The organism is Xanthomonas sacchari (genome assembly GCF_024266585.1).
Taxonomy (GTDB): domain Bacteria; phylum Pseudomonadota; class Gammaproteobacteria; order Xanthomonadales; family Xanthomonadaceae; genus Xanthomonas_A; species Xanthomonas_A sacchari_C.
This window is the reverse complement of the sequence record NZ_CP100647.1, coordinates 3,809,483-3,924,124: the sequence shown is the minus strand read 5'-3', so window position 1 is coordinate 3,924,124 and position 114,642 is coordinate 3,809,483. Positions and strand designations below refer to the sequence as shown.

The window sequence follows — 114,642 nt, the reverse complement described above, 5'->3', positions numbered from 1 at the left end:
ACTGACGGGAACAGTCGCTTCCTCTTGCTCACGAAGCAGTGATCTCTTCACTTGCTCCTCAAGGATCTGGCGAATTTCGGATGCAGCAAATCGGTTAAGAAGATCTCGGATCATCGGTTGATAGCCGATACCGTGGTGCTGGGCGATGTCCTTCAACGCAGCAACGAGCTCAGGCTGTAGTCGCATTGACACCATTTGGAGGCCAATCGCTTTGCGTACAGCGCTTGCCTCCCCTTCTGGCGCGCCAACGCACGCCGATTCCAAATCTGCATCGAGCTCCTCCCATGGGCCGCGCTCAAAAACGCTTTCGGAAGTAGCCATGTCCGTCTCCTGGTTGTTAAACACTTTTGCGCTCATAGATGTCTCTGACCGTCTCAGTCGCTGGGTATGCAGACTTCAGGAAAATGTCATTGCCATCTCGAACGAACATTATTTTTAGACACCGCATCTTGTTGGTTTCGGCCACGAACCATGGTGACGGCCTGCCGGATCTATCCAGGTGCTGTTGGCGCCCATCCCAACAGAGGCGACCATCGTGGTTCTCAAAACACTCACGCACCTCTTGTTCCGTGATGCCTCCGTGGTCGGCCTGACCAATCTTTGCAGCAATTCCTGGCGGGATGATGATCGCCACACGCACTCTCCATGTCCGGGATCAACATTGTATTGACACTATTGACTTCCTTCAATTGATCCAGGCGTTTCACTGTCAATACAATTCATCTTGTCTACCGACTGTACTTTGACACCCGAGACATCGGCCGAGTTCCCCATTTCTTGAAACATCAAGGGGTTGCGGCCAGGACGAAAGGTTTGGAGGCCTGGACGAGGGACAGGCTGGCTGAACGGATTTATTTCAGCCGTCGCCATCGACGGCGGCCCGGTCCGGCTTGTGCGGCAGCAGCCGTTCCAGCACCGCCACGCGGCCGTGGCGGGCGGCTTCAGCCACGGCGTGCGGCCCAGCGCGTCGCGCGCTTCCAGGTTGGCGCCAGCGCCGAGCAGGGCTTGCACGATCTCCACGTGGCCGGCCTGCGCCGCCTCGTACACCGCCAGCCCGCGCCAGGCCTGCACGTCCTGCTGCGCCGAGACAGCGGCGTAGCTCGGCGTCGGCGTACGGCGCGTTGCGCCAGGCGGTGCGATTAGGCGCTTGCGTCCGCGATGCGCATTGCTGGCGATGCCGCCATGCATGTGGCTTGGCTTTAGGGTTCCAGCGCCACCGCTTCGTCTTCGCACCGGCGAATGCCCAGTTCGGCGAGCAGGCCGGCCCAGCCGAGATCGGTGACTACCAGTGCACGCGAGCCGTCGACGCGGCGTAGCCAGTGGCGGGCGGAGAACTGATCGAGCAGGGCGGCGCCGAGCGCGCCGGCGAGGTGGTGGCGGCGCTCGGTCCAGTCCAGGCAGCGCCGGGCCAGGGGGCGGCGGCCTTGGGCGAGGTGCGGCAGATCCACGCCCATGCGCGCGAACCATGCCGCGCCTGCGGGGGAAACGGCGTAGCGGCTGGCGTCGTGGGCGGTGAGCCATGCGCGCTGTTCCAGTGCCTCGGCGATCGCCAGGCTGAGGCGCCCGGCGAGATGGTCGTAGTAGCAGCGCGCCAGGCGCAGTGGCTGGATGCCGCGCTGCGGGCTGCGGACCCGGGATGCCTGCGGCGGCGCGAGGGTGGCCAGGGTTTCGAGCACGGTGGCGACGTGTGCGCTGGCCAGGCGGTAATAGCGGTGGCGGCCCTGGATCTCGACCGCGAGCAGGCCGCCGTCCAGCAGCTTGGCCAGGTGCGCGCTCGCGGTCTGCGGGGTGACGCCGCCGGCGAAGGCCAGTTCGCCGGCCGGCAGTGCGCGCCCGTCGACCAGCGCCATCAGCATGGCGGCGCGGGCCGGGTCGGCGATCAGGAAGGCGGTCGCCGCAAGCTTGGGGTGTTCCGGTGGCATCGCCGCGCTCCCGATGGACCTGCGCATCATAGGGCCGGCGATGCCACGACGTTTCGATACGCGGCGAAGCGATGCGGTTGTCGGTTTCCCAGACTGTGCGCATCCCCACCGGAGCCTGCCGATGCAGACGAACGAAACGTCATCGACCCCCGCCGAGCGCGATGCGCATGTCGTATTCGAACGCTGGCATCAATATGTAGTCGCGCGCGATCTGCCGGGGTTGATGGCGCTGTATGCGCCGGATGCCCAGTTGGAATCGCCGTTGGCCTATGTGGCCTCGGCGCCACGGCAGGATGGGCGGCTGCAGGGCCGCGACGCCATCGCGGCGTTCTTCGCCGCGTCCTTCGCCCAGCCCGAGAACGGCCTGGGCCGCTGGTATCGCAGCGGCCACTGTCATGTCGCCGGGCGGCAACTGGTCTGGGAGTATCCGCGCGACACGCCGCAGGGCGATCAGGTCGATCTGGTGGAAGTGATGGACCTGGACGCGGCCGGATTGATCGCCTGCCACCGCGTGTACTGGGGCTGGAAAGGCGTGCAGACGTTGTTGGCTGCGCTGGGCAAACAGCCCTGAACTTGCGGAGGTCGCGGTCGGCGGCAGCGAGCGTGACGGCGTGGGCGCAGGCGTCGCATCGAGCTGCGCGTCGCCGCGGCGCCACCTCAATGAAAATCCCGGCTGCGGATGTCCAGGCCGAGCAGCATGGGCGTCAGGTCCTCGAGGTGGCCGGCGATCAGGTGGCGCACGCCATCGGCGGTTTCCATGCGGCCGCGTACCAGCAGCAGCCGGGATTCGAGCAGCGCCTGGCGCTGGCGGTCGGCCAGGCGTCGCCACACCACCACGTTGACCAGGCCGTGCTCGTCCTCGAGGGTGACGAAGGTGACGCCGCTGGCGGTCTGCGGGCGCTGGCGCATGGTCACCAGGCCGGCGATGGCGACCGCGCTGGCATGCGGCAGCGCGCGCAGTTCGCCGGAATGACGGTAGCGGCGCGCACGCAGTTGCGCGCGCAGCAGGGTCAGCGGGTGCTTGCCCAGGGTGGTGCCGAGGGTGGCGTAGTCGGCGCGGATGTCCTCGCCCTGGCTGGGCAGCGGCAGCGCGACCTGCTGTTCGGGCGTGGCCGCGAGCGCTTCGAACAGGGGGCGCTGCGCCTCGACGCCGGCCACCGCCCAGCGTGCGCGATGGCGATGCCCGGCCAGTGCTTTCAACGCGCCAGCGTCGGCGAGCGCGGCACGGGCCTTGTCATCGAGCGCGGCGCGGTGGCACAGGTCGGCGAGGTCGTGGAACGGGGCCTGTGCGCGCGCCTGCTGCAGGCGCTGCGCGGCATCCTCGGCCAGGCCGCGGACCAGGCGCAGGCCCAGGCGCAGGCCCAGGCGGATCGCCGGCTGCACCTGCGGATCGGGGCTGTACGCTTCCAGGCTGCAGTCCCAGTCGCTGTAGCGCACGTCCACCGGCCGCACCTGCAAGCCGTGGCGGCGCGCGTCCTGCAGCAACTGGTCCGGGCTGTAGAACCCCATCGGCCAACTGTTGATCAGGGCGCAGGTGAACGCCGCCGGTTCGTGGCACTTGAGCCAGCAACTGGCGTAGGTGAGCAGGGCGAAGCTGGCGGCGTGGCTCTCGGGAAAGCCGTAGCTGCCGAAGCCCTTGATCTGTTCGAAGATGCGTGCGGCGAATTCGGCGCTGTAGCCTCGCTCGAGCATGCCCTCCAACAATTTCTCGCGATGCGGTTCCAGGCCGCCGTGGCGTTTCCAGGCCGCCATCGAGCGGCGCAACTGGTCGGCCTGGCCCGGCGTGTAGCCGGCGGCGACCACCGCGAGTTGCATCACCTGTTCCTGGAACAGTGGCACGCCGAGCGTGCGCTTGAATACCTCGCGCAGCTCGTCGGGCAGATCGTCGGTGGCTTCCTCGCCGCTGCGCCGGCGCAGGTACGGATGCACCATGCCGCCCTGGATCGGCCCGGGGCGCACGATCGCCACCTGGATGACCAGGTCGTAGAACGCTTTTGGCTGCAGCCGCGGCAGCATCGCCATCTGTGCGCGCGATTCGATCTGGAACACGCCGATGGTGTCGGCGCGCTGGATCATCGCGTAGGTCTGCGGGTCTTCGGCGGGGATGGTGGCGAGCGTGTAGTCGCGGCCGCGATGCGCGCGCAGCAGGTCGAGGGTGCGCCGCAGTGCGCTGAGCATGCCCAGCGCGAGCACGTCGACCTTCATCAGCCCGACCAGTTCCAGGTCGTCCTTGTCCCACTGGATCACCGTGCGCTCGGCCATGGTCGCGTTCTCCACCGGCACCAGGGTGTGCAGCGCATGCTCGGAGATGACGAAGCCGCCGGGATGCTGCGACAGGTGCCGTGGGAAGCCGATCAGTTGGCTGGCGAGCACCAGCAGCCGGCGCATCACCGGCGTGTCCGGATCGAAGCCGCGTTCGCGCAGCAGCTCCTGCGCCGACTCCACCGGATCGCGCTGGCCCAGCGCGGAGGACAGCGCATCGACGGTGTCGCTGGGCAGGCCCAGTGCGCGCGCCACGTCGCGCACCGCGCTGCGCGTGTGGTAGCTGATCGCCACCGCCGCCAGCGCGGCGCGCTCGCGGCCGTAGTGGCGGAAGATGTACTGGATCACTTCCTCGCGGCGGTCGTGCTCGAAATCGATGTCGATGTCCGGCCGCTCCTTGCGCTCTTCGGAGATGAAGCGTTCGAACAGCATGCCGATGCGGTCCGGATCGATCGCGGTGATGCCCAGCGCGTAGCACACCGCCGAGTTCGCCGCCGAGCCGCGGCCCTGGCACAGGATGTCCTTGGAGCGCGCGAAGCGCACCAGGTCGTACACGGTGAGGAAGTAGGACTCGTACTGCAGCCGCTCGATCACCCCGAGTTCGTGCTCGATCAGGCGCCGCGCCTTGTCCGGCACGCCCTGCGGCCAGCGCTCGGCCGCGCCGCGCTCGGTGAGCAGGCGCAGCCATTGCGTGGGCGTGTGCCCGGGCGGCACCAGTTCGTGCGGGTATTCGTACTGCAGTTGGCCGAGGTTGAAGTCGCAACGCTGGGCGATGCGCACCGTCTCGGCCAGCAGCGCGGGTGGATACAGCGCCGCCAGCGTGGCGCGCGGGCGCAGGTGGCGCTCGCCGTTGGGATACAGGTGGGCGCCGGCTTCGTGCAGCGGCAGGCGCTGGCGGATCGCGGTCAAGGTGTCCTGCAGCGCGCGGCGGCCGCGTGCGTGCATGTGCACGTCGCCGCTGGCCACGGCGGGCAGGTGCAGGCGCTGCGCCAGTTGCAGGCGCGCCTGCAGCAGCGCGGCGTCGTCGGGGCCGCGCAGCAGTTCCACCGCCAGCCACAGCCGCTGCGGGAAGCGCGCCTGCAGCCAGGCGCCGTCCGCCGCGTCGTCGCCGTCGCCGCGCGGCAGCCAGAGGCACAGCAGGCCGGCGCCGTCGTCGGCGCTGGCCAGGTCCTCGCGCAGCGCGCGATAGGTCCCTTTGTCGGCGCGGCGCCGGGCCAGGGTGATCAGCCGGCACAGCCGCTGGTAGCCGTGCAGGGTCTCGGCCAGCAGCACCAGCTTGGGGCCGTGCTCGAACTGGATCTCGCTACCGACGATGAGGTGCAGGCCCATGTCCCGGGCCGCCTGCCACGCACGCACGATGCCGGCCAGGCTGCATTCGTCGGTGATCGCCAGGGCGCGGTAGCCGTGGCGCAGCGCACGTTCGCACAGTTCCCACGGATGCGAGGCGCCGCGTTGGAAGCTGAAGTTGGACAGGCAGTGCAGTTCGGCGTAGTCGGGCAGCGTGGGGTCCGCCAGCGCGGGCGGCGCGCTGGTGGCGGGGGCGCTGGTTTGCGCAGGGGCCGGCGTCGGCAGCAGCCGCAGGCGCGGCGGCATGCGCGGATGCGGCGGGGTGTGGCTCATGCGAACCAGCCGTGCAGCATCAGCGCGTCCGGCGCGTCGGCCGGGGCGAAGGCCCAGGCGCGCTGGCCCTGGCGGGTGCGCACGACGTAGTAGTCGCGGCGCACGTCGCCGTCGTCCCACCAGCCGCTCTCGATGCGTTCCGGCCCGGCCAGGCGTTCGGGCGCGCGCTCGCGCAGCGGCACCGGTCGCGGCAGCAGCCAGCCGGGCCGTGGCGGTGCGGTGGCGGCGGGCGCGGCCGTGTTGCGTGTTGGCGCGGAGTCGGCGCGCCAGGCCAGTTCCGGGCGATGGTCGGCGTGCGCGCGCAGGCCGTGCACGGCGTCGTCGCCCAGGCGCGCGCGCAGGCGTTCGCGCAATTGCTCCCAGGGCAGCGCCTGTTGCGCGCGCTCGTCGAACAGTTCGCGCGCGGCCGGCACGAACGGCGGCAGTTCGTCGGCGCACAGGCGCAGCGCCTGCACCGGCGCCGGCACGCTGGCCTGCTGCAGGCGCCCGCGCGCCAGTTCGAACAGCATCGCCGCATCGCGCTCGGCGGCGAGCAATCCCACCGGCACCACGCTGGGCTCCAGGTCCTCGTGTTCGAGCAGCAGGCGGAAGCGCTGCACGCCGCCGTCGCGTCCGGCCAGGAACGCGGCCAGGTCCTGGGTCAGCCGACGCAGCGGGAACAGCAGCGCCTGGTTGGATTCGGTCACATAGCCCAGTTCCACACGTGCATCGAAGCGGTCCGGCGGCAGGTAGTACTGCAGCGGCAGCGGCACCTGCCCACGCAACGCGTCCAGGTGCTGCAGCAGGGCCGGCGGATAGCGCCGTGCCAGCGCGGTGCGCGGCAGTGCGAACAGCTGCTGCAGGCGGCGCAGGCCCATCCGCGCGAAGCCGTCGGCCAGGGCCGGCGACAGCCCGGCACGGGCGATCGGCAATTGCCCCAGCGCGCGCTGCAGCGCGGCGTTGTCGAGCAGGGCGATACCGTCGTGCGCATTGACCAGCGCGCGCGCGGCCAGCGGATGCGGTGCGACCACGATGCGATGACGGAAACCCAGCGCGGTCAGTTCCTCGCGCAGCCGCGCCTCGAAGCGCGGCCACGGCCCGAACAGGCCGAGGCTGGCCTCGATCTCCAGCAGCAGCGCACCGGGGTAGTCGGTGCTGACCAGCGAACTGAAGCGGTACGCCCACGCCGCGAGGAACTGCTGGCTGCGGCGGCTTTCTTCGGCATCGTGCAGGGCGGTGGCGAAGCGGTCGCACAGCGCCTGCGCGGTGACCAGCGATTGCCCGGGACGCAGGCCGCGGGCGCGCGCGGCGGCGTTGACCGCCTTCAGCGTGCGCCGCTGCGGCGGGCCGTCGAGCAGCGCCAGCGGCTCGTCCGGCGTCGGCCAGCGGCGCAGGACGGTGTCCAGCGCCAGTTGCGGCAACAGGATGCAGGCCCAGCGCATGGGGGCGGCCTCACCCGGCCGCCAGGGCGGACAGGGCGATCGGCTGCGCCGGCGGCAGGCCGCCGCGGCACTTGAGCACGCGCAGTTGCGCCGGTGCGGCGTCGATGGCCAGGCGCAGCGCGGCCGGCGACGGATTGGCGGCGGCCTTCAGCGGCCGGTAGGCGAAGCCCAGGGTGCGCCCGGTCTCGGCCGCTACCTGCAGCCGGCGCAGGGTCTTGTCGGCGGCCAGTCCCGGCCAGCACAGCACCGCCGCGCAACTGCCCGCGCGCAGGCATTGCTCGGCGGCCCAGGCCGCGTCCGCGCCGGCGCGGACGATCTGCACCTGCGCCAGCGCCACCCCGGCCTGGGCCCAGGCGGCGGGGTAGGGCAGGTACGGCGGATCCACCAGCACGATGCGCCCGCCGCCTTGCGACAGCCGCGCCAGGGTCGGCCACAGCACTTGCAGTTCGCCGATGCCGTCGGCGGCGTGCAGCAGTTCGGTCAGCGCCATCTCCGGCCAGCCGCGCGCCGGCAGCACCGCGTCCAGCGCGGCGTGCCCGGTGGGCTGCGCGCTGGGCGGCAGCGCGGTCGGCTGGCCGCGCCAGACCCGGCGCTCGGCCAGCAGGCGGTCGAGGGCGACGACGGCGGCCATCAGCCGGGCCGGATCAGGCCGCAGTAATGCCCTTCGATGGCGAAGTCCTGCCCGGGGCCGACCACGATCGGCGCATAGGCAGGATTGCGCGGCAGCAGCGCGATGCCGTCGCCATCGGCGCGGTAGCGCTTGATGGTGAGTTCGCCGTCCAGCCGCGCCACCACGATCTGGCCGTTGCGCGCGTCGGCGGCGCGGCGCACGCCGACCAGGTCGCCGTCGAGGATGCCGTCGTCGATCATCGAGTCGCCCTGCACCCGCAGCAGGTAGTCCGGGCGCAACGCGAACACGGCGCGGTCCAGGCGCAGTTGCTGGTCCAGGCCGATGTCGGCGCCGATCGGCGCGCCGGCGGCCACCCGCCCCAGCACCGGCAGTTGCAGCAGTTCGCTGCGGGTGCCGGCCTGCGCCGGGCGCAGGCTGCGAGCCTGCTGCGGAACCTGCGCCAGCAGCCCGGCCTCGACCAGCGCCTGCACGTGCTTGCGCGCGGCATTGCGCGAGGCGAAGCCGAAGCGTTCGGCGATCTCGGCCAGACTTGGCGGCCGCCCGTCCTGCTCGGCGCAGGCGTGGACGTAGGCGAGGATGGCGGCGCGCTGCGGGGACAGGGTGGTCATGGTGTACATTTGTACACCGCGGGCGCGACCTTGGCGAGGTGACCTTGCTGAACGTGTTGGAGGGCGCGGCCCTTCCGATGCGCCGGCGCAATCCGCCGGTCAGGCCGGCTTGTTCAACGTGGCAGTGGAAGGGCGGCGACTGCGCTCAGGTGCCGATGCCGGCCGAGGTCTTGGTCTTCGCCGTTGGCGGTTTTTAGATACACCTGCAGGCCGTACCTGTCTACTTGTCGCCGAAGCGCGTTTGGCGTGTCCCGGCCGTTGTCTCAGTCGCGCGCGCCACCATCCTCCGGCATCGCCCCGGTGTAGCGCGCCCGTGGCCGGATCAGCTTGCCCAGGGCCTGCTGTTCCAGGGCGTGGGCCAGCCAGCCGGCCTGGCGGGCGGCGGCGAACAGCACAAGGGCGTGCGCGGCGGGCAGGTCGTGGACGAAGCAGAGCGCGGCCAGCAGGCAGTCGATGTTCGGGCGCTGGCCGCTGCAGTCCTGGGCGGCGGCGATCACCGCTTCCACGTGCTGCATGCGCGCGCTGCCGGCGCAGCGTGCGCGCAGCAGGCGCAGCACTTCGGCCGCGCGCGGATCGCCGTCCGGGTACAGGGCGTGGTGGAAGCCGGGCAGGTCGTCGCCGCGCTGCCAGCGTTCGGCGATCAGGGCGGCGGCGCTGGGCGCGTCCTGGGCGTCGCGCAGTAGGGCGTGGGCACGCGCGGTGGCACCGCCGTGGCGCGGGCCGGACAGCGCGGCCAGGCCGGCGCTGACGGTGGCGTGCAGCGGCGCGCCGGTGGAGGCGACCACGCGGGCGGCGAAGGCGGAGACGTTGAGCTCGTGGTCGGCGCACAGCAGCAGCGCGGCGCGCACCAGTTCGGCGAAGCTGGCGTCGCCGGGACGCCAATGGTCGGCGATCAGGCGATGCACCGGGCGCGCGTCCGCTGCGGTGCCGACCAGCAGCGCGGCGGTCTGCCGCAGCAGGGTGGCGGCACTCTCGCGGCGCACGCCGGGGGCGGCGTTGAGCGACTGGCGCAGGTCCAGGGCCAGCAGCGGGATGCAGGCCATGGCGCGTTCCAGCGGCGGCAGCGCGGCATGCCCGGCCAGCGGCGCCACCACCGCCGGCCAAGGCGCGACCGGCGCGCTGGCGAACGGGTCTTCGCCCTCCGGGCAGTCCCACAGCAGCCGCGCGATGTCCTCCAGGCTGGCGCCGGCGCGGACCATGGCCACCGCCGAGCGTCCGCGGTAGTAGGGGCCGTCGGGGCGGATCAGCGAGATCCGCGTCTCCAGCACCGGCAGGCCGCGGTCCAGGCTCTGCGCGGCGCCACGCGCGGCGCCGCGGCCGGCGCGCTTGCGCTGCGCCAGCCGCTCCACTTCCGCGCGCAGGTAGGCGCGGCTGCGGTGGTCGGCGCCGGCGCGCGAACTCAGCAGGCCGCGGCTGACGTAGGCGTACAGGGTGGCGCTGCTGATGCCGAGCAGGGCGCAGGCTTCCGCGGCGGAGATCAGGTTGCGGTCGGGGCTGTCGGACATGAAGGGATGATAGGTTGATTCATTGAATCAAGATTGATCCGTGCCGGCGAGAGTGCCAGATTGGCGCCCATCGCGGAACGCCCGGCGGGCGCCGCCGCCTCTTCGTCAGGAGCCGTCCATGTCCCTCGTTTCCCCCGGCGCCGGTTTCCGCGCCGCCCTGGCCGCCGAAGCGCCGTTGCAGGTGATCGGCGCGATCAACGCCAACCATGCGCTGCTGGCGCAGCGTGCCGGCTACAAGGCGATCTACCTGTCCGGCGGCGGCGTCGCCGCCGGCTCGCTGGGCCTGCCGGATCTGGGCATCAACACTCTGGACGACGTGCTGATCGACGTGCGCCGCATCACCGACGTGTGCCCGCTGCCGCTGCTGGTGGACATCGACACCGGCTTCGGGCCGAGCGCGTTCAACATCGAGCGCACGATCAAGGCACTGATCAAGGCCGGCGCGGCCGCCTGCCACATCGAGGACCAGGTCGGCGCCAAGCGCTGCGGTCACCGTCCGGGCAAGGAGATCGTCAGCCAGGGCGAGATGGTCGATCGGGTCAAGGCCGCGGCCGACGCCAAGACCGATCCGGACTTCTTCCTGATCGCGCGCACCGATGCGATCCAGGCCGAGGGCGTGGACGCGGCGATCGAACGCGCCATCGCCTGCGTGGAGGCCGGCGCCGACGGCATCTTCGCCGAGGCCGCCTACGACCTGGACACCTACCGCCGCTTCGTCGACGCGGTGAAGGTGCCGGTGCTGGCCAACATCACCGAGTTCGGCAAGACCCCGCTGTTCACCCGCGACGAACTGGCTTCGGCCGGCGTGGCGATCCAGCTGTTCCCGCTGTCGGCGTTCCGCGCCGCCAACAAGGCCGCCGAGGACGTGTACACCGCGATCCGCCGCGACGGCCACCAGCAGGGAGTGCTGGAGCGCATGCAGACCCGCGAGGAACTGTACGAGCGCATCGGCTACCACGCCTTCGAGCAGCGCCTGGATGCGCTGTTCGCCGGCAAGGGCGCATGATCGGCGGCGATTTCCCTGCCCGAGTGCGTCCATGAATACCCAAGCCAGCGCGTCTGCATTCCTGCGCAGCCGCATCGACCGCCGCCAGACCGCGCGGCACCTGCTGCAGACCGAACTGGACACGCTGTCCGAGGCCGAGCGCGAGGTGGTGGAGCGCTTCATCGCCAAGCGCCACGTGGCCCGCGACATCGTCAAGCAGGCCGACCGCGATCGTTCGCTGGGCGAGCGCATCGCCGACCGCGTCGCCGCGATCGGCGGCAGCTGGGGCTTCATCATCGGCTTCGGCGTGGTGCTGCTGGGCTGGATCGCGCTCAACAGCCTGGTGCTGGCGCACGCCTTCGATCCGTATCCCTACATCCTGCTCAACCTGTGCCTGTCGTGCCTGGCGGCGATCCAGGCGCCGGTGATCATGATGAGCCAGAACCGCCAGGCGGCGGTGGACCGCCTGCACGCGCAGAACGACTACGAAGTGAACATCAAGGCCGAGCTGGAGATCCTGCAGGTGCACGAGAAGCTCAACCAGCTGCGCGAGCAGGACTGGGCGACGCTGGTGGACCTGCAGAACCGCCAGATCGCCATGCTGCAGCAACTGCTCGAGCGCGCCGGGGCCTGGCCGCCGGCGCCGCACGCCCCCTGATCCACTGCGTCCATCCGACCGCAACACCGGGAGATTCGCCATGAACGACACCGCTTCGCAGACCGCCCCTGCCTTCAAGCCGAAGAAATCGGTGGCCCTGTCCGGCACCGCCGCCGGCAACACCGCGCTGTGCACGGTGGGCCGCAGCGGCAACGATCTGCACTACCGCGGCTACGACATCCTGGACCTGGCGCGCAGCAGCCAGTTCGAGGAGATCGCCTACCTGCTGGTGCACGGCAAGCTGCCCAGCAACAGCGAACTGCGCGGCTACAAGGCCAAGCTGCGCTCGCTGCGCGGCATTCCGGCCGCGGTCAAGGCCGCGCTGGAGCAGTTGCCGCCGTCGGCGCATCCGATGGACGTGATGCGCACCGGCGTGTCGGTGCTGGGTTGCGTGCAGCCGGAGAAGGACGACCACAACCATCCCGGCGCGCGCGACATCGCCGACAAGCTGATGGCCAGCCTCGGTTCGATGCTGCTGTATTGGTACCACTACAGCCACAACGGCCGGCGCATCGAGGTGGAAACCGACGACGATTCGATCGGCGGGCATTTCCTGCGCCTGCTGCACGGCTTCAAGCCGCACGAGGAATGGGTGCAGGCGATGCACACCAGCCTGATCCTGTACGCCGAGCACGAGTTCAACGCCTCCACCTTCGCCTGCCGGGTCATCGCCGGCACCGGCAGCGACATGTACAGCGCCATCGCCGGCGGTATCGGCGCGCTGCGCGGGCCCAAGCACGGCGGCGCCAACGAGGTCGCCTTCGAGGTGCAGAAGCGCTACGACACCCCGGACGAGGCCGAGGCCGACATCCGCGCGCGGGTCGAGCGCAAGGAAGTCATCATCGGCTTCGGCCACCCGGTGTACACGGTGTCCGACCCGCGCAACCAGATCATCAAGGACGTGGCGCGCGAGCTGTCCGAGGCGCAGGGCAGCCGCAAGATGTACGACATCGCCGAGCGCCTGGAAACGGTGATGTGGGACATCAAGAAGATGTTCCCCAACCTGGACTGGTTCAGTGCGGTCAGCTACCACATGATGGGCGTGCCGACGGCGATGTTCACCCCGTTGTTCGTGATCGCCCGCACCGCCGGCTGGAGCGCGCACATCATCGAGCAGCGCGTCGACGGCAAGATCATCCGCCCCAGCGCGAACTACGTGGGGCCGGAGGATCAGGCGTTCGTGCCGATCGATCAGCGCAAGTGATGCACCGACACGCCCTCTACTCCGAGTGACCCTCCCCTCTCCCTCCGGGAGAGGGGGCGGGGGTGAGGGTACGGGCGCAGCCTCGTGGTGTTCGAGGCTGCGCTCGTGGCCTCATCCGCCCTCATGAAGGATCCGACGGCATTAGGCTTCGCCCGTACCCTCATCCGCCCCTTCGGGGCACCTTCTCCCGGTGGGAGAAGGGTCCTGTCTTCGCTTTTTTCTACTGTAGCCAGCCATGAACAGCCACTACCGTAAATCCCTTCCGGGTACCTCGCTGGACTACTTCGACGCGCGCGCCGCGGTCGATGCGATCAGTCCTGGCGCCTACGCCGGCTTGCCCTATGTCTCGCGCGTGTTCGCCGAGAACCTGGTGCGCCGCTGCGATCCGGATCTGCTGCACGCTGCGCTGCTGCAGTTGATCGAGCGCCGCCGCGACCTGGATTTCCCGTGGTTTCCGGCGCGGGTGGTGTGCCACGACATCCTCGGCCAGACCGCGCTGGTGGACCTGGCCGGGTTGCGCGATGCCATCGCCGAGCAGGGCGGCGACCCGGCCAAGGTCAATCCGGTGGTGCCGGTGCAGTTGATCGTCGACCACTCGCTGGCGGTGGAGTGCGGCGGCGACGATCCGCAGGCCTTCGCCAAGAACCGCGCGATCGAGGATCGCCGCAACGAGGACCGCTTCCACTTCATCGACTGGAGCAAGCGCGCGTTCCGCAACGTGGACGTGATCCCGCCGGGCAACGGCATCATGCACCAGATCAATCTGGAGAAGATGTCGCCGGTGATCTACGTGCACGACGGCGTCGCCTTCCCCGATACCTGCGTGGGCACCGACAGCCACACCCCGCACGTGGACGCGCTGGGCGTGATCGCGATCGGCGTCGGCGGCCTCGAGGCGGAGAGCGTGATGCTCGGCCGCGCCTCGTGGATGCGCCTGCCGGACATCGTCGGCGTGGAGCTGAGCGGCAGGCCGCAGCCGGGCATCACCGCCACCGACGTGGTGCTGGCGCTGACCGAGTTCCTGCGCCAGGAGCGCGTGGTCGGCGCGTATCTGGAATTCTTCGGCGAAGGCGCCGCCGCGCTGACCATCGGCGACCGCGCCACCATCTCCAACATGTGCCCGGAATACGGCGCCACCGCGGCGATGTTCTACATCGACCAGCAGACCCTGGACTACCTGCGCCTGACCGGGCGCGAGGAAGCGCAGGTGGCGCTGGTGGAGCAGTACGCGCGCACCACCGGGCTGTGGGCCGAGGCGCTGGCCACCGCGCAGTACGAGCGCGTGCTGCGCTTCGACCTGTCGCAGGTGGTGCGCAACATGGCTGGCCCCAGCAACCCGCACAAGCGCGTGGCGACCAGCGAGCTGGCCGCACGCGGCATCGCCGACGCCGCCAAGCTGGCCGCCGGCCAGGCCGATCAGGCACAGGGGCGCATGCCCGACGGTGCGGTGATCATTGCCGCCATCACCAGTTGCACGAATACTTCCAACCCGCGCAATGTCATCGCCGCCGGCCTGCTGGCGCGCAATGCGCGCGCGCGCGGCCTGGCCCGCAAGCCCTGGGTGAAGACCTCGCTGGCGCCCGGGTCCAAGGCGGTGCAGCTGTATCTGGAGGAAGCCGGCCTGCTGCCGGACCTGGAAGCGCTGGGCTTCGGCATCGTCGCCTTCGCCTGCACCACCTGCAACGGCATGAGCGGCGCGCTGGATCCGCGCATCCAGCAGGAGATCGTGCAGCGCGACCTGTACGCCACCGCGGTGCTGTCGGGCAACCGCAACTTCGACGGGCGCATCCATCCCTACGCCAAGCAGGCGTTCCTGGCGTCACCGCCGCTGGTGATCGCCTACGCCATCGCCGGCAGCGTGCGCTTCGACATCGAGAAGGACGTGCTGGGCACCGACGCCGACGGGCGCGAGGTGCGGCTGAAGGACATCTGGCCCAGCGACGCGGAGATCGACGCGGCGGTGCGCGCGGCGGTGAAGCCGGAACAGTTCCGCCGCGTCTATGCGCCGATGTTCAACGTGCGCGTGGAGCAGGGCGCGCCGGTGGCACCGCTGTACGCCTGGCGCCCGCGCAGCACCTACATCCGCCGCCCACCGTACTGGGAAGGCGCACTGGCCGGCGAACGCACGCTGCGCGGCATGCGCGCGCTGGCGGTGCTCGGCGACAACATCACCACCGATCACCTGTCCCCGTCCAACGCGATCCTGGCCGACAGCGCCGCCGGCGAATACCTGGCACACATGGGCGTGCCGGAAGAGGACTTCAATTCCTACGCCACCCATCGCGGCGACCACCTCACCGCGCAGCGCGCCACCTTCGCCAACCCGAAGCTCATCAACGAAATGGCGGTGGTCGATGGCCAGGTGCAGCAGGGCTCGCTGACCAGGCTGGAGCCGGACGGGCAGGTGTTGCGCATGTGGGAGGCGATCGAGACCTACATGGCGCGCAAGCAGCCGCTGATCGTGATCGCCGGCGCCGACTACGGCCAGGGCTCGTCGCGCGACTGGGCGGCCAAGGGCGTGCGCCTGGCCGGGGTCGAGGCGATCGTCGCCGAGGGTTTCGAGCGCATCCATCGCACCAACCTGATCGGCATGGGCGTGCTGCCGCTGCAGTTCCTGCCGGGCACCACGCGCAAGACCCTGGGCATCGACGGCAGCGAGACCTTCGACGTGGTCGGCACGCGCACCCCGGGCGCGACGCTGACCCTGCGCATCCTGCGCAAGGACGGCGCCGTGGTGGACGTGCCGGTGCTGTGCCGGCTGGACAGCAACGAGGAACTGTCCATCTACGAGGCCGGCGGCGTGCTGCAGCGCTTCGCCCAGGATTTCCTCGAGGAGGCCCGTAGCGCCTGAGCCGGCTGCCGCTGTCATCGGGCGCGTGCCATGCTGGCCGCGCCCGCCACCGCCGAGGAGACCGCCATGCCCACATCCGTCGCCACCACCGGGACCGTCCATCTGCAACGCGTGCTGCGCGCGCCGGCCGAGCGCATCTACCGTGCCTTCCTGGAGCCGGCGGCGCTGGTCAAATGGTTGCCGCCGCACGGCTTCATCGCCACCGTGCACGCGCTGGACGCATGGGTGGGCGGCAGCTACCGCATGCGCTTCACCAACCTCGGCACCGGCACCAGCAGCGCCTTCGGCGGCACCTACCTGGAACTGGTGCCCGGCCAGTTGATCCGCCATACCGACCGCTTCGACAACCCGGACCTGCCCGGCGAGATGATCGTGACCGTGCGGCTGCGCCCGATGGCCTGCGGCACCGCGCTGGAGATCGTGCAGGAGGGCATCCCGCCGCAGATCCCGGTGGCGGGATGCCATCTCGGCTGGCAGGAGTCGCTGACCCTGCTGACGCAGCTGGTCGAGCCCGAGATTCCCGATTTGCCCTGATCCACCGTCCTTTCTTCGCACACGCACCGGAACCGCCATGGCCCACGCTCCGCAACTCCGCATCCCCGCCACCTACATGCGCGGCGGCACTTCCAAGGGCGTGTTCTTCCGCCTGCAGGACCTGCCCGCGGCGGCGCAGACGCCGGGCCCGGCGCGCGATGCGCTGCTGCAGCGGGTGATCGGCAGCCCCGATCCCTACGCCAAGCAGATCGACGGCATGGGCGGGGCCACCTCCAGCACCAGCAAGACCGTGATCGTGGCGCCGAGCACGCGCCCCGGGCACGACGTGGACTATCTGTTCGGCCAGGTGGCGATCGAGCGCGCGTTCGTGGACTGGAGCGGCAACTGCGGCAACCTCTCCGCGGCGGTGGGGCCGTTCGCGATCGCCGCCGGGCTGGTGGATCCGGCACGGATTCCGCGCGATGGCGTCGCCACGGTGCGGATCTGGCAGGCCAACATCGGCAAGACCATCGTCGCGCAGGTGCCGATGACCGACGGCGCGGTGCAGGAGACCGGCGATTTCGAGTTGGACGGGGTGACCTTTCCGGCGGCGGAGATCGCGCTGGAATTCCTCGACCCCGCCGCCGACGAGGACGGCGCCGGCGGCGCCATGTTCCCCACCGGCAATCTGGTCGACACGCTGGAGGTGCCGGGCGTCGGCACGTTCCAGGCGACCCTGATCAACGCCGGCATTCCCACCATCTTCCTCGAGGCGCAGGCGCTGGGGTATCGCGGCACCGAACTGCAGGACGCGATCAACGGCGATGCGCAGGCGCTGCAGCGCTTCGAGACGATCCGCACCTACGGCGCGCTGCGCATGGGCCTGATCGACACGCTGGAGCAGGCGGCGACGCGCCAGCACACGCCCAAGGTCGCCTTCGTCGCGCCGCCGGCCGACTACACCGCCTCCAGCGGCAAGCCGGTGGCGGCCGCCGACATCGATCTGCTGGTGCGGGCGATGTCGATGGGCAAGCTGCACCACGCGATGATGGGCACCGCGGCGGTGGCGATCGGCACCGCCGCGGCGATCCCCGGCACCCTGGTCAACCGCGCCGCTGGCGGTGGTGAACGCACGGCGGTGCGCTTCGGCCACCCCTCCGGCACCTTGCGGGTCGGCGCCGAGGCGCGCCAGGTGGACGGCCAGTGGACCGTCACCAAGGCCTTGATGAGCCGCAGCGCGCGCGTGTTGATGGAAGGCTGGGTGCGAGTGCCGGAGACTGCGGCCGGCTGAGGCGAGTGCCTCGGTCTTGAGTGTCTCAGGGCTGGAGTGGCGGCCCGCATCGCGCGTCGCGGCTGAAGCCGCTCCCACAAGTGGGCATCGCGCCAGCGGATGCGTCACGCGCAGGCAAACGTTGTGGGAGGGACTTCAGTCCCGACGCGACGACAGGTGGCTGCCGCAATGCGGGGCAATCGTCTCAAGGAGCCGGCGAGGCCATCGCATTGCGCGTCGCGGCTGAAGCCGCTCCCACAAGTGGGCATCGCGCGAGCGGATGCGTCACGCGTAGGCAAGCATTGTGGGAGGGACTTCAGTCCCGACGCGATGACTGGCGGCTTCCGCAATGCGGGGCAATCGTCTCAAGGAGCCGGCGAGGCCATCGCATCGCGCGTCGCGGCTGAAGCCGCTCCCACAAGAGGGCATCGCGCCAGCGAACACGTCACGTGCAGGCAAGTGTTGTGGGAGGGACTTCAGTCCCGACGCGACAACAGGTGGTTACCGCGATGCCGGGGAGGAACGTTGCTCCCAGGGGCAGATACGGCGCTAGCGCCAGCCCCCGCTGTTGCCAATCCCGACTCCCCAATCCCAAATCCCGCCACCCCAACGTGACGCCAGTTGCCACAGGATGTATATTTTGTGTTAATTATGCTGCGGCGCGGCAAGGACTCGGCGCGCTCCCGACTACGTCCACCCACCCCGGAGTTCCCATGTCTGCCAGTTGGTCGTTGCGCGCCAGTGCGCTTGCCATAGCCGTCGTTTCCGCGCTTTCGTTCCCCGCCGCCGCCCAGCAAGCGGACAGCACCGACGGGGTCGCCCGTCTGGACACGGTCAAGGTCACCGCCGAGCGCCGTGCGGAAGACTCAAAGGACGTGCCGGTGTCGGCCAGCGTGCTGCGCCCGGAGTACCTGGACGCGATCGCCACCAGCGGCTCGGACGTGCGCGTGCTGGCCGGCAAGGCGCCCAGCCTCAACGTCGAGTCGTCCAACGGCCGCGTGTTCCCGCGCTTCTACATCCGCGGCTACGGCAACACCGACTTCAACACCTACGCCTCGCAGCCGGTGTCGCTGATCTATGACGACGTGGTCGCCGAGAACGCGTTCCTGAAGGGCTTCCCGATCTTCGACCTGCAGAGCCTGGAAGTGCTGCGCGGTCCGCAGGGCACGCTGTTCGGCCGCAACACCCCTGCCGGCGTGGTCAAGTTCAACTCGGTCAAGCCGACCATCGGCGCCAACGACGGCTACGCCAGCCTGTCCTACGGCACCTACGGCACCATGACCATGGAAACCGGCCTGAGCGTGGCCATGGGCGACAAGTGGGCCGCGCGCCTGTCGGCGCTGGGCCAGCGCCGTGGCGACTGGGTCGACAACACCATCGACAACCGCTCCTTCGAAGGCTACATGGACTCGGCGGTGCGCCTGCAGCTGCTGTTCCAGCCGGGCGAGGACTTCAGCGCGCTGTTCAACGCCCACGCGCGCCACCTCGACGGCACCGCGCGGCTGTTCCGCGCCAATATCTTCCAGCCGGGCACCAACCAGCTGGTCGCCGGCTTCGACCCGGACAAGGTGTCCATCGACGGCAAGAACACCCAGGAACTGCAGACCTACGGCGGCAGCGCCAACCTGACCTGGGACCTGGGCGACATCGTGCTGCACTCGATCACCGGCTACGAGGGCATCGGCAAGTACTACAGCCGCGGCGACATCGACGGCGGCTACGGCGCGGTGTTCGCGCCGCCGTCCGGCCCTGGGGTGATCCCGTTCCCGGTGGAGACCGCCGGCGGCATCAAGAACCTGGACCAGTACTCGCAGGAACTGCGTGCCGAGTCGCAGTACGCCGGTCCGCTGAACTGGCAGGCGGGCCTGTACTACTTCCACGATTCGGTGGAAGGCGAGAACTACACCTACAACACCCTGGCCGGCGGCACCCTGTCCAGCTACCAGCTGACTCGCCAGCGCAACACCTCGTGGGCGGCGTTCGGCTCGCTGAACTACGCGGCCACCGAGCGCCTGGACCTGCGCGCCGGCCTCCGCTACACCTACGACAAGAAGACCTTCGATGTGCTCGCGCTGGACCGGGTGACCCTGCAGCAGCCCTCCACCGGCAGCACCGACAACTCCAAGGTCACCGGCGACCTCAGCGCCACCTACACGATCAACGACGACGTCAACGTCTATGCGCGTGCCGCCCGCGGCTTCCGCGGCGCCAGCTTCGGCGTGCCGTCGGCCACCGCGCCGTTGACCGTGGCCGCGCCGGAGACCGTGGACTCCTACGAGATCGGCATCAAGTCCGACCTGTTCGACAAGCGCGCGCGCCTGAGCTTCGACGTCTACGACTTCCGGGTGAAGAACCAGCAGCTGACCGCGGTCGGCGGCGCCTCCAACGACGTGCGCCTGCTCAACGCCAAGGCCTCCAAGGCCCGCGGCGCCGAGTTCGATTTCGAAGCGCTGCTGAGCCAGAACCTGCGCGTGACCCTGGGCGGCGCCTACAACTGGACCCGCATCGAGGATCCGACGCTGTCGGTGGGCGTGTGCCGCACCTGCACCGTGACCGATCCGATCAACGCCTCCGGCCGTGCGCTGATCGACGGCAACGTGCTGCCGCAGGCGGCCAAGTGGATGGGCAACGCGACCCTGCGCTACGGCATCCCGGTCGGCGACGACGCCGAGTTCTTCTTCTTCACCGACTGGTCCTACCGCAGCGAGATCAACTTCTTCCTGTACGACTCGCGCGAGTTCGTCGGCCAGCCGCTGTTCGAAGGCGGCGCCAAGATCGGCTACAACTGGGGCGCCGGCGCGTACGAGGTCTCGGTGTTCTGCCGCAACTGCACCAACCAGATCCGCGCCACCGGTGCGATCGACTTCAACAACCTCACCGGCTTCATCAACGATCCGCGCATCGTCGGCGCGCAGTTCCGCGCCAACTTCTGATCCGCGGCCTCGCCGTTGCAAGACCGACCGCCGGCTATCATGCCGGCGGTTCTTTTTTTGGGAGACGCGGATGCGGACTCTGAAGCAATGGGCGGCGTTGGCGCTGCTGGCCGCGGCCGCGTGGACCACCGATGCGATGGCGGCGCCAGCGGCAGCGGCGCCGGTGCAGAAGGTGGTGGTGTCCACCGACGTCGGCGACGACATCGACGACGCGTTCGCGCTGGCCTTGCTGTTGCGCAGCCCGGAGCTGCAGGTGCTGGGCATCGCCTCGGCCTGGGGCGACACCGGCCTGCGCGCGCAACTGCTGCAGCGCCTGCTGCGGCAGGCCGGGCGCGACGACATCCCGCTGGCGGTCGGGCAGCGCACCACCAGCACGATTCCTTTCAGTCAGGCGCGTTGGGCGGCGAAGGGCCGCCTGCCCGCGGCGGCGCCGGAGGCGGCCGATTTCATCCTGACGCAGGCGCGGCGTCATCCCGGCGAGGTCACCCTGCTGGTGCTCGGCCCGCTGACCGATGCGGCGCGTGCGCAGCAGAGCGACCCGGCTGGGTTCGCGCAGCTCAAGCAGGTGGTGCTGATGGGCGGCTCGGTACGGGTGGGCTACGGCAAGTCGCGCTACCGTCCGCCGAACCCGCCGGCGGCCGAGTACAACATTGCCGCCGATATCCCTGCCGCGCAGCGCGTGTTCGGCGCTGGCGTGCCGATCGTGATGCTGCCGCTGGACGCCACCCAGGTGACCCTGGAGGAGCCGGAGCGGGTGGCGCTGTTCGCCCATGGCGAGCCGCTGACCGACGCGCTGGCGCAGCTCTATTACCAGTGGCGCGACACCGACCAGCCCTGGGCCAGCGCCACCCCGACCCTGTTCGACGTGGTGCCGGTGGCGCAGTTGCTCGACCCGGGCCTGTGCCCCACCGTGCCGCTGCGCATCGTGGTCGACGACAAAGGTTACACCCGCGAGGCGCCGGCGGCGGGCGCGGCGGGCGCTGCGCCCAACGCGCAGGTGTGCCTGGCGCTGGATCGGCCGCGGCTGATCGCGTTGTACATGCAGCGGTTGTTGCGCTGAGACCAGCGTGCCGACATGGGGTATGTAGGGCGGCTTCGCCATGAGGCCATCGCATCGCCGCGGTGAAGGAGATTTTTAGCCGCGGCGAGCGGAGCCACTGGCCCATCCGTTGCCCTGCAGTCGGGACTGAAGTCCCTCCCACAAGAGGCCTCGCGCCGTCGGTGCTGTCTGCCAGGCCATCGGATTGCCCCCTGTGGGAGCGACTTTGGCTGCGATGAATGGAGCCACTGGTCCATCTATTGCCCTGCAGTCGGGACTGAAGTCCCTCCCACATGACCTCGCGCTGGCGATGGCGCGCAGGGACGCAGGGGGTAGGAGCGGCTTCAGCCGCGACGGGCTTTCCCGGGAAAGCCTGTCGCGGCTGAAGCCGCTCCTACGGGACGCCACGGCGGTCGGCAGCACCGTTGTGAAAGGGGTTTCCACCCGACGGATGCCTGTCGCGGAAACGCCGGCTGACGGCGCGCGTTCGCCCTCCCGCCTTCGCGCCGGCGCTTTATACTCGCGCCACATTCACGGAGCGAACGCATGCACACGGATTCGAAGTGGCGCTGGACGGGCCTGCGCGCCGGGCTGATGGGGGCTTTCCTGTTGCTGGGCCTGGCGGTGGCGCTGGGCGGCTGCAAGCGCAACGAGTCCGGGCAGTTGCCCGAGGCCAGCGGCGAGCCGGTGAAGGGGCAGAAGGAAGCGATGAAGGGCTTCGGCCTGGTCCGCGCCTATCCCGACCAGAAGGGCGACGGGTTGTCGCTGGCGCTGGAGTTCTCGCGGCCGCTGGTCGGCACCCAGGATTTCGACAAGCTGCTGCGCTTCGAGGAGAAGGTCGGCACCGACGACAGCGCCTGGTCGCTGTCCGACGACGGCAAGACCCTGCGCTACCCTTACGTGGAGGCAGCCAAGGACTACACCGTGCTGATCTCGGCCGACCTGCTGGCCGCCGACGGCAGCCGCCTGGGCAAGCCGCTCAAGCAGAAGGTCTACACCGGCGAACTGACGCCGGCGGTCGGCTTCGCCTCGCAGGGCAGCGTGCTGCCGGCGCGCGAGAGCCGTGGCCTGCCGGTGGTGTCGCTCAACGTGCCGGAAGTGGACGTGGAGTTCATGCGGGTCAAGGAGGGCGCGCTGCCGACGTTCTTCGCCCAGTACCAGCGCGGCGGCCGCCGCGGCACCTGGGAGCTGGACAGCGAATACGGCGAGCACACCCCGATCTCGCAGATGGCCGACTCGGTCTACGTCAACCGCTTCGTCCTCGGCGGCGACAAGAACGAGCGCGCGTTGACCTACCTGCCGATCCAGGAGATCAAGGAACTGCAGGCGCCGGGCCTGTACTTCGCGGTGCTGCGCCGCCCCGGCAAGTTCGACAACGAATACGACACCGCGTTCTTCACCGTCAGCGACATCGGCCTGCACGCGCGCGCCTACAAGGACAAGCTGTTCGTGCACACCGCCTCGCTGCAGAGCGGCGAGCCGCTGAAGAAGGTGGAGCTGCGTGTGCTCAACGCCGACGGCGAGCTGTTCCTGAAGGGCCAGACCGACGACAACGGCAACGCGCTGCTGAACTACACGCTCGACGCCGGCCAGGTGCTGGTCGCGCGCAGCGGTACCGATCTGTCGATGCTGCCGTTCAACCAGCCGGCGCTGGACCTGAGCGAGTTCGCGGTGGCCGGGCGCGAGAACGCCTGGTTCGACGTGTTCGCCTGGTCCGGCCGCGACCTGTACCGCCCCGGCGAGACCGTGCGGGTGTCGGCGCTGCTGCGCGACAACGACGGCAAGCCGGTGCCGACCACCGGCAAGGGCGCGCAGCCGGTGTTCCTGCGGCTGAAGCAGCCGGACGGCAAGATCTTCCGCGAGACCCGGCTGCAGCCGGGCGAGCAGGGCTATTTCAGTTTCGAGCAACTGATCCCCGCCGATGCGCCGACCGGGCGCTGGCAGGTGGAGTTCCGCACCGACCCGACCAGCAAGGAAGCGGTGCAGGGCATGACCCTGCGCATCGAGGAGTTCCTGCCCGAGCGCATGAAGCTGGACCTGGACAGCGCGCAGAAGACGCTCAAGCCGGGCGAGCCGTTCAAGCTGCAGGCCACCGCCGCCTACCTGTACGGCGCACCGGCCGCCGGCAACCGCTTCACCGCCAAGCTGGCGGTGGCGGTCGAGCAGCATCCGGTGGAGGCGCTGCCGGGTTACTTCTTCGGCGACCCGACCCTGCAGTTGCCGCGCGAGGCCAAGGACGTGGTCGACACCGAGTTCGGCGCCGACGGCAAGCTCAGCGAGGACCTGGCGCTGCCCGACGAGGCCAAGCCGACCAGCACCATCGCCGCGCTGGTCTCGGCCAGCGTCTACGAGACCGGCGGCCGCACCGTCACCCGCACGCTCAAGCGCGTGCTGTGGCCGGCGCCGGCGCTGGTCGGCGTGCGCCCGCTGTTCGACGACAAGGACGGCGCCGACGCCAATGCCAACGCGCGCTTCGAACTGATGCGGGTGGATGCGCAGGGCAAGCCGCAGCCGGCCAAGGGCCTGAAGGTGACCCTGGTGCGCGAGCTGCGCGACTACCACTGGGCGTTCACCGACAACCGCTGGGACTACGACTTCACCCGACGCTTCGAGAACAAGCAGACCCTCACCGTCGATGCCGGCAGCAGCGCGGCCAAGTTCGATTTCCCGGTGGAGTGGGGCGAGTACCGGGTGGACGTGTTCGACCCGGCCACCGGCCTGACCACGCGCTATCCGTTCCATGCCGGCTGGAGCTGGAACGACGACAACCGGGGCCTGGACGCGCGCCCGGACAAGGTCAAGCTGGCGCTGGACAAGACCGGCTACAAGGCCGGCGACACGCTCAAGGTCACCCTGACCCCGCCGCACGCCGGCCCCGGCCTGCTGATGGTCGAGAGCGACCGCATGCTCTACGTGCAGGACATCGACGTGAAGCCGGGCAGCCGCTTCGAGATCCCGGTGACCAAGGACTGGGAGCGCCACGACGTCTACGTCACCGCGCTGGTGTTCCGCGGCGGTTCGGCGCCGAGCAAGATCACCCCGGCGCGCGCGGTCGGCGTGGCCTACGTGCCGATGGACCGCAAGGCGCGGCGCGTGGCGGTGGGCCTGGTCGCGCCCAAGCAGATGCGTCCGGAGCAGCCGCTGCCGGTGACGGTCAGCGTGCCGGAGCTGGCCGGCAAGCAGGCGCACGTGACCATCTCCGCGGTGGACGTGGGCATCCTCAACATCACCCGCTTCCCGGTGCCCGACGCCAACGCGCAGTTCTTCGCGCAGCGGCGCCTGGGCGTGGACGCCTACGACATCTACGGCCGGGTCATCGAGAGCTTCGAGGGCGGCACCGGCAAGCTGCGCTTCGGCGGCGACATGGCGCTGGCGGCGTTGCCGCAGGCCAAGCGCCCGACCGCGCGGGTGCAGACCGTGGACCTGTTCTCCGGCCCGGTGCAGCTCGATGCCAAGGGCAACGCCCGCGTGCAGCTGCCGGTGCCGGACTTCAACGGCACCCTGCGCGTGTCGGCGCTGGTCTATTCGGACGAGCGCTACGGCAACCGCGACGTGGAGACCCTGGTGCGCGCGCCGATCGTGGCCGAGGCCAGCATGCCGCGGGTGATGGCGCCGGGCGACCGCAGCACGGTGACCCTGGACGTGCAGAACTTCACCGGCCAGCCGGGCGAGTTCAAGGTGCGGGTCGACGGCGAAGGCCCGCTGGCGATCGCCGACAACGCGCGCAGCGCCAAGCTGGGCAAGGACGGCAAGGCCACCCTGAGCTTCCCGTTGGTGGCGCAGGAGGGCTACACCGTGGCCAAGGTGCGGGTGCGGGTGGAGGGCAATGGCTATGCCGCCGACCGTCGCTACGACCTGCCGGTGCGCGCGGCGTGGCCGTCGGTGCTGCGCACGCAGACCCGCGTGCTCGATCAACTGGCGCCGGTGACCCTGGGGGCCAGCGATGCCGAGGGCCTGATGGCCGGTTCGGTCAGCGCGCGCATGCTGGTCAGCGCGTTGCCGCCGATCCCGTTCGCCAGTGCCCTGCAGGGCGCGCTGCAGTACCCCTACGGCTGCGCCGAACAGACCACCAGCAAGGGCTACGCCGCGCTGTTGCTCGACGACGCCACCGCGCGCCTGCTCGGGGTCAAGGGCCTGGATGCGGCCACCCGTCGCGCGCGCATGGAAGGCGCGTTCGGGCGCCTGGCCTCGATGCAGGTCTCCAGCGGGCACTTCTCGATGTGGGGCGACGACGGCTACGTCAATCCGGGCCTGACCCCGTACATCGCCGAGTTCCTGCTCGATGCCAAGGACGCCGGCTTCGCGGTGCCCGACACCGTGCTGCAGAAGGCGTTGAACCGGCTCAGCGAGGACCTGCTGTCCGGCGGCAACAACTTCTACGGCCAGGACCGCCGCGAGAACCTGAAGTTCGCCAACCAGGCCTGGTCGGGCTACGTGCTTGCGCGGGTCAACCGTGCGCCGCTGGGCACGCTGCGCGCGCTGTACGACAACGACCGCGGCAAGGCGCTGACCGGCCTGTCGCTGGTGCACCTGGGCGTGGCGCTGTCGCTGCAGGGCGACAAGAAGCGCGGCGAGGCGGCGATCGCCGCCGGTTTCGCCAAGGACAGCGCCGACCGGCCGCGCTACTTCGGCGACTACGGCAGCGTGGTCCGCGACGATGCCCTGATGGTCGCGCTGCTGCACGAGCGCGGCCTGGCCAAGCCCGAGTACGACACGCGGGTGGTGGCGCTGGGCCGCGAACTGGACGCGCGCCGCCGTGGCGGCTGGCTGTGGCTGAGTACGCAGGAGCAGGTGGCGTTGGCGCGGATGGGCAAGGCCTTGCTCAACGGCCAGACCGCGCAGGTGTCCGGGCAATTGAGCGTCGGCGACAGCAGCGAGGCGATCGCCCCGGCCAAGGCCTTCGGCCGCCAGTTCGACGAGGCCGAACTGGCGCGCGGCGTGCACTTCATGCCGCAGGGCCAGCCGCCGCTGTACGCCAGCCTGGAAATCGCCGGCGTTCCGCGCACCCCGCCGGTGGCCGACGACAGCACGCTGAAGGTGGAGCGCAGCTTCTACGGCACCGACGGCAAGCCGTGGACGCCGCGGCCGCTGAAGGAGGGCGAGGCGCTGATCGTGCGCGTCACCATCACCGCCGACACCAGCATGCCCGACGCGCTGCTGACCGACCTGCTGCCGGCCGGCCTGGAGATCGAGAACTTCAACCTGGGCGATGCCAAGCAGTGGGCCGACGTGGTGGTGGACGGCATCGAGATCAGCGACCGCTCCAACGCCGCCGACGTCAAGCACGAGGAGTTCCGTGACGACCGCTACGTGGCCGCGCTGAGCCTGTCGGCGGGCAGCAAGGCGCAGGTGTTCTACCTGGTCCGCGCGGTGACCCCGGGCACCTACACGGTGCCGCCGTCGCTGGTCGAGGACATGTACCGTCCCGACCTGCGCGGGGTGGGGCGCAGCAGCCCCGGCACGATCAACGTCGTGCAGCCCTGACAGTTCACCCCTCTCCCCCCCGGGAGAGGGGCTGGGGGTGAGGGTCCGGTCGCCAGGAGCGCCGATCAGAGGCGCCACGCCCAAACTCCCCTCTCCCTCCGGGAGAGGGGCTGGGGGTGAGGGTCCGGTCGCTAGGGAAGCCGATCAGAAGCGCTACGCCCAAACTCCCCTCTCCCCCCGGGAGAGGGGGCGGGGGTGAGGGTCCGGCGGAGACCGCCGCGCCCACCGCCCCGCGGATACCTTCCCGCGTTCGCAATGCCCAGAAAGGACCCGGCCGGGTCCTGTCTTCGTTTCGGGATCAACACCTGACAGGCGCCGCGCCCACCCAAGCCCGGCCGCAGCATCCCCTGATCGCAGACACGATCGCCACCGCAATACGCGGATGTCGATTTATGCACGTTTTTGCATGATTGTGCGTGTTCCCTTAAGCTGGCCCGGCCTTCGATCGCCAGGTTCCCGCATGTCCTCCGCTCCGGCTCCGTCTCCCGCGCCCACCGTGTCCCGCGCCGTCGCCGCCACCCGCGGCATGTTCCTGCTGTCGGGCATGGCGATGGCCGCCTGGGCGCCGATGGTCCCCTACGTCAAGGCACGCTTCGCGCTGGACGACGCGCGGCTGGGCATGGTGCTGCTGGCCTTCGGCGCCGGCTCGGTGCTGGCGATGCCGCTGGGCGGGGTGCTCAGCCATCGCTTCGGCAGCCGCGCGGTCATCCTTGCCAGCGCGCTGGCGCTGTCCCTCGCGCTGCCGGCGCTGGCGCTGGCCTCCAGCGTGCCGCTGCTGGTCGCGGCACTGCTGTACTTCAGCGTGGCGCTGGGCGCGCTGGACGTGTCGATGAACGCGCATGCGGTGGAGGTGGAGCGGCGCCTGCAGCGGGCGGCGATGTCCGGCTTCCACGGCCTGTTCAGCGTCGGCGGGCTGATCGGTGCGGCCGGCATGAGCGCCTTGCTCGGTACCGGCCTGCCGTTGCTGGCCGGCGCCGTGCTGGTTGCCGCGTTGCTGCTGGGCGTGTTGCTGTGGCAGCGCGGCGGCCTGCTGCGGCAAGCGCCATCCGCCAGCGAGGCGGTGCCGCTGCGGCTGCCGCGCGGCCCGGTGCTGCTGCTCGGCGCGTTGTGCTTCGTCTGCCTGCTGGCCGAGGGCGCCATGCTCGACTGGAGCGCGGTGCTGCTGCGCGAGCACCACGGCCTGGCGCCGAGCGCGGCGGGCATGGGCTACGCCGCGTTCTCGGTGGCGATGGCGCTGGGCCGGCTCGGCGGCGACCGCCTGGTGGCCTGGCTGGGGCCGGTGCGCACCGTCGCCCTCGGCGCGGTGCTGGCCGCCGCCGGGCTGGCGCTGGCCAGCATCGGGACGTGGCCGGGCAGCGGCCTGCTGGGCTGCGTGCTGGTCGGACTGGGCGCCTCCAACCTGGTGCCGGTGATGTTCGGCGCGGCCGGGCGCATGCCGGGCACGTCGCCGGCGCTGGCGCTGGCGACCTTGACCACGCTCGGGTATACCGGCCTGCTCGCCGGACCGGCGCTGATCGGGTTCCTGGCCCACGCCATCGGCCTGCCGCTGGCGCTGGCCACGGTGGCGGCGCTGCTGCTGCTGCTGGTCGCCGCCGGTGCGCGCCTGGTCCGCCGCTGAATGTCCTCGTCTCGTTGCCTGGAGCCTGTCATGCCCGCGTCCTCCCCGCCCGCCGCGTCCCGCCTGGACACCGTGGTGTTCGATCTCGGCGGCGTCCTGATCGACTGGAACCCGCGCCATCTGTACCGCCGCCTGTTCGACGACGAGGCGGCGATGGAAACCTTCCTGCGCGAGGTGTGCAGCCCGCAGTGGAACGAGCGCCAGGACGCAGGGCGGCCCTGGCACGAGGCGGTGGCCGAACTCAGCGCGCTGCATCCGGCGCATGCGCCGATGATCGCCGCCTACCACGCGCGCTGGCCGGAGATGCTGGGCGGGGCGCTGGAGGCCACCGTGGCGGTGCTGGAGGAGCTGCGCGGGCAGGGCGTGCGGCTGTACGCGTTGACCAACTGGTCGCACGAGACCTTCCCGATCGCGCGCGAACGCTACCCGTTCCTGCAGTGGTTCGAGGGCGTGCTGGTGTCGGGCGAAGAGCGCCTGGTCAAGCCGGATCCGGCGATCTTCGCGCTGCTGTGCGAACGCTACGCGATCGCGCCGGCGCGGGCGGTGTTCATCGACGATGCGCCGCGCAACGTGCAGGCCGCGGCCGCCATCGGCATGCACGCACTGCAGTTCCGCGACGCCGCGACGCTGCGCGAGGCGCTGGTCGCGCTGGGCCTGCTGCCGCCGCGCGCCGTCGCCGTGGCGCCATGAGCGGCGAACGCGACGCGCTGCCGCAGGAGCGGCAGCAGGCGATCCTGCAGCGCCTGCGCGAGCACGGCCGGGTGGTGGCGGCGGACCTGGCCGAGCGCTTCGCCGTGTCCGAGGATTCGATCCGCCGCGACCTGCGCGAACTCGCCGCGCAGGGCCTGTGCCGGCGCGTCTACGGCGGGGCGCTGCTGCCGACGCCGGCGTCGGCGCCGCTGCCGCAGCGCCAGGCCGAACACGCCGAGCGCAAGCGTGCGCTGGCGCTGGCCGCGGTCGCGCTGGTCAAGCCCGGGCAGCGGCTGCTGATCGATGCCGGCTCCACCAACAGCGCCATCGCCGCCGCGCTGCCGGCGCGGCTCGGGCTCAGCGTGGTCACCAATGCGCCGGACATCGCGCAACTCCTGCTGCGCCGCGAGGGCATCGAGATCCTGCTGATCGGCGGCCGCCTGGACCCGCGCAGCGGCGCCGCGGTGGGCGCCCAGGCGCTGCAGCAGCTACGGCAACTACGCGCCGACCTGTGCTTTCCCGGCGCCTGCGCGATCGACCCCGAACGCGGCCTTTGGGGCGTGGACGACGAGGAAAGCCTGTTCAAGCGGGCGATGGTCGAGGCCAGTGCCGAGACCGTGGCGGTGGTGACCAGCGACAAGCTCGGTACCCTGGCCGCGCACCGCGTGGTCGGCGTGGAGGCGATCGACCGGCTGGTGGTGGAGCACGACGCCCCGGACGGCGTGCTCGCCGCCTTCGCCGCGCAGGCGGTGCAGGTGCATCGCGCCGCGCCGGCGGCCGCGGACTGAGCCATCGGCCGCCACCGCGCGGCCGCCGCACGCCACCAGGCGCCAGCGGGCGCGGCGCCGACCCCGCAGGCATCGTGATTCCAAGGCAGCGCGTGCAGCCATCCGCGTCGGTCGGGACACGGTGTCTTCGGTCTTTCCGCGGGCCGCCATCGCGTCGTCATCTCCCTGGGATTAAATAACGAACTTTAAGTTATTTAATTCAGTCAACCAGGGGACATCGCCATGCAACCACTCACCCATCGGCGCCGGGCGCTGATCGTCTGCGCGCTCGCGGCCAGCTGCCAGGCCGCGCTGGCGCAGGACGCCGCGTCCACCGCGGCGACGGCCACCGCCGACGCCAGCGCCATTGCCGCCAGCACCGTGCCGGCCGGCGGCGAGACCGCGCCCAACGGCGCCGCCAGCGCCGACGGCACCACCACGCTGTCCAGCGTGATGGTCACCGGCGTGCGCAAGGCCAACGCCGCGGCGATCGAGAGCAAGCGCGCGGCCACCAACATCACCGACGTGGTCAGTTCCACCGACGTGCGCGCGCTGCCGGACACCACCATCGTCGAGGCGCTGCGCCGGATTCCCGGGCTGTCGGTGCTGCCGGCTACCGACAACGAGCATCCGCGCGACGAGGCCGCCACCCCGGTGCTGCGCGGTTTGGGCCCGTCCTACAACAACGTCACCATCGACGGCCTGACCGTGGCCTCGCCGGGCACGCCCAACGGCACGCTGGGCTCGATCACCCGCGGCGTGCGTCTGGACATCCTGCCGGCCTCGATGGTCAGCGAACTGCAGGTGATCAAGACCTTCACCCCGGACCTGGACCCCAACGCCACCGGCGGCGCCATCAACCTCAAGACCCGCAGCGCGTTCGAGAACGGCGGCAAGCCGTTCTTCACCGCCGAAGCTTCGCTGGGCCACGCCAACGACGTGGGCAAGCCGCGCGACCAGGACGACCCGGGCTACCGCCTGCTCGCCACCGGCAGCCGCACCTTCGGCAGCGACGGCCAGTACGGCCTGACCCTGTCCGGCAACTACCAGACGCTGAGCAGCTACACCGAAACCCACATGACCACCGACACGGTGCACTACGGGTTCTACGACAGCACCGGCGCGCTGCAGAGCGGCACCAACCTGGGCAACGGCTGGGCCGTGCCGCAGCAGGACAAGTACTGGTACGTGATGGACAAACGCGACCGCTACGGCCTCACCGGCAAGTTCGAGGCGCGCCTGAGCGAGGCGCTGCAGGCCTACGCCATGGCCGGCTACTACTACTTCCGCGACAACATGGAGCGCAACGAGATCATCATCGATCCGCGCAACCGCAATCGCGTCTACAACCAGACCGCCACCAGCGGCAGCTACCCGGTCGGCGACGTGGAAGTGGGCTACTCCAACCAGATCACCACTACCCGCACCAAGCTCGGCCAGACCGGTTTCGAATGGCGCCCGGACGACCGGCAGCTGCTGTCGGCGCGCGCCTCCTGGTCCGACGCCACCTATGCCGAGCCGATCAAGATGATCAAGTACGTCACCGGCGCGCAGCGCCCGGCGGCAGTGCCCACCGGGCAGACCGGCCCCGGCGTCACCGTGGTGCCGAATGCGGCATACGCGTTCAACTACGACACCTCCGCGCTCAACCAGCGCTTCCCGATCTCGGCGCAGTCGTACTACGACTACGACAACTACAGCCTGCTGTACTGGCGCCCGGACTACCAGCGCAACGCGCGCGACCAGGTGCTCACCGGACGCCTGGACTACGCCTTCAACCGCGGCGAGATGGACCGCGGCGTCGGCTTCGGCGGCGGCCTGAGCTACACCCGCGACGAACCCGGCTTCGACATCTACCGCGTGGAATACCAGCCCAACCGCAGCGCGCCGCCGCTGAAGATCGCCGATGTGCTGGCGCCGTCCAATGCACCGATGCGCTACCTGGGCCTGAACCTGATCGCGATCGATCCAAACAAGGCCAACCAGGTGCTGGGCGCCACGCCGCTGAGCGCGTTCAACCGCACCGACCAGAGCGCCTTCAGCAACCAGGACAACTTCAGCCACCGCGAGGAGATCTTCGGCGCCTACGGCCTGGTCGGCTACCACGCCGACGCGTTCGACGTGGAGGCCGGCCTGCACTACGACCACACCGACCAGGCCACGGTCGGCCGCCAGCGGCAACTGGACGCGACCACCGGCACCTATGTCTACGTCGATGCGCCGACCGAGTCGCGCTACGCCAAGGTGTTGCCGTCGGCGGTGATGACCTACCACGTCAACGACCGCCTCGACCTGCGTGCCGGCGCCAGCCGCACGCTCGGCCGCCCGCCTTACGACGCCTATGCCGCGCGCACCTCGATCGGCTTCGTCAACAGCAGCGACATGGGCAATCCGAATGCGCAGGGTGTGACCGTCACCATCGGCAACCCGGACATCAAGCCGCGCGTGTCCACCAACCTGGACCTGTCGCTGGAATGGCGCCTGCCCGACGACGTCGACGGCATGCTCGCCGCGGCGCTGTTCGACAAGCGCATCCAGGACGAGATCTTCACCCTCTCGCGCACCGACCAGTTCAGCTTCAACGGCACCACCTATTCCAACGTGCTGATCAGCACCCCGGCCAACGCCGCCAAGGCGCATGTGCGCGGGCTGGAGCTGAGCGCCGTGTTCAACACCTTGTTCCCGGGCGTGCCGGCGCTGTCCGGCCTGGGCGCCAGCGCCAACCTGGCCCTGCTCGACGGCGGCATGGACGTGCCGTTCACCAGCGGCAGCGCACCCAACGTGGTGCAGAGCCAGCGCACCGTCGATCGCCTGGTCGGGCAGCCGGACTACACCGCCAACGCCTCGCTGTTCTACACCGTCGGCGGCGTCGAACTGCGCGCGGCCTACAACCGCCAGGGCAAGGCGCTGCGCGCCATCGTCAGCAACATCGCCTGGCAGGACCTGTACTGGGCGCCGCGCTCGCAGCTGGACCTGTCGGCGACCTGGGCGGTGAGCAAGCAGCTCAGCGTGGTCGGCCAGATCAGCAACGTCACCCACAGCCGCCTCACCAGCCTCACCGGCCCCGGCGAGAACCTGCTGAAGGACAGTTATTCGATGCCGACCACCTACTGGCTCGGCCTGCGCTTCACCCCGTCGCTGTAACTGCCGGAGACGTCCCATGTACTTCGTTCTTTCGCGCGGCGCCATCCTCGCCGCGCTGCTGACCGCGACGGCCCCGGCCGTCGCCGCCATCGCCCCGATCCAGGCGCGCCTGGCCGCACCCGACGGCGGCATCTTCGTCGTCGCCCACCGCGGCTGCCACAACCCCGCGCCCGCGCACGGCTTTTCCGGGCATGCCCCGGAGAACTCGCTGCTGGGCCTGGAGCGCTGCGTGGCGCTGGGCGTGGACATGCTGGAAACCGACATCCGCCGCGCCGGCGATGGCACCCTGGTGATGTTCCATGACGCCACCGTCGAGCGCACCACCGATGGCACCGGCAAGGTCGCCGACCTGACCTGGCCGCAACTGGCGCGGTTGCGCCTGCGCGACGACGAGGGCGGTGCCGACGCGCCGCTCACCGACCAGCATCCCGTGACCCTGGCGCAGATGCTGGCCGCGGCCAAGGGCCGGATCATGCTCAACCTCGACGTCAAGGCGCCGATCTACGCCGAGGTGGTCGACGCGGTGCGCCGCGCGGGCATGGAACGCCAGGTTGTGGTCAAGACCGAGGTCGGTGTCGCCAGCCAGGACCTGGCGTCGATGCCGCCGTTCGACCAGGTGAATTTCACCCCGGTGCTGCTCAACCCGCCGGGCACCGACGACCTGGTGCAGACCGTGCGCACCCAGACCGGCGGCAGGGTGCGGCCGGTGGCGATCGAACTGCCGCGGATGCACCTGGCCCAATTGCCGGCGGTGGCGGCCGAGGCCAAGCAGCGGCAGGTGCGGCTGCTGGTCAATACGCTGTGGGACGGCTTCGTCGCCGACGTCGGCGGCGATGCCGATGCGGTGCGCGATCCGGAAGCGGTGTGGGGGCGGCTGTACCGCGCAGGCATCGGCGCGTTCCAGACCGACGAACCGGAAGCGCTGCTGCGCTATCGCGCGTCGCTGGAAAAGCCCTGACCTGCGCCTGGTCGCGCCACTGTCCGTAATTGGTGCTGTCGCGGCAGCCTGAGTCTGGAGGCGCGCACGGATGCGCCCGGCAGCGTGGCGACGTTGCGCCTGCCGCTGGCGTAGGGTGGGGCAGGGATGTTCGGCGGGATCTGGCCCTTGCTCCACGTGCTGGCATTGCGCGTCTTCGGGACGCTCCATGCCGTTGTAAGAGCGGCCTTCGCCGCGACGGGCGTTCCCGATAACGCCCGTCGCGGCGAAGGCCGCTCCTACAAAACGGCAGCGCGTCCAAGCGTGTCGCGGCAACCGCGAACGGTTGGCGGTGTTCCGACGCCAATCCCGCGTATCGCCGTGACACCCTGCGCACCGGCTTGACCCCGCTCGCCGCGCCGCCAGTACAACAGGCAAAATGGCCGCTTCCATCGGGAGCCTGCATGCCACTGGACGACACCGCCGCCCCGCACACCGCGCGGCGCCCCCGGCGCTGGACGCGCCTGCTGCCGTGGCTGCGCTGGGGCGCGGTGGCGCTGCTGTCGACCTTGCTGCTGCTGGACCTGGCGTTCCCGCTGCCGCTGCCGAAGTCGCGCGACACCTCGACCCTGGTGGTGGCCGCCGACGGCACGCCGCTGCGCGCCTTCGCCGACGGCAACGGCGTCTGGCGCTATCCGGCCACGCCGGACAGCGTTTCGCCGCTGTACCTGCAGGCGCTGCTGAACTACGAGGACCGCTGGTTCTGGCAACACCCCGGGGTCAATCCCTGGGCGCTGCTGCGCGCGGCCAAGCAGTGGCTGTTCTCGCGTCACATCGTCTCCGGCGGCTCCACCCTGACCATGCAGGTGGCGCGCATCCTGATGCCGCCGGAGGTCAGCACGCGCACGCCGTGGGGCAAGGCGCAGCAGGCCCTGCGCGCGTTGCAGCTGGAAGCGCACCTGAGCAAGCGGCAGATCCTGCAGCTGTACCTGGAACGCGCGCCCTACGGCGGTACTATCGAAGGCGTGGAGGCGGCGAGCTGGGCCTATCTGGGCAAGCCGGCCGCGCGCCTGTCGCAGGCCGAGGCGGCGCTGCTGGCGGTGCTGCCGCAGGCGCCGAGCCGGCTGCGTCCCGACCGGCATCCGGAGGCCGCGCGCGCGGCGCGCGACAAGGTGCTCGAACGCATGGTCGCGTTGCATGTGTGGCCGCGCGCGCAGGTCGACGACGCGCGCATCGAACCGGTGGTGGCGCGCTCGCTGCAAACGCCGCTGCACGCCGCGCTGCTGGCCGAGCGCCTGCGCCAGCAACGTCCCCACGCCGCGCACATCGTCTCCACGCTCGATGCCGATCTGCAGCGCACCCTGGAGGACAGGGTCAGCGCCTACTTTTCGCAACTGCCCGAGCGCACTTCCGCGGCCTTGCTGGTGGTGGACAACCGCGACCTGCAGGCGCGTGCCTACATCGGCTCGGTGCAGTTCGGCGACCGCCGCCGGCTCGGCGACGTGGACATGGTGCAGGCCTGGCGCTCGCCCGGCTCCACGCTCAAGCCGTTCCTGTACGGCATGGCCCTGGACGACGGCCTGATCCATTCGGAGAGCCTGCTGGTCGACGCGCCGCAGAGTTTCGGCGACTACCGTCCGGGCAATTTCGACGAAGCCTTCAACGGCCCGATCGGCGCCGCCAGCGCGCTGCGCCTGTCGCTCAACGTGCCGGCGGTGGACCTGCTCGACCGGGTCGGCCCGGCGCGCTTCGCCGCGCGCCTGAGCAACGCCGGCATCGGCCTGCGGTTCCCGCGCGGCAGTACGCCCAACCTGGCGTTGATCCTCGGCGGCACCGGCGCGAAACTGGAGGAACTGGTGGGCGCCTTCGCCGCGCTCAACCGCGACGGCATCGCCGGCCACGTGCGGTACAGCGCGACCGACGAACGCATCGAGCGGCGGCTGATGTCGCCCGGCGCGGCCTGGATCGTGCGCGAGATGCTCGAGGCCAATCCGCGTCCGGGCTACGGCATCGGCACCTTCGACGTCGGCACGCGCCCGCGGGTGGCCTGGAAGACCGGCACCAGCTACGGCTACCGCGACGCCTGGGCGATCGGCAGCACCCGCCGCTACACCGTCGGTGTGTGGGTGGGCCGCCCGGACGGCACGCCGCTGCCCGGCCAGTACGGCGCGGTGACCGCGTTGCCGCTGATGTTCGAGACCATCGACAGCCTGCCGCGCCTGCGCGGCGACAACGCCCCGCGGCCGATGCCGGCGACGGTGCAGCAGGTGGAGGTGTGCTGGCCGCTGGGCATCGCCGCCGCGCAGACGCCGCCGTCGCTGTGCCAACGCCGCTTCTCGGCCTATGCGCTGGACGGCGCGGTGCCGCCGACCTTCGCCGAGCGCGACGCGCGGCTGTGGAGCGCCGGCCGCGAGACCGTGCAGGTGGACGCGCACAGCGGCCTGCGGCTGTCGCCGGACTGCGCGCAGCCGCACGTGGCCGTGACGCGCGAACTGGCGCGCTGGCCGGCGTTGCTGACGCCGTGGTTGCACGCCAGCGAGCGCCAGGGCGGGCAGTTGCCGGCGCTGGCGCCGGATTGCCGCGACGACGGCCGCGGCCGCAGCGACGTGCTGCGCATCGAAGGCCTCAACGACCGCGCCACCCTGGCGCGTGCGCCGGGCAGCGCCAGCGTGCGCCTGCAGGTGCGCGCGCTGGGCACGAGCACGCCGGTGGACTGGCTGCTGGATGGCCGCTGGATCGCCCGTACCGAAGGCGCGCGCATCTTCCAGCGCGACTTCGCCGACGCTGGCGACCACACCCTGACGGCGCTGGCCAGCAACGGCGCCTGGACCCAGGTGCGGTTCCGGGTGTTGCGTTGAGCGGGGACCGGAACGAAGCGACTTCGGTTGAAATCAGCGTTCCCGGTACCGCCCGTCGTGACTGAAGTCGCTCCCACAGGGGCTTGCGACGCCGGATTCACTGTGGGAGGGACTTCAGTCCCGACGCATTGCGCCATCGGCAGGCACGCCACTTCGCGCGTCGCGGCTGCATGCCAGTTCATCACTCCCACAAAAGGCCATGCCATGGCTGGCGGACGCCAATGTGCGCCACGCGCGCGAAACCCCGGCCAGAAACGGCGCAGGAGCGGCTTCAGCCGCGACAGGCGCCATCGAGACGGCCTGTCGCGGCTGAAGCCGCTCCTGCGAGAGGAGTGAAAGCCTGTCCGGCTTACTTGCCGATCCAGCCTTCCAGCATGTCCGAGAATTCGTCGGCGTGCTCTTCTTCCTGGGCCAGGATCTCTTCCAGGATGCGCTTGGTGGTGGTGTCCTTGTCGCCGACGAAGTTGATCATCTCGCGATAGCTGTCGATGGCGATGCGCTCGGCGATCAGGTTTTCCTTGACCATGTCGCGCAGGTCCTCGCCTTCCTTGTATTCGGCATGCGAGCGCGCGGTCAGCGTGTCCGGATTGAGGTCCGGCTCGCCGCCCAGCTGCACGATGCGCTCGGCCAGCTTGTGCGCGTGCGCCTGCTCCTGCTGCGCGTGTTCCAGGAACTCGGACTTGACCGCGTCGGCGAGCATGCCGGCGGCCATGAAGTAATGGCGGTAGTAACGCAGCACGCACACGTACTCGGTGGCGAGCGCGTCGTTGAGCATCTTGATCACCGCCTCGCGATCGGCGCTGTAGCTCTTGGTGATCGCGCCGTCCTCGATGCTCTGGCGGGCATTGGCGCGCAGCGTGGCGGTGTCGGTGAGGCCGGCGGTGTGCTGCAGCGGCTTGGCGTCGGTCTTCGGGGAGGCTGGCTTGTTGGACATGGCTGGCCGTTTCCTGTGGTGGGTAAGGGATAAGGGAATCAGTCGGGAAGATGTTGCAGGACGTAGTCGGCGGCGGAGACCTTGAATTCGCCGGGCGCCTCGACGAACAGCGCGCGGACCACGCCGTCGTCGGCGTACAGGGCGAAGCGCCGTGCCCGCACGCCCATGCCGTAGCTGCTGGCGTCCAGTTCCAGGCCCAGCGCCTTGGCGAAGTCGCCGTTGCCGTCGGACAACATCTGCAGGCCGTCCGGCACCAACTGGCTCTTGCCCCAGGCCTGCATCACGAACGGGTCGTTGACCGCCATGCAGTAGACCTCGATGCCGCGCTTGCGGAATTCCTCGAAGTGTTCCACGTAGCCGGGCAGGTGTTTCTCCGAGCAGGTCGGGGTGAAGGCGCCGGGGACCGCGAACAGCAGCACGCGGCGGCCGTCGAACAGGGTGCGCGTGTCCACGGCTTCCACGCCGTCGCGGATGCGCTGCAGCACCACTTCGGGAATGCGTTCGCCGGTCTGGATGGGCATGTCGGGCTCCTTGGATGAATCGAGTCTAGAAACGGAAATGGGAAGGCGGCGTCAACGCCTTGAAAAGCGCCGCGGCAGGCCTATGTGAGAGGCATGCGCGGCGGGCCGGCCCCGCCGCCGCGAACCGTCCCCTCGGGGATGTACCTCATTCACGTTTCAGGAGACCACGATGAGCATCGTCCGTTATCGCCAGTGGCCGGCCCAGGCCGCATTCCAGAACGAGATCAAGCAGGTGTTCGACCGTTTCTTCGACCCCAACGGCGGCACCGACGAATCGGCCGTCGTCACCGCGCAGTGGGTGCCGCGCGTGGACATCAAGGAGGAGCCGGAGCGCTTCGTGCTGTACGCCGACCTGCCGGGCATCGACCCGTCGGAGATCGAGGTGTCGATGGACAAGGGCATCCTGTCGATCAAGGGCGAGCGCAAGAGCGAATCGGCCGCCGACAGCGAGCGGTTCTCGCGCATCGAGCGCCGTTACGGCAGCTTCCACCGCCGCTTCGCGCTGCCCGACAGCGCCGATCCGGACGGCATTTCCGCGACCGGCTACCATGGGGTGCTGGAAGTGCGCATTCCCAAGCGTCCGGCGAGCACGCCGCGCCGTATTCAGGTCGACACCGGAACCACGATCGTGCAGTAAGCGCCCGCTCGCAGGGGCGTCGCCCTCGCGACGCCGCGCCCTTGCGGTCGGCCGTAGAATGGCCGGGCGATGGCGCAGCGCATGCAACCGGCCCGTTGCCGCAAGGCGGCGGGCCGACTCTTTTTTGAGGTGATGGATGGAATTCAAGGATTACTACGCGACCCTGGGCGTGGAACCCAGCGCCGGCGATGCAGAGATCAAGACCGCGTACCGGCGGCTGGCGCGCAAGTACCATCCCGACGTCAGCAAGGAGCCTGGGGCCGAGGAGAAATTCAAGGCCGTCAACGAGGCCTACGAGGCCCTGCGCGACCCGCCCAAGCGCGCCGCCTACGACCAGTTGCGCGCGCAGGGTTACCGCCCGGGCGAGGAGTTCCACGCGCCGCCCAACTACGGTGGCGCGCAGGGCTTCGATTTCGAGGAGGTGTTCGGCAACGGCGGCGCCGGCGGCGGCTTCAGCGATTTCTTCGAGAGCCTGTTCGCCCACCAGCAGCGCGCCCGCCAGGGCGGCGCCGGCCCGGGACCGGGCGCGCCGCGCGGCGACACCCGCGCCAAGCTGGCGGTGCCGCTGGAGGCGGTGTATGCCGGCGACAGCGTGCGCATCACCATCAACGGCAAGCAACTGGACGTGCGCGTGCCCAAGGGCGTGCGCCCCGGCCAGGTGATCCGGTTGAACGGGCAGGGCAACGGCGGTGGCAACCTGCTGCTGGAGATCGAGTACGCTGCGCACCCCCAGTTCGAGGTCGATGGCCGCAATATCCTCTACACCCTGCAGGTGACGCCGTGGCAGGCGGCGCTGGGTACCAGCATCAGCGTGCCGACGTTGGGCGGGCCGGTGGAACTGAAGATCCCGCCGGAATCGGACGCCGGCCGCAAGCTGCGCCTGCGCGGCCGCGGCCTGCCCGGCACCCCGCCGGGCGACCAGATCGTCGAACTGGAAGTGCTGGCGCCCGCGCCGGAAACCGAAGCGCAGCGCAAGGCGTATCGCGGGTTGGCCAAGGCGTTTGGCGAAGTCGTTTGATTGCGGGGATTGGGGAGTCGGGATTGGGGAGTCGCAGAAGCGGTGTCCCCTCGCACCGTGGCGTTGTAAGAGCGGCTTCAGCCGCGACGCCGTCCCGATCAACCGGCCGTAGCTGCACGCGTAGGGTGTCTCGGCCCAGTCATGCATCTGCACACGTCAATGCGTTCGAGCCGCTGCGGCGTGCTGTCGCAGCGGCAGCGCGCATCGGAACCGGCCCTGGCGCGCCACGCGCCCGCGAAACCGCGCAACCCGTGTAGGAGCGGCTTCAGCCGCGACGGGCCTTACCGGTAACGCCCGTCGCGGCTGAAGCCGCTCTTACGACACTCTCGCAGCGAACACGAAGCGGCTGTTGCCGTCCCCATTCCCCACTCCCGATTCCCCACTCCCAGCTTCTCACCCCTTCGGTGCATCCTCGCCGCTGAACACGCGCTCGATCACCTCGTGCAGCTCGTCCTCGGAGAACGGCTTGGTGATGTAGGCGCGGGCACCCTGGCGCATGCCCCACATGCGGTCGGTGTCCTGGTCCTTGGTGGTGACCAGGATCACCGGGATGTTCTGCGTGGTCGGCTCGCGGCGCAGGGTGCGGGTGGCCTGGAAGCCGTTGAGGTTGGGCATCACCACGTCCATCAGCACCAGGTCCGGCAAGGCCGCCTTGGCCGCTTCCACGCCGGCGGCGCCGTCGGTGGCAGTGATCGTTTCGTGCCCCAGTTTTTCCACGATGCGCTGGATGCCCAGCAACTGCGACGGCGAATCGTCGACGATCAGAATGCGTGCCATGTGCTTCCCCCTAGGAGGCTCCGAGTGTAGTGGCAGCGGCGCGAAGGCGGAAAGCGTTGCGTGTCACAAAGCGTCGGCGTGGCTACGCGCCCGGATCCAGCCGCACCACGGTGCGCCCGAACGACTGCCCGGCCAGCATCGTCGCGAACACCTCCGGCAGGCCGGCCAGGTCCACCTCGCGGGTGCAGATCGTGTCCAGGTGGCGCGGCTTCCAATCGCTGCCCAGGTGCTGCCAGATGCGGTCGCGCAGGTCGCGGGCGGTGCCGGCCGAACCGATGCCCAGCAGCGACACTCCGCGCAGGATGAACGGCATCACCGTCATGTCCAGCTCCGCGGTCGCCGCCAGCCCGGCGCTGGCGACGTTGCCGTACGGTGCCGTCTGCGCCAGCAGGCTGGTCAGCATCGTCCCGCCGACGTTGTCCAGGCCGCCGCCGAAGCGCACAGAGTCCAGCGGCCGCGTGGTCTGCAGGGCCTCGCGGCCCAGCACCTGGGTGGCGCCCCAGGCCTTGAGCTGCTCGGCGCGCTCGGCCTTGCCGCTGACCGCATGCACCTCGAAACCGGCGCGGCTGAAGATGTCGATCGCCAGCGAGCCGACCCCGCCGGTGGCGCCGGTCACGCACAGCGGGCCGTGCGCCGGGGTCTGGCGGTTGTCGAGCAGGCGCAGCAGCGCCAGCGCCGCGGTGAAGCCGGCGGTGCCCAGCACCATGCTCTCGCGCAGGCTCAGCCCGGCCGGCAGCGGCACCACCCACTTCGACTCCAGGCGTACGTACTCGCTGTAGCCGCCGTCGCGGGTCTCGCTGAGGCCGCAGCCGGTGACCAGCACCGCATCGCCTTCCTTGAACGCCGGGTCGCTGGAGGCGACCACGTGTCCGGCCACGTCGATGCCGCCGACCAGCGGGAAGCGGCGCAAGATCTTGCCCTGGCCGGTGCCGGCCAGCGCGTCCTTGAAGTTCACCGAGGACCAGGCCGCGCGGATCACCACCTCGCCGTCGTTGAGCTGGTCCAGCGACAGCGGGGCGATGCCGGCGTGGTAGCCGGCGGCGTCCTGGTGGATGCGGAAGGCGGAGAACTGGGCGGGAACGGACATGGAACACCTTGGTCGGTACGCAGGAATGCACCAAGATACCCTTTCGAAACGGCGGGTCTGCCCCATCTTGTAGAATCGGCGACTCACTATCCGGTGACCGGCGCGTGACCGACGCGTCGCCACCTTCCTTCTTGGAGCATGCATGGCCTGGAATACACCTGGCGGCAAGGGCGGAGACGGCCCGGACAATCACGGGCGCGGTCCCTGGGCGCCTCGTGGCGGCAATGGGGGAGGAAAGTGGGGCGGGTTGCCCGGTCCGTTGAAGGACCTGTTCGGCGACGGCGGCGGCATCGGCCGCTGGGTCCTGGGCGCGGTGGTACTGCTGCTGCTGTTCAGCAGCTTCCAGTTGATCGGCGAGCAGCAGCGCGGCGTGGTTCTGCGCTTCGGCCAGTTCTCGCGGATCCTGCAGCCCGGCCCGAACTTCAAGCTGCCGTGGCCGATCGAGACCGTGCGCAAGGTCGATGCGACCCGCATCAAGACCTTCGACAGCCAGCTGCCGGTGCTGACCGGCGACGAGAACATCGTCAACGTCTCGCTCAACGTGCAGTACCGCGTCGAGGATCCGCGCACCTACGTGTTCGGCACGCGCAATCCTGACCTGGTGCTGGAACAGGCCGCGCAGAGCGCGGTGCGCGAGCAGATCGGCCGGTCGGATCTCAATACGGTGCTCAACAACCGCGGGCCGATGGCGGTGGCCGCGCGCGAGCGCCTGCAGGCCGCGCTGAAGGCCTACCACACCGGCCTGATCGTGACCGGCCTGACCCTGCCCGACGCGCGGCCGCCGGAAGAGGTGAAGTCGGCCTTCGACGAGGTCAACGGCGCCCAGCAGGTCAAGGAGCGGCTGATCAACGAGGCCCAGGCCTACGCCGCCAAGGTGGTGCCGGAGGCGCGCGGCCAGGCGGCGCGCACCCGCACCGTGGCCGAGGGCTACAAGGAAGCGGCGATCGCCCGCGCGCAGGGCGACGCCGAGCGCTTCACCCTGCTGCAGCAGCAGTACCAGAACGCGCCGGAGGTCACCCGCAAGCGGCTGTGGCTGGAGACCGTGCAGCAGGTGCTGGCGCAGAACCGCAAGGTCATCGGCGGCGATGGCCGCCAGCTGATCTACGTGCCGATGCCGGCCGAGGGCAAGGCGCCGGCCGCGTCGACCCCGCCGACCTCGCCGACCACCGGCGGATCGTTGCCGACGGTGCCGCAGGAGGTGTTGATGCCGGCGTTGAACAGCAGTTCGGCCGAGAGTGTCCGCAACCCGGAGCGCACGCCGCGCCCGACCGGCCGTGAGGAGATCCAGCGATGAAAATGTCATTGTGGGCGGGCATCGCCGTGGTCGCGCTGTTCGCGCTGCTCAGCTCGGTGTTCGTGGTGCCCGAGGACAAGGCGGCGATGGTGCTGAACCTGGGCCGCGTGGTGCGGGCCGACCTCAAGCCGGGCCTGCACTTCAAGGTGCCGCTGGTCGAGTCGGTGCGCATGTTCGACCGCCGCTTCCAGGTGATCGACACCAACCCGGCGCGCTACTTCACCGCCGAGCAGAAGGACGTCAGCGTCAGCTTCTTCGCGATCGGCTACATCTCCGACGTGCGGGCCTTCTACCGCGCCACCACCGGCGGCGACGAGAAGGTGGCCAACAGCCTGCTGGCGCCGATCATCACCGACTCGCTGCGCAACCAGATCAACTCGCGCACCCTGCAGCAGCTGGTGTCCGGCGACCGCAGCGAACTGATCGCCAAGCAGCTGGTGGCGATCAACGCGGCCAGCAAGACCCTTGGCATGCAGATCGTCGACCTGCGCATCAAGCAGATCGACCTGCCGACCGACAGCCAGGTGATCACCGACGTGTACGAGCGCATGCGCGCGCAGCGCAAGCAGGAAGCGGCCAAGCTGCGCGCCGAGGGCGAGGAGCAGGCGCTGACCATTCGCGCCCAGGCCGACCGCGAGAGCACGGTGTTGGTCGCCGAGGCCGAGCGCGACGCGCAAAAGCTGCGCGGCGAGGGCGATGCCGAGGCCGCCAGCGTCTACGGCAAGGCCGGCGCCGCCGACCCTTCGTTCTACGCCTTCTACCGCAGCCTGGAGGCCTATCGCGGCGCCATGGCCGACGGCAACGCCGTGATTGTGCTCGACAAGAACGATCCGTTCCTGCAGTACCTCAAGAGCGATCGCTGAGGGCGGGGAGTCGGGATTGGGGATTGGGGATTCGCAAGAGCGGGTCCCCGGTCCCTGACGATGTATAGGGTTGCCGGCTGCATGCGGCTGGTCCCCGGCGTTGCAAGCCTTTTGTAGGAGCGACTTCAGTCGCGACGGGCTTTACCGAGAATGCCGGTCGCGGCTGACGCCGCTCCTACAGGACGCCTCCCGGCGTTATTGGAAGTGCCCTGAAGTCGCTCCCACAAGATCACGGTGCTTCGGTGCCGAAGCGCTCTGTCCACCCCTGCTTGCCGAGACCCCCATGCACGATCTGATCGCCGCGGTGTGCCTGGTCGTCGTCTTCGAAGGCCTGGTCCTGCTGGTGGCGCCGGAGGCCTGGAAGCGCTTGGTGCAGCAGATGCTGGCCATGCCGGCCACGCAGCTGCGGATCGCCGGCGGCGTGGCCCTGGCGGTGGGATTGGTCGCCTTGCTGTGGGTGCGCGCCTGACCGCGCCCGTCGGGTGGGTCGCTGAACGCGGCAGCGGAAGGGGTGGTGACCGCCACCCAAAACCCGGATAATGCACAAAAGCCGGCCGGGCCCGCTCCACGCGAGCGTCTCGACTGGCTTTTTCCGTGTATGGGTCCTGCCGCCGCCTGGACGCTCCCCGATGGAGCGGCCGCCTCGGTGCCGGCCGGCGCCCCTGCATGGCCACCACATCCGCGTGGCCCCGACGGTCGCGCAGCAAACCAGGAGTTACCCAGCCATGGGTCAGTCAGTTGTCGTGCTCGGCGCCCAGTGGGGCGATGAAGGCAAAGGCAAGATCGTCGATCTGCTCACCGAGGAAATCGGCGCCGTCGTCCGTTTCCAGGGCGGCCACAATGCCGGCCACACCCTCGTCATCAACGGCAAGAAGACCGTCCTGCACCTGATCCCGTCCGGCATCCTGCGCGCCGACGCGCTGTGCCTGATCGGCAACGGCGTGGTGATCTCCCCGGCGGCGCTGCGCAAGGAAATCGAGGAGCTGGAAACCTCCGGCGTGGAAGTGCGTTCGCGCCTGAAGATCTCGCCGGCCGCACCGCTGATCATGCCGTACCACATCGCCCTGGATCAGGCCCGCGAGAAGGCCGCCGGCGGCAAGGCCATCGGCACCACCGGCCGCGGCATCGGCCCGGCCTACGAAGACAAGGTGGCGCGCCGCGGCATCCGCGTCGCCGACCTGCATTACCCGCCGCAGCTGGAAGAGCTGCTGCGCACCGCGCTGGACTACCACAACTTCGTGCTGACCAAGTACCTGGGCGTGGAGGCGGTCGACTTCCAGAAGACCTTCGACGAAGCGCTGGCCTTCGGCGAGTACGTGCAGCCGATGAAGTACGACGTGGCGGGCATCCTCCACGACCTGCGCAAGCAGGGCAAGCGCGTGCTGTTCGAGGGTGCGCAGGGCGCGCTCCTGGACATCGACCACGGCACCTATCCCTACGTCACCAGCTCCAACACCACCGTCGGTGGCGCGCTGGCCGGCACCGGCGTCGGCGCCGATGCCATCGACTACGTGCTGGGCATCGCCAAGGCCTACGCCACCCGCGTCGGCGGCGGCCCGTTCCCGACCGAACTGGACGACGAGATCGGCCAGGGCATCCGCGACCGCGGCGCCGAGTACGGCGCCTCCACCGGCCGTCCGCGCCGCTGCGGCTGGATGGACATCGTCGCGCTCAAGCGCGCCGTGGCCATCAACGGCATCTCCGGCCTGTGCATCACCAAGCTCGACGTGCTCGACGGCATGGAAAAGCTGAAGGTATGCATCGCCTACGAATACCGCGGCAAGCGCACGGAATACGCGCCGCTGGACGCGCAGGGCTGGGAAGAGTGCACCCCCGTGTACCTCGAGTTCCCGGGCTGGAGCGAGAACACCCACGGCATCACCGTGTGGGACGAACTGCCGCCGGCCGCCCGCGCCTACCTGCGCGCGCTGGAGGAACTGGCCGGCTGCCCGATCTCGATCGTCTCCACCGGTCCGGACCGCGAGCACACCATGGTGCTGCAGGATCCGTTCGCCTGATCCTGGCGCGCGCTGCGGCGTTCAGCGAAAGCCCCGCCTCGGCGGGGCTTTTTTGCGAGAGGATGGCGGGCTAGCGACCGTCCGCGCGCTCCGCCTGCGGCCGGATGTCGCGCCCGGCTCACTCCAAGGAAGTGCCGATGTTCAATGGCCTGTTCGACCAGCTGTTCAACCGCAAGCCGCCCAGCCCGGACGCATTCGCCCGGCTGTTCCTGGAGACGCTGCAGGCGCGCGGCTATGCCGAGCCGCTGACGTACCGGCCGGACGAGTTCCGCCTGGTCGGCCAGAGCGGCACCATCCATTTGCACAACGCCTACCGATCCTATACGCAGGCCGATCGGCGCCGGCGCGACGAGGCGCTGCACAGCTACGTCGCCGCCTTCCTCGACGACCAGGAGGAAAGCCGCCAGCAACGTAGCTTCGAGGAACTGCGCGCCACGCTGATGCCGGTGATCCGCAACCGCGGCATGTTCGAAGACCTGCGCCTGGAGCAGCAGTGCGAGAAGGGCATGGACGTGCCGTTTCCCTATGCCTGCCGCGACATCGCCGAGGATTGCGTCGAACTGCTGGCGCTGGACCTGCCCGATTCGACGTCCACCCTGATCGGCGGGCCGCGGCCGGAATGGGGGATCTCCCTGGACGAGGGCCTGTCCATCGCCCGCGACAATCTCCGCGATGTCACCGAGGACCGCTTCGCCGAAGTCGCCCCCGGCGTGTTCCGTGGCGCCTGGCACGACGCCTACGACACCAGTCGCGCCTTGCTGCCGGATGTCCTGCATCGCGCGCCGGTGGCGGGGCGCCCGGTGTTCATGCTGCCCACGCGCGATTGCCTGCTGGTGGTCGGCGACCGCGACATTGCGGCCATGGCCGCCATGCTGGAGCTGAGCCTGGAAGCGATCGAGCACGGCCGTTGCATCTCCTGGCTGGTCTTCACCTACGACGACGCGCGGCGCATCGTGCCGTTCGCGCTGCCGGCGCCCGCGCTTCGGCAGCGCCAGGCCGATCTGCGGCGGATGCTGGATACGCAGGCCTACGCCGGTCAGAAGGTGCTGCTCGACAAGCTGCACGAGGCCAACGACGTGGATGTATTCGTCGCTTCGTTCCACGTCTACCAGGACCGCAACGACAGCACACGGCAGGTCTCGGTCGGCACCTGGACCGATGGTGTGGACACCTTGCTGCCCAGGACCGACCACATCGCCTTCGTCGTCCCGCGTGACGACGGCGAAGCGGACGTGACGATCGCCGAGTGGGAGCCGGCGGTCGCCCTGCTCGGCGACATGATGGAATTGCAGCCGTCGCTGTATCCACCGCGGTACCGCGTGCGGACCTTCCCCAGTGCGGAGCGGTTGCGGCAATTGCCGCCGGTGTGAATGCCGGCGCGCGATGCCAGGACGGAGAGGGCACGTGCGCATGTTGCGCCGTATCGCAACGCCGCGCTTCTCGCGCCTGAGTGCCCTCAGTTGGTGCGTCCTGTGCACCAAGTAGCTTCCAGGATGGGATGGAATTCAAGAACTCTGCCGCGCAGCCGATAGCAGGGCACGGGTCGGCGTCGCTGCACATGGGCAGCGGCACGCGGGGAACCAGATTGCGCCGGCAGCTGCCGCGCCCAGGACTCCGGCGTGCGCCGCGGCATCTTGGGGGAGAAGGCAGTGCGCAGTCGCTTGGTTTGGCAGTCGCTCGGTGCGCTGATGTGGTGGGGTGTGCTCGCGCCGTGCGCGGCGGCACAGACGACGTCGGCGCCCGCGTGCGCGCCAGCGCAGGCGTTGCCGGCCTGCGTGGCGGCCGTGCGCGTCGACGATCCGGCGGCCGCGCTGCGCATGGGCTTGCCGGCCTGGGACGCCGCGGCCGACAAGCAGGGCCTGGTTCCCCTCGGCCTGGAACTGGTGGATGCGGCGTCCGCCGCCGGCAAGCCGGAGACGGTGGTCGCCCTCGGCTCGGCCCTGCTCACCCAGCCGTTGTCGCCGCCGCAGCGGCTACGCCTGTTCAAGCAGCTCAACGGCGCCATCTGGCAGCCGCGCGACGCCACCCGCATCGCCGAACTCGAAGCCGACATGCGGCGGCTGGAGACGGAACTGCCTGGCGACCCGCACATTGCCGAACTGTGGCGGCAGTTGGCCGCGTCCTACTACCGGATGGGTGCGCAGGACGACGCCTCGCGCGTGGCCCGCATCGCCCTGTCCAAGGTGCGCAAGCATCCCGACCTGGTGGAGTACAACGCCAACCAGATCATCTTCATCGTGGCCTCGCAGCAGGGACGCATGCCCGATGCCATCGCTGCCCTGCTCGAGGTGGAGCGGGTGGGCAAGGCGCTGGGCAAACCGGACGATGCCGCCATGCTGCACAACGCCACCGCGGTGTTCATTTACGCCCACGAATGGGAGAAGGCGATCGCCTACGGCCAGCGCGCCCTTGCGGCGTACGACGCCAAGCCGCGCAAAGGACTGCCGCGCGCAGCCGTGCTCGGCAATCTGGGGTCGGCCTACGAAGGCGCCGACGAACTGCAGCGGGCCGAGGCCATCTATCGGCAGGCGCTGGCGGCGGCGCGCGCCGACGGCAATGCCTCGCTGATCGGGCCGCTCAACAACCTCGCAAACGTGCTGTCCCGTCAGCGTCGCCCGCAGGAAGCGTTGCCCTTGCTGCGCGAAGCGGCCGCACTGCTGGAGAATGCGGCGCACACGGGCGATCATGGCGACAACGGCGAAGGCGCCATCGTCTATTCCACCCTCGGCGCTGCCCTGGCCGACCTCGGCCAGCGCGAAGCCGCCGCCGCCGCGTTCGCGCGTTCGCGGCAATTGTTCGCGCTGTCGGACAACGTGACGCGGCGGCTGGAACTGTACCCGCGCATGATCGACAACCTCGATGCGCTCGGCCGCGACCGCGAGGCGCTGGCGCTGATGCGCGAATACAAGGCGGTCAACGACGAGGCGGTGAACGTCGAGTCCAAGACTCGCATCGCGCAGCTCGAATCGGCGGTGGACCTGGCGCGCAAGAACAGCGAACTGGCTGCGCTCGGCCGCACCCGCGCCGCCGAACAGGCCGCCTACGCGCAACTGCAGGCGCGCGAACAGCGCCAGCGCAGCGCGCTCTACGGCCTGTTGGCTGCGCTGCTGGCGCTGGCCGGCTTCTTCCTGCTCAAGGTGCGCGAAGGCCGCGTGCGCCGGCGCATCAACGCCGAACTGGCGCGCAAGAACGACGAGATCCAGACCCAGCACCACGAACTGGAACAGCTCACCGCCACCATCCGCCGCCAGAGCGAAGAGGACGCGCTCACCGGCCTGCGCAACCGCCGCTACGTCACCGCCTGGCTGCAGGCGCGCGAGGCCGCCGCGACGCCGGAGCGCACGCAGGAACCGCTGCTGATCGCGCTGCTGGATGTCGACCATTTCAAGCGCGTCAACGACCTGCACGGCCATGAAGGCGGCGACCACGCCCTGATGCACCTGGGCGATTTGCTGCGCGAGTGCGCACGCAGCACCGACATCATCGCCCGCTGGGGCGGCGAAGAATTCCTGTGGATCTGCCCCGGCGGCACCCTGGCCGACGCCCCGCGCCTGTTCCGCCGCCTGCGCGAACGCCTGCAGGCCGACCCGCTGGTGCGCCCGAGCGGGCGCATCACCCTCACCGTCTCGATGGGCGTGAGCCTGTTCCCCGCCCACCCCGGCGGCGACTGGCCGCTGAGCCTGCGCATCGCCGACGCCGCGCTGTACCGCGCCAAGCATGCCGGCCGCGACCGGTGGGTTGGGTTGACGTTGGAAGGTGTGGCGACTGATCTCGGTGCCGATGTGTCGCTGGAGGCACTGGAGGCAGAGGGGCGGCTGCGGCAGAGTGGGGGTGGGGGTGATGGGGTGGTGTTTGTGGCGGGGCAGGGGGTGGTGTGAGTTAGCGCTTAGAGGATTGCAAGATCAAAGCGGATCAAATGACGGAATTTACCTAGAAAGGGTAAAAAACTACCCATAATGGGAAGAGAATTTTCCATCTGGGTACTGCTCACTTCACAGACGCGGCCGATGCGATCTCTGCGTCGGGAGGGCGGTGAATACAACACCCGCATGGGGAATAAGCGCACCGGCTATACGCGGTTTCTAGCCTCCCGACTTCCCGTCCGCCATGGCGGTGGACGGCCACTTCATGGAAGGAGAGGCGACGATGTCGGAGTACAGAACGGACGCCCTTGAAATGGCGGGCTATTTTCTGCCCGAAGAGAGCCAATTCCGGCTGGTGCGGGGGGGCGATTTCATCAAGTTCCCCGCACGGCTGGCAGAGCCACGCAGCGTGGCCGAAGAATGCGAGGCCGCACCGAAGGTGCGTGCGGGAGAAATGGCGGTGTGCATGGAACTGCTCGCGGAGCAGCTGGACATGGTGCTCCGCGAAGTGTCGTGGCCGGCGCAGCGTCAGTCCCCGCATCAGGCACAGCGCTATGCAGCCGATAGCAGGGCGCCATGATAGATGCTCGTCGGCGGTAGGCGAGTTGCTATTCGCTCTTGCGTGCGATTTCTGTTCGATGGAGTTGAAGCTGTCGTGCAGCCCGTCGCTCGCGGCTGCCAGCATCGCCGTAGCTGGTCCGATGCCGCGCCCGCGCTGGCGCAGGATAGGCGGGCTTGCGGCACCTACATCAAACGTACCGGCGCCGATTGCGCTTGCACAGTCTCCTGCTGTTGGCTGCGCTGCATTTCCTCTGACCTTGCTTGTTGCTGTACCGCCTCCAACTGCGCGAAGCGCTGCTCCGCCGGCAACGCGAGCGCGTCCTGCATGGGCATGTGCGCGCGGTGCGCGGCGGGATCGGGCGATAGGTGGCCGGTGCGCCACAGGTGCACCACCTCGCCGCTCCCCAGGGTGGCGGTAGGCGTGTTGGAGGCGATCTTCAGGTCGTCCCTTGCGGTGAAGCCCTTTTCGCCTGCCAGCAGCAACAGGCTCGCGCTCAGTCGCTCGCTGTTCTCGTCCCACGGTTTGCCGGCTTGTCGATCCAGCCCGCGCACGCCTTCGCGGATCTTCTCGAATAAGGGGGTGTCGGGATGTGCAGGATCGCCCGGTTGGGCATGTCCTGTCGGCGGCAGATCAAGCTCGGGCGTCGGACTGATGTGCTGGTGCGAGTCCCGGGTGTGTTGCAGCAGTCCCCGCGTTGGCGGGGTGGTGCTGGTATCCCAGTATTCCTGCGGCGTGGCCGCAGTGGCCTGCGGCAAGGTGATGCCGTTGCGCTCCAGCAAGGTCTCGTTGAAGTGCAGGCGCTGCATGTTCAGATGCATTTGCGGCGCGACGCCGCCGACCGGGTGCGCATAGGCGCGATCGATCGCAATCGCGCGGCTCACGGCGCCGGCGCCGTAGTAATTGGGGTAGTCCGAGTCGCCGTGGTAGCCGATGCTGGTCGTCTGACTTGGCGACAGACCGGGAGTGCCCTTTGGGCTTTTGTCGAAGTAGTAGCTGGCTTCTGTGGCGATGTTCCCGGGTGTCATCGGGAGCGAACCGTCGGTATTGAAGGTCAAGCCCGGCTTTGCTTGGGCTTGCCTGATGTTGGACGGGTTGGGCTCGACAAAGTCATCCAGACGGCTATTGCGAAGCGTCATCATCGACGTCAGGTCTGCACCGGGATTGCGCTGCTTCACCCTGTCCAGCAAGGCGTTCCATCCTGCAATCTGGGCTTTGGCTTCGTCTTGCCGGTTGCTTCCGACCAACTGTTCAACCGCCAATGTGTAGTCGTTGATCGGGTTGTTGTCTCTGGCGATGACCTTGGCTGCTTCGTCGAACTGCCGATAGGCAGCGGCCATACTGACTTGATTGAAGGCATGCTGTGTCTCGTGTCCCAACACAAACGTCAGGTCCGTGGCGTCGTACCGATTGAACTGGCTGGGTGGCTGCCCCAGTGTGGTGGGTGGGATGCTCATCGTCTTGTCGGCAGGATTGAACGTACCGCCTGCGACGGTTCCGCTGAGTGGCGCGAAATTCTCAAGCAACATGCGCCGTTGACCGTCGGGACTGGTGTTGCTATCGACCGTGGTTACCGCCCGCTGCATTTCATTTGCCAGTGTGGGCGAACTGTTGATCGTTGCTTGCAGGTTGGTGACCATGTCCTGGGTCACGGGCTGGCTTTGCTGGTGGGCGTCTACATAAGTGCTGTGGGCGAAACGTACGCTCATTTCCTGTAGGCGCAGAGATCCGCGCAACGCTTCGGCAGCGGCCGGTCCGGGCTCGAGGGCCGGGAGGGTGACGACGCCGGACGCCTTGTCGTAAGACCCGGTCAAGGTTTCCGAACCGCTCGGGCCCAAGGCAAACCCAGTCAGATGACCATTGGCGGCTGCCTGGTTGAGGCGCTGTGTGAGATCCCGGTCTGCGGTGATTGTTGCGCGTAATTTCGCTTCTTGATCGGCGGTCACTCCCGGCTGGTTGGCAAACCGAGCCAAGGTGGCCTCTAACTGAGCGTTGACGTTTGCCACTACGGTCACTCCCCAAATTTCTGGATGCTGATCGCTTTGACGCAGGTCGAATTTGGGTGCTGGGGGACGATCTGAACATGCATGTTGTTGCGGCTGTAGTGCAGCGCCACGAGCCCGCCGATCTCGTTTTGCGTACTGGGCCTGGTACTGAACCCCGCCGCCTTCAGGGCGTGGTCGTATTCCTCAAGGCCAAGGTCGCAAGGGGGATTGCTTTCATCGGCTGAATTGGTCGCCTTGATCAGTTCAATCGTTACGTTCGAGTATTCGTGAAGTTCGCTGTCCAAGTTGTATGTTATTCCGTATTGCCACTTCCCATCTGGCAATTTGAGTGCATAAGCCCCCGATTTTTCGTCTCCCTCGAAGGTCGCTCCAATGGCGGACTGAATCGATTTCGCCGATAGATCGTTGAAATTCTGCGTGCTCTCGATCATCGATAGGAAGCGATGTCCAAGATCGGCTGCAGTCATTTCATTATTCGAGTTCATGTATCTTCCTTGGCTTGTGTTGGCTGCCAGGCCAGTGGTTGCACAGGAGGTTGAACAAACGGTTAGCGCCAAGGCGAGTAAGATTTTTTCAATTCTTTTCATGCTATGTACTCCTCCCTGGCGTCACTGCGAAAGTGGATGCATCGCATGCCGAATTAGACCATCATGCCCCAGCCTCTTGGGTGCGTGATACCGCAGTTCCTCGGTGCCTTCCGGCGACAGCATACGGTTGCCAATGCCCGGTTCAAGTCGTCCAGGGAAGCGCTGCACAGGCACGTCCATCAGTTCGCCGAAGGTGCGGTAGGCGGAGTTGCTGTTGACGGTCTTGCCGAAGACCTTGAAGCCGTAGTTCGGATAGTCGCGGTCCTGCGCGTTGAGTTCCGGCACGGCGCGCACCGTGGTGTTCCAGCGTTCCAGGATCTCGTGCTTGTCGCCGGTGGCGACCGTGCGCGCCGGTTGGTCGTCGCGGATGTAGGTGGTGCTGTCGACTTTCTCGCCGATGGAGTGGGCGTAGGCGGGATCGTGCGGGTAGTGCCAGGCGCGCAGCGAGTGCCGGGTGGCGTCGGTGCCGATCGGGATGGCCTGGCCGGTCTGGCGGTCAGTCGCCAGGCCATGCAGTTCCGCCACGGCCTTGCCGTATTCGTCGCGCAGTACCCAGAAGGCGTGGCCGGCGATGCCGATGACGCCGAGCGAGCGGGCTTCGATGGCGTAATTGGGCATGGTCGTGTCCTTCCTTGGTCGATATGAAGGAAGCGGGGATCAGAACCGCCTTGTTTCGGGGGGACTCAGTGTGGTTGCGTGGCGACGCAGCGACCCAGTGCGGTCTTAAGATCCTGCATCGCCTTGTCGACGCCAAGGTCGACGAAATAGGCGCCGGCGCCCTTGAGCGCGAGCTTGGCCTGGTTGGCGCCCGGCGGCCGCTCGAGGCGCAGGCGAAAGCCACTGCGGTTCGTTTCGGGGAAGTCGCCCGACTCCAGGATGCCCTTGGCCGGGTCTTCGCGGGTGACCTTGGGCCAGGAACTGCTGGTCTCGGACAGGGTGGCGATGCTGGATTCGGCGCAATCGAACAGGCGCTGGTTGGGCAGGTCGGCCGGTACGCTGAGGACCGCCGAGGCCATGGGCGTCCTGCGGGCGGCAGCGGGCAGGCTGCATGCGCTGGCGAGGAGCGCCAGGCCGGCGAATTGGGTGATGCGGCGCCATGGCGTCATGGGGACGTTCCTTGCGTGGGCGGCGGCGAGCTTCCTGCTCGGCACACTAGTAGGCCGAATGCGCCTTGTATCGCTGCGCCGTCAGCGCCGTGCGCGGCGCCACGCGATCAGCGCCACTGCGGCTAAGGCGGCGACGGTACCGACCGCGGCGACCTGCGCCGCGCGCTTGGTGCGTTGTTCGCGCAGGCGCAGCGCTTCGTCGCCTACTTCGGCTTCGGCCAGCGGTGAGCGGTACACGCTATGTGCGGCGGCGCGGCTGGAGATGGCGGCGCGGCGTGCCGGCGGGGTGGGGGCGCTGTCGGTGGCGGTATCGTCCACGGCGTGGGCGGTGCGGGTGGTCATGGCGGTTAGCATCCTCGGCGCTGCGTTCATGCGTGTCTGTCGATCGAGCGGTCGGTTGGGACAGGCCGCTCCATCTTTCCAAGCACCACGTTAACGCGGTGCGGGGGAAAAGTAATGTGCAGGCGCTGCGGCATGGCGGCGTGCAGGGCAAGCGCTCGGATGCGGCACGTCGGCTGCGTGCGTGGGTTGCCAGCGGTGCGGTGCGTACAGGCGGCCGTTCAGCGCCAGCTCCGGCACGTCGGCCATGGCGTGGCCGATCGAGCGGCCCGCGCCGCCGTGTCGGGGGCGGGAACACTTGAACGGGCGCCATGCCCGCGATCGCCTCCACGCCCGCAGCTCGGCCAGTTTGGCGATAATGCCGGCCTGTTCCGTCAGGATCGCCGCATGACCGCTCTCACCGAACGTTACGCGCGCGCCGTGGACTACGCGCGCATCGCCCATGCCGGCCAGTTCCGCAAGGGCGGCACGGTGCCGTATCTGAGCCACGTGCTGGGCGTGTCGACGCTGGTGCTGGAGGCCGGCGGCGACGAGGACCAGGCGATCGCGGCGCTGCTGCACGACGTGGTGGAGGATTGCGGCGCCGGGCACGAGGCGGTGATCCGCGCGCAGTTCGGCGAGGCGGTGGCGGACATGGTGATGGCCTGTACCGACGCCACGGCCGAACGCAAGGCCGCGCAGACCGACGTGCCGGCCAAACGCCGCGACTGGCGCATCCGCAAGCAGGCGTATCTGGCGCATCTGGCCGAGGCGCCGGACGCGGTGCTGCTGGTGTCGGCCTGCGACAAGCTCTACAACGCGCGCAGCATCGTCGCCGACCTGGAAGACCCCGAGGTCGGCACGGCGGTGTTCGATCGCTTCACCGCCGGCCGCGACGGCACGCTGTGGTACTACCAGGCGCTGCATGCGATCTACGCCGAGCGCGGCGTGGCGGTGTTGCGCGCTTTCACCAGCGCGGTGACGCGGATGCAGACACTGGCTGCGCGCGACGAGGACACCGACACGCTGGCGGCGCCTGCGTTGGGCTAAGCCTATCTCAGCGGCTGCGGCGCGCCATTCGTGCGCCGACGGCGGGCGGTACACGCCGCAGCGTAGCCGCCGCGACGCGCTCATGCCGGCCGACCGGCTAAGCTTGCGCGCTCCTTCGCGTTGCCGGTCCTGCCCATGTCCTCGCCTTCCGCTTCCGCCGCTTCCGCCGCTTCCGGCTTCGTGCGTGTCCGCGGCGCGCGCGAGCACAACCTCAAGGACGTGGACGTCGAGCTGCCGCGCGATGCGCTGGTGGTGTTCACCGGGGTGTCGGGCTCGGGCAAGTCGTCGCTGGCGTTCGGCACGCTGTTCGCCGAGGCGCAGCGCCGCTACCTGGATTCGATCTCGCCGTATGCGCGGCGCCTGATCGACCAGGCCGGCGTGGCCGACGTGGACGCCATCGACGGCCTGCCGCCGGCGGTGGCGCTGCAGCAGCATCGCGGTGCGCCGAGCACGCGTTCGTCGGTGGGCAGCGTCACCACCATCTCCAACTCGCTGCGCATGCTGTACTCGCGCGCCGGCACATATCCGCCGGGGCAGGGCATCATCCACGCCGACGGTTTCTCGCCGAACACACCGGCCGGCGCCTGCCCCACCTGCCACGGGCTGGGACGCATCTACGACGCCACCGAGGCGTCGATGGTGCCGGACCGTTCGCTGAGCATCCGCGAGCGCGCGGTGGCGGCGTGGCCGCCGGCCTGGCATGGGCAGAACCTGCGCGACATCCTCACCACGCTCGGCCACGATGTCGACGTGCCGTGGGCGAAGCTGCCGAAGAAGACCCGCGACTGGATCCTGTACACCGACGAGCAACCGACCGTGCCGGTGTATCCCGGCTTCAGCCTGGCCGAGACCCAGCGCGCGCTAAAGCGCAAGCAGGAGCCGGCGTACATGGGCACCTTCAGCAGTGCGCGCCGCTACGTGCTGCACACCTTCGCCAGCACGCAAAGCGCGCTGATCAAGAAGCGCGTGGCGCAGTACCTGATCAGCACCGCGTGCCCCAGCTGCGACGGCAAGCGGTTGCGCCGCGAGGCGCTGGCGGTGACCTTCGCCGGGCTGGACATCGGCGCACTGTCGCAGCGCCCGCTCGGCGAGGTGGCCGAGCTGTTGCGGCCCGCGGCGGAAGGCCGCATGCAGGGCCGTTCGCGACATCCGGAGCAGGCGCTGGCCGCGCAGCGCATCGCCCAGGACCTGCTGGCGCGGATCCAGGTGGTGGAGGCGCTGGGGCTGGGCTACCTGACGCTGGAGCGCAGCACGCCGACGCTGTCGCCCGGCGAGCTGCAGCGGCTGCGCCTGGCCACGCAGATCCGTTCGCAACTGTTCGGCGTGGTCTACGTGATGGACGAGCCGTCGGCGGGCCTGCATCCGGCCGACACGCAGGCGCTGCTGGGCGCGTTGGACCAGCTCAAGGGCGCGGGCAATTCGCTGTTCGTGGTGGAGCACGAGATCGACGTGATCCGGCATGCCGACTGGATCGTCGATGTCGGTCCCGGTGCCGGCGAGCACGGCGGGCGGGTGCTGTACAGCGGTCCGCCGGCCGGGTTGGCGCAGGTGCAGGCCTCGTCCACGCGCCGCTACCTGTTCGCCGAGCCGCAGGCCGCCGCGCATGCGCCGCGCATGCCCGAGGGCTGGCTGCAGTTGCGCCAGGTCAGCCGCAACAACGTGGTCGCGCTGGACGTGGACATCCCGCTGGGCGTGTTCACCACCGTCACCGGCGTGTCCGGCTCCGGCAAGTCCTCGCTGGTCAGCCAGGCGTTGGTGGAATTGCTGGGCACGCAACTGGGGCAGACGCCCGCCGAGGCGGAGGAGGAACTGGATCCGCTGGAGCGCGGCGCGCGCGTCGCCACCGATGGCTACATCGCCGATGGCCTGCAGCATGTGCGACGGTTGGTGCAGGTGGACCAGGTGCCGATCGGGCGCACGCCGCGCTCCAACCTGGCGACCTACACCGGCCTGTTCGACCACGTGCGCAAGCGCTTTGCGGCCACGCCGGCGGCGCGCAAGCGCAAGTACGACGCGGGGCGCTTTTCGTTCAACGTGGCCAAGGGCCGCTGCGACACCTGCGAAGGCGAGGGCGCGGTGAGCGTGGAATTGCTGTTCATGCCCAGCGTGTATGCGCCGTGCCCCACCTGCCATGGCGCGCGCTACAACGCCAAGACGCTGGAGATCGAATTGCGTGGCCACAACATTGCGCAGGTGCTGCGCATGACCGTGGCGCAGGCACTGGCGTTCTTCGCCGACGACGCGGCGATCGCGCGGCCGCTGCAGGTGCTGGTGGATGTGGGCCTGGGCTACCTGCGGCTGGGCCAGCCGGCCACCGAGCTGTCCGGCGGCGAGGCGCAGCGCATCAAGCTGGCCACCGAACTGCAGCGCGCGCAGCGCCGCGGCACCGTGTACGTACTGGACGAGCCCACCACCGGCCTGCATCCGGCCGACGTGGACACGCTGCTGCGGCAGTTGCACGGGCTGGTGGAGGCGGGCAACACGGTGGTGGCGGTGGAGCACGACATGCGCGTGGCCGCGGCCAGCGACTGGATCATCGACATGGGGCCGGGAGCGGGCGGGGCGGGTGGCAAGGTGGTTGCAGCCGGTGTGCCGGAAGCGGTGGCAGGGCAGGCGGACAGTCGCACGGCGCCGTTCCTGGCGGCGGAGTTGGTGGGGTGATGGCCGATGCGCGATTGCTCATGGCCTTTGCCTGGTCCGATGCCACGAGGCGTCTGCAGGATCAACTGTCATACCGCGACGAACAAGGCCTTCCGTGTACCTGACCTTGGAAGGCGTCGGGACTGAAGTCCCTCCCACAGTGCACTCAGGCAACGCAGCGCAGGTTTCTGCAGGAGCGGCTCCGGATGGCCGCAAGGCCACGTAGAACCGCTCCCACATGAGGCCTCATGTCGCATCGATCATCAGCACCTCAACCCACGTTGCCGCGCCCGCCGACGCTGCTGAACACGCTGCCGGTGGTGAAGCTGGATTCCTGCGAGGCGAGCAGCACGTAGATCGGGGCGATCTCCGCCGGCTGCCCGGGGCGGCCGGTGGGGCCGTCGGCGCCGAAGGTCTTGAGCTTGTCCATGAACTGCCCGCCGCTGGGCTGCAGCGGCGTCCAGTACGGCCCCGGCGCGACCGCGTTGACGCGGATGCCCTTGGGGGCCAGTTGCTTGGCCAGGCTCTTGGTGAAGCTGACGATGCCGCCCTTGGTGGTGGCGTAGTCGAGCAGCGATTCGGGCGGATCGTCGGCGACGATCGAGGCGGTGTTGATGATCGCCGCGCCCGCCGGCAGGTGCGGCAAGGCGGCGCGGGTCACCCAGAACAGCGCGTAGAGGTTGGTCTTGAGCGTGTCGTCCAGTTGCTGGTCGTCGATGTCCAGCAGGGACTTCTGCGCGGTCTGGCGCGCGGCGTTGTTGACCAGGATGTCCAGGCCGCCGAGCTGTTGCACCGCCTGCGCGACCAGTTGCTTGCAGAATGCGGCGTCGCGCAGGTCGCCGGGGATGGCCACCGCCTTGCGCCCGGCCGCGCGGATCAGCGCGACCACCTCGCGCGCGTCGGGTTCTTCCTGCGGCAGGTAGTTGATCGCCACGTCCGCGCCCTCGCGGGCGAAGGCGATCGCCGCGGCGCGGCCGATGCCCGAGTCGCCGCCGGTGACCAGCGCCTTGCGCCCGGTCAGGCGCCCGGAGCCGACATAGCTGCGCTCGCCATGGTCGGGCACCGGCACCATCTTCGAGGCCAGTCCGGGCCATTCCTGCTTCGGCGTATCGAACGGCGGGCGCGGATACTGCGTGCGCGGGTTCTGCATCGGCGGGCGGGCGGCGCCGGCGCCGGTGGCGCCCGCGGGCTGCGCGCTGGCGCCAGCGGACATGGCCAGTGCGCCGCCGGCGGCCAGGCCGCTGCCGAGGGCGCCGAGCGCGCGACGGCGGCCGGCGGAGTGGTCGGGATCGTGATCGTGCATGGCGCGGCTCCTGATAGGGGGGAGGACGCGGTGGCGCGCTTCGCGGGCGCCGCCGGTGCGGCGTCGTCTGCGCATGCGCTGCGGATGCGATGGATCGAGTGCGCGCAGCGCGAGGTCGCGGCAGACGACGTCCCCATCTGAGCGTTGCGCGCGGCAGCAGCGCGTGAGCGCGCAGTGCCGATGACGTGAAGCGCCGGCTGGGTCTCTGCCGCTCAGGCTGCGATGGCGGCCTGAGCGGTCGCCATCGTCACCCGCCGCGCTGCCGATCAGCCGAGCAGTTCGAAACTGGCCGACAGCCCCGGCGCTTGCGCCGAAGGCGCCACCCACAGGTCGAACTGCCCCGGCTCCACCGTCGGCTTGAGCGCCTGGCCGATAAACAGCAGGTCCTCGCGGCGCAGCACGAATTCCACGCTGGCGCTGCCACCGGCCGGCACCGCCACCTTGCGGAAATCCTTCAGCTCGCGCACCGGGCGGGTGATGCTGGCGCTGCGGTCGCGCACGTACAGCTGCACCACTTCCTCGGCGTCGCGCTGGCCGCGGTTGTGGATGCGCGCGGCGATCTTCAGCGTGCCGCCGGCGGCCAGCCGCGGCGCACTCAAGGTCAGCTCGCCGTACTCGATGCGGCCATAGGTGAGGCCATGGCCGAACGGGAACAGCGCGGTGTTGGAGACCGTGCGGTAGTGGGTGGTGAACGGGGTCAGCGCGTTCGGGCGCGGATCCGGGCGGCCGGTGGGCTTGTGCGCGTAGTAGTACGGCGACTGCCCCGATTCGTGCGGGAAGCTCACCGGCAGGCGCCCGGAGGGGCCGTGCACGCCGAACAGGATGTCGGCCAGGGCCGGGCCGGAGGCCGAGCCGAGGAACCAGCTGACCAGGATCGCGGGCGCGTCCAGCACCGCGCCGTCCAGCACCAGTGCGCGGCCATTGCTGAGCACCACCACCACCGGCGTGCCGGTGGCCGCCACCGCCGCCAGCAGCGACTGCTGCACGCCGGGGATGACGATCTCGGTGCGCGACTGCGCTTCGCCGGAGTAGCGCAGCGGCTCGCCGATCGCCAGGATCGCCACGTCGGCGGCGGTCGCCGCCGCCACCGCGGCCTGCACGCCGCCCGGCAGCGCGCGCTCGAACGTGCAGCCTTCCACCACCTGCAACGCGGCCGGATCGGCCAGTTGCGCGCGCAGTGCGGTGGCCAGGTCGTTGCCGCTGTCGTCGCCGCCGAACAAGGTCCATGGGCCGGCGCTGTCCACCCAGTTGTTGGCCATCGGCCCGATCAGCGCGATGCGCTGGCCCTGGCGCTTGAGCGGCAGCAGCTCGCCCTCGTTCTTCAGCAGCACCACCGATTTGCGCGCGGCCTCGTGTGCCAGCGCCAGCGTCTCCGGGCGCCGCTGCCGCGCCTGCGCGCGCTCGGGCACGATGCGCAGGAACGGATCGTCGAACAGGCCCAGCGCGGCCTTGAAGCGCAGCACGCGGCGCACCGCAGCGTCCAGCCGCGCCATCGGCACCGCGCCGGCGGCGACCAAGCCGGGCAGGTGCTGCAGGTACAGCCCGCTCTGCATGCTGATATCCACCCCGGCCAGGAACGCCAGCCGCGCCGCGTCGCGCGCATCGCGGGCGTAGCCGTGCGCGACCAGTTCGAGGTCGCCGGTGTAGTCGGACACCACCAGGCCGCTGTAGTTCCATTCGCCGCGCAGCACCTGGCTCAACAGCCAGGTATTGGCGGTGGCAGGAACGCCGGACAACTCGTTGAAGGAGGCCATGGTGGTCACCGCGCCGGCCGCGAACGCGGACTGGAACGGCGGGAAATACACCTCGCGCAGGGTGCGTTCGGAGATGTCGACGGTGTTGTAGTCCAGGCCGGCCTCGGCGGCGCCGTAGGCGGCGAAGTGCTTGGCGCAGGCGGCCAATGCGTCGGCGTGGTCGATGCCCTCGCCCTGGAAGCCGCGCACGCGTGCTTCGGCGAAACGCCGGCCCAGCAGCACGTCCTCGCCGCTGCCTTCCACGCCGCGGCCCCAGCGCGCATCGCGGGCGATGTCGACCATCGGTGCGAAGGTCCAGTCGATGCCGACCGCGCTGGCCTCCAGCGCGGCGGCGCGCGCGGTGCGCTGCGCCAGTTCCGGCTCGAAGCTGGCGGCTTCGCCCAGTGGCACCGGGAACACGGTGGTGAAGCCGTGGATCACGTCGGCGGCGAACAGCAGCGGGATCTGCAGCCGGCTCTCCAGCCCGGCCTGTTGCAGCTGCTGGTGCCAGCGCACGTTGGAGCCGTTGAAGATGCCGGTCAGGCGCCCGGCGCGCGCGGCAGCCAACTGACCCTCGGCGGTGGGCCGCACGCTGACCGGGTTGGCCGCGGCGGCCGCGTCGGTCTGTTGCGCCGAACCGAACAGGGTCAGTTGCCCGGCCTTTTCTTCCGGCGTCATCCGCGCGATCAGCGCATCGATGAAGGCCGGTGTCTTCGCCGACGCACGCGGCAGGGCCAGGCCCATCGGCACCTGCGACAGCAACGCGAACGAACCGGCGCCGAGCAACAGCCCGCGCCGCGTGGTACGAAACGCCATAGCAAAGCTCCCCTTCCGCTCTGCGGTAACGCTACCCCATGGCGCTCGGAAAGCTGTGACGCAGTGCACGATGGTGGGCAGGCCGATGCGTCCTGAAGTCGGGGCTGAAGCGCCTCCCACAATGCGTCTCCCTGCGTCTTTAGGAGCGGCGTCAGCCGCGACGGGCGTGACCGATCAAGTACGGTCACGCCGATTCGACATGTCTTGCGCATCGCCCAGCACTGAACCGCTCAGCCTGCGTCCGCCCGCCGGCTCGCGCGGTGAGACCGGCACTGGCTACCCTGGTGCACCGCCCTTCTCGGAGCCCCCATGAGCCGACGTTCCGGCAGCGCCGATCTGCCCCTGCACGGCGGCCGTGTGCCGCACTGGCTGGGCGAGCGGATGACCCGGCTCGGTGCGGTGATGTGCCAGGCCATCGTGCACAGTTACGGCCGCGACGAGCTGCTGCGGCGGCTGGCGCATCCGTTCTGGTTCCAGTCGCTGGGCGCGGTGATGGGCATGGACTGGCATTCCTCCGGCATCACCACCAGCGTGCTGGGTGCGCTCAAGCGCGGCCTGGCGCCGCTGTCCGGCGAACTGGGCATCCATGTCTGCGGCGGCCGCGGGCGGCATTCGCGGGCCACGCCGGACGAACTGCAGGCGGTGGGCGAGCGCACCGGTCTGGACGGTGCGGACCTGGCGCGGGTCAGCCGCCTGGTGGCCAAGGTCGACAGCGCCGCGGTGCAGGATGGTTTCGATTTGTATCTGCATGGCTTCATCGTCAGCGACGACGGGCGCTGGGTGGTGGTGCAGCAGGGCATGCACGGCGCGCGCAAGCAGGCGCGGCGCTACCACTGGCTGTCGGAGGGCCTGAGCAGCTTCGTCGACGCCCCGCATGCGGCGATCGACGGCCCGCGCCAGGGCCGCATCGTCAATCTCGCCGATCATCGCGCCGCGGCGGCGCGGGCGGCGCAGGTGGACCTGCTGCAGACGCTGGCGCCGGAGCGTATCGCCCGCGAATACGCCGCGCTGGAGGCCGCGCAGACACCGGTGGCGGCTGCGCCGGCCCGCGCCACGCCGCGTTGTGGCGACACCGCCTCGGCCGCCGATGCCTTGTTCGCGGAGACCGGCGACCTGTTCGCGCCGGCCGCCGCCGCGCTGCCCGAGCGCCGGCCCGCCGACCTGCCGCATCTGTCGCTGCCCGACCATCACGACGTGCGCGGCAGCGACGTCGTGGTGCGGCGGCTGCATGGCGCGCTGGCCGCTGCCGCCGACTGCGGACCGCGCGACTTCGCCGACCTGCTGCAGGTGCCGGGCGTCGGCGCGCGCACCGTGCGCGCGCTGGCGCTGGTCGCCGAGGTGCTGCACGGCGCGCCGTGCCGTTTCAGCGATCCGGCGCGGTTCTCGCTGGCCCATGGCGGCAAGGACCGCCATCCGTTCCCGGTGCCGACACGGGTCTACGACCACACCATCGGCGTGCTCAAGACCGCCGTGGCGCAAGCCAAGCTGGGCCGCGAGGAGAAGCTGCAGGCGATCCGCCGCCTGGACGCGCAAGCGCGCCTGCTCGAACCGACCGCGCGCGGTCCATCGGTGGAGGACTACATCGCCGAGGAGCGCGCGCAGTCGCACGCCTTTGGCGGGCGCAGCGTGTTCGGCTGGGAGCCGGCGCCGGCGGCTGCCGCGGAGCGGCGCGCCGCACGCGCGACCTGAGGGGCGCTCCAACCCGGCGCTTTCGCCGCACCTGAGCAGGTGTGGGTGGTCCTGCAGAAGCGGCATCAGGGCACCGCTGATGACGCCGGGGCGTGTGCTGTAGGAGCGGCTTCAGCCGCGACGGGCGTTCCCGGTAAAGCTCCGTCGCGGCTGAAGCCGCTTGTGTCAAATGAGGGTCTATCGTTGTAGGTGAGAGCGGAGTGCGGCAGGCCGTTTAGCCGCAGTGCCAGCAAGCACGAGTAGGAGTCAGCGCCGCCGCACCCCGTATCTCCTGCCTCATCAGCCCGAACAGTTGCCCGAGTCGCGAGCTCGAACTCCACAAGCATGGGCATCGGCAGGAGTGCTCTCGTTCCTGAGTCTACTGCGGAGAACGTCTATGCGGCGCTATGTCGGGATCGATGTATCCAAGGCCGAACTGGTCATTCATGTCCTGCCGGACGAGCAGGCCTGGACCCAACCCAATACGCCACAGGGGCAGCGTGCGCTGGCCCAACGCCTGGCGGCGCTGGGCTGCGAGCGGATCGTGCTGGAAGCCAGTGGCGGCTACGAACATGCCGTGCTGCAGGTACTCCGAGAGGCGGACCTGCCGGCAGTGCGGATGGCCGCCGATCGTCCGCGCAAGCTAGCCCAAGCCTTGGGCCTGCAGGCCAAGACCGACGCCCTGGACGCGCGCCTGCTGGCCATCGCCGCCCAGCACATCCCGGCCACGCCCACGACCGTGGTGCCCGAGCATCTTCAGTCCCTGCGCGAACTGCTGGACCTACGCGCCACCCTGGTGGGCCAGCGCGATGCCCATCGGCGGCGCCTGGAGCACATCACCAGCGCCAAGGTGCAACGCCGCTGCCGAGAGGTGGTCGCCCTGCTGAACCAGCAGATCCAGACATTGACGCAGGAGATCGAGCAGCAGGGCAAGACCTGCTCGAGCTTGCCCAAGGTGCCTGGGCTCGGCACGATCCTGCGCGCGGTCCTGGCCGCGCGGTTGCCAGAGCTGGGCACGCTGCCGCCACGCAAGCTCGCCGCCCTGGTCGGGCTGGCCCCGTTCAATCACGACAGCGGCTGCTGGAAAGGCCAACGTCGCATCAAAGGCGGCCGTGCCGACGTGCGAGGCGTGCTGTACATGGCCACCTGGGCCAGCATCCGCGCCAAATCCCCCTTGGCCAACACCTACGCGCGCTTGCGCGCGGCCGGCAAGCCGGCCAAGGTCGCCATCGTCGCCTGCATGCACAAGTTCCTGCGCTGGCTCAATGCCATCGCGCGCGATCAGGCCCCGTACGCTCCTCCGGTTATCGCTGGGGCATGACAGTTGACTCCTACAGGAACGCTGCATCCGGCGTGAGCGTGGCGGATGCAGGTGATTGGAAATGCCCTTCAGAGGCGATGGGCGTTCGCGGTGGCGCCTGTCGCGGCCGAAGCCGTTTCTACGAGGCGCTGTTGTGGTCGATGGAAATGCCGGTGAGCGCGTGGCGAGGGGGCGGCTGGAGCAGGGCCGGGATCTCTTGTCTCCCATGGGGCGCTGGCTCGCCCGGGCTGGACCGCGCTTGCCGTCGCCTTCGCTTGCGCTCCGCCTCGGCGCTGCGCCCCGCGGTCCGCCCGTTCGACGGTTCGCCCGTATCATGGCAGCCACGGCGCACTGCGTCGGTGGCCCCAAACGACGCGTACGCCGAAGGACGTTCCTCCCAGCATGTGGTCCGACATCAGCAACTTCGGCGACGCGGCGATGACGCTGCCGCTGGCGCTCGTCTGCGCCCTGTGGCTGGCACTGGGTGGCGGCGGTTGGCGTGCCGCCGGCACCTGGCTGGGCCTGCTGGCGACCGCCGCGGTCCTGGTCGGGGCGACCAAGATTCTCTACGCCGGCTGCGGCGTGGAGTTGCGCGCGCTGCAGTTCCGGGTGATCAGCGGGCACACGATGCTTGCTGCCTGCGTGTGGCCGATGGCGTGCATGCTGTGCCTGCGCGCCCGCCCGCGGCCGCGACTAGCAGTCGCCTGCGGGTTCGCCATCGCCAGCGTGATCGCCGTCGCCCGCGTCTACGCGCAGGCGCACAGCCTGTCCGAGGTCGTGGCCGGCGTGCTCGTCGGGGCCGTGACCACGATCTGCTATCTGCAATGGCGCGGCGCGCCGCAGCTGCCGGCGCGCCTGCGCCTCTACGCCCTCGTTTCGGTGGCGCTGGTGTGCGCGCTGCTGTACGGACGCCACGCGCCGATCCAGCACGCCATCCAGACCTACTCGCCGGCGCTGTGCGGTCGCGACGGCTGATCGCGCCCTCGCCGGCGTGCAGGCCTATGCACGTGCGCTTCGCCTGTCGTATGCCTGCTCTTGACCTGCGCATTGCTACACCCGGTGCCGATGGCCGTCGTGGCCGCTTTCAGGAGATGCAACGATGCCGGAGCAATCCACCACCACCCGCGCGCGTCGTGCAAAACGCGAGGGCAAGGCCGACTCCACCCAGGCCGGCGAGTTCGTACGCGAGGAAATCGATCGTGTGCGCAACGGCAAGACGCAGGTGAAGTCGACCAAGCAGGCGATCGCCATCGGCCTGTCCAAGGCGCGCCGGGCCGGGGTCAAGACCGGCGCCTCGAAGACGGCGTCGAAGGCCACCAAGAAGAAGGTCGCGCAGGAGGAAGCCAAGGGCGACAAGCCGGCCAAGCCGTCGCCGACGCGTTCGCGCGGCGCCAAGAAGGCGCTCAAGACCGCCAGCAAGGGCAAGACGGCGCGGCAGACCGTGGGCAGCGAGGCGCTGTCGACCCAGACCAAGCGCGCCGCGAAGAAGCGCAGCGCCAGTAGCCGCTCGGCGGCCGCGAAGAAGGCCGCACAGAGCAAGGGCACGACGGTGCGCAAGGCCGCGGCGAAGAAGGCGGCGCAGACCCGGGCGAAAAAGGCCGGCACGCGCACGTCCGCCGCGAAGCAGCGCGCCGCCAAGACCGCCTCGGCCAGGAAGACGACGGCCAACAAGGCCGCAAGCAAGACCGTTTCGGCAAAGAAGACGGCGACGAACAGGACGGCGTCGAAGAAGGTCGCATCGAAGAAGACTGCATCGAAGAAGACGGCGTCGAAGAAGGCCGCGTCGAAGAAGACGGCATCCAAGCGAGCGACGGCCAGGAAGACGCCAGCGAAGAAGAGCGCCACGCGCGCGAGCAGCAAGCGCGCCAGCAAGACGACGTCCGCGCGCAAGGGCAGTCCGCGCACCCGCGCCTAGCCGCCATATGCCGCGCCGTGGCGCATGCCGGGCACCTCTCATCGCGCAGGGACGTGCCGTGTGGGAGCGGCTTCAGAACACCTCTAATCCCTAGGAGACGCATCCTGTAGGAGCGGCTTCAGCCGCGCCCGCGACGTTCCCCGTAAGTCCGTCGCGGCTGCAGCCGCGCCCACAGCGCAACCCGCATCCGGCGCGTTGTCGCGGACCCAGGTGATGGGCGCTGGCCTGTCGTCGCCGCGCGTCAGCCGCCGCCGCGCGCGGCCGCGCGCCTACAGTTCGGTGTACTTGGTGATGCGGCCCTTGGCGCGCTCCACCGGGTACTTGGCGGCATTGACCTGCATCTTGCGCTGCGCGGCCTCGATCGGATCGATGCCCAGCTTGTCGCACAACTGCACCAGATACAGCAGCACGTCGGCGATCTCGCTGCCGACCTGCTGCGTCTTGTCCGCGGACAGTTGCCGGCTCTGCGCATCGTCCAGCCACTGGAAATGTTCCAGCAGTTCCGCCGCTTCCACCGACAGCGCCGCGGCGAGGTTGCGCGGGCTGTGGAACTGGCCCCAGTCGCGCGCCTCGGCGAAGGCGCGCTGGGCGGTCTGCAGCTCGTGGAGGCTGTCGGGCATGGCATCGGCTCGCAGTGGGGACGACGCATGGTAATGCAGCGGCCGCAGGTGCACGCAAGGCGCTGCCTGCAAGGTACGCAGCGCAGTCGCGACATCAGACTCACGGCATGGTCACCGCCGCTGTACGCCGCGCATCGCAACACTGCCCGTACGCATTCGTAGACGAGGACAACGCCCATGCAAGCTCTGACCTATCACGGCACCCGGGACGTGCGCGTGGAAACCGTTCCCGATCCGGTGCTGGTCGAGGCGGACGACATCATTCTGCGCGTCACCGCCACCGCGATCTGCGGCTCGGACCTGCATCTGTACCGCGGCAAGATCCCCGAGCTGCACAATGGCGACGTGCTCGGGCACGAGTTCATGGGCGTGGTCGAAGAGGTGGGCGTGGACGTGCAGCGGGTGAAGAAGGGCGACCGCGTGGTGATCCCGTTCGTGATCGCCTGCGGCGAATGCTTCCATTGTCGGCTGACCGAATACGCCGCGTGCGAGACCACCAACACCGGCAAGGGCGCGGCGCTGAACCAGAAGGGCATCCGCCCGCCGGCGGCGCTGTTCGGCTACAGCCATCTGTACGGCGGCGTGGCCGGCGGCCAGGCCGAGTACGTGCGCGTGCCCAAGGCCAATGTCGGCCCGCTGGTGGTGCCGGACGTGCTGCACGACGAGCAGGTGCTGTTCCTCTCCGACATCCTGCCCACCGGCTACCAGGCCGCGGTCAATGCAGGCGTACGCCAGGGCAATACGGTGGCGATCTTCGGTGCCGGCCCGGTCGGGCTGATGACCGCGGCCTGCTGCCGCATGCTCGGCGCCGAGCGCATCTTCATGGTCGATCGCTATCCGTACCGGCTGGACTTCGCCCAGCGCACCTACGGGGTGATCCCGTTGAACTTCGAGGAGATCGAGGATCCGGCCGACGTCATCGTCGGCCAGACCGACGGCCGCGGCGTGGACGCCAGCATCGACGCGGTGGGCTTCGAGGCCAAGGGCAGCACGGTGGAGACGGTGATGGCCACGCTGAAGCTGGAAGGCAGCAGCGGCACCGCGCTGCGCCAGTGCATCGCCGCCACCCGCCGCGGCGGCACCGTCAGCGTGCCCGGCGTGTATGCCGGCTTCATCCACGGCTTCCTGTTCGGCGACGCCTTCGACAAGGGGCTCAGCTTCAAGATGGGCCAGACCCACGTGCAGCGCTTCATGCCGGAACTGCTGGAGCACATCGGCGAGGGCCGGCTGCGCCCGAACGAGATCATCACCCATCGCCTGAGCTTGGCCGAGGCGGCGCAGGGCTACGCGATCTTCGACAAGAAGGAGCAGGACTGCCGCAAGGTGATCCTGACGCCGTAACCGGTGCGCCGCGCCACCGCTCCTATGCACCTGGGCGTGGCGTGGCGTGGCGCAACAGGCCGGATGCATGAACGCTCAGAGGAGGCGCGCCAAGGTGGCATGCACACACGGTGCACGCGCGTGCTGCTGTGATGGCTCCATTCCTCGCAATGCCTTCCACGTTCCACAGCACGGCCAGTGTCCGTGCTGCCTTACGCCTTGCAGAGAGGATTCGATTGGCCGCATTGCGTTCCCCCACTGCCCTCGGCGATGCCGACGACCTGCGCGGCGCCGCGCTGCAGGCGCTCGTGCGCTATCCGCAGCTGCCGTTCCCGGGGGGCGGCGACACCCTGGATCGCTGGCGGATCCTGGCCGAGATCGCCGCGACCGACGTGTGCCTGGCCAAGGTGCTGGAGGCGCATTACGACGCACAGGCGATCCTGGCCGAACTCGGCGCGGTGGCGCCGCCGCCGGGGCAATTGTTCGCGGTGTGGGCCGCGGAGGCGCCGGATGCGCGCCTGGCCTATCGTGGCGCTGCGCAGCGTGGCGAGGTCTCCGGCCGCAAGGCGTGGTGCTCCGGTGCCGGCTTCGTCGACCACGCCCTGCTCACCGCGCATGCGGCCGAACGCCCGCAGCTGGTTCAGGTGAATCTGCGAGATCCCGGCATCGCCATCGATACGCAGGCCTGGGCGGCGGTCGGCATGGCCCGCGTGGTCAGCGGGCCGGTGACGTTCGAGGCGGTGCCGGCGATTGCAGTCGGCGCGCCGGACCAATACCTGCAACGCCCCGGGTTCTGGCATGGCGGCGCCGGCATCGCGGCCTGCTGGTACGGCGCCGCGTGCGCAGTGGCCGAGCGCCTGCGCGCGCATCCCAAGCTGCAGCGCGATGCGCACGCGGCGATGCACCTGGGCGTGATCGACCAGCAGCTCGGCGCGGCGCGCGCGCTGCTGCGCGAACTGGCCGCGGCCATCGACGCCGCGCCCGAACAGGCGCATCGGCACGCGGTGATCCGGCTGCGTTCGTTCGTGGAGCGCGCGGCCACCGACGTGCTCGATCGCGTCGGCCGCGCGCTCGGGCCGGCGCCGCTGTGCAGCGACCGCGAACACGCGATGCGTTGCGCCGATCTGGCGCTGTTCGTGCGGCAGAGCCATGCCGAGCACGACTGGGCCGCACTCGGCCAGGCGCTGGGCGAGCAGGTGCGGCCATGGCGGCTGTGAGCGCGGCGCGGCCGCAGATCCATGGCGACGGCACGCCGGAGTCGGCATGGCGGCGCTCGCCGTGGTTGGCGTCCCTGCCGCAGCGCCCGGTCGAGGATCTGATCGCCGGCGCAGCACGGTTGGTGGTGGTGTCGCCGCATCCGGACGACGAGGCGCTGGGCTGCGGTGGCGTGGTCGCCTGCGCGCGCCGCTTGGGCCTGCCGGTGCGCCTGATCGCGGTCACCGACGGCGAAGCCTGCTATCCGCACGACCCGCACTGGACGCCACAGCGCCTGCGCACCGTGCGCCGCGCCGAACTGGCCGCCGCGGCGCGCTGCCTGGGCGTGGATCCCGCCACGATCGAGCATCTGGGCCTCCCCGACGGCCAGGTCGGCCGGCATGCGTCGGTGCTGGCCGAGCGTCTGCAGGAACGGTTGCAGCCAGGCGACCTGGTGCTGACCACCTGGCGCCACGACGGCCATCCCGATCACGAGGCTTGCGCCGGGGCGGTGCGCGATGCGGTGGCCGCCAGCGCATCGCGCATGGCCGAGTTCCCGGTCTGGGCCTGGCACTGGCTGCAGCCCGACGCGCCGCCGGCCCTGCACGGTGCGGTCCGCTACGGTCTCGGCGACGCCGACTGGCGCGCCAAGCAACAAGCGCTGCAGTGCTTCGCCTCGCAACTGGGCACCGCGCCGCCGCCGGTGCCGGCGCCGATCCTGCCGCCGCAGGTCCTGCAACGTTTCGCTCGCCGCTTCGAGGTGGTCGTCGCATGAACGCGCTGCAGGCCTATTTCGGTGCGATCTACCGCGACGACGACCCGTTCGGCTATCGCGAGCGCTGGTACGAGGCGCGCAAGCGTGCGTTGTTGCTGGCCAGCCTGCCGCGCGCACGCTTCGCTCGGGCCTGGGAACTCGGTTGCTCCAACGGCGAACTGACCGCGGCGCTGGCGCCGCGCTGCGATGCGCTGCTGGCCACCGACCTGTCCGAGCGCGCGGTGGCCCTGGCGACCCAGCGCACGGCCGGCCTGCCGCAGGTGCAGGTGCGGCAGGCCGAGCACCCGCGCAGTTGGCCGCCGGGCCGTTTTGACCTGATCGTGTTCAGCGAAGTCGGCTACTACCTGCCGTTGCCGCAGTTGCAGGACTGCGCCCGGCGCCTGCGCGCCTCGCTGAGCGAGCAGGGCGTGCTGGTCGCCTGCCACTGGCTGCACCCGTTCGCACAGGCCTGCATGGACGGACGCGCCGTGCAGGCCTGTCTGGCGCAGGCCCTGGAATTGCCGCGCCTGTTCCGCTACGAGGACGACGACGTGCTGCTCGAAGCCTGGAGCGCCACGCCGTATTCGGTGGCCGCGGCGGAGCGGCTGCGGTGATCGCCGTACTGATTCCGGCGCACGACGAGGAGGTGCTGATCGGCGCCTGCCTGCGTTCGGTGGCGGTGGCCGCGCAATGTGCCGGCCTGCATGGCGAGGCGGTGCAGGTCTTCGTCGCCCTGGACCGCTGCCGCGACGGCACCGCCGAGATCGCCGCCGCCCATGGCGCGCACGCCATCGCGCTGCAGAGCGGCAATGTGGGCAGCGCGCGCGCGGCCGCGGCACAGGCGGCGCTGGCCGCCGGCGCGCGCTGGCTGGCCTGTACCGATGCCGATTCCGTGGTGCCGGCGAACTGGCTGTCGGCGCAGCTGGACTGCGCCAGCGATGCGTTCTGCGGCATTGTCACGGTCACCGACTGGGACGACTACGGCACGCCCTTGCGCGAGGCCTATCTTGCCGGCGAATGCCGTCGCGACGACCACCCGCACGTGCACGGCGCCAATCTGGGCTTTAGCGCCGAGCTGTACCTGCGCTGCGGCGGCTTCCTGCCGCTGGCCGCGCACGAGGACGTGGCGCTGGTGGAGGCGATGGTGCGCGCGCAGGCGCGGATCGCGCGGCGTGCGCAGCCGGTGGTGATCACCAGCGCGCGGCGCGTGGCGCGGGCCCGGGGGGGCTTCAGCGACTACCTCAAGCAGATGGAGCGCCGCCTGGCCGACTCGTTGCTGCCGGCGGCCGACGGCGACGTCCTGGTGTGAGCCCCCACGCGCCTGACCGCACAGGCGACGGGATAGGCGATGGGCACCGGTGCGTAATGCGCCTACCGCCGCGGCGCCGCTTCAGGCGGGCGGTGCGGCGGCGCCGCCCGCGGGGGGAGGGGGGCGGACCCTGTGGAAGTGTTGCGGCGCACCATCGACGCGGTGGCCATGTTCTCCCGGGCCGGGGATGCCGGCCGGTGCGACAACGCTGCCGGGAAACCGGCGTACCGTCCGTCGCGTGCCCGTCAAAATTCACGCCCGCTTCACCTGGGATGACGCTGGACGGGCCACGCTCGGGTTCGGGATAAGTTTTTGCCGCCGTGCGCGCCGGGCGGCCGCGCAGAAGCCGCTTCCTTGCTTCTTGTCAAGTGCGTGACATTCCTTTTTGTTCTGAATCAATTACTTGGCTGTCTGGCCGAGGTGAGGGCCGCCGTGCGCCGTTGTCCACAGGGGGTGTGGATGACTTCTGCATAAAGGTGTGGATAACCCCGACGCCGGCCCGTGACACAACAGTGTCAAGAGGGGTGGCGAAAAATTGACCAGGCCGTTGTCGGCAGCCTGCCGAGGGGCCGATGGCCCGCCTCGATCGGTGGCCGCGCGCGTGGGGCGAGCCGGGCCAACGAGGGCGCGCCGGTGCCGGAGCGGGGGGCATCCCCGCACCGCCCGGGTGCCATGGCCGCGTTCGATTCTCGAAGGGCCGGCCAGCGTGGCAGCGCGGCCACGCCCGCGGAGTGCGGGCGTGGCGCGGGGCGCAGCGCCCCTCAGGCGAGCAGGCGCAGCTTCGGTTCGCGGTTCCACTGACGGGTTTTGGCGGCGGCAATGAAGCCCTTGCTGTCGCCGGCGTCGACCACTCCGGTATCCTTCTGCACGTTGCCGGCCTTCAGCAGTGGCTGCGCGCCGGCGTCGGCGGCGATCGCCTTGAGGTGGGCGAAGGCGTTGCTGACGAAGTCGATGGCCGCCGACTCCTTGCTCAGCCGCTTGCCGGCCTCGGCCGACAGCACCACCGCCACCGCGTCGAACACGAACGACGGCGTACCGGCCAGCTGGCCGTCGGCGGCCAGGCGCTTGCCGTCGCTGAGAGTGGCGCCGCCCAGCTTCGGCGCGACGATCTTGACCGCCGCACCGGCGTCGGTGGCGGCCTTGCGCAGGTCGCGCACCAGTTTCGCGTCCGAGCCATCGTCGATCAGGATGCCGATCGCACGCCCCTGCAGGGTGGGCTTCATCCGCCCGATCAACTGCAGCGCCGGCGACAGCGGCAGGTCCTGCGGCGCGACCGCGGCCGGCGGGGCCGGCGGCAGCGTGTTCAGGCCCAGGCCGTCGGCGACGCGCTGCGCCAGCTTGGGGTCGACGTGGCGCAGGTGCCCGACCACGGCCTCGCGCACGTGCGCGGTGTCGACCTTGGACAATTCGAACACCAGCGCCGAGGCCACGTGCGCCTGCTCCGGAGGCGTCTGGCTGCGGTAGAACAGCCGCGCCTGGCTGTAGTGGTCGGCGAAGCTCTCGGCCCGCACGCGGCCCTTGGCGCCGTCGTCGGGCTGGGTGCGGTGGCTGACGAAGCCGCGCGCGGTCTCGCGCGGGCTGTCGGCCTGCAGCGAGCTGGGTTCGTAGGCGACGCGGCCCTTGGGCACGCCCATCTGCATGTGCCCGTCGCGCTGCATGTTGGCGAACGGGCACTTGGGCGCGTTGATCGGCAACTGGTGGAAGTTGGGCCCGCCCAGGCGGCTGAGCTGGGTGTCCAGGTACGAGAACAGGCGGCCCTGCAGCAGCGGGTCGTTGGAGAAGTCGATGCCGGGCACGATGTTGGCCGGGCAGAACGCCACCTGCTCGGTCTCGGCGAAGAAGTTGTCCGGCCAGCGGTCCAGCACCATGCGCCCGACGATCTGCAGCGGCACCAGCTCTTCGGGGATCAGCTTGGTGGAATCCAGGTGGTCGAACGGGAAGGCGTCGGCCTGCTCCTCGGTGAACAGTTGCACGCCCAGCTCCCATTCCGGGAAGTCGCCGCGCTGGATCGCCTCGAACAGGTCGCGGCGGTGGAAGTCCGGATCGGCGCCGGCCAGCTTCACCGCCTCGTCCCAGATCGTGGATTGCAGGCCGAGCTTGGGGCGCCAGTGGAACTTGACGAAGGTGCTGCGCCCTTCCGCGTCGAGCAGGCGGAAGCTGTGGATGCCGAAGCCTTCCATCATGCGCAGCGATCGCGGGATGGTGCGGTCGCTCATCGCCCACATGATCATGTGCAGCGACTCGGGCATCAGCGACACGAAATCCCAGAACGTGTCGTGTGCGCTGGCCGCCTGCGGGAAGCCGCGGTCCGGCTCCATCTTCACCGCGTGGATCAGGTCGGGGAACTTCAACGCGTCCTGGATGAAGAACACCGGGATGTTGTTGCCGACCAGGTCCCAGTTGCCTTCCTTGGTGTAGAACTTGACCGCGAAGCCGCGCACGTCGCGCGGCGTGTCCACCGAGCCGGCGCCGCCGGCGACGGTGGAGAAGCGGGTGAACACCGGCGTCTTCACCCCGACCTCGGTGAGCAGCTTGGCGGTGGTGTACTTGGCCAGCGAGGTGGTCAACTCGAAGTAGCCGTGCGCGGCGCTGCCGCGCGCGTGCACGATGCGTTCGGGGATGCGCTCGTGGTCGAAGTGGGTGATCTTCTCGCGCAGGATGAAGTCTTCCAGCAGGGTCGGCCCGCGCGGCGTGGCGCGCAGCGAGTTCTGGTTGTCGGCGACCGGGATGCCCTGGTTGGTGGTCAATGGCGGATGCGTGCCGCCGGCCTGCTGGTGCAGTTCGTCGCCGTGGCCGCGCTGGTCGGCGGTGGCGGTGGTGGAAACGGAATCGCTGGGCTTGCGCTTGCTGCTGGCCATGGAAGATCGCTCCGATGCGGTGGCGGAAGAGACGTCGCGGTGCCATCGCGGTGCGCGTCGGCACCGTCAGCGACGGAAGTCCCGATCCTGGGCGGCGCGGCGTTAACGAGCCGTGCAACGCGACCACTTGTCTACCGACGGCAGACACGCAGGTGCCGGCGCATGGTGGCCGGGAACACGGCGTGAATCGCCATGGCGCGACGCATGCCGCTGCAATGATGTGGACACGCAGGCGTGCCGATTGACGCACACGGACAACGGCGGGAAGGGGCTGGCACGGTGCGAAACGCGGCACGGCGGGCGCCGCATGCCATCGCCACTGCGCGGCCGGCGCCGTGGCACGCTCCACCGGTCGCGCCCGGCGGAGGTTGCTCTCAGCGCGCCGCGATGACGGTCGCGTCCAGGTGGTGCGGATCTTCCGCGCGTGGCCAGATCGGACGCGTCAGCTTGCGATAGTCGGTGCGGCGCGGATCGGAGGGATACGGGGCGCCGGCGTCGATGTAGATCACCTTGGCGGCGATGGGGGCGAACGCCGCATGGAAGTGATTGGTCGACTTGACCAGCAGCAGCGACTTGCCGGCGACGTCCACGCCCTGGTTGGAGAAGACGTCCGGCGAATAGGTCTGGGCGCGATGCGAGGTCAGCACGACGTCGATCCGGCTGCCGCACAGGCGCACGGTGGCCGAGCTGCCGAGCGGCACGCGGCTGTCGCCGAAGCTCTGCCAGGCATCCTGGGACAGCGCGATGACTTGCACGTCCGCATCGATGGGTGCCCCGGCGGTGGCGCCGCACTTGCCGCCGAAGCGCAGCGTCAACTGCGCGCCGACGCCGGCGGCGTGGCAGAACGACACGGCGATCGGATCCCACAACGGCGCCAGCGCCAGGTCGTCGATGCCGCGTTCGAGCATGCGGTGCAGGATCAAGGTGCCGTCGCCGGCCACGCCGCCGCCCGGGTTGTCCCAGACATCGGCGACCACCACCGGACGGCCGGATCCCGCGGCGACGGCCTGCAACGCCAGGTCGAGGCCTTGGTCGATGCCGTACTGGCGCACCATGGTGCGCCCGCGCAGCGCGAACAGTTCCTCGCCCAGCGTCCGCGCCAGTGCCAGCCCCTGCGCCTGCGCATCGTCGGTCACGACCAGCACCTGGGTTCCCATGTCGGGGACGTCGCCGGCCATGAAGCCGTGGATCACCGAGATCGACAGGATCCGGTCGTGGCCCTGCAAGCGCTTGAGCCGGTCCACGAAGCCGCGCATCGGCTCGATGCTGGTGGGGAACACGTCGATCATCCGGCAGTCGAACACGGCCTGGCGCGGACGGATGCTGCCGGCCACGGCCTGCAGGGTCAGCTCGACCAGATGCTCGGCGCGTTCGACGAAGTCGGTATGGGGAAATTCGAGGAAGGCGGCCAGCAGATCGGCGCTGCGCACGCGCAGCGGCGTCAGGTGGCTGTGCGGGTCGAGTTCGGCGGCCACGATGGTGTCGGCGCCGACCAGCGCCCGGACCCGTTGCAGCAGATCGCCTTCGCAATCGTCATAGCCCTGCGCCACCATCGCGCCATGCAGTCCGAGCACCACGGCCTGTACCGGCAGCGCCTGGCGCAGCTGCTCGAGGATCTCGTCGCGCAGGTGTTCGTAGGTGGCGCGTTGCACCATGCCGCCGGGTTCGGCCCATGCGGCGGTGCCTTCGATCAGCTCGAAGCCCTCCGCGCGCGCGCGCTGCCGCAACACGGTGATGGGGGCCGAACACAGGGTCGGGGTCGGCGGGTGCTGGCCCGGCCCGGCGTACAGGCCGGCGCGGAAGCTGGCCATGTCGGTCGGCACCGGCGAGAACGTGTTGGTCTCGGTCGCCAGCATCGCGGTGAAGATGCGCATGGTGCTCACTCCTGCGGAGCGTAGGCGATCGCCTCGATCTCGACCTTCGCATCGATCATCAGTTGCGCCGCCAGCGTGGTGCGCGCCGGCGGCAGCTGCGGGAAGTACTCGCGGTAGGCGGCGTTGAACGCGGGGAAGTCGGCGGCGTCGGTCAGCACCACCAGGGTCTTGACCACCTGCTGCAGGCCGCAACCGGCGGTGGCCAGCACCGCCGCGAGATTCTCCAGCACCTGCCGGGTCTGCACCTGCACGTCGCCTTGCACCAGGTGCCCGGCGGCATCCACCGGCACCTGGCCGGAAGCGAACACGAAGTCGCCGGCGCGTACCGCCGGAGTGAGTGGAACGTGGGATTGACCGTAGTGGGCGATAGACATGGCGGACGCTGTGGGGAGAGGGCGACGGCGCATCCTACAACGTCTTTTGCAAAAAAGTAAAATATGGAAATTGTCTACGCTGAAAGCCCGAAATTATTGATTCATATCTTGTAAAAAATTAAAATTCAGAGGGGCGCCGTGTCCCGGCGGCGCGCTGCCGCGCGGTGCTCGCATATGCTGCTCGCCCTGGCTTCACAGAAGGATCGGATCGTGGCGGAACCCCTGTCGGACATCATCGTGCAATTGCGCCACGTGGCGACCTCCGGAAGCCGGGCCGAGCGGCGCCTGGCCGAGCTCTGTCTGGCGGACATGCGGTTCGTGTCGATGGCCTCGATCGTCGACCTGGCGGCGCGCGCCGACGTCAGCCTGCCCAGCGTGACCCGGTTTTGCCGCAACCTGGGATGCGCCGGCGTCCGCGAGTTCAAGTTTCGCCTGGCGCAGGCCGAGGCGATCGGCGGCGTCTACCTGGACAGCCAGGCGCAAGCGGCGCCGGCCACGCCCGGCGATGCCGGGGAGATCGCCGGCAGGGTCGCCGCTGCCGCGGTGGCGGCGATCGAGATGGTGGCCGAGCGGGTCGATGGCGCGTTGCTGGAGCAGGCCGCCGCCAGGCTCGCCGCGGCGCGTTCGATCCTGGTGTTCGGTTCCGGCGGTTCGTCGTCGATGGCCGCGGTCGAACTGCAGAACCGGCTGTTCCGGCTGGGGCTGGCGGTCACCGCGCAGAGCGATGGCGAACTGCAGAGCATGAACGCGGCGATGGCCGATGCGCAGACCGTGGCGGTGGCGTTCTCCATCTCCGGCCATGCGCGCTCGGTCAACGAGGCCCTGGCGATCGCGCGCCACTACGGCGCCTTCACCCTGGCCGTCACCGCGCCCGGTTCGCCGCTGGCCGAACACGCCGAAATGGCGCTGACCTTCGAAGGACCGCTCGATCCGGATCTGTACAAGCCATCGCCGACCCGCTACGCGCTGCTGGCGCTGGTCGACATGCTGGCCACCGCGACCGCCGAGGCCTGCGGGCCACGCGTGTTCGAAGGCCTGCGGCGCATCAAGCAGACCGTCAACACGCTCAAGATCAACGACCCCCGATTGCCCATCGGCGACTGAAACAGGATCGCATGAACCGCTCCGAAGAGACCCTCGATCGCCTCGAGACCCCCTGCGTGCTGATCGACGTCGACCGCGTCCGCGCCAACCTGGCGCGGGCGCAGGACTACGCGGACCGGCATGGATTGAAGCTGCGCCCGCACATCAAGACCCACAAGCTGCCGCTGTTCGCGCAATGGCAGTTGCAGCTCGGCGCGGTCGGCATCACCTGTCAGAAGCTCGGCGAGGCCGAGGTGATGGCCGATGCCGGCATCACCGACATCCTGTTGAGCTACAACGTGCTGGGCGCGGCCAAGCTGCAGCGGCTGCGGCGCCTGGCCGCGCGGGTGCGGTTGAAGACGGTGGCCGACAGCGTGCCGGTGGTCGATGGCTACGCCGCGATCTTCGCCGGGGCGCCGGCGCCATTGCCGGTGATGGTGGAGTGCGACACCGGCGGCAAGCGCTGCGGTGTGCAGGATCCGGCCGCGGCGCTGGCCTTGGCGCGGCACATTGCGGCGCAGCCGGGGCTGACGTTCGCGGGGCTGATGACCTATCCGGCGGCGGGGGCGGATGCCGGCGCGCACGCGGCGCAGTGGTTGCGCGAGGCCGTCGGCCTGCTCGAGCAGGCGGGACTGCCGCCGCCGGACGTTTCCAGCGGCGGCACCCCGGACGTGTGGTCGGCGCATTGCGGCGGCGTGCTCAGCGAGTATCGCCCGGGCACCTACATCTATCTCGACCGCTACCAGGTGGCCCGTGGTGTCGGCACGCTGGAGGATTGCGCGCTGAGCGTGCTGACCACTGTGGTCAGCATCCCGGTGCCGGAACGGGTGATCGTCGATGCCGGTTCCAAGGCCTTGACCAGCGATCTGCTGGGGATGGACGGCTACGGCTGCGTCGATGGCTATCCCGATGCCCGCATCGCCGCCCTGAGCGAGGAGCACGGCATCCTGGACTTCAGCGCCTGCGCGCGCCGGCCGGCGCTCGGCGAGACCTTGCGCATCTATCCCAACCACGCCTGCCCGGTGTCCAACCTGTTCGACGAGGTGCAGTTGATCAGCGGCGGGCGCTGGCTCAGCAGCGTGGCGGTGGCCGCGCGCGGGCGGGTCGACTAGAGGCCCGGCGCCGAACGGGGCGGCAGCGGCTGCTGCGGCCCTGCGAGCCGCGCATGCCGGCGGTGGCGCCGGCATGCGCGGAGGTCTCCGTGGGACCTCGTCAGAACTTGAAGCGCAGGTTGGCGTCGTAGACGCGGCCACTCTTGTAGATGAGCATCGGTTCGCTGGGGGAGCCGTTGTAGTTGTAGTACTGCTCGTCGAGCAAGTTGCTGGCGTTGAAGTCCAGCTGCAGCGCCGGGGTCAACTGGTAGGACACGGACACGCCCAGGTTGGTGTAGGCGTCGGTCATCAGTTTCGCGCCGACGCGGCCGATGCCGGTGAAGTACTTCGAGCGCCAGCTGCCGGTCACGCGCACGCTCCACGGGCCCTGCTCCCAGTACGGAGTCACGTTGATCGCATTGCGCGAGTTGTAGGGCAGGTTGTAGTCCACCGAGGCCTTGGCGTCGGAGAAGGTGTAGTTGGCCATCATGCCGAAGCCGTAGCCGAACGTGCCCTGCCAGGCCACGGACAGGCCCTTCACGGTGGCGTCGGCGGCGTTGTACGGACGGGTGGTGGTATAGGTGTTGTAGCCGCCGCTGGTGGTGTTGTAGAGCACTTCGCTGGAGGTGCGGGTCACCACGTAGGACGCGATGTCCTTGTAGAACATGTCCACCGACAGCAGCGCATCGTCGGCGTAGTACCACTCCAGCGAGGCGTTGAAGTTGTTGGACTGGTACGGCTTCAGGTTCGGGTTGCCGCCGCTGGCCGACAGCACGGTGTCGTTCTGCGAGACGCTGGGGGCCAGGTCCTGGTAGCGGGGCCGGGCGATGGTCTTGGCGGCGGCCAGGCGCAGCAGCAGGTCCTCGCGCAGGTCGTAGACGAAGTTGGCGCTCGGCAGCCATTTGCCGTAGCCCTGGCTGACCGCGACCGGTGTCGCCGAGCCGCTGGTGAGAACGGTATAGCCCGCCATGTCGTCGGTGGTGCGCGCGTAGCGCACGCCGATGTTGCCGCGATAGCGTTCGCCGGAGAAATTGCCCTGGAGGTAGGCGGACGTGTTGATCTCGTGGATCGCGTAGGAGGACGCGTAGTTCTGCTTGTAGGCGCCGCCGGCGGCGGCCTGGTCCAGGCGGGCGATCATCGCCTGGCGGTCGATCAGCGTCCAGTTGCGCATGTCCGGGCTGGCGCTGATTCCGGACAGGTAGTCGCTGTCGGTCATGCCGGAGGCGACGTCCGCCAGCGAGACGGTGCCGGTGGCGCGCAGGTTCTGCGACCACACCGTCTGCGTGTTGCGGTGGTCCTCGCGCTTGGCGCCCCACAGCAACTGGTAGAACGGCCCGAGCTGGAGATTGCGGGTAAAGTCCAGTTGCAGGTACTTCTCCTGGTCGCTCAGCGGGGTCCTGCCGATCCCGCCGAGGTAGCTGCCGTTGCCGACCTTGATCGCCGACGGCACGCTCGGTGTCGCGTAGTCCAGGCTGACCTTGTCGCCATCGATGGCGTAGCGGTAGCCGTTGTACTCGGGCAGTTCCATGAAGTACTGCTTCTGCACGCCGCCGGTGGACTTGGTGGTGCCGACCACGGCGCTCATGGTCCACGCGTCGCCGTGGAAGTCCATCTGCCCGGTGACCGCGCTGGTCTTGACGCGGGTCATCTTGTTGGTGGCGTCGTGCTCGGTGACGGCGCTGTTGCCGAAGCTGCCGCTGGTGGCCACGCCGTCTTCGATGCCCAGCGCGGTGGCCGCGCCGGGGCTGGCGGCGGCATAGGAGTAGCGGCTGTTGTTGAAGTAGGTGTAGTCGGCATCCACGTAGAGCGCGTTCACGTTGAATTCCAGCTGGTCGCTGGGCTTGAACTGCAGGTCCACGCTGCCGGTGTCGCGCTTGCGGTGCTGCTTGATCAGGCCGGTGCTCACCGAGTTGGGATAGACGGCGTTGCCGGCATTGGCGGCCAGGTTGGCGGGGAAGCCGGCGCCTGCCACCTTGGGGTAGCCGTAGACGTCGATGCCTTCGCGCTGGATCCACTCGTCGCGATGCATGTAGGAGGCGAGCACGCCGAAGGTCCCGGCCTCGTTCTTCCAGGAGTACAGCGCCGAACCGTTGGGCCGGAAGCGGTCGGAGCGGTCGTTGTAGCCGACCCCGGCCGAGCCGGTGACGGTGTTGGCGTCCATGTCCAGCGGCTTGCGCGTGTGCAGGATCACCGTGCCGCCGACGCTGCCTTCGACGATGCGCGCCTCCGGCGTCTTGTACACCTCGGCGGCGGCCAGCAGTTCCGGCGCCAGCGTCGAGTAGTTGAACGTGCGCGTCTGCGAATAGCTCGCGCCACCCCAGTCGGTGGAGGCGACGGTCTGTCCATTGAGCAGCGTGCGGTTCAGTGCCGGGTCGGTGCCCTGGATCGAGACCTTCTCGCCTTCGCCGTAGGCATAGTCGACGGTCACCCCGGGCACGTGCGACAGCGATTCGGCGACGTTTGCGTCGGGGAACTTGCCGATGTCTTCGGCATTGATCGAATCGACGATGGCATCGGCGCTGCGCTTGTTGTCGATCGCCTTCATGAGGCTGCCGCGATAGCCGCTGACCTGGATGGTGTCCAGCGTTTGCGGCGCCGCGGGAGTGGCATCGGGCGAGGCGCCGGCTGAAGGGGTCACCGTCTGGGCGTGGCCACTTTGGTGGAGAAGGGCCAGCGCAGTGGCCAGGGCAAGCGGAGCGATACGAGGTGGCATAGCGGCTTCCAGGAAGGACGACGGAGGGTGGAGGGGCTTCGGCCGCGGGGCCGAGGCGGGGTGCGCTGCAGGGCGGGCCCTGCAGCGGCATTCGGGGTGGGCAGGCGGTCGGCGTCAGTCGGGGGTGGGGTGGACCTGTGGCGGTGCCGGTCGGCGGCGCGCGGGGCCGATCAGGCTGGCGCCGATGCCGGCGGCGCTGGCGACGGCCAGGCCGGGGATGCAGGGGTTGCCCCAGAACGCGTTCCAGGCCGGATGCAGGCCGATCGCGATCGAGGCCAGCGAGCCGCCCAGCAGGCATGCGACCGCGCCCTGCCAGGTGAAGCGGCGCCAGAAGCGGCCGAGCACGGCGCACACGCACAAGCCGCTCATGACCGTGGCGATCATCGTGCCGATGTAGCCGATGATGTCGTTGGACAGCAGCGCCAGCAGCAGCGCGAGCGCGATCGTGGCGACCAGCCCGACGCGCGAGGCGGCCACCGTCCGCTCCTGCGCGAGCGGCCGCCCGCGCACCATCGCGTACAGGTCGCGGGTGAGCACCGCCACGCCGGCGATGGCATCGGAACTGGCGCTGGACATGGTCGCCGACAGCCCGGCCACCAGCAGCGCCAGTCCCAGCGCCAGCGGCAGGACGTCGGTGGCCAGCGACGGGAAGGCGAAGCCGGGATCGGTCAGGCCGGGCACCAGTTGCCGCGCCGCCACGCCGACCATGGCCGGGATCGCCGAGAACACCAGGTACAGCCCGCCGGTGAGCAGGAACGAATGCCGCACTGCGGAGACCGAGCGCGCCGCATAGATGCGCTGGCGGAACGCCGGCGATGCCAGCACTCCGACCGCGATCACGCAGACCAGCGACAGCGCCGGCAGTGCGCCGATCCGCCGCCAGCCCAGCAGGCTGGCCGCGGCCGGGTCCAGCCCGGCGCCGAGCGCGTCCATCCCGCCGATCCGGGCCAGGACGTAGATCGCCATCAGGACGAAACCGCAGAACACGATCAGCGCCTGCAAGGTATCGGTCCAGGCCACGGCGACGTAGCCGCCGATCACGCAGTAGGCGCCGAAGCCGAACGCCACCAGCAGCTTGGCCAGGGTCAGGTTGATGCCGGCCATCCAGGCCAGGTAGACGCCGCCGCCGAGGATCTGCGCGCCGAGCCAGCCCACGCAGGCGACATAGGTCAGCACCGCGACCAGGCGCGCCACCAGCGGATGGTCGTCGACGTAGTGCGCCAGTTCCTGGCTCATCGTGGCGAAGCGCTGCGCGCGCGCCGGCGCGAACCACTGCGCCAGCGCCAGGATGCCGAGTGCGCCGCCGATGCCGTACAGCGCGCCAGCCCAGCCGTTGGCGTAGGCGTAGCCCACCGCGCCCATGCTCGAGCCGGTGCCGACCATGGTGCCGACCGTCGAGCCGATGGTCAGCAGCGGAGACATCCGGCGCCCGCCCAGCAGGAAATCTTCGCCGCTGCCGCGATGATGGCGCGAGATCCAGACGCCGAACGCCAGGGTCACCAGCAGGTAGGCGAGGAACGTGGCGAGGAACAGGCTGTGGTTCATTCGGCGGCTCCGGCGTGGTCGGCCCCGTCGCGCGGGGAGGGGCGGGTGGCCGGTTCGATACGGACCCGGTCGATGCCATAGAGCGGGCCATCCAGCGGCGCGGCGACGATCAGGCACACGTCCGTCTCCGCCGCGGTGGCCGGCAGCGGCGCATCCAGGGAGAAGCGCACGCCGGGCGCGCTCTCCTCCGGCAGCGGCAGGCTGGCCAGCAGCGGGCCGTCGCAGGCGTGGCCGCGTGCGCGCACCAGCAGGCGATTGCCCGAGGTGCCGGGCGGGTGGGCGGTGCGCCGCGCCAGTTGCGGCCTGGTCAGTCCGAAATTGCGCGCCAGTCGCGCCAGTTCCACATGCAGGCGGGCAGGGTCGCGCAGCGCGGCCCCGGGATAGATCCAGCACGCATCGAACAGGTCCACGTCGTAGACCGGCGTGCCGGGCGCGCCCAGGTCGGGCAGCAGCGGCAGGCGCAGGCGCAGGCCATCGTCGCGACAGGGCAGCAGGCGGTTGCTGGCGCGGGTGTACAGCCAGTCGCGGTCCAGCCGGAACGTGCGCGGCGCCGACAGCGGCGTGCCATCGTCGGCAAAAGCGGCCGCGCGGACCTCACTGCCCCAGGCGAGCCGCAGCGGTCCGGTCGCGCGCGGCGAGGCCGGGCCGGGCGCACTGCCGTCGAGCGTGTAGCGCAATTGGCCGAAATCGGCCTGGTTGCCCAACTGCAGGGTTGCCGGCAGGCCGGCATGGACGCGCGCGGTCTCCGGGACGGGGGCGGCGACCGCGAAGGCGCTGTCCGCGGCCTCGATCCCCTGCAGGCGGTAACGCCGCAACTGCACGACCAGGCGTTGCAGGAAATCCGGCCAGTCGCGCGTGGAGGCGGGCGACCACAGCACTTCGGACAGCGCATCGATGCGCGGATACAGCGCGTGCTCGAGCTGCCAGGGCTCTACCAGGTACTCGCTCCACAGCTGCGCCTGGGCGCCGAGGATGTGGGCGGCGGTCTGCGCATCCAGCGTGGCGGGCACCGGATCGAACGCATACACCTTGGCCAGCGGCTGGATCTTCAGGCGGCCGGCCGGCTCGTCCGCGAGATTGCTCTGCAGGTTGTCGAAGTACAGGTCCGGCGACGGCGCCAGCACGGCGTCGTGGCCCATGCGCGCGGCCTGAAGCGCGCCGTCGACGCCATGCCAGGACATGACCGTGGCGTCCTTGGGCAGCGCGCCCTGCAGGATCTCGTCCCAGCCGATCAGGCGCTTGCCGTGCGCGTGCAGATACTGCCCGACCTGGTCGATGAACCAGGATTGCAACTGGTCCTCGTTGGTGATGCCGAGCTGGCGCATGCGCGCCTGCACCGACGCCGAGCGCTCCCAGCGATACTTCAGCGCCTCGTCGCCGCCGACGTGCACGTAGCGGCCGGGGAACAGCGCCATCACCTCGTCGAGGATGTTGCGGACGAAGTCCAGGTCGGCGTCGTCGACCCCGTAGAGATAGTCGTGGATGCCCCAGGTGTTGGCCACGCCGGGCGCCTCGCCGCCGCCCACGTGTTGCGGATACGCCGCGGCGGCGGCCTGGGCGTGCCCGGGCATGTCCAGTTCCGGCACCACCTGGATGTGGCGGGCCTGCGCATACGCCACCACGTGGCGCACCTGTTGCTGGGTGTAGAAACCGCCGTAGCGGCGACCGGTGCCGGCCTCGCCGGGTGGCACGCGCCAGGCGCCGATGTCGGTGAGCGCGGGATAGCGCAGGATCTGCAGGCGCCAGCCCTGGTCGTCGGTCAGGTGCCAGTGCAGCACATTGAGCTTGTGCAGCGCCATCTGGTCGAGCAGGCGTTCGATCGTGGCCACGTCCTGGATGTGGCGGGCCGAGTCGAGCATCACGCCGCGCCAGCGCAGGCGTGGCCAGTCGCGCAGCTCCAGGCTGGCCAGGGTGATGCTGCCATCGGCCGCGGGCGGGTTGGCGCTCAGCAACTGCCACAACGACACGGCGGCATAGAACAGGCCGGTTTCGCTGCGCGCGCTCAGCGTCGCGCCCTGCGGGTCGATGCGCAGGCAATAGCCTTCCGGCTGCGCGACCGTGCAGGAGGAGTCCACGCGCAGGCGGATCTGCGCCGCGGCGCTGGTGTCCGCGCCTGCGCGCTGCGGCAGCGGCAGGCGCTGCGTGCGTTGCAACAGTCCCCGCAGAAAGCCGGCGACCCGTGCGGCCGCCGGATCGGTGGGATCCACCTGCAGCGCGGTTGCGTCGTGGATCCGGAGGCTGCCGGGCAGCGCTGTCGACTGCGCGGGCGCGGGCAGCACGGCGGGCGCGGCGGCCTGCGCCGCCAGCGGCAGCGCGGCGGCCAGCCACAGCGCGGCATTGCGCAGGGCGCGCAGCATCCGCACGGCCGGGTGGCGGCGCGGCGGTGCAGCGGTCGGAACACACAAGCCCTTGCCAGTCATCGTGAACCCCCTTGGGTTGATCGGCGCAGCGGCGCTTCCTCCGGAAGGCGCCGCCACGCATCGCGAATCCGCCGCGATGCGTCTCTCACTCCCTCGTCCCCGTTGTTGATGCCGTGCGACCGGCAACAACTCCCCCTGCTGGCCGGCTTGCGCCGTCCCGCTGCGCCCGTTCCGGGCGTGTCCATTGCGTTCTTTGCCGGTGTCTCCCACAGCCGGCAACCCGAGTCTGTAAGAGCCGCGTGAAGCTGTCAATAGTTATTTTAAAAATTTACATGAAGGTGGTGCTTTCCTCTCGGGATGGCCAGAATCACTGGAAAAAAGCCGAAATTTTGACGTTTGCAGCAGGGGTGGTAGCGGTTCCGTTACTTTCAATTATTCTCTTTTCTGCGCGTGCGAGAGGCCGCGCCGGCGCGTTGCCTTGGCTGTGCCGGGGCCGCGCGGGTGGCGTCGCGGCGACGGCCGAAACGTGCCCGGGCGCGGCGTACTGTCGCTACCGGGCGGGGATGGCGACCACGTCCCCGTAGAGGCTCAGCAGCGGATGCTTCAGCAGTGCGCGGAACTCGTATGCGTGGCCCTTCTGTGGCGAGAAGCGCGCGCTGTAGGTTCCGGGGGCATCGGCCGGCATCAGGTCGAGCGCGTGCCAGCCCTCCTGGCGGCTCTCGGTGTCCTCGCCGGTGATGTCGCGATAGTCGAATCCGAACTGCGCGCCGTGCGCCGCTTGCGCATCGCGCCATGCGCCGCGCAGCGTCGTGGTGCCGTCGGCATGCACGATGGGCGCGAGCGTCGTCACCACCGGTGGCACGAATGCCTCTTCCACGTCGGTGAGCTTGATCACCGACGGGTATTCCCAAGTGTCGCTGTCGCGCAGCCGCTGCGCGCGCATCACGCGGATGTGCAGGCCGTCGGCCGCCTGCCGCAACGTGCTGCGCGGCTGCAGCTCCGGCCGGTACTCCACCAGCCGGTCGCTCTGGCCCAGCACGCTGACCGTGGTCCTGGCCGTCGCGCGCACGGTCTTCAGCACGAATTCCCGCCACGTTCCGCGACGCCAGGGCTGCGCGCCCTCCTTCCCGTCGTCGACGATCACATAGAGGGCGTGCCGGTCCTTCGAGCGCGTGTACCAGAGGTCGCCTTCGTTGGTCACCGTCCACGGCCGAACGCCATAGATGGCATCGCCGTTGATGAAGAGCCATGCGCCCAGCGTGCGCAGGTTCTGCTCCTGTTCGATCGGCAACGAGCCATCCGCGCGCGGGGCGATGTTCAGCAGCAGGTTGCCGCCGCGCGCCCGGGTCTGTACCAGCAGGCGGATCAACTCGCCTGGCGATTTGTAGCGTTCGTCGCTCGGCTGCCAGCCCCAGGCCGTGCCCATCGTCATGCACGATTCCCAGGCCCCCGGCAGTGCGGCGCCGGGAACGTTCTGCTCCGGCGTCTCGATCGCGCCGCGGGTGACGATGCTGTCCGGCTGCGCGTTCCAGGCGATGTCCTTGAGCGCCTTGGATTCGCCATCGAAGAACACCGTGGCGATCGGCCCATACTGCGTCATCAGTTCGGTCATCTGCGCCCGGTCCAGTTGCAGCAGCCCGGGGTTGTTGCTCGGCTGCACCGCATCCACGCGCCGGTTGATGTCCTTGCCGTTCTGATAGAGCCAGTGGAAATCGTCGGGCGAGAAGTAGATGCCCGGCGGCACTCCCTGCTTGCGGAAGGCATCGAACAGCTGCCGCGTCGTGTCCTGCGCATACGGCGTGTGCATGATCGAGAAGTCGGTGGTGTGGGTGTCCCACATCGCGAATCCGTTGTGGTGCTTGGTGGTGAACACCATGTAGCGGAAGCCTGTCAGCCTGGCCAGGCGGGCGAGCGCGTCGGGGTCGAAGTGGGTCGGGTCGAAGGTCGCGGGCAGTTCCCGGTAGAACCGGTCCTGGTACTCCTTGCTCGAGCCGGCCAGCGAGTGCGAGATGATCAGCCCGAGCTGGGCGTCCACGCTCCAGTGGATGAACAGGCCCAGCCCCTGGTCGCGAAACCACTCCAGGCGTTCGGGTTTGTTGCCAGGCGGCTCGCCAGCGGCGGCGGGTGCCGCCAGCAGGGCGGCGAGGGCAAGGCATGCAGCGAGACGGATGGACACGTGCGTTCTCCTGGCGGGCCGGGCGACGCGCCCTTGCGGGAGCGCCGCCGCATGTCGCGGACTTGCCGCGGTGGGTGCCGCTGCGATGTGTCGATCCGCGCTCCCTTGCGGCCAACGCAGCGGCCACGGCGCCCCGTGCCGGCCGGCATGCGCCGTCCTGCTGGACCCTGCCAGGGTCGCCTCCATCCGGGTGCCGGGCCTCCTCCATGCCCGGTGCATCCGAGTCTGTCGCGGGCGCGCGGCGGCTGTCAACTTTTTTTTAAAAGTTTACATTCCGGGTGGGGCGTTCAGTCGTTTGCCGGGCCGGGCTTCTAGCGGCTGTATGCCCTGCTTGGAGAGGGGCGGGCAGCGCCTGTAGCATGAAGTTTGCTTTTTTTACATTTCTCGCAGGCGTGGGAGCGTGACCGCCCAGTAACGAAAAACCCCGCCGAAGCGGGGTTTTCGAAAGGGCGAGCCGCGGTTCCGGTCAGGCTTCGGTCGCTTCCTTGTACGCGTCCACCGGGATGCACGCGCACATCACGTTCTTGTCGCCGTAGACGTTGTCCACGCGCGCCACCGGCGGCCAGTACTTCTGCTGCTTCAGGGTCGGCAGCGGGAACGCGGCCAGCTCGCGCGGATAGGCGTGGGTCCACTCGCTGGCGGTGACCTGCGCGGCGGTGTGCGGGGCGTGCTTGAGCGGGTTGTCCTCGCGGTCCAGGCGGCCGTCCTCGATCGCGGCGATCTCCTCGCGGATCTGGATCATCGCGTCGATGAAGCGGTCCAGCTCGTGCTGCGATTCGCTCTCGGTCGGCTCCACCATCAGCGTGCCGGCGACCGGGAAGCTCAGCGTCGGCGCGTGGAAGCCGAAGTCGATCAGGCGCTTGGCGATGTCCTCGGCGCCGATGCCACTGGTCTTCTCCAGCGGGCGCACGTCGAGGATGCACTCGTGCGCGACCAGGCCGTTGCGGCCGGTGTACAGGGTCTTGTAGTACGGCGCCAGGCGCTTGGCGATGTAGTTGGCGTTGAGCAGCGCGACCTGGGTGGCCTTGCGCAGCCCGCGGTTGCCCATCATGGTGATGTACATCCAGCTGATCGGCAGGATCGAGGCGCTGCCGAAGCTGGCGGCGCTGACCATGCCGACCTCGCCGTCGCCGCCCAGGGTCTTGGGCAGGTACGGCGCCAGGTGCGCCTTCACCGCGCACGGGCCGACGCCGGGGCCGCCGCCGCCGTGCGGGATGCAGAAGGTCTTGTGCAGGTTCAGGTGCGACACGTCCGAGCCCCACTTGCCGGGCTTGGCCAGGCCGACCAGCGCGTTCATGTTGGCGCCGTCGGTGTAGACCTGGCCGCCGTGCGCATGCACCGCCTCGCAGATCGCCACCACGTCTTCCTCGAACACGCCGTGGGTGGACGGGTAGGTGATCATCAGCGCGGCCAGGCGCTCGGAATACTTCTCGGCCTTGGCGCGGATGTCGGCGACGTCGACGTTGCCGTTGCTGTCGCACTTGGTCACCACCACGGTCATGCCGCACATCTGCGCCGAGGCCGGGTTGGTGCCGTGCGCCGATTCGGGGATCAGGCAGATGTCGCGGTGGCCTTCGCCGCGGGCGCGGTGATAGGCGCGGATCGCCAGCAGGCCGGCGTACTCGCCCTGCGCGCCGGAGTTGGGCTGCAGGCTGACCGCGTCGTAGCCGGTGCACTCCACCAGCATCGCTTCCAGTTCGTCGATCAGCTGCTTGTAGCCCACGCTCTGCTCGGCCGGGGCCAGCGGATGGATCGCGCCGAACTGCGGCCAGGTCACCGGGATCATCTCGGCGGTGGCGTTGAGCTTCATGGTGCAGCTGCCCAGCGGGATCATGGTGCGATCCATCGCCAGGTCCTTGTCGGCCAGCGCGCGCATGTAGCGCAGCAGCTCGTGCTCGCTGTGGTGGGTGTTGAACACCGGGTGCTGCAGGAACGCGCTGTGCCGCAGCAGCTGCGGCGGCAACGCGTCGGCGGTGGCGGCGTCGAGCGCGTCGATGTCGGCCTGGGCGCCGAACAGCTGCGCCAGCGCGACCACGTCGGCGCGGGTGGCGGTTTCGTCCAGGCTGATGCCCAGTGCGGTGCTGTCGATCGCGCGCAGGTTGATGCCGGCCGCACGCGCCTTGGCGTGGATGGCCGCGGCGTCCACACCGGTGACGTGCAGGGTGTCGAAGAAGCGTTCGCCGACGGCGACGCCGGCGCCGCGCAGCGCCGCGGCCAGGATCGCGGCCAGGCGGTGGGTACGGCGGGCGATGCGGACCAGGCCCTCGGGGCCGTGGTACACCGCGTACATCGAGGCCATCACCGCCAGCAGCACCTGCGCGGTGCAGATGTTGGAGGTGGCCTTCTCGCGGCGGATGTGCTGCTCGCGGGTCTGCAGGGTGAGGCGGTAGGCGGGGTTGCCGGCGGCGTCGATCGACACGCCGATCAGGCGGCCCGGCATCGAGCGCTTGTAGGCGTCGCGGCAGGCCATGAACGCGGCGTGCGGGCCGCCGAAGCCGAACGGCACGCCGAAGCGCTGCGAGTTGCCGACCACGATGTCCGCACCCCATTCGCCGGGCGCGGCGATTAGGGTCAGCGCGAGCAGGTCGGTGGCCACCGCGACCAGGCCGCCTTGCGCATGTACCGCGTCGGCCAGCGCCTGGTGATCGCCGATGTGGCCGAAGCTGTCCGGATACTGCAGCAGCACGCCGAAGCACTCGGCCTGCAGCGCTTCCTCCGGCGTGCCCACGCGCAGCACGATGCCCAGCGGCTCGGCGCGGGTGCGCAGCAGTTCCAGGGTCTGCGGGTGCACCGCGTCGTGCACGAAGAACGTGTCGGACTTGGACTTGGCCGAGCGCTTGGCCAGGGTCATCGCCTCGGCCGCGGCAGTGGCTTCGTCCAGCAGCGAGGCGTTGGCGATCTCCATGCCGGTGAGGTCGGCGCACATGGTCTGGAAGTTGATCAGCGCTTCCATGCGGCCCTGCGAGATCTCCGCCTGGTACGGCGTATAGGCGGTGTACCAGGCCGGGTTCTCGAGGATGTTGCGCAGGATCACCTTGGGCGTGTGGGTGCCGTAGTAACCCTGGCCGATGAAGCTGCGGAACACGGTGTTCCTGTCGGCGATGGCACGGATCTTGGCCAGCGCCTCCTCCTCGGTGATGGCGTCGGGCAGCGCCAGCGCGGCCGGCGACTTGATGTTGCCGGGCACGATGGCGTCGGTCATCGCCTCCAGCGAGTCGTGGCCGACGGTGCGCAGCATGTGCGCGATCTCGGCGTCGTTCGGGCCGATGTGGCGCTCGATGAAGGCGCAGTGGTGTTCGAGGTCGCGCAGCGAAGAGGTGTGAGACATGGCAGTCGTCCGGCTGAGGAAGGCACGAGGAGGCGAGGACATGCGCAATGCCGTCGTCGGACCGCGGCGGCGGGCACGATCGACGGGAAGCGCGTGTCCTCCCAATGCCCCTCTGTCCTTTTGCCTGAGAGTTTGGAAGCGGCGGCTGACGCCGCGCTTCGTGCCCCTTCGGCGCCGGGTTTGACCGGTCTCTCCAGAGTCTTGGTGCGGGTGGTATCGGGCCTGAGCGATTACGGGCGTTTGCGCCTTCGGCAGCGGGTCGCCCCGCTTCTCCCACCTTGCTGCATGGCGATTATAGCGTGGCCGGGGGCGCGCACGGCGGAGCCCCGGCACCGACGCCAGGCTGAATGGGCAGCTGCGGCGGATGCGCCCAGGCGGCCGCAGCGCGTATCATGGCCGCACTCCCTTCCTTTCGCGCCTGTCCATGCCGGACGGCGTCGTCGCGTGTGCGTCCGTCCTGCGGCCGCCGCGGCCGGTTTTTTAGGACGATGTCCCCATGACGCTCCCATCCGTGTCCACACGCCGCATGGCCCTGCTGCTTGCCGGGCTGGCGATGTTCGGCCCGTTCTCCATCGACACCATCTTCCCGGCGTTCCCGCAGCTGGCGCAGCGCCTGCACGCCGATCCGGTGGCGATCCAGCAGACGGTGAGCGTGTACCTGCTGGCCTATGCGCTGATGGGCCTGGCGCACGGGCCGCTGTCCGACGCGCTGGGGCGCCGGCGGGTGATCGTCGCCGGGCTGATCGTGTTCATCCTGGCCTCGGCCGGCTGCGCGCTGTCGCGCGACCTGCCGACCCTGCTGGCGTTCCGCGCGCTGCAGGGCGTCTCGGCCGGCGTCGGCATGATCGTCGGCCGCGCGGTGATCCGCGACCTGTTCCACGGCGACGATGCGCAGCGGCTGATGAGCCAGGTCTCGATGCTGTTCGGCATCGCCCCGGCGATCGCGCCGATCATCGGCGGCTGGATCCTCGGCAGCGGCCGCGGCTGGCCGATGATCTTCTGGTTCCTGGTCGGCTTTTCCTCGCTGCTGCTGGTGGCGACCCTGCGCTGGATGCCGGAGACGCATCCGCCGCAGGCGCGCACGCCGCTGGCGCCGCGCAGGCTGCTGCGCGACTACGTCGGCATCGCGCTCAATCCGCGCTTCCAGCGCCTGGCCGCGGCCGGTGCGTTCAATTTCGGCGGGGTGTTCCTGTACATCGCCTCGGCGCCGGTGTTCATGATCGACCTGCTGGGCAAGACCGAGCGCGACTTCGCCTGGCTGTTCCTGCCCACCATCGGCGGCATGACCCTGGGCGCATTCCTGTCCGGGCGCATGGCCGGGCGGTTCGGGCCGATGCGGCAGGTGCGCATCGGCTTCGTCTGCTGCGGCCTGTCGATGGTCGGCAACATCGCCTACACCGCGCTGGCCCCGGCCATCGCGTTGCCGTGGGCGGTGCTGCCGATCTTCTTCGCCGGCCTGGGCACGGCGCTGATCTTCCCGATCCTGGCGCTGGCGGTGCTGGACATGTATCCGCGCCAACGCGGGCTGGCCTCGTCGCTGCAGGCCTTCACCCAGTTGATGGTCACCGTGCTGGTGGCCGGGGTGCTGTCGCCGCTGCTCAGCGGCCATGCCCTGCACCTGGCGCTGGGCTCGGGCGGGTTCTTCCTGCTCGGCTGGGGGTTCTGGCGCTGGGAACGGCGCAGCGGCAAGCGCTTGCCGCGGCCGGATGCGCAGGTGCCGCGGCTGGAACCGGCCGACCCGCTGTGAGCCGCGCCGCGGTTGGGCTATCGTCGTCGGGTCATCGTTGAGGAAACCGCATGTCCATCCAGTCCAAGCCGCGCCGCGACCTGCGCAAGAAGCTGGCCGAGCGCCTGCGTCACCGCGCCGAGGGCGTCGCACCGGCCGCGCCCATCGAACCGCATGCGGAACTGCGCGACCAGCAGCGCACGCTGCTGGCCGGCATCGTGCGCCGCGACGGCGAGTGGGTGCTGGGCATGGACGGGCGCATCGCCGGGCAGAGCGAGAGCGCCGCGCAGGTGCTGTCGCTGATCATGCAGGCGGCAGAGCTGCACGAGCGCGCCGGTACGCCGGTGCGGCTGATGTACTCGGACGCGTTGAAGGATGCCGCGCAGGCCGACGCGCAGGCGCAGGGCCTGAGCTTCGAGGAGTTCAAGACACGCCACGCCCAGGCCATGCGCCGCGACGACGGCGGCGCGGCGGCCCCGGCCTGAGACCATGGGCCAGAGCGCCGGCCAGGCTGCGCAGGAGGCGGTGTCGCTGGCACGGGTGCGGCGCCGCGACGGCGTCGCGCTGATCCAGGCGCACCGCGCCAGCGTCGCCCTGCATCATCCCTGGAGCTATCCGTTCACCGACGTGCCCGGGTTCGAGGCGTGGTACAAGCAGACCCTGGACGGCAGCAACATCGCGCTGCTGGCGCGCGAACGCAGCAGCGGCGCGCTGGCCGGCCTGTTCACCTTCAGCCAGGTGGTCGGCGGCTGCTTCCAGAGCGCCTACCTGGGCTACCACGCCATGGCCGGCTGCGAAGGCCGCGGGCTGATGACGCATGCGCTGCGCCTGTGCGTGGGCTACGCCTTCGCCGAGCTGGGCCTGCACCGGGTGGAAGCCAACATCCAGCCGGACAACACCCGCTCGCTGGCCCTGGCGCAGCGTGCCGGCTTTCGCCGTGAAGGCTACTCGCCGCGCTACCTGCGCATCGGCGGGGTGTGGCGCGACCACGAGCGCTGGGCGCGGCTGGCGGACGACTGATCCGGTAGTGGGCGCGTGGCTGCTTAGCGCTGGCGCGGTGGCGTCGTCGGCGCTGGCGTGGGCGCGGATGCAGCGGGGGTGGCCGCACTGGCTTGCGCCGACGCCTGCGCCGCGGGATCCCACCCGCACATCCGCCCCTGGTTCTGCTGCTTGAGCCACTCCTGCATCGGTGCGAAGTACTCCAGCAGTGGGCCGGCGTCGATGCGCTCGCTGCCGGTCAGCTCCTTGAGCGTGGCCTGCCACGGCTGGCTGGCGCCGCGCTGCAGCATCGACCAGAACTTCTGTCCGGCTTCCTTGTTGCCGTAGAAGGTGCACTCGTACAGCGGCCCCTTGTAGCCGGCGGCGTCGCACAGGCTCTTGTAGAACTGGAACTGCAGGATGTGCGAGAGGAAGTAACGGGTGTAGGGGGTGTTGGCCGGCACGTGGTACTTGGCGCCGGGGTCGAAGAACGCCTCGCCGCGCGGCGTCGCCGGCGCCACGCCCTGGTACTTGGCCTTCAGTTCCCACCAGGCCTGGTTATAGCGGTCCGGGGCGATCGAGCCGTCGAACACGCCCCAGCGCCAGCGGTCGATCATCAGGCCGAACGGCAGGAACGCGACCTTGCTCAGGGCCATGCGCATCTGCGCGTTGATCAACGCCTCGCGTCCGACCTGCGGTGCGTCGACCAGGCCGATCGAATGCAGGTACTGCGGGGTCATCGCCAGCACCACGGTGTCGCCGATGGCTTCGTGGAAGCCGTCGTTGGCGCCGGCCTGGAACAGCGGCGGCAACGGGTTGTAGGCGAGGTCGTAATAGAGGTGGCCGAGCTCGTGGTAGATGGTGGTGAAGTCCGCTTCGTTCGGCTTCACGCACATCTTTGTGCGCACGTCGCCGGCCATGTCCATGTCCCAGGCGCTGGCGTGGCAGACCACGTCGCGGTCCAGCGGCTTGATGAACTGGCTGCGCGTCCAGTAGCTGTCCGGCAGCTTGGGCATCGCCAGCGAGGTGTAGAAGTCCTGTGCGCGCTCGGTCATCTGCCGCGCGCTGAGCAGTTGCGCCTCGCGCTGGGCCATGAACCGCGCTTCCGCCGAGGTATCGCCGTTGCGCCGCGCCAGCGCCGCGCTCAGGTCGCCCTGGTACTGCCGTTCCAGCGCGTCGGTGATGTCCAGGCTGCCGGCGCCGGGATAGGGCTGCAGCAGGTCCCACAGGTTGCTCCAGTCCTGCTGCCACATGTTGCCGAGCAGGTGCGCCGGCAGCAGGCCGCCGGCGAGCTCGCCCTTGTCCTTGCCGTACTCGGCGTCGAGCTTGCCGCGCGCGTAGCAGTGCAGCTGTTCGTAGAGCGGCTTGACCTGGGTCCACAGCCGGTCGGTCTCGGCGGCCAGTTGCGCCGGCGGCATGTCGTAGCCGCTGCGCCACAGCGCGCCGGTGTCGGCGTAGCCCATGTCGCGCGCGCCTTCGTTGACTAGTTCGACGAAGCGCTGGTAGTCCTTGCGCATCGGCTGCACGGCGGCGTGCCAGCCCTGCCAGGCGTCCAGTTGCTGGTCGTAGTCGCGGCTGCGGCGCAGCACGTCCTCCAGTTCGCCCAACTGTCGGCAGCGGCGCGCATCGCCCTCGCCGGTGCAATAGGAGGCGGCGCCGTAGGCGCCTTCCATCTTCGTCGCCAGCGCGGCCAGTTCGGTCAGCCGCGCCGGATCGCGCGGTGCCGGCATCGCGGTCATCTGCTGCAGCAGGCGCAGCGCGCGGGCGCTGTCGGCCGACATCGGCGTGCCGTCGTAGCGCCGCGCCTGCGCGATCCAGCCGTTGAGGGTGGTCAGCCAGCGTGCGTTGGCCCTGGCCGCCAGCCGCTCGCTGTCGCCGTTGATGTAGGTCGCCGACAGCCATTGCGCCGCGGTCAGTTCCGGCAGCAGCGCGCGGTACTCCTCGTTGATGCGGGCCACGAACTGGTCGGCGCTCTCGCCCTGGGGCTGGGCCGCGGCGGGGGCGGCGGTCTCGGCCGCGGGTTCCTTGCGGCAGGAAGACAGCGTCAGCAGGCTCGCGCCGAGACACAGCGCGAGCAGCGGAGAGCGGTGGTTCACGGCGAATCCTTGCAGGGCGATTGCCCGGAAGGCTAGTGGCCCGCCCGCACCGCCGCAAGTTCGGGCGGCGCGCCGTTGGCCGCGCCGCCGTGGCCGATCAGGCGACGGCCGCGCGTGGGCGGGCGGTCACTGCGGCTTGGCGCACTGCGCGAACAGGTCGCGCGCGTGGTCGTAGACGCCGGTCCGCACCTGCATCAGCCCCAGCACCGACGGGAACAGGTTGTCCTGGTTGGCATAGCGGCGCGAACGCGCCTGCAGGCAGGCCAGGTCCAGGCCGCGCGCGCTGGCGAAACCCGGCGAGAACCACATCACCATCGGCACGTGGGTCTGCTCCTGCGGCGCGATCGCGTAGGGCACGCCATGCAGGTACAGGCCCTTTTCGCCCAGCGACTCGCCGTGGTCGGAGAGGTAGATCATCGCCGTGTCGTAGTCGGGCATGGCCTGCAGCGCGTCGATGGTGCGCGCCAGCAGGTGGTCGGTGTACAGCAGCGAATTGTCGTAGGCGTTGGTGATCAGTTCGCGGCTGCAGTTGCCCAGGTCGGCGGTGTCGCAGGTCGGGGTGAAGCGGCGGAACGCGGCCGGATAGCGCTCGAAATAGCTGGGACCGTGGCTGCCGAGCTGGTGCAGCACCACCACGCGGTCGCCGGGCTTGGCGCGCACCTGCGCGGCCAGGTCCTGCAGCAGGATCTCGTCCATGCAGCGCCCGTCCTTGCACAACTGCGGATCCTTGGCATCGTCCAGGTGCTGGATCTGCAGGCCGTCGCACACGCCCTTGCAGCCGGACTGGTTGTCGCGCCACAGCGTGCTGATGCCGGCATGTTCGAGCACATGCAGCAGCGACTGGTGCTTGCGGATGTTGCTCTCGTTGTAGTCGTGGCGGCCGAACGGCGAGAACATGCACGGCACCGAGACCTCGGTGCTGGTACCGCAGGAATGCATGTCGGGGAAGTTGATCACGTCGCGCTTGGCCAGTTCCGGCGTGGTCTGCCGGGCGTAGCCGTTGAGGCCCCAGTTCTGCGCGCGCGCGGTCTCGCCCAGCACCACCACCAGCAGCCGCGGCTTGCTGCCCGGCGCGCGCGCGGTGGCCTTGGCGTCGTGTTCCAGCGGCAGCTTCGGCGCCTTGCGCGTGGGGCTGTCGGACTTGAAGTTCTGCCGCAGCGCGACCAGGTAGTTGATCGGCGTGGCCAGGTAGCGGATCTCGCGATGGTTGCGCATCATCGCCGACAGGTCCTGGAACGACAGCATCGCGCCGATGCCGCCCAGCGCCAGCATGCCGACCAGGAAGCCGGCGCGGATCGCCAGCGCCTTCAGCGGCGAACGCCGGATCAGCCGCACCCGCCACAGCACCAGGATCGGCAGCGCCGCGTAGAACAGCAGCGGCGCGATCAGCGCCGGGGTCATCAGCTCACGCGATTCCTTGTGGTCGGTGGCCAGCACGTTGCGCAGCATGTCCGCGTCCAGGTAGACGCTGTAGCTGTTCATGTAGTGCGCGGCGAACGCAGTGGTGATCAGCAGCACGGTCAGCACCGGCTTGGCGATGCCGCGCCACAGCAGCAGGCCCAGCAGCAGGCCGTGCACCGCCAGCAGCAGCAGGAACAGCGACAGCGCCAGCTTCACGTCGCCGGCGTGGCCGCTCATCGCGCTGCGCCAGAACATGCCGTTGCAGGCCAGGGCGAAGAATGCGCTGGCCGCCAGCGCCAGCGTCTCGTTGCTCAGTTGCGGGCGCCAGGCCCACCAGCGGGCACGGGACGCGATGGACGGCGAGGGCGGGGCGTCGGAACGGCTCATGCGGCGGCATCGTTGAAGGTGGACGGGTGGTGGTCGGCCTGCAGCGACATCGCGCGCGGCCACAACATCGCCCGGTACAGGCCCAGTGCCACGCCCCAGCACAAGGCCAGCGTCCACAGGTCGTGCGACAGGAAATGCGCGCCGCGCAACTGCTGACCAACCCCGAACAACAGGCCTCCCCCGAGGCCGATCGCCAGCGCCGGCCAGCGCCAAGCAGGCTTGAGCGCCAACGCGACGAAGTACAGCGCCACCCAGGCGTAGCCGGCACTGGAATGACCGGCGGGGAAGCATACCCCGCGCGGCATGTCGGCTGGGCGGGTTTCGAACAGGCCCACGAAGATCCGCTCGCCGCCGTAGCGGGTCAGGTCCCAGGGACAGTCCATATGGGTCACCGACTTCAGCAACGACACCGCGCCGGTGCTCAGCGCCACCGCCAGCAGCAGGTACAGCAGCGGCTGCCGGTAGTGGCGGCCGTCGGGACGGCGCCAGACCCACACCGTCAGCGTGGCGGTGACCGCCCACGCCGCAGCGCTCAGCAGCTTGCCGTCGTGGTGGATCAGGCTACGGGTCAGCGCCGCATCCTTCAGCGCCCATTGCCCGCCTTCCCAGCGATACAGCAGGTCGGCGATCCAGAAATCGCCGCCCAGGCCCATCAACACGGTGCTGGCCAGCAGCACCAGCGCCAGCGGCACCCACAGATGGGAGAGATAGAAGTGCCGGCGTGCGCCGAGGTGGGGCGCCGCCGCAGCGGACAATCGCAGGGGCGTACTGAGCATGGTCGACGAAGGCGGCCAGGGGCGGCGGGAAAGTGGGGGCATGGTCGGGTTGCGGGTGTCGGATAGCTGTCGGAACTTCGGGATGAGCGGGCCGAGGCTTCAGCGCAGGTTGCGCACCGCCGCTGGCATGCAAGCGGCGGGCCACGGCGTTGCAGAGAGAGAGGGGGGCACGAGGGGAGGGGCGGTTAGCACTGGGCGGCGGCGGGCGGGACGGGCAGCCTGATGCCACTGTGTTGGGAACGTTTCTAGGTTTTATCGAGATTCGATCAAGACGCGCGGCCGTTCTGACGGCGTTCCGACACGCTTCCGCTAGCATGGGCGGGTCCGTCCCACGAATTCGAGCGCCCCCATGCGGCTGCTGGTCATAGAAGACAACCGGAACCTGGTCGCCAACCTGTTCGACTACTTCGAGGTGCGCGGCCACACCCTGGACGCGGCGCCGGATGGCGTCACCGGGCTGCACCTGGCCACCACCCAGCGCTACGACGCGCTGATCCTGGACTGGATGCTGCCGCGCCTGGACGGGCAGCAGGTGCTGCGCGCGTTGCGCGAGGAGCACCATGCCGACGTGCCGGTGATCATGCTGACCGCGCGCGACGAACTGCCGGACAAGATCGCCGGCTTCCGCGCCGGTGCCGACGACTATCTGACCAAGCCGTTCGCGCTGCCGGAACTGGAAGTGCGGCTGGAAGCGTTGCTGGTGCGCGCCAGCGGCCGCGGCCGCAGCAAGCTGCTGCGCGTGGGCGACCTGCAGCTGGACCTGTCCACGCTGGAAGTGACCCGCGGCGGGCGCACCCTGCACCTGTACCCGGCCTGCCGCAAGCTGCTGGAGGTGCTGATGCAGGCCAGCCCGGCCGCGGTCACCCGCGACCGCCTGGAGCAGGCGCTGTGGGGCGACGAGCCGCCGGACGGGGACATGCTGCGCTCGCACATCTACGACCTGCGCCGCAGCGTCGACGGCCCGTTCGCGGCCAAGCTGATCCACACCCTGCCGCGCATCGGCTACCGCCTGGCGGTGGTCGGCCCCCACGAGGGCGAGCATGCCGACTAGGGCCGGGCTGCGGCAGCGGCTGACCCTGTGGCTGGTGGGCTACGCGGCGCTGCTGTCGCTGGCGGTGTTCGTGCACGGCTACATCGTCAACGACCAGGCCGAGCAGCTCACCTGGCGGTCGCTGCTGACCTCCGAACTGGACCACTTCCTGGCGCGCAGTGCCGCCGACCCGGACTATCGCTGGATCGACACCCGCACCGTGAGCCTGTACGGCGACGAGGGCGGTGCGCCGCTGCCGCCGGCGGTGGCGGCACTGGGCCCAGGGCTGCACGACGAGGTGCAGCTGGAAGGCAGCGAGAAGGTGGTGCTGGTGCAGGACGTGCGCGGGCGCCGCCTGGCGCTGGCGCTGGACATCACCGAACTGCACGACCACGAGGACAACCTGGCGCTGTGGATGCTGGTGTCCAACGCGGTGGCGGTGCTGCTGCTCGGCGCCCTGGTGGCCTGGGGCATGGGCCGGGTGGTGCAGCCGCTGATCGACATGGCCCAGCGCATCGGCAGCCTGCGTCCGGACCGGCCCGGGCAGCGCATCGAGGTGCATCCGCGCGCCAGCGCCGAGCAGGTGGTGATCGCCGAGGCGCTGAACGACTACCTGGCGCGCAACGACCTGTTCGTGGAGCGCGAGCGCGCCTTCATCGACAGCACCAGCCACGAGTTGCGCACGCCGGTGGCGGTGATCGGCGGCGCCGCCGAACTGGCGCTGGAGCAGCACGACGTGCCGCCCAGCGTGCGCAACCAGTTGCTGCGCATCCGCCGTACCGCCAGCGGCGTCGGCCAGTTGATCTCGCTGCTGCTGGTGCTGGCCAAGGATCCGGCGCGGCTGGCGCGCGGCAGCGACCTGGTGCGGCTGGACCAGTTGCTGCCGGAGATCGTCGAGGACCACCGCCACCTGTGCGCGGACAAGCGCCTGGAACTGGTGCTGGCGCCGCTGCCGCCGTGCGAGGTGCTCGCCCCGCTGGCGATCGTGCAGGTGGCGATCGGCAACCTGCTGCGCAATGCCATCGAGAGCAGCGACAAGGGCCGGATCGAGATCACCATGCCGGCGCCGGGCGTGGTCTGCATCGACGATCCCGGCCACGGCATGAGCCCGGAAGAGATCAGCGCGATCTACATGCGCATGGCGCGCGGCGGCGGCAGCCGCGAGGGCAGCGGCATCGGCCTGGACCTGATCGCGCGGCTGTGCGAGCACCTGGGCTGGGCGCTGCACCTGGATTCGCTGGCCGGCAGGGGCACCCGCGCGACGTTGGACCTGAGCAGCGCCTTGAAGCGCCCTGCGACGCCGTCGCCCGCGCCGTAGGAATGCCCTAGGCCTGCGCCGGCAGCAGGCCGCGTTGCGCCAGCCAGGCGCGTGCGTCGTCGGCGTCCTGTTCGAACCAGGCGCGGGTGGAGCCGAGCCGGTAGGTGTAGCCCCAGGCGTCCATGTCCGCCATCAGCCGTGCGCGGCCCACGCCGGGCAGGGCATCGGCCAGCACGATCTGCAGGTAGCAGGTGGCGTCTTCCTCTTCCACCGAGTCGGTGGCGTCGGTATGCACCTGCGCGCGCCGCTGCGGCGGCAGCACGATCAGGTGGCAGGCCTCGTGCAGCAGCGAATGCACCGGCGTGTCGTCGCGCACGTAGACGTCGCTGGCGATCACCCCGGCTTCCGGCTCGCCCCAGTAGCTGCCGGGAATGGCGGCGCCGTCGGCGACGCGGTGCAGGGCCAGCCCGTAGCCGGCCAGCAGCGCGCGCGGCGCGTCCAGGCCGATGGCGCCTACGGTCAGCACCTGGGCGGCGGCAGCGGGAAGGGCGGCGTCGGTCGGCATCGTGTGAAGTTCGCTTGGGCGAAGAGGGCGCGGCAGCCGCACCCGATAAACGGCGGGCACGGCCCGTCGCCGCGCCGGCGCGACCGCTGCGTCAGCCGCGGCGCCGGCCACGGCCGACGCGCGGCCTCAGGGCGTCGGCCCTTCCGGCAGGGCCACGGAGATGTCGAGCACGTCGTGCTCGCCGTCCTTGACCAGGTCCACCTTGACCGCGTCGGCGTCGATGTTGACGTACTTCTTGATCACTTCCAGCAGCTCGCGCTGCAGCAGCGGCAGGTAGTCCGGGCCGCCGCGCTGGCTGCGTTCCTGCGCGATGATGATCTGCAGGCGGTTCTTCGCGGTCTCGGCGGTGTTCTTCTTGGTCTTGAGGAAATCGAATAGTCCCATGCTCACCCTCCGAACAACTTGGTGAAGAAGCCCTTCTTCTCCACGGAGATGAAGCGCATCGGACGTTCCTCGCCGAGGATGCGCGCCACGGCGTCCTCGTAGGCCTGGCCGGCCGGGGATTCGGCATCCAGGATCACCGGTTCGCCCTTGTTGGAGGCGTTGAGCACGTCGCCGGATTCGGGGATCACGCCGATCGCCTTCAGGCCGAGCACTTCCTCCACATCGGCGATGCTGAGCATCTCGCCGGTTTCCACGCGCGCCGGGCTGTAGCGGGTCAGCAGCAGGAATGCGGGCAGGCTCTTGCCGTTCTCGGCTTTGTGGGTCTTGGAGTCGAGCAGGCCGAGGATGCGGTCGGAGTCGCGCACCGAGGACACTTCCGGATTGACCACCACCACCGCGCGGTCGGCGAAGTACATCGCCAGGAACGCGCCCTTCTCGATGCCGGCCGGCGAATCGCAGACGATGTAGTCGAAGCCGTCGGCGGCCAGGTCCTTGAGCACCTTCTCCACGCCTTCCTGGGTCAGCGCGTCCTTGTCGCGGGTCTGCGAGGCGGCCAGCACGAACAGGTTGTCGAAGCGCTTGTCCTTGATCAGGGCCTGCTTCAGCGTGGCTTCGTTGTGCACCACGTTGACGAAGTCGTACACCACGCGGCGCTCGCAGCCCATGATCAGGTCGAGGTTGCGCAGGCCCACGTCGAAGTCGATCACGGCGACCTTCTTGCCGCGTCGCGCCAGCCCGCAGGCCAGGCTCGCGCTGGTGGTGGTCTTGCCGACGCCGCCCTTGCCGGAGGTGACAACGATAATTTCAGCCAAAGGACTATCTCCTGATACGTTCGTGGTAGGGCCGCGTCAGTCTTGCGCGGCGATCATGATCTGGTCCTGCTCCAGCCAGACCTGGACGGCCTTGCCACGCAGTTCCTTGGGAATATCGTCCAGCACCTTGTAGTGGCCGGCAATGGCGACCAGTTCGGCGTGGAAGTCGCGGCAGAAGATCCGCGCCTCGGTGTTGCCCTGCGCGCCGGCCAGGGCGCGGCCGCGGAGGCTGCCGTAGATGTGGATGCTGCCGTCGGAGATCACCTCGGCGCCAGCGCCAACGGTGGCCACCACGGTCAGGTCGCAGTTCTCCGCATACAGCTGTTGTCCGGAGCGTACCGCGTTCTTCTGCATGCGCCCGGGTTGCGGGCGTGCCGCCGGAGCGGGCGGCGGCGGAGGCGGGGGCGAGACCGGCGCCGGCGCCGCAGCGGGTGCGCCGCCATCGAAACGCTCGTACTGCGCGCGGAACTTGGCCAGCAGCGGCAGCCCCAGCGCCACCGACAGCTCCTCGATCTCGCGGGTGCCGTAGGCCAGCGCCACCGGCAGCACGCCGGCGTCGCGCAGGCCGTTCAGCAACGCCTGCGCGGTGGCCACGTCCGGGGTCTGCGCCAGGCCGCCGAAATCGATGATCACCGCGGCACGGCCGAACAGCTTGGGCGCGCGCTGCACGCGCTCGCGCATCTCCTGGCTCAGCCGCGCCACGTCCAGCGTGCGCACGCGCAGGTTGGCGATGCCGACCTGGCCGATCTTCAGTTCGCCGGCCTGCTCGAAATCCAGATTCACCGACGACACGCTCAGGTCCCGGTCGGGCGCTGCGCCCGCTGCAGGCGATGGGCGTGGCCGGCCCAGGGCAGGTCGGGCAGGGTGTCGCCATAGGTTTCGCGCACCCAGGCGTAACTGCACAGATCCTTCAACAGCATGCTCGCACGCACCTCCACTTCGTTCATCGTGTTCTGGCCCACTTCGCGAAAACCGAAGCTGCCATGGAACAGCAGCGCCGCATCGGCGCCGTGATCCAGAAAAACCTCGCACGCCAGTTGCGGGTAGCGCAACTCGGCGTAGCTCTGCACGTCGGCGTAGAACGCCCGGCCGACGCCGCCGCCGCGGCGGCGGCTGGCCACCACGATGCGGTCGATGTAGAAAAACTGCGGGTAGCGCTCGCGGAACCAGGCGAAATTGCTGCTGTCGTGGTCGCTGTCGCTGCCGAAGCCGACCAGGAAGCCGGCCAGGTTGCCGTCGCGCTCGGCGACGCGGAAGTACTCTGCGGTTTCGTAGAAGCGGTGCAGCTTGGCCGAATCCAGCGGCAGGATCGCCAGTCCGGCGTTGTTGTTCAGGGCCAGGACCGAATCGAGCTCGTGCTCGCGCACGTCGCGGATGACGATCGACATTGAGACTCCATTGCTGATGCGCGCGCGGCCCCGTGCGGGCCGCCAGGCCGGATTATCGCACGCGCGACCCGGGGCGGCGAGCCGCGCCGGCATGACTTCCGTGGGAGTGCAATGCGCGCCGTTCATCCTAAGATGCGGGCATGTTGGGATATCTCAGCCATACCCGCGTCCTGCGCTATGCCGGCCTGTTCACCTGGGCGGTCATCTGCATGCCGTTGCTGTACCTGTACTGGGAGCCGGTCGAGGAATCGGGACGGATGCCCAGCGGCGAGGTGTGGCTGCTGCTGGCCAGCTACCTGGGCTTCGGCGTGGTCTATTTCCTGCTGACCCGGCGCCTGCACAGCGGCGACGGCGTGCGCTGGTACGACCGCGGCATGCTGGTGCTGCTGACCATCTGCGCGCTGGCGGTCGGCTACCTGCATCGCTCCGGGCTGGGCAGCATCCTGATGATGGTGGCGGCCGGGGTGATCCCCTGGCTGCTGCCGGTGCGCGCCGGGGTGGCCTGGCTGCTGCTGAGCCAACTGGCGGTGCTGCCGGTCTACCTGACCATCGGCTTCCCGCCGTTCGAGGCGCTGATGCAGTCGCTGCTGTACGGCGGCTTCTCCATGTTCATCTTCGTCACCAGCCTGGTCGCGCGGCAGCAGACCCAGGCCCGCGAGGAACAGCGCCAGCTCAACGCCGAGCTGCGCGCTACCCGCGCGCTGCTGGCCGAGAGCGCCCGGATCAACGAGCGCACGCGCATCTCGCGCGAACTGCACGACCTGCTCGGCCACCACCTGACCGCGCTGAGCCTGAACCTGGAGGTGGCCGGCCACATCACCGAGGGCCGCGCGCAGGAGCACGTGCAGCAGGCGCATACCCTGGCCAAGCTGCTGCTGACCGACGTGCGCGAGGCGGTTAGCCAGTTGCGCGACAGCGGCGCGATCGACCTGGCGGCGGCGCTGCGGCCGCTGGCCGAGCGCGTGCCGTCGCTGCAGATCCACCTGCAGGTGGAGGAGCCGCTGACCGTTGAGGATCCCGAGCGCGCGCACGTGTTGCTGCGCTGCACCCAGGAAATCATCACCAACGCGGTACGCCACGCCCAGGCCGACAATCTGTGGATCGAGGTGCGCCGCGACGGTCCGCAGGTGGTGATCCAGGCGCGCGACGATGGCCGCGGTTGCGAGACCCTGGCCCCCGGCAACGGCCTGCGCGGCATGCGCGAGCGCCTGAGCCAGTACGGCGGCAGCCTGGACGTGGCCGCCGCGCCCGGCGCGGGCTTCCGCCTGCGCGCCGCGGTTCCCGGCGCCGCCACCCTGCTGTCGCCCGCCGTTTCCCAAGGAGTGTTGTGATGATCCGTGTGTGTCTGGTCGACGATCAAACCCTGGTGCGGCAGGGCATCCGCTCGCTGTTGGCGCTGGACGGCGGCATCGAGGTGGTGGCCGAGGCCAGCGACGGCCGCCAGGCGGTGGAGCTGATCCCGCAGGTGGTCCCCGACGTGGTGCTGATGGACATGCGCATGCCGTCGATGTCCGGGCTGGAGGCGCTGCAGGTGCTGTCGCGTGCCGCGGCGCTGCCGCCGACCATCATCCTGACCACCTTCGACGACGACCAGCTGGTGCTGGCCGGGCTCAAGGCCGGGGCCAAGGGCTATCTGCTCAAGGACGTGTCGCTGGAACAACTGGTCGGCGCGATCCGCACCGTGGCCGGCGGCGGCTCGCTGGTGCAGCCGGCGGTGACCCAGCGCCTGCTCTCCGGGCTGGAGCACATGCGCAACGACTTCGTCAGCCTGGACCGGCCCGATCCGCTGACCGACCGCGAGACCGAGATCCTGCGGCTGATGGCCAGCGGCTTCTCCAACAAGGAGATCGCCAACTCGCTGGGCGTGGCCGAGGGCACGATCAAGAACCACGTTTCCAACATCCTGTCCAAGCTCGGCGTACGCGACCGCACCCGCGCGGTGCTGAAGGCGTTCGAGCTGCAACTGGTCTGACGGGACAGGATGCCCGGCCCGGCGCAGCGCGCCGGGCGTTTGCGCGCGGGTGGTCTGAACGGGACAGGTTGACCGGTCTGACGGGAGCGATCGCGCGCGGCCCGGCCGGGTCCTGGACGACGGCGCGGCTCGGGCGAGGGGCGGCGTGAGCGCGCCGAGCCCGCGCACCGCAATGCAATGGTCTGGCCCGGGGCGCGGGTCGGCAGGTCGTGCCTGTGCCCGCCGCGGGGCCGCCGGAGCTGGCTCCGATGCGGTGAAGGGCGCCATGCGTGCGCCTGTCCGGTGCCGTCGCCAGGACAATGGTCTGGTCGCCCCTGGCCCGGTGCGCACCGCCGTTGCCGGCATGGCGCCAGGCCGTTGCGGCACGGGGCGATGCGGCATTCCGTGATGTGCTGACCACGGACGGCGAAGCCTGCTAGGATGGGCGCTTCGCTTCATCAACCCGGCCGTGGGATCGGCCCCGGAGACCTCCTGAATGACCCGTATTATCGAGTTCCTGATCGCCCTGGGGATCGTGGTTGGCCTGTTCGTCATTGTTGGCCTGGTGCTGCCCTCGGAGCGTCACATGTCCGAAAGCGTCGAGACCAATCGGCGCATGACCATCGTCTATGACACGGTCAACAGCCTGCGTCGGTTCAAGGACTGGAACCCCCTGGTGCTGCGCGACCCGCGCATCGAGCTGAAGCTCTCCGGCCCGGAATCCGGCGTCGGCGCGCGCCTGGACTACAGCTCCAAGGAGGGCTACATCGGCAAGGGTAGCTGGACCATCACTTCGACCGAGAAGAACAAGGACGTGGTCATCGCCATCGAGGACGAGACCAAGGGCAAGGACAAGACCACCACCTTCAAGCTGGAGCCGACCGGCAAGAACGGCCGCAACGTGAAGATCACCCAGGACTACTCCGTCAAGTACGGTTGGGACCTGCTGGGTCGTTACGCCGGCCTGTACGTCAGCCGCCATGTCGGCGACGACATCAAGCTGGGCCTGTCGCGCCTGGCCAACGTGCTGGCCACCGTGCCGAACGTGGACTACCGCTCCGACGATACCCCGCTGAAGGACCTGAAGGTCGTCGAGGTCCCGGCCGAGGACCTGCTGGTGGTCAACGCCGGCAACATCGACCGCGACAACGACTCCATCAAGAAGTCCATCAAGGACAACCAGGAGTGGATCAAGCGGGTGATGGACGCCAACGGCCTGGAAGCGGCCGGTCCGGTGCGCATCGTCACCACCGACTTCGGCGCCGACAAGTATGCGTTCGACGTCGCCCAGCCGGTGCGCAAGCGTGCCGGCGGCGCGAAGGACGACACCAAGAAGGATGAGAAGAAGGACGACGCCGCGGCCGCCGCGCCGGCCGATGCCACCCCGGTTGCCGCCGCTGGCGAGCCGCTGAAGGTGACCATCCCGCAGGGCGCCCCGGTGACCTACGTGCGCACCCAGGCGCACCGCTCCGCCTTCGCCAGCTACACCGGCCACATGGCGGGCCTGGATGCGGCGCGCAACGCGCTGCGTGCCTGGGCCGCCACCAGCGGCTACGACGTGACCGACCGTCCGTACGAAGCCTGGAAGGGCGGGGTGGACAAGGCGTTCACGCCGGAAGGCACCTACGACATCTACTGGGCGATCAAGTAAGTCCTGCCCCGTGGTGGACGTGTAAACCGGAACGCGCCGCATCTTGCGGCGCGTTCTGTTTATGGGGGCGGCAAACCTTGCCGCGTCCTGGAGGAAACGCACATGCTGACCTTCGATCGCCGTACGCGCGGGCCGTTCTGGCTGTGCAGCGCCGGGGCACTGCTCGCGGCCGTGTCCATCGGCCTGTCCGCCTATGCCGCGCACGGCGTAGCCGAGCCCTTGGCGCAATCGCACCTGCAGACCGCGGCGCTGTACGCCTTCGGCCACGGCGTGGCGCTGGCGGCGCTGGGCCGCCGCAGCGAGCGCCTGCTGGGGCGCAGCGGGCTGTGGCTGTTGCTGCTGGGCACGCTGCTGTTCTCCGGCAGCCTGGCCGGCAATGCGCTGGCGCAGTGGCCGACCCGGCTGGCGCCGATCGGCGGCACCACGCTGATGCTGGGCTGGCTGCTGTGGGCGATGGATGCGCTGCGACGCTGAGTCCCGGTCGCGTCAGCGCAGCACAACAGTGGGCGAAGCGTAGCGGCGAGCGCGCGTAGGCGGCGGTGTCGCCATGCGCTGCGGTGCGCACCTGCCCTAGCGCGTGGCGCCGGGGGCCGGCGGGGTCGTGTCCGCGGTGGTGGGGGCGGGGCGCGCGGACGTCCCTGAGGCCGCGCGGAACAGCGGGCCGTCGCTCAGTCGGGGCGGTGCGCCGCCGGGAAGCGCTGCTTCTGCTGCAGCCAGCGGTGGTACTGGAAGGTGCCCCACGCTGCGCTCAGATAGGCCAAGGCGACCAGCGCGGCGATGCCCAGGCCATCGGCGTTGCCGGCAACGAGATGGACGATGCGTGCGAGAACGTAGGAGGCGAGCAGCAGGCATGCGGCGATGCGGCTCTTGCGGTAGGTGCCGTACGCGAGCGCCCCTATCATCAGCATGCTGGTGCAGTGGATCAGGGCTTTGACGGAATCGCCGGCGGCAACGGCGCGGATGCTCAGCAGGAGGTTGAACGTGGTCATCAGGCCGCCGACGATCCAGCCGGCGGCGATCTTGCGCAGGATGGGAGAGGGCGCCTGCGCGGGACGCGGTGCGGTCTGTGCGCTCTGCGCCTGCGGCGTGGCATAGGGGTTTTCGGACATTGCAGCCTCCATGTGTCGGTGAAACATCCCTGACGGCGTGTGCTGCCGAAACGTCGTGGCGCGCAGCGAGGGCGGCCGGGTGTGGCCGCGGCCAACGCCCACCCGGACATCCGCAGGCGGCTCAGTCGCTGTCGACCAGCTCCACCTGCGTCCGCAGGCGCACCCAGGCGTCCTGGCTGGGATCGTTGACCGTGACCTGCACGGTGTAGGTGCCGAGCGGGTCGCTGTCCTCGAAGCGCAGCTGCACCGACAGCGGCGCCAGTTCCAGCAGGCCAGCGGCGGCCGGTGGGCCGCCCATGCCCAGCGGTCGCATCGGATCCTGCAGGGTGGTGCCGCCATCGGGACCCAGCACGCGCAGGCTCATCTGCGCATCGCAGGCGCCGCCGTTGTTGGGGCTGGGCGCGCAGCCGGAATACAGCAGTGCCACCCGCAGTATCTGGCCGCGACGCGCGCGCGCGATCGTGCGCAGGGTGGGCGCATGCGCCGGTTCGGTCTGCCCCCATTCCTGCGCGAACGCGGCGAAGTCGGCATCGTCGGCGATCTGCAGTGCGGCGGCGAAGGCCTTGTCGTGCCCGCGTTCGGCGCTGTCGGGCCAGGCCTGGCCCTGCGGATCGTGCCATTGCGCGGCGGCGCAGGCCGGCAGCGCCAGCGCCAGCACGGCCAGTGCCCGCCAGGCGGCGATGCCGGCGCGCGGCCGGGGTATGTCGGAACGGATCATGCGCGAGCGGCCTCCTGCCAGCACCAGTGCCAGGGTTCGTAGACGATGCCATGCGGGTTGTCGCGCGGATAGCTCATCCGGTAACCGAAGCCGGCGGCGTGCTCGCGCAGCCAGGCGAAGGCGGGCGTGCGCTCGAAGCTTTCCTCGGCCGGCGGCTCGCCGGGCGTGCCGATGTCCAGCGCGTGCCCGCTGTGGTGCTCGCTGAAGCCCGGCGCGGCGTTGACCGCAAGGATCTGCTCCAGGGCCTGGCCGCGGGCGGACTTGCGCGCAAAGATGCCCAGTTGATACGCGTGGCTGCGATAGCCGGAAATCGCCTCCAGCACCACGCCATCGCGCGCGGCGGCATGGCGCAGCGTGTGCCAGGCGCGTGCGGCGCCGGCGCTCAGCCACAGCGGGCGCCGGTAGCGGTCGTCGCCGGCCGCGTGCAGGGTGGCCGGTTCCGGCTGCAGCGGCAGCCCGGTGCGCTGTGCGTAGCTGTCGGCGGCCAGGCCCAGCAGCGCCAACCGCTCATGCAGCGCGTGCAGCGGCAACCAGGCCGCGGCGCCGTCCGGTGTGCCGCGTGCGGGCAGCGCGTCGAGCCGATCCAGTGCGGCGTCGATGCCCGATTCGTGCATCAGCCGTGGCACCAGTGCGTGCAGCCCGCGTGCGTTCGCGGTCGCCAGGTAGCGCCCGTCGTGCTTGCGCCGCAGCAGCCAGGTGGCCTGCGCGAGCTGGCGCGCGTCGGCGTTGCTGCGCGCGCGCAGCCGCGCGGCCGGCAGCAGTTCGATGGTCTCGGTGTTGAGCAGCAGGCGGGGAACGGTGCGCATCGGCACAGGGTAGAGCCAAGCCGCGCGCGCGGCCAGTCGCGTGGGCGATCCGGCCGGCGCCGGCGTCGGCCGTGCCGCACACGACACGCCGGGGCGGACGCGATTCAGAAGAACTCGTCGAGCAACTGGTGGAACTGCAGCCGCTGCGGGTCCGGCGTGGCGATGCCGTACGCGGCGAAGAAGGGGGCGTTGAGTTCCGGGCCGAACTCGTCCAGGCAGTGGGCCAGGATCGCCAGGTCCTGGTACGGATCGGCGACCCCGGCGCGGCCGAGATCGATCACCCTGACGACGCGGTCCGGCGCGTCGAGCAGGATGTTGTCCAGCGAATAGTCGCCGTGGCACAGCACGCGTTCGCTGGCCAGCGGCAACAGCGCGTTCATCGCCTGCCAGACCGCCTCCGCCGACCAGCCGGCACGCGCCGCGTCGAAGTCCTCGGTGTCGACCAGGCCCGCCCGCAGCCGGCGATGCGCCGCGGACAGGCGCAGCGGGTGGCGGGTGTCGAACGGACAGGTATCGATCGGGGGGGCGTGGAAGCGGCGCAGGAAACCGCCCAGCGCCTGCACGATGCGCTCCGCTTGTGCGGGCGCCTCCTGCAACCACTGGTAGGCGGTCTTGCCCGGCAGCGCTTCGCTCAGCAGCCAGGCGCCGGCGGCGTCGGCCTCGAAATGCAGCACGCGCGGCACGTCGCCCGTCGCGCGTAGCCAGTGCAGCCGGGCGAATTCGTCGACCACCTCGTCGTGCGCGGCGCCGGTGCCGCGCTTGAGATACAGATCCGGCGTGCCGACGCCGCCGAGCCGGTAGACCTGGGCGCCGGCTTCGCCGACCAGATTGCGGTGCCAGTGCAGGCCGTGCAGCCGCGCCGCCAGCGTCGGCGGCAGCGCCGGTGCGCTGGTGGGAATCTCGCGTGGCGTCGTGTCGTCCATCGGATCTTCCTGGAGGTCGCATGGTGGAGCGGGCGAGGTCGCCGCCCTCGTCGTCGCTGTACCTGTCACTGACGGCGACGGCAGGGGGCGCTGCTGTTCGGCCCATCGCCTGTGCATGCCGGAGCGCGCGGCCTTGCGGTCTCGGGGCACGGGCTCGTGCCGACCGACAGAACGTACCGCACCGCGCGCAGCGTGTCGTGCCCTGTGCGATGGCCGGTCGCGACGGCGACCGACGCGGCGGCGCACGCCGGACTCACGCCCTGCGGCGGGCCGCGCTGCGCGTGTCTGCGTCGCCATGCTCCTGCGCGCGCGTTTGCCATTCCTGCAGCACCTGCCGGGGATGTTCGACGCTGAGCAGCAGCCAGCCGCCGTCGTCCAGCGGAACGGCCAGGACGCGATCGCCGGTGATCAGGCAGAACGCCTTGTGCCCGTCGCGGGTCCGGTAGTCGCCGGCGTGGAAGCCGGGATAGCCGAAGCCGAGCAGCTTCAACGCCGGCTTGAAGCCGGTGTGCTCGGACAGCGCGAGTACGCGCGCGGCCTCCAGGCGCAGTGCGGCCAGCGGCACGCGGCGGGTCAGGAAGGTGGCGCGCACCTCCAGCAGGCCGTCGTGCAGCAGCACGCGCTGCCGCGCGAAGGTGGCGGTGCCGGCCACGCCGATCGACGCCAGCAGCCCGACATGCCACCAGAGCGCGCCGGGCCGCGCCGAATGCAGTGTGAAGGCGCCGATCACCACGGCCACGAGCAGCAGTGGCAGCCACAGCCATAGCGCCAGGCCCAGCCGATGCGCCGGCGACACCGGATACTGTCGTGCCGGGCAGCGCGATGTGGCTCGCCGCCGGCTCATGGCGCGGCGCCCCGGCTGGCGGGCAAGGCGCGGACCCAGGCGACGACATCGGCGATCAAGGCCGGGTCGACGTGGCCGGGCGTCGCGTACTCGGCCGGTCCCGGCGCACCGCTGCCGGCGATGCCCAGGTGGTTCAGTGCGGGGTAGCGGTGCAGGGTGGCATGCGGATCGTGCGCCAACGCCTGTTGCCACCGCTGCCAGTCCGGCGCGGTGACCTGGAAATCGCGCTCGCCCTGCAGCCACAGCACCGGCTGCGCGAGCGCGCTGACGTCGGCGACCGGATCGATCCGGTCGAACGCGCGCCAGTAGGCGGCGGGCACGTCCAACGGCGAATCGCTGCGCGCGACCTCGCCATCGCCGCGCACCTTGGCCACGCGGCGCTCGATCTCGGCCAGCGCGGCCTGCCGCTGCGGCGACGGCGGATGCTCCTGGCGCAGCAGGTAGCGGTTCTGCTCGATCAGCAGGTCCAGCAGCGGCCGCGCCGGGGCCGCCCACAGGACGATGCCGGCGGTCTTGCCGGAGCGGCGTGCGATGCGGGCCGCGAGCATTCCGCCCTGGCTGTGGCCCATCACCACGATGCGCGCAGGGTCGATGCCAGGCGTGCGTGCCAGCGCCGCCACCGCGGCGACGGCGTCGTCGGTGGTCTCGTCGTCCATGGTGAAACCATCGTCCATGCGTCCGGCAACGCTCTGCGGCAGTGCGAAGGTGCGTTTGTCGTAACGCAGCACCGCGATGCCCTGGGCGGCCAGGCCACGGGCGATGTCCAGGAACGGCCGGTTCGGGCCGATGGTCTCGTCGCGATCCTGCGGGCCCGAGCCGTGCACCAGCACCACGGCCGGGAACGGGCCCTTGCCCGCCGGTCGTGCCAGCGTGCCCGGCAGTGGCCCGACCGCGAATGCCTGTTCGGTGAAGCCGGCGTCGGCGGGAGGCGCTGGCGCGGCCGGCGGTGGCGCGGGGGTGAACAGCAGGCCCGCGATCTTGCCGTCCGCATCGATCGAGACATGCGCCAGCAGCGCGCCGCGCTCGAACTGCAGGCGCTGTTCGATCACGCGCAGCCCTTGCTGCTGGCGTTCGCTGACCGGGCCGCGCTGCTGCAGCGGGCCCAGTTGCGCTGACAGCGTGCGCCAGGCCGCGGCCAGCGTTTCGGGCGGCAGCGCCTTGGCCATCGCCGGCGTGAACTCGGCTTCGACAGCGGCGAGGTCGCCGGCCTGCAGGCGATCCAGCAGTGCGCTGGCGGTCTGTTGTGGCGCCGCGGTCAGCGCCGAGAGCGGAGCCAGCAGCGCCGCCAGTGCAGGTGCGAGGCACCGATGCGGACGCATCTCAGAGCTCGCGCTTGAACATCAGCAGCGGCTTGGTGCCCGGCAGCGCGAGGACGTTGACCAGCTCCCAGCCGAGCTTCCCGTGCTTGTTCAAGTCGGCCTGCAGCTCGTCCAGTTTCAGGCCGAGCATCAGCGTGGTCTTCGCTTCAAGGGTGAGGTATTCCCAGCGCTTGCTCATGATTCGGGCTCCTTGTCGTCACGCGGCTTGGGCAGCCGCCCGGCCTTGCGCAGCGCGTCGCGCAGCACGTATTCGATCTGCGCGTTGAGGCTGCGCAGCTCGTCGTCGGCCCAGCGCTGCGCCGCCGCCAGTACGTCGGCGTTGATGCGCAGCGGATAGGCCTTCTTCTCGCTCATGGCCGCTCCCGCCGCGCGGCGTCGCTGCGCCGCAGGTGCAGCAGCATCGACACGATCAGCGCGTTCACCGTCAGCAGCAGTGCGATCGCCACCGCATAGACGCCGGCGCGCTGGCCGCCGGTCCAGTACAGCGCCGCCGCGCCGAGCAGGATCGCCAGGCCGATCAGCGCCCAGCGCAGGCCCAGCCCGCGCGCGCGCGCGTCGTCCTTGCCGCCGACCCAGGCGGCGATGACCAGGGCCGGCAGGCCGGAGAGGGCGAGCGCCAGCGGCGCGATGGCGGCATGCAGGCTCATCGACACCTCAGTACAGCGAGCCGGCGTTGACGATCGGCTGGGTGCCGCGGTCCGAGCACAGCACGGTCAGCAGGTTGCTGACCATGTGCGCCTTGCGCTCCTCGTCCAGCGCGACCACGCCGTTCTTCTGCAGTTCGGCCAGGGCCATCTCGACCATGCCCACCGCGCCGGCGACGATGCGGGTGCGCGCGGCGATCACCGCGTTGGCCTGCTGCCGCTGCAGCATCGCCTGGGCGATTTCCGGGGCGTAGGCGAGGTGGCTGATGCGCGCCTCGATGACGTCCACGCCGGCCTGGGTCAGGCGCTCGTCGAGGTGGCGCTTGAGCTGTTCGCTGATCTCGTTGGGATGGCTGCGCAGCGAGATCTGCCCGTCCTCGTGCTGATCGTAGGGATAGCTGGTG

General features: G+C 69.9%; 91 protein-coding genes, 2 pseudogenes and 1 riboswitch (2 of these 94 only partly in view). Of the genes and pseudogenes, 47 read left to right on the top strand and 46 right to left on the bottom strand.

Going from position 1 to position 114,642, the window contains the following annotated elements; genetic code table 11:
* The 3 genes and pseudogenes from NKJ47_RS16295 to NKJ47_RS16285 form a co-directional block, all read right to left on the bottom strand.
* Window positions 1–321, bottom strand: the 5' portion of a protein-coding gene (locus tag NKJ47_RS16295; RefSeq protein WP_254458864.1) for a hypothetical protein. The gene continues 33 nt to the left of window position 1, outside the view; the window shows 321 of its 354 coding nt (coding positions 1–321); the start codon lies at window positions 319–321; its stop codon lies off the left edge, out of view.
* A 538-nt stretch (window positions 322–859) separates the two neighbouring features.
* Window positions 860–1,050 (bottom strand): annotated as a pseudogene (locus tag NKJ47_RS16290) (ankyrin repeat domain-containing protein); the annotation flags it as partial.
* Between the two features lie 149 nt (window positions 1,051–1,199).
* On the bottom strand, window positions 1,200–1,922 hold the full coding sequence (locus NKJ47_RS16285; RefSeq protein WP_254458863.1) for an ArsR/SmtB family transcription factor: 723 nt from the start codon (window positions 1,920–1,922) through the stop codon (window positions 1,200–1,202).
* A 13-nt stretch (window positions 1,923–1,935) separates the two neighbouring features.
* On the opposite strand from NKJ47_RS16285, the gene NKJ47_RS16280 reads away from it, so the two are divergent.
* Window positions 1,936–2,493: a nuclear transport factor 2 family protein gene (locus tag NKJ47_RS16280; RefSeq protein WP_254458862.1), complete on the top strand. Its 558-nt coding sequence runs from the start codon at window positions 1,936–1,938 to the stop codon at window positions 2,491–2,493.
* A gap of 86 nt (window positions 2,494–2,579) precedes the next feature.
* On the opposite strand, the gene NKJ47_RS16275 is transcribed toward NKJ47_RS16280, so the two are convergent.
* From NKJ47_RS16275 to NKJ47_RS16255, 5 genes are all read right to left on the bottom strand, one after another.
* Complete coding sequence (locus NKJ47_RS16275; protein WP_254458861.1) at window positions 2,580–5,804, bottom strand: error-prone DNA polymerase; 3,225 nt, start codon at window positions 5,802–5,804, stop codon at window positions 2,580–2,582.
* Window positions 5,801–7,225 carry a Y-family DNA polymerase gene (locus NKJ47_RS16270; protein ID WP_254458860.1) on the bottom strand — a complete coding sequence of 475 codons (1,425 nt, stop codon included), beginning with the start codon at window positions 7,223–7,225 and terminating at the stop codon, window positions 5,801–5,803. The genes NKJ47_RS16275 and NKJ47_RS16270 overlap by 4 nt, the downstream gene beginning before the upstream one ends.
* A gap of 10 nt (window positions 7,226–7,235) precedes the next feature.
* The gene (gene imuA / locus NKJ47_RS16265) at window positions 7,236–7,856 is read right to left on the bottom strand and encodes a translesion DNA synthesis-associated protein ImuA (protein WP_254458859.1); all 621 of its coding nucleotides are present in this window, start codon (window positions 7,854–7,856) and stop codon (window positions 7,236–7,238) included.
* Entirely contained in the window at window positions 7,856–8,464 is a 609-nt protein-coding gene (gene lexA / locus NKJ47_RS16260) for a transcriptional repressor LexA (RefSeq protein WP_160946367.1), read from the bottom strand. Before lexA ends, imuA begins: the two co-directional genes overlap by 1 nt.
* A 263-nt stretch (window positions 8,465–8,727) precedes the next feature.
* Window positions 8,728–9,969 (bottom strand): citrate synthase family protein, encoded by a 1,242-nt coding sequence (locus tag NKJ47_RS16255; RefSeq protein ID WP_254458858.1) that lies wholly within the window; start codon window positions 9,967–9,969, stop codon window positions 8,728–8,730.
* Window positions 9,970–10,087: 118 nt separating this feature from the next.
* On the opposite strand from NKJ47_RS16255, the gene prpB reads away from it, so the two are divergent.
* The 15 genes from prpB to pbpC all read left to right on the top strand — a co-directional run bounded on the left by prpB (window position 10,088) and on the right by pbpC (window position 36,860).
* A complete protein-coding gene (prpB, locus tag NKJ47_RS16250; protein WP_017910833.1) occupies window positions 10,088–10,975 on the top strand; it encodes a methylisocitrate lyase in 888 nt (295 codons plus the stop codon).
* A 31-nt stretch (window positions 10,976–11,006) separates the two neighbouring features.
* Window positions 11,007–11,612, top strand: coding sequence for a DUF1003 domain-containing protein (locus NKJ47_RS16245; RefSeq protein ID WP_254458857.1), 606 nt, complete (start codon window positions 11,007–11,009; stop codon window positions 11,610–11,612).
* Between the two features lie 40 nt (window positions 11,613–11,652).
* Window positions 11,653–12,816: a bifunctional 2-methylcitrate synthase/citrate synthase gene (gene prpC / locus NKJ47_RS16240; protein ID WP_254458856.1), complete on the top strand. Its 1,164-nt coding sequence runs from the start codon at window positions 11,653–11,655 to the stop codon at window positions 12,814–12,816.
* Window positions 12,817–13,051: 235 nt separating this feature from the next.
* Window positions 13,052–15,667 carry a Fe/S-dependent 2-methylisocitrate dehydratase AcnD gene (acnD, locus tag NKJ47_RS16235; protein WP_254458855.1) on the top strand — a complete coding sequence of 872 codons (2,616 nt, stop codon included), beginning with the start codon at window positions 13,052–13,054 and terminating at the stop codon, window positions 15,665–15,667.
* 30 nt (window positions 15,668–15,697) lie between these two features.
* Complete coding sequence (locus NKJ47_RS16230) at window positions 15,698–16,201, top strand: SRPBCC family protein (RefSeq protein ID WP_254458854.1); 504 nt, start codon at window positions 15,698–15,700, stop codon at window positions 16,199–16,201.
* Window positions 16,202–16,238: 37 nt separating this feature from the next.
* Window positions 16,239–17,432, top strand: coding sequence for a 2-methylaconitate cis-trans isomerase PrpF (prpF, locus tag NKJ47_RS16225; RefSeq protein WP_254458853.1), 1,194 nt, complete (start codon window positions 16,239–16,241; stop codon window positions 17,430–17,432).
* Between the two features lie 692 nt (window positions 17,433–18,124).
* Window positions 18,125–20,344, top strand: a complete 2,220-nt coding sequence (locus NKJ47_RS16220) for a TonB-dependent receptor (RefSeq protein WP_254458852.1) — start codon at window positions 18,125–18,127, stop codon at window positions 20,342–20,344.
* A 70-nt stretch (window positions 20,345–20,414) separates the two neighbouring features.
* Window positions 20,415–21,404, top strand: coding sequence for a nucleoside hydrolase (locus NKJ47_RS16215; protein WP_254458851.1), 990 nt, complete (start codon window positions 20,415–20,417; stop codon window positions 21,402–21,404).
* A 573-nt stretch (window positions 21,405–21,977) separates the two neighbouring features.
* Complete coding sequence (locus NKJ47_RS16210) at window positions 21,978–26,867, top strand: alpha-2-macroglobulin family protein (RefSeq protein ID WP_429002545.1); 4,890 nt, start codon at window positions 21,978–21,980, stop codon at window positions 26,865–26,867.
* Window positions 26,868–27,363: 496 nt separating this feature from the next.
* Window positions 27,364–28,485: an MFS transporter gene (locus tag NKJ47_RS16205; RefSeq protein WP_254458849.1), complete on the top strand. Its 1,122-nt coding sequence runs from the start codon at window positions 27,364–27,366 to the stop codon at window positions 28,483–28,485.
* Between the two features lie 30 nt (window positions 28,486–28,515).
* Window positions 28,516–29,175: an HAD family hydrolase gene (locus NKJ47_RS16200; protein ID WP_254458848.1), complete on the top strand. Its 660-nt coding sequence runs from the start codon at window positions 28,516–28,518 to the stop codon at window positions 29,173–29,175.
* A complete protein-coding gene (locus tag NKJ47_RS16195; protein WP_254458847.1) occupies window positions 29,172–29,963 on the top strand; it encodes a DeoR/GlpR family DNA-binding transcription regulator in 792 nt (263 codons plus the stop codon). The genes NKJ47_RS16200 and NKJ47_RS16195 overlap by 4 nt, the downstream gene beginning before the upstream one ends.
* 222 nt (window positions 29,964–30,185) lie before the next feature.
* Window positions 30,186–33,086: a TonB-dependent receptor gene (locus tag NKJ47_RS16190; protein WP_254458846.1), complete on the top strand. Its 2,901-nt coding sequence runs from the start codon at window positions 30,186–30,188 to the stop codon at window positions 33,084–33,086.
* Window positions 33,087–33,102: 16 nt separating this feature from the next.
* Window positions 33,103–34,044, top strand: coding sequence for a glycerophosphodiester phosphodiesterase family protein (locus tag NKJ47_RS16185; protein ID WP_254458845.1), 942 nt, complete (start codon window positions 33,103–33,105; stop codon window positions 34,042–34,044).
* Window positions 34,045–34,466: 422 nt separating this feature from the next.
* Window positions 34,467–36,860, top strand: a complete 2,394-nt coding sequence (gene pbpC, locus NKJ47_RS16175; protein ID WP_254458844.1) for a penicillin-binding protein 1C — start codon at window positions 34,467–34,469, stop codon at window positions 36,858–36,860.
* Between the two features lie 349 nt (window positions 36,861–37,209).
* Here pbpC and NKJ47_RS16170 read toward each other — a convergent pair whose 3' ends face one another.
* Both NKJ47_RS16170 and NKJ47_RS16165 read right to left on the bottom strand, forming a co-directional pair.
* Complete coding sequence (locus NKJ47_RS16170; RefSeq protein ID WP_254458843.1) at window positions 37,210–37,794, bottom strand: ferritin-like domain-containing protein; 585 nt, start codon at window positions 37,792–37,794, stop codon at window positions 37,210–37,212.
* Between the two features lie 38 nt (window positions 37,795–37,832).
* Window positions 37,833–38,315: a peroxiredoxin gene (locus NKJ47_RS16165; protein ID WP_010341348.1), complete on the bottom strand. Its 483-nt coding sequence runs from the start codon at window positions 38,313–38,315 to the stop codon at window positions 37,833–37,835.
* Between the two features lie 169 nt (window positions 38,316–38,484).
* Between NKJ47_RS16165 and NKJ47_RS16160 the strand changes: the two genes are divergently transcribed.
* Both NKJ47_RS16160 and NKJ47_RS16155 read left to right on the top strand, forming a co-directional pair.
* Window positions 38,485–38,952 (top strand): Hsp20/alpha crystallin family protein, encoded by a 468-nt coding sequence (locus tag NKJ47_RS16160; RefSeq protein ID WP_254458842.1) that lies wholly within the window; start codon window positions 38,485–38,487, stop codon window positions 38,950–38,952.
* Window positions 38,953–39,088: 136 nt separating this feature from the next.
* Window positions 39,089–39,970, top strand: a complete 882-nt coding sequence (locus tag NKJ47_RS16155; RefSeq protein ID WP_254458841.1) for a DnaJ C-terminal domain-containing protein — start codon at window positions 39,089–39,091, stop codon at window positions 39,968–39,970.
* Window positions 39,971–40,363: 393 nt separating this feature from the next.
* On the opposite strand, the gene pilH is transcribed toward NKJ47_RS16155, so the two are convergent.
* The gene (pilH, locus tag NKJ47_RS16150) at window positions 40,364–40,747 is read right to left on the bottom strand and encodes a twitching motility response regulator PilH (RefSeq protein ID WP_254458840.1); all 384 of its coding nucleotides are present in this window, start codon (window positions 40,745–40,747) and stop codon (window positions 40,364–40,366) included.
* An 82-nt stretch (window positions 40,748–40,829) separates the two neighbouring features.
* On the bottom strand, window positions 40,830–41,834 hold the full coding sequence (locus NKJ47_RS16145) for an acryloyl-CoA reductase (protein WP_254458839.1): 1,005 nt from the start codon (window positions 41,832–41,834) through the stop codon (window positions 40,830–40,832).
* Between the two features lie 142 nt (window positions 41,835–41,976).
* On the opposite strand from NKJ47_RS16145, the gene hflK reads away from it, so the two are divergent.
* The 7 genes from hflK (at window position 41,977) to NKJ47_RS16110 (ending at window position 50,452) form a co-directional block, all read left to right on the top strand.
* Window positions 41,977–43,128 (top strand): FtsH protease activity modulator HflK, encoded by a 1,152-nt coding sequence (hflK, locus tag NKJ47_RS16140; protein ID WP_254458838.1) that lies wholly within the window; start codon window positions 41,977–41,979, stop codon window positions 43,126–43,128.
* On the top strand, window positions 43,125–43,991 hold the full coding sequence (hflC, locus tag NKJ47_RS16135) for a protease modulator HflC (protein ID WP_254458837.1): 867 nt from the start codon (window positions 43,125–43,127) through the stop codon (window positions 43,989–43,991). The genes hflK and hflC overlap by 4 nt, the downstream gene beginning before the upstream one ends.
* Window positions 43,992–44,274: 283 nt before the next feature.
* Entirely contained in the window at window positions 44,275–44,460 is a 186-nt protein-coding gene (locus NKJ47_RS16130) for a DUF2065 domain-containing protein (protein WP_254458836.1), read from the top strand.
* Window positions 44,461–44,716: 256 nt separating this feature from the next.
* Window positions 44,717–46,009: an adenylosuccinate synthase gene (locus NKJ47_RS16125; protein ID WP_254458835.1), complete on the top strand. Its 1,293-nt coding sequence runs from the start codon at window positions 44,717–44,719 to the stop codon at window positions 46,007–46,009.
* Between the two features lie 137 nt (window positions 46,010–46,146).
* A complete protein-coding gene (locus NKJ47_RS16120) occupies window positions 46,147–47,379 on the top strand; it encodes a hypothetical protein (protein WP_254458834.1) in 1,233 nt (410 codons plus the stop codon).
* A gap of 414 nt (window positions 47,380–47,793) precedes the next feature.
* Window positions 47,794–49,887 carry a tetratricopeptide repeat-containing diguanylate cyclase gene (locus tag NKJ47_RS16115; RefSeq protein ID WP_254458833.1) on the top strand — a complete coding sequence of 698 codons (2,094 nt, stop codon included), beginning with the start codon at window positions 47,794–47,796 and terminating at the stop codon, window positions 49,885–49,887.
* 268 nt (window positions 49,888–50,155) lie between these two features.
* Complete coding sequence (locus NKJ47_RS16110) at window positions 50,156–50,452, top strand: XAC0095 family protein (RefSeq protein WP_254458832.1); 297 nt, start codon at window positions 50,156–50,158, stop codon at window positions 50,450–50,452.
* Window positions 50,453–50,616: 164 nt separating this feature from the next.
* Here NKJ47_RS16110 and NKJ47_RS16105 read toward each other — a convergent pair whose 3' ends face one another.
* The 5 genes from NKJ47_RS16105 to NKJ47_RS16085 form a co-directional block, all read right to left on the bottom strand.
* On the bottom strand, window positions 50,617–52,437 hold the full coding sequence (locus tag NKJ47_RS16105) for an XVIPCD domain-containing protein (RefSeq protein WP_254458831.1): 1,821 nt from the start codon (window positions 52,435–52,437) through the stop codon (window positions 50,617–50,619).
* Between the two features lie 5 nt (window positions 52,438–52,442).
* Window positions 52,443–53,024 carry a hypothetical protein gene (locus tag NKJ47_RS16100; protein ID WP_254458830.1) on the bottom strand — a complete coding sequence of 194 codons (582 nt, stop codon included), beginning with the start codon at window positions 53,022–53,024 and terminating at the stop codon, window positions 52,443–52,445.
* A gap of 21 nt (window positions 53,025–53,045) precedes the next feature.
* Window positions 53,046–53,642, bottom strand: a complete 597-nt coding sequence (locus NKJ47_RS16095) for a hypothetical protein (RefSeq protein WP_254458829.1) — start codon at window positions 53,640–53,642, stop codon at window positions 53,046–53,048.
* A 65-nt stretch (window positions 53,643–53,707) separates the two neighbouring features.
* The gene (locus tag NKJ47_RS16090) at window positions 53,708–54,130 is read right to left on the bottom strand and encodes a hypothetical protein (protein ID WP_254458828.1); all 423 of its coding nucleotides are present in this window, start codon (window positions 54,128–54,130) and stop codon (window positions 53,708–53,710) included.
* A gap of 81 nt (window positions 54,131–54,211) precedes the next feature.
* A complete protein-coding gene (locus NKJ47_RS16085; protein ID WP_254458827.1) occupies window positions 54,212–54,472 on the bottom strand; it encodes a hypothetical protein in 261 nt (86 codons plus the stop codon).
* Between the two features lie 384 nt (window positions 54,473–54,856).
* Between NKJ47_RS16085 and NKJ47_RS16080 the strand changes: the two genes are divergently transcribed.
* Both NKJ47_RS16080 and NKJ47_RS16075 read left to right on the top strand, forming a co-directional pair.
* A complete protein-coding gene (locus tag NKJ47_RS16080) occupies window positions 54,857–55,498 on the top strand; it encodes an HD domain-containing protein (protein ID WP_254458826.1) in 642 nt (213 codons plus the stop codon).
* Between the two features lie 135 nt (window positions 55,499–55,633).
* Complete coding sequence (locus tag NKJ47_RS16075; protein WP_254458825.1) at window positions 55,634–58,159, top strand: excinuclease ABC subunit UvrA; 2,526 nt, start codon at window positions 55,634–55,636, stop codon at window positions 58,157–58,159.
* A gap of 250 nt (window positions 58,160–58,409) precedes the next feature.
* Here NKJ47_RS16075 and NKJ47_RS16070 read toward each other — a convergent pair whose 3' ends face one another.
* Complete coding sequence (locus NKJ47_RS16070) at window positions 58,410–59,288, bottom strand: SDR family oxidoreductase (RefSeq protein ID WP_254461448.1); 879 nt, start codon at window positions 59,286–59,288, stop codon at window positions 58,410–58,412.
* 419 nt (window positions 59,289–59,707) lie between these two features.
* The gene (locus tag NKJ47_RS16065) at window positions 59,708–61,990 is read right to left on the bottom strand and encodes a glycoside hydrolase family 3 N-terminal domain-containing protein (protein WP_254458824.1); all 2,283 of its coding nucleotides are present in this window, start codon (window positions 61,988–61,990) and stop codon (window positions 59,708–59,710) included.
* 309 nt (window positions 61,991–62,299) lie between these two features.
* Here NKJ47_RS16065 and NKJ47_RS16060 point away from each other — a divergent pair, with 309 nt between their 5' ends.
* The 4 genes and pseudogenes from NKJ47_RS16060 to NKJ47_RS16045 form a co-directional block, all read left to right on the top strand.
* Complete coding sequence (locus NKJ47_RS16060) at window positions 62,300–63,679, top strand: DUF763 domain-containing protein (RefSeq protein ID WP_254458823.1); 1,380 nt, start codon at window positions 62,300–62,302, stop codon at window positions 63,677–63,679.
* 376 nt (window positions 63,680–64,055) lie between these two features.
* Window positions 64,056–64,979, top strand: coding sequence for an IS110 family transposase (locus tag NKJ47_RS16055; protein WP_254458495.1), 924 nt, complete (start codon window positions 64,056–64,058; stop codon window positions 64,977–64,979).
* 381 nt (window positions 64,980–65,360) lie between these two features.
* Window positions 65,361–65,933 carry a phosphatase PAP2 family protein gene (locus NKJ47_RS16050; RefSeq protein ID WP_254458822.1) on the top strand — a complete coding sequence of 191 codons (573 nt, stop codon included), beginning with the start codon at window positions 65,361–65,363 and terminating at the stop codon, window positions 65,931–65,933.
* 124 nt (window positions 65,934–66,057) lie between these two features.
* Window positions 66,058–66,552: pseudogene (locus NKJ47_RS16045) on the top strand (DUF6496 domain-containing protein); the annotation flags it as partial.
* Window positions 66,553–67,142: 590 nt separating this feature from the next.
* Here the strand turns inward: NKJ47_RS16045 and NKJ47_RS16040 are convergent.
* Complete coding sequence (locus tag NKJ47_RS16040) at window positions 67,143–67,493, bottom strand: nucleotide pyrophosphohydrolase (RefSeq protein WP_254458821.1); 351 nt, start codon at window positions 67,491–67,493, stop codon at window positions 67,143–67,145.
* Between the two features lie 177 nt (window positions 67,494–67,670).
* Between NKJ47_RS16040 and NKJ47_RS16035 the strand changes: the two genes are divergently transcribed.
* From NKJ47_RS16035 to NKJ47_RS16015, 5 genes are all read left to right on the top strand, one after another.
* Window positions 67,671–68,834, top strand: a complete 1,164-nt coding sequence (locus tag NKJ47_RS16035) for a zinc-dependent alcohol dehydrogenase (RefSeq protein WP_254458820.1) — start codon at window positions 67,671–67,673, stop codon at window positions 68,832–68,834.
* 215 nt (window positions 68,835–69,049) lie between these two features.
* Window positions 69,050–70,030 carry an acyl-CoA dehydrogenase gene (locus NKJ47_RS16030; protein WP_254458819.1) on the top strand — a complete coding sequence of 327 codons (981 nt, stop codon included), beginning with the start codon at window positions 69,050–69,052 and terminating at the stop codon, window positions 70,028–70,030.
* Window positions 70,018–70,782 (top strand): PIG-L deacetylase family protein, encoded by a 765-nt coding sequence (locus tag NKJ47_RS16025; RefSeq protein WP_254458818.1) that lies wholly within the window; start codon window positions 70,018–70,020, stop codon window positions 70,780–70,782. The genes NKJ47_RS16030 and NKJ47_RS16025 overlap by 13 nt, the downstream gene beginning before the upstream one ends.
* Window positions 70,779–71,375: a class I SAM-dependent DNA methyltransferase gene (locus NKJ47_RS16020; RefSeq protein ID WP_254458817.1), complete on the top strand. Its 597-nt coding sequence runs from the start codon at window positions 70,779–70,781 to the stop codon at window positions 71,373–71,375. The genes NKJ47_RS16025 and NKJ47_RS16020 overlap by 4 nt, the downstream gene beginning before the upstream one ends.
* Window positions 71,372–72,070 carry a glycosyltransferase gene (locus tag NKJ47_RS16015; protein WP_254458816.1) on the top strand — a complete coding sequence of 233 codons (699 nt, stop codon included), beginning with the start codon at window positions 71,372–71,374 and terminating at the stop codon, window positions 72,068–72,070. Before NKJ47_RS16020 ends, NKJ47_RS16015 begins: the two co-directional genes overlap by 4 nt.
* A 761-nt stretch (window positions 72,071–72,831) precedes the next feature.
* Here the strand turns inward: NKJ47_RS16015 and NKJ47_RS16010 are convergent.
* From NKJ47_RS16010 to NKJ47_RS16000, 3 genes are all read right to left on the bottom strand, one after another.
* On the bottom strand, window positions 72,832–74,928 hold the full coding sequence (locus NKJ47_RS16010) for a catalase (protein WP_254458815.1): 2,097 nt from the start codon (window positions 74,926–74,928) through the stop codon (window positions 72,832–72,834).
* Between the two features lie 374 nt (window positions 74,929–75,302).
* A complete protein-coding gene (locus tag NKJ47_RS16005) occupies window positions 75,303–76,802 on the bottom strand; it encodes a M81 family metallopeptidase (protein ID WP_254458814.1) in 1,500 nt (499 codons plus the stop codon).
* Window positions 76,803–76,807: 5 nt separating this feature from the next.
* Complete coding sequence (locus tag NKJ47_RS16000; RefSeq protein ID WP_254458813.1) at window positions 76,808–77,176, bottom strand: RidA family protein; 369 nt, start codon at window positions 77,174–77,176, stop codon at window positions 76,808–76,810.
* A 210-nt stretch (window positions 77,177–77,386) separates the two neighbouring features.
* Between NKJ47_RS16000 and NKJ47_RS15995 the strand changes: the two genes are divergently transcribed.
* Both NKJ47_RS15995 and NKJ47_RS15990 read left to right on the top strand, forming a co-directional pair.
* Window positions 77,387–78,280 (top strand): MurR/RpiR family transcriptional regulator, encoded by an 894-nt coding sequence (locus NKJ47_RS15995; RefSeq protein ID WP_254458812.1) that lies wholly within the window; start codon window positions 77,387–77,389, stop codon window positions 78,278–78,280.
* 11 nt (window positions 78,281–78,291) lie between these two features.
* Window positions 78,292–79,371, top strand: coding sequence for a D-TA family PLP-dependent enzyme (locus NKJ47_RS15990; protein WP_254458811.1), 1,080 nt, complete (start codon window positions 78,292–78,294; stop codon window positions 79,369–79,371).
* 100 nt (window positions 79,372–79,471) lie between these two features.
* Here the strand turns inward: NKJ47_RS15990 and NKJ47_RS15985 are convergent, their stop codons facing one another.
* The 5 genes from NKJ47_RS15985 to gcvP form a co-directional block, all read right to left on the bottom strand.
* The gene (locus NKJ47_RS15985; protein WP_254458810.1) at window positions 79,472–81,988 is read right to left on the bottom strand and encodes a TonB-dependent receptor; all 2,517 of its coding nucleotides are present in this window, start codon (window positions 81,986–81,988) and stop codon (window positions 79,472–79,474) included.
* 189 nt (window positions 81,989–82,177) lie between these two features.
* Complete coding sequence (locus NKJ47_RS15980) at window positions 82,178–83,608, bottom strand: sodium:solute symporter family protein (RefSeq protein WP_254458809.1); 1,431 nt, start codon at window positions 83,606–83,608, stop codon at window positions 82,178–82,180.
* Window positions 83,605–85,965, bottom strand: a complete 2,361-nt coding sequence (locus NKJ47_RS15975) for a beta-N-acetylhexosaminidase (RefSeq protein ID WP_254458808.1) — start codon at window positions 85,963–85,965, stop codon at window positions 83,605–83,607. The genes NKJ47_RS15980 and NKJ47_RS15975 overlap by 4 nt, the downstream gene beginning before the upstream one ends.
* 553 nt (window positions 85,966–86,518) lie before the next feature.
* Window positions 86,519–88,330, bottom strand: coding sequence for an alpha-L-fucosidase (locus NKJ47_RS15970; RefSeq protein WP_254458807.1), 1,812 nt, complete (start codon window positions 88,328–88,330; stop codon window positions 86,519–86,521).
* A gap of 280 nt (window positions 88,331–88,610) precedes the next feature.
* Window positions 88,611–91,472 (bottom strand): aminomethyl-transferring glycine dehydrogenase, encoded by a 2,862-nt coding sequence (gcvP, locus tag NKJ47_RS15965; protein ID WP_254458806.1) that lies wholly within the window; start codon window positions 91,470–91,472, stop codon window positions 88,611–88,613.
* A 102-nt stretch (window positions 91,473–91,574) separates the two neighbouring features.
* A riboswitch (glycine riboswitch) is annotated at window positions 91,575–91,679 on the bottom strand.
* Between the two features lie 289 nt (window positions 91,680–91,968).
* On the opposite strand from gcvP, the gene NKJ47_RS15960 reads away from it, so the two are divergent.
* From NKJ47_RS15960 to NKJ47_RS15950, 3 genes are read left to right on the top strand one after another with little or no spacing between them, the layout of a single operon-like run.
* Window positions 91,969–93,219, top strand: a complete 1,251-nt coding sequence (locus NKJ47_RS15960) for a multidrug effflux MFS transporter (protein WP_254458805.1) — start codon at window positions 91,969–91,971, stop codon at window positions 93,217–93,219.
* A gap of 50 nt (window positions 93,220–93,269) precedes the next feature.
* A complete protein-coding gene (locus tag NKJ47_RS15955; RefSeq protein WP_254458804.1) occupies window positions 93,270–93,683 on the top strand; it encodes a hypothetical protein in 414 nt (137 codons plus the stop codon).
* 4 nt (window positions 93,684–93,687) lie between these two features.
* Window positions 93,688–94,218, top strand: a complete 531-nt coding sequence (locus tag NKJ47_RS15950) for a GNAT family N-acetyltransferase (protein ID WP_254458803.1) — start codon at window positions 93,688–93,690, stop codon at window positions 94,216–94,218.
* 23 nt (window positions 94,219–94,241) lie between these two features.
* Here the strand turns inward: NKJ47_RS15950 and NKJ47_RS15945 are convergent, their stop codons facing one another.
* The 3 genes from NKJ47_RS15945 to NKJ47_RS15935 all read right to left on the bottom strand — a co-directional run bounded on the left by NKJ47_RS15945 (window position 94,242) and on the right by NKJ47_RS15935 (window position 98,836).
* Window positions 94,242–96,272: a M2 family metallopeptidase gene (locus NKJ47_RS15945; protein ID WP_254458802.1), complete on the bottom strand. Its 2,031-nt coding sequence runs from the start codon at window positions 96,270–96,272 to the stop codon at window positions 94,242–94,244.
* A 126-nt stretch (window positions 96,273–96,398) separates the two neighbouring features.
* Window positions 96,399–98,060: a phosphoethanolamine transferase gene (locus tag NKJ47_RS15940; RefSeq protein ID WP_254458801.1), complete on the bottom strand. Its 1,662-nt coding sequence runs from the start codon at window positions 98,058–98,060 to the stop codon at window positions 96,399–96,401.
* Window positions 98,057–98,836: a phosphatase PAP2 family protein gene (locus NKJ47_RS15935; protein ID WP_254458800.1), complete on the bottom strand. Its 780-nt coding sequence runs from the start codon at window positions 98,834–98,836 to the stop codon at window positions 98,057–98,059. Before NKJ47_RS15935 ends, NKJ47_RS15940 begins: the two co-directional genes overlap by 4 nt.
* A gap of 349 nt (window positions 98,837–99,185) precedes the next feature.
* Here NKJ47_RS15935 and NKJ47_RS15930 point away from each other — a divergent pair, with 349 nt between their 5' ends.
* Together NKJ47_RS15930 and NKJ47_RS15925 are read left to right on the top strand one after the other, a co-directional pair.
* Window positions 99,186–99,887, top strand: a complete 702-nt coding sequence (locus tag NKJ47_RS15930; protein ID WP_010340248.1) for a response regulator transcription factor — start codon at window positions 99,186–99,188, stop codon at window positions 99,885–99,887.
* On the top strand, window positions 99,877–101,184 hold the full coding sequence (locus tag NKJ47_RS15925; RefSeq protein WP_254458799.1) for a sensor histidine kinase: 1,308 nt from the start codon (window positions 99,877–99,879) through the stop codon (window positions 101,182–101,184). The genes NKJ47_RS15930 and NKJ47_RS15925 overlap by 11 nt, the downstream gene beginning before the upstream one ends.
* 7 nt (window positions 101,185–101,191) lie before the next feature.
* Here NKJ47_RS15925 and NKJ47_RS15920 read toward each other — a convergent pair whose 3' ends face one another.
* The 5 genes from NKJ47_RS15920 to NKJ47_RS15900 form a co-directional block, all read right to left on the bottom strand.
* The gene (locus NKJ47_RS15920; RefSeq protein ID WP_254458798.1) at window positions 101,192–101,689 is read right to left on the bottom strand and encodes a hypothetical protein; all 498 of its coding nucleotides are present in this window, start codon (window positions 101,687–101,689) and stop codon (window positions 101,192–101,194) included.
* A gap of 126 nt (window positions 101,690–101,815) precedes the next feature.
* Window positions 101,816–102,073 (bottom strand): cell division topological specificity factor MinE, encoded by a 258-nt coding sequence (gene minE, locus NKJ47_RS15915; protein WP_017910131.1) that lies wholly within the window; start codon window positions 102,071–102,073, stop codon window positions 101,816–101,818.
* 2 nt (window positions 102,074–102,075) lie between these two features.
* Complete coding sequence (minD, locus tag NKJ47_RS15910; RefSeq protein WP_254458797.1) at window positions 102,076–102,885, bottom strand: septum site-determining protein MinD; 810 nt, start codon at window positions 102,883–102,885, stop codon at window positions 102,076–102,078.
* A gap of 36 nt (window positions 102,886–102,921) precedes the next feature.
* Entirely contained in the window at window positions 102,922–103,677 is a 756-nt protein-coding gene (minC, locus tag NKJ47_RS15905) for a septum site-determining protein MinC (RefSeq protein ID WP_254458796.1), read from the bottom strand.
* A 2-nt stretch (window positions 103,678–103,679) separates the two neighbouring features.
* On the bottom strand, window positions 103,680–104,273 hold the full coding sequence (locus NKJ47_RS15900) for a GNAT family N-acetyltransferase (RefSeq protein WP_010341204.1): 594 nt from the start codon (window positions 104,271–104,273) through the stop codon (window positions 103,680–103,682).
* Between the two features lie 140 nt (window positions 104,274–104,413).
* On the opposite strand from NKJ47_RS15900, the gene NKJ47_RS15895 reads away from it, so the two are divergent.
* From NKJ47_RS15895 to NKJ47_RS15880, 4 genes are all read left to right on the top strand, one after another.
* Window positions 104,414–105,604: a sensor histidine kinase gene (locus NKJ47_RS15895; protein WP_254458795.1), complete on the top strand. Its 1,191-nt coding sequence runs from the start codon at window positions 104,414–104,416 to the stop codon at window positions 105,602–105,604.
* Window positions 105,604–106,245 (top strand): response regulator, encoded by a 642-nt coding sequence (locus NKJ47_RS15890; protein WP_254458794.1) that lies wholly within the window; start codon window positions 105,604–105,606, stop codon window positions 106,243–106,245. The genes NKJ47_RS15895 and NKJ47_RS15890 overlap by 1 nt, the downstream gene beginning before the upstream one ends.
* A 475-nt stretch (window positions 106,246–106,720) precedes the next feature.
* Window positions 106,721–107,875, top strand: coding sequence for a polyketide cyclase (locus tag NKJ47_RS15885; protein ID WP_254458793.1), 1,155 nt, complete (start codon window positions 106,721–106,723; stop codon window positions 107,873–107,875).
* A gap of 102 nt (window positions 107,876–107,977) precedes the next feature.
* Window positions 107,978–108,349, top strand: coding sequence for a DUF423 domain-containing protein (locus NKJ47_RS15880; RefSeq protein ID WP_254458792.1), 372 nt, complete (start codon window positions 107,978–107,980; stop codon window positions 108,347–108,349).
* A gap of 194 nt (window positions 108,350–108,543) precedes the next feature.
* On the opposite strand, the gene NKJ47_RS15875 is transcribed toward NKJ47_RS15880, so the two are convergent.
* The 10 genes from NKJ47_RS15875 to NKJ47_RS15830 all read right to left on the bottom strand — a co-directional run.
* A complete protein-coding gene (locus NKJ47_RS15875; RefSeq protein ID WP_254458791.1) occupies window positions 108,544–108,984 on the bottom strand; it encodes a hypothetical protein in 441 nt (146 codons plus the stop codon).
* Between the two features lie 121 nt (window positions 108,985–109,105).
* Window positions 109,106–109,702 (bottom strand): hypothetical protein, encoded by a 597-nt coding sequence (locus NKJ47_RS15870; protein ID WP_254458790.1) that lies wholly within the window; start codon window positions 109,700–109,702, stop codon window positions 109,106–109,108.
* Window positions 109,699–110,508 (bottom strand): M15 family metallopeptidase, encoded by an 810-nt coding sequence (locus NKJ47_RS15865; RefSeq protein WP_254458789.1) that lies wholly within the window; start codon window positions 110,506–110,508, stop codon window positions 109,699–109,701. Before NKJ47_RS15865 ends, NKJ47_RS15870 begins: the two co-directional genes overlap by 4 nt.
* 104 nt (window positions 110,509–110,612) lie before the next feature.
* Complete coding sequence (locus tag NKJ47_RS15860; RefSeq protein WP_254458788.1) at window positions 110,613–111,431, bottom strand: APH(3') family aminoglycoside O-phosphotransferase; 819 nt, start codon at window positions 111,429–111,431, stop codon at window positions 110,613–110,615.
* Between the two features lie 253 nt (window positions 111,432–111,684).
* Window positions 111,685–112,227: a hypothetical protein gene (locus tag NKJ47_RS15855; protein WP_254458787.1), complete on the bottom strand. Its 543-nt coding sequence runs from the start codon at window positions 112,225–112,227 to the stop codon at window positions 111,685–111,687.
* Window positions 112,228–112,271: 44 nt separating this feature from the next.
* Window positions 112,272–113,594 carry an alpha/beta hydrolase gene (locus tag NKJ47_RS15850; protein WP_254458786.1) on the bottom strand — a complete coding sequence of 441 codons (1,323 nt, stop codon included), beginning with the start codon at window positions 113,592–113,594 and terminating at the stop codon, window positions 112,272–112,274.
* Between the two features lies 1 nt (window position 113,595).
* Entirely contained in the window at window positions 113,596–113,772 is a 177-nt protein-coding gene (locus NKJ47_RS15845; protein ID WP_254458785.1) for a DUF4177 domain-containing protein, read from the bottom strand.
* Window positions 113,769–113,948, bottom strand: a complete 180-nt coding sequence (locus NKJ47_RS15840; RefSeq protein WP_160962812.1) for an Arc family DNA binding domain-containing protein — start codon at window positions 113,946–113,948, stop codon at window positions 113,769–113,771. Before NKJ47_RS15840 ends, NKJ47_RS15845 begins: the two co-directional genes overlap by 4 nt.
* Window positions 113,945–114,241, bottom strand: a complete 297-nt coding sequence (locus tag NKJ47_RS15835; protein ID WP_254458784.1) for a hypothetical protein — start codon at window positions 114,239–114,241, stop codon at window positions 113,945–113,947. The genes NKJ47_RS15840 and NKJ47_RS15835 overlap by 4 nt, the downstream gene beginning before the upstream one ends.
* A gap of 7 nt (window positions 114,242–114,248) precedes the next feature.
* Window positions 114,249–114,642, bottom strand: the final stretch of a protein-coding gene (locus tag NKJ47_RS15830) for an SPFH domain-containing protein (protein ID WP_254458783.1). The gene runs 479 nt beyond the window's last position; the window shows 394 of its 873 coding nt (coding positions 480–873); its start codon lies off the right edge, out of view — the gene reads right to left on this strand; it ends in the stop codon at window positions 114,249–114,251.

What these genes read in the sequence shown, in the direction of transcription:
- imuA (WP_254458859.1), bottom strand. Translation starts at nt 7,856, where the DNA reads ATGGCCGCCGTCGTCGCCCTCGACCGCCTGCTGGCCGAGCGCCGGGTC.
- NKJ47_RS15880 (WP_254458792.1), top strand. Translation starts at nt 107,978, where the DNA reads ATGCTGACCTTCGATCGCCGTACGCGCGGGCCGTTCTGGCTGTGCAGC.
- NKJ47_RS16275 (WP_254458861.1), bottom strand. Translation starts at nt 5,804, where the DNA reads ATGAGCCACACCCCGCCGCATCCGCGCATGCCGCCGCGCCTGCGGCTG.
- NKJ47_RS16000 (WP_254458813.1), bottom strand. Translation starts at nt 77,176, where the DNA reads ATGTCTATCGCCCACTACGGTCAATCCCACGTTCCACTCACTCCGGCG.
- NKJ47_RS15980 (WP_254458809.1), bottom strand. Translation starts at nt 83,608, where the DNA reads ATGAACCACAGCCTGTTCCTCGCCACGTTCCTCGCCTACCTGCTGGTG.
- NKJ47_RS15950 (WP_254458803.1), top strand. Translation starts at nt 93,688, where the DNA reads ATGGGCCAGAGCGCCGGCCAGGCTGCGCAGGAGGCGGTGTCGCTGGCA.
- minE (WP_017910131.1), bottom strand. Translation starts at nt 102,073, where the DNA reads ATGGGACTATTCGATTTCCTCAAGACCAAGAAGAACACCGCCGAGACC.
- NKJ47_RS16005 (WP_254458814.1), bottom strand. Translation starts at nt 76,802, where the DNA reads ATGCGCATCTTCACCGCGATGCTGGCGACCGAGACCAACACGTTCTCG.
- prpB (WP_017910833.1), top strand. Translation starts at nt 10,088, where the DNA reads ATGTCCCTCGTTTCCCCCGGCGCCGGTTTCCGCGCCGCCCTGGCCGCC.
- NKJ47_RS16285 (WP_254458863.1), bottom strand. Translation starts at nt 1,922, where the DNA reads ATGCCACCGGAACACCCCAAGCTTGCGGCGACCGCCTTCCTGATCGCC.
- hflC (WP_254458837.1), top strand. Translation starts at nt 43,125, where the DNA reads ATGAAAATGTCATTGTGGGCGGGCATCGCCGTGGTCGCGCTGTTCGCG.
- NKJ47_RS16120 (WP_254458834.1), top strand. Translation starts at nt 46,147, where the DNA reads ATGTTCAATGGCCTGTTCGACCAGCTGTTCAACCGCAAGCCGCCCAGC.
- NKJ47_RS16245 (WP_254458857.1), top strand. Translation starts at nt 11,007, where the DNA reads ATGAATACCCAAGCCAGCGCGTCTGCATTCCTGCGCAGCCGCATCGAC.
- NKJ47_RS15840 (WP_160962812.1), bottom strand. Translation starts at nt 113,948, where the DNA reads ATGAGCGAGAAGAAGGCCTATCCGCTGCGCATCAACGCCGACGTACTG.
- NKJ47_RS16065 (WP_254458824.1), bottom strand. Translation starts at nt 61,990, where the DNA reads ATGGCGTTTCGTACCACGCGGCGCGGGCTGTTGCTCGGCGCCGGTTCG.
- NKJ47_RS16055 (WP_254458495.1), top strand. Translation starts at nt 64,056, where the DNA reads ATGCGGCGCTATGTCGGGATCGATGTATCCAAGGCCGAACTGGTCATT.
- NKJ47_RS16170 (WP_254458843.1), bottom strand. Translation starts at nt 37,794, where the DNA reads ATGTCCAACAAGCCAGCCTCCCCGAAGACCGACGCCAAGCCGCTGCAG.
- NKJ47_RS16155 (WP_254458841.1), top strand. Translation starts at nt 39,089, where the DNA reads ATGGAATTCAAGGATTACTACGCGACCCTGGGCGTGGAACCCAGCGCC.
- NKJ47_RS16130 (WP_254458836.1), top strand. Translation starts at nt 44,275, where the DNA reads ATGCACGATCTGATCGCCGCGGTGTGCCTGGTCGTCGTCTTCGAAGGC.
- NKJ47_RS16085 (WP_254458827.1), bottom strand. Translation starts at nt 54,472, where the DNA reads ATGACCACCCGCACCGCCCACGCCGTGGACGATACCGCCACCGACAGC.
- NKJ47_RS15960 (WP_254458805.1), top strand. Translation starts at nt 91,969, where the DNA reads ATGACGCTCCCATCCGTGTCCACACGCCGCATGGCCCTGCTGCTTGCC.
- NKJ47_RS15865 (WP_254458789.1), bottom strand. Translation starts at nt 110,508, where the DNA reads ATGCGCACCGTTCCCCGCCTGCTGCTCAACACCGAGACCATCGAACTG.
- NKJ47_RS16185 (WP_254458845.1), top strand. Translation starts at nt 33,103, where the DNA reads ATGTACTTCGTTCTTTCGCGCGGCGCCATCCTCGCCGCGCTGCTGACC.
- NKJ47_RS16075 (WP_254458825.1), top strand. Translation starts at nt 55,634, where the DNA reads ATGTCCTCGCCTTCCGCTTCCGCCGCTTCCGCCGCTTCCGGCTTCGTG.
- NKJ47_RS16090 (WP_254458828.1), bottom strand. Translation starts at nt 54,130, where the DNA reads ATGACGCCATGGCGCCGCATCACCCAATTCGCCGGCCTGGCGCTCCTC.
- NKJ47_RS16035 (WP_254458820.1), top strand. Translation starts at nt 67,671, where the DNA reads ATGCAAGCTCTGACCTATCACGGCACCCGGGACGTGCGCGTGGAAACC.
- gcvP (WP_254458806.1), bottom strand. Translation starts at nt 91,472, where the DNA reads ATGTCTCACACCTCTTCGCTGCGCGACCTCGAACACCACTGCGCCTTC.
- NKJ47_RS16110 (WP_254458832.1), top strand. Translation starts at nt 50,156, where the DNA reads ATGTCGGAGTACAGAACGGACGCCCTTGAAATGGCGGGCTATTTTCTG.
- NKJ47_RS15920 (WP_254458798.1), bottom strand. Translation starts at nt 101,689, where the DNA reads ATGCCGACCGACGCCGCCCTTCCCGCTGCCGCCGCCCAGGTGCTGACC.
- pbpC (WP_254458844.1), top strand. Translation starts at nt 34,467, where the DNA reads ATGCCACTGGACGACACCGCCGCCCCGCACACCGCGCGGCGCCCCCGG.
- NKJ47_RS15940 (WP_254458801.1), bottom strand. Translation starts at nt 98,060, where the DNA reads ATGAGCCGTTCCGACGCCCCGCCCTCGCCGTCCATCGCGTCCCGTGCC.
- NKJ47_RS16280 (WP_254458862.1), top strand. Translation starts at nt 1,936, where the DNA reads ATGGACCTGCGCATCATAGGGCCGGCGATGCCACGACGTTTCGATACG.
- NKJ47_RS16020 (WP_254458817.1), top strand. Translation starts at nt 70,779, where the DNA reads ATGAACGCGCTGCAGGCCTATTTCGGTGCGATCTACCGCGACGACGAC.
- acnD (WP_254458855.1), top strand. Translation starts at nt 13,052, where the DNA reads ATGAACAGCCACTACCGTAAATCCCTTCCGGGTACCTCGCTGGACTAC.
- NKJ47_RS15890 (WP_254458794.1), top strand. Translation starts at nt 105,604, where the DNA reads ATGATCCGTGTGTGTCTGGTCGACGATCAAACCCTGGTGCGGCAGGGC.
- NKJ47_RS15875 (WP_254458791.1), bottom strand. Translation starts at nt 108,984, where the DNA reads ATGTCCGAAAACCCCTATGCCACGCCGCAGGCGCAGAGCGCACAGACC.
- NKJ47_RS15955 (WP_254458804.1), top strand. Translation starts at nt 93,270, where the DNA reads ATGTCCATCCAGTCCAAGCCGCGCCGCGACCTGCGCAAGAAGCTGGCC.
- NKJ47_RS16195 (WP_254458847.1), top strand. Translation starts at nt 29,172, where the DNA reads ATGAGCGGCGAACGCGACGCGCTGCCGCAGGAGCGGCAGCAGGCGATC.
- NKJ47_RS16220 (WP_254458852.1), top strand. Translation starts at nt 18,125, where the DNA reads ATGTCTGCCAGTTGGTCGTTGCGCGCCAGTGCGCTTGCCATAGCCGTC.
- NKJ47_RS16125 (WP_254458835.1), top strand. Translation starts at nt 44,717, where the DNA reads ATGGGTCAGTCAGTTGTCGTGCTCGGCGCCCAGTGGGGCGATGAAGGC.
- NKJ47_RS15900 (WP_010341204.1), bottom strand. Translation starts at nt 104,273, where the DNA reads ATGTCGATCGTCATCCGCGACGTGCGCGAGCACGAGCTCGATTCGGTC.
- NKJ47_RS15930 (WP_010340248.1), top strand. Translation starts at nt 99,186, where the DNA reads ATGCGGCTGCTGGTCATAGAAGACAACCGGAACCTGGTCGCCAACCTG.
- NKJ47_RS15845 (WP_254458785.1), bottom strand. Translation starts at nt 113,772, where the DNA reads ATGAGCAAGCGCTGGGAATACCTCACCCTTGAAGCGAAGACCACGCTG.
- NKJ47_RS16165 (WP_010341348.1), bottom strand. Translation starts at nt 38,315, where the DNA reads ATGCCCATCCAGACCGGCGAACGCATTCCCGAAGTGGTGCTGCAGCGC.
- prpC (WP_254458856.1), top strand. Translation starts at nt 11,653, where the DNA reads ATGAACGACACCGCTTCGCAGACCGCCCCTGCCTTCAAGCCGAAGAAA.
- NKJ47_RS15895 (WP_254458795.1), top strand. Translation starts at nt 104,414, where the DNA reads ATGTTGGGATATCTCAGCCATACCCGCGTCCTGCGCTATGCCGGCCTG.
- NKJ47_RS16060 (WP_254458823.1), top strand. Translation starts at nt 62,300, where the DNA reads ATGAGCCGACGTTCCGGCAGCGCCGATCTGCCCCTGCACGGCGGCCGT.
- NKJ47_RS15835 (WP_254458784.1), bottom strand. Translation starts at nt 114,241, where the DNA reads ATGAGCCTGCATGCCGCCATCGCGCCGCTGGCGCTCGCCCTCTCCGGC.
- NKJ47_RS16190 (WP_254458846.1), top strand. Translation starts at nt 30,186, where the DNA reads ATGCAACCACTCACCCATCGGCGCCGGGCGCTGATCGTCTGCGCGCTC.
- NKJ47_RS16230 (WP_254458854.1), top strand. Translation starts at nt 15,698, where the DNA reads ATGCTGGCCGCGCCCGCCACCGCCGAGGAGACCGCCATGCCCACATCC.
- NKJ47_RS15860 (WP_254458788.1), bottom strand. Translation starts at nt 111,431, where the DNA reads ATGGACGACACGACGCCACGCGAGATTCCCACCAGCGCACCGGCGCTG.
- hflK (WP_254458838.1), top strand. Translation starts at nt 41,977, where the DNA reads ATGGCCTGGAATACACCTGGCGGCAAGGGCGGAGACGGCCCGGACAAT.
- NKJ47_RS16070 (WP_254461448.1), bottom strand. Translation starts at nt 59,288, where the DNA reads ATGCAGAACCCGCGCACGCAGTATCCGCGCCCGCCGTTCGATACGCCG.
- NKJ47_RS15970 (WP_254458807.1), bottom strand. Translation starts at nt 88,330, where the DNA reads ATGGAGGCGACCCTGGCAGGGTCCAGCAGGACGGCGCATGCCGGCCGG.
- NKJ47_RS16080 (WP_254458826.1), top strand. Translation starts at nt 54,857, where the DNA reads ATGACCGCTCTCACCGAACGTTACGCGCGCGCCGTGGACTACGCGCGC.
- NKJ47_RS15975 (WP_254458808.1), bottom strand. Translation starts at nt 85,965, where the DNA reads ATGCTGCGCGCCCTGCGCAATGCCGCGCTGTGGCTGGCCGCCGCGCTG.
- NKJ47_RS15935 (WP_254458800.1), bottom strand. Translation starts at nt 98,836, where the DNA reads ATGCTCAGTACGCCCCTGCGATTGTCCGCTGCGGCGGCGCCCCACCTC.
- NKJ47_RS16270 (WP_254458860.1), bottom strand. Translation starts at nt 7,225, where the DNA reads ATGCGCTGGGCCTGCATCCTGTTGCCGCAACTGGCGCTGGACACCGTC.
- NKJ47_RS15990 (WP_254458811.1), top strand. Translation starts at nt 78,292, where the DNA reads ATGAACCGCTCCGAAGAGACCCTCGATCGCCTCGAGACCCCCTGCGTG.
- NKJ47_RS16100 (WP_254458830.1), bottom strand. Translation starts at nt 53,024, where the DNA reads ATGAAAAGAATTGAAAAAATCTTACTCGCCTTGGCGCTAACCGTTTGT.
- NKJ47_RS16255 (WP_254458858.1), bottom strand. Translation starts at nt 9,969, where the DNA reads ATGTCCGACAGCCCCGACCGCAACCTGATCTCCGCCGCGGAAGCCTGC.
- NKJ47_RS15850 (WP_254458786.1), bottom strand. Translation starts at nt 113,594, where the DNA reads ATGCGTCCGCATCGGTGCCTCGCACCTGCACTGGCGGCGCTGCTGGCT.
- NKJ47_RS16050 (WP_254458822.1), top strand. Translation starts at nt 65,361, where the DNA reads ATGTGGTCCGACATCAGCAACTTCGGCGACGCGGCGATGACGCTGCCG.
- NKJ47_RS16040 (WP_254458821.1), bottom strand. Translation starts at nt 67,493, where the DNA reads ATGCCCGACAGCCTCCACGAGCTGCAGACCGCCCAGCGCGCCTTCGCC.
- NKJ47_RS15885 (WP_254458793.1), top strand. Translation starts at nt 106,721, where the DNA reads ATGACCCGTATTATCGAGTTCCTGATCGCCCTGGGGATCGTGGTTGGC.
- lexA (WP_160946367.1), bottom strand. Translation starts at nt 8,464, where the DNA reads ATGACCACCCTGTCCCCGCAGCGCGCCGCCATCCTCGCCTACGTCCAC.
- NKJ47_RS16210 (WP_429002545.1), top strand. Translation starts at nt 21,978, where the DNA reads ATGGGGGCTTTCCTGTTGCTGGGCCTGGCGGTGGCGCTGGGCGGCTGC.
- NKJ47_RS16025 (WP_254458818.1), top strand. Translation starts at nt 70,018, where the DNA reads ATGGCGGCTGTGAGCGCGGCGCGGCCGCAGATCCATGGCGACGGCACG.
- NKJ47_RS16160 (WP_254458842.1), top strand. Translation starts at nt 38,485, where the DNA reads ATGAGCATCGTCCGTTATCGCCAGTGGCCGGCCCAGGCCGCATTCCAG.
- NKJ47_RS16200 (WP_254458848.1), top strand. Translation starts at nt 28,516, where the DNA reads ATGCCCGCGTCCTCCCCGCCCGCCGCGTCCCGCCTGGACACCGTGGTG.
- NKJ47_RS16145 (WP_254458839.1), bottom strand. Translation starts at nt 41,834, where the DNA reads ATGTCCGTTCCCGCCCAGTTCTCCGCCTTCCGCATCCACCAGGACGCC.
- NKJ47_RS16215 (WP_254458851.1), top strand. Translation starts at nt 20,415, where the DNA reads ATGCGGACTCTGAAGCAATGGGCGGCGTTGGCGCTGCTGGCCGCGGCC.
- NKJ47_RS16095 (WP_254458829.1), bottom strand. Translation starts at nt 53,642, where the DNA reads ATGCCCAATTACGCCATCGAAGCCCGCTCGCTCGGCGTCATCGGCATC.
- NKJ47_RS16010 (WP_254458815.1), bottom strand. Translation starts at nt 74,928, where the DNA reads ATGGCCAGCAGCAAGCGCAAGCCCAGCGATTCCGTTTCCACCACCGCC.
- pilH (WP_254458840.1), bottom strand. Translation starts at nt 40,747, where the DNA reads ATGGCACGCATTCTGATCGTCGACGATTCGCCGTCGCAGTTGCTGGGC.
- NKJ47_RS15925 (WP_254458799.1), top strand. Translation starts at nt 99,877, where the DNA reads ATGCCGACTAGGGCCGGGCTGCGGCAGCGGCTGACCCTGTGGCTGGTG.
- NKJ47_RS15870 (WP_254458790.1), bottom strand. Translation starts at nt 109,702, where the DNA reads ATGATCCGTTCCGACATACCCCGGCCGCGCGCCGGCATCGCCGCCTGG.
- prpF (WP_254458853.1), top strand. Translation starts at nt 16,239, where the DNA reads ATGGCCCACGCTCCGCAACTCCGCATCCCCGCCACCTACATGCGCGGC.